121 protein-coding genes, 7 pseudogenes, 1 riboswitch and 1 other annotated feature (1 of these 130 only partly in view) are annotated in these 115,343 nt (G+C 32.7%); of the genes and pseudogenes, 33 read left to right on the top strand and 95 right to left on the bottom strand.

Translation table 11 applies throughout. The features are described 5' to 3' along the window. The first annotated feature begins 62 nt into the window (after positions 1 to 62). On the top strand, positions 63 to 443 hold the full coding sequence (locus AC1Q51_RS05090; RefSeq protein WP_001048947.1) for a nucleotide excision repair endonuclease: 381 nt from the start codon (positions 63 to 65) through the stop codon (positions 441 to 443). Positions 444 to 500: 57 nt separating this feature from the next. Here AC1Q51_RS05090 and AC1Q51_RS05085 read toward each other — a convergent pair whose 3' ends face one another. Further along, positions 501 to 707 carry a hypothetical protein gene (locus AC1Q51_RS05085; RefSeq protein ID WP_000265470.1) on the bottom strand — a complete coding sequence of 69 codons (207 nt, stop codon included), beginning with the start codon at positions 705 to 707 and terminating at the stop codon, positions 501 to 503. Between the two features lie 132 nt (positions 708 to 839). Here AC1Q51_RS05085 and AC1Q51_RS05080 point away from each other — a divergent pair, with 132 nt between their 5' ends. From AC1Q51_RS05080 to AC1Q51_RS05060, 5 genes are all read left to right on the top strand, one after another. Continuing rightward, positions 840 to 1,619: an undecaprenyl-diphosphate phosphatase gene (locus AC1Q51_RS05080; protein WP_470215350.1), complete on the top strand. Its 780-nt coding sequence runs from the start codon at positions 840 to 842 to the stop codon at positions 1,617 to 1,619. Positions 1,620 to 1,701: 82 nt separating this feature from the next. Further along, positions 1,702 to 3,021 (top strand): FAD-dependent monooxygenase, encoded by a 1,320-nt coding sequence (locus AC1Q51_RS05075; protein ID WP_470215349.1) that lies wholly within the window; start codon positions 1,702 to 1,704, stop codon positions 3,019 to 3,021. Positions 3,022 to 3,087: 66 nt separating this feature from the next. Continuing rightward, positions 3,088 to 3,615 (top strand): GNAT family N-acetyltransferase, encoded by a 528-nt coding sequence (locus tag AC1Q51_RS05070; protein WP_078401728.1) that lies wholly within the window; start codon positions 3,088 to 3,090, stop codon positions 3,613 to 3,615. A 16-nt stretch (positions 3,616 to 3,631) separates the two neighbouring features. Then, a complete protein-coding gene (locus AC1Q51_RS05065) occupies positions 3,632 to 4,153 on the top strand; it encodes a YfiT family bacillithiol transferase (protein ID WP_000999070.1) in 522 nt (173 codons plus the stop codon). A gap of 1 nt (position 4,154) precedes the next feature. Continuing rightward, a complete protein-coding gene (locus AC1Q51_RS05060) occupies positions 4,155 to 4,628 on the top strand; it encodes a GNAT family N-acetyltransferase (RefSeq protein WP_088023940.1) in 474 nt (157 codons plus the stop codon). Between the two features lie 120 nt (positions 4,629 to 4,748). Here the strand turns inward: AC1Q51_RS05060 and AC1Q51_RS05055 are convergent, their stop codons facing one another. Continuing rightward, positions 4,749 to 5,126: a PH domain-containing protein gene (locus tag AC1Q51_RS05055; protein WP_000522472.1), complete on the bottom strand. Its 378-nt coding sequence runs from the start codon at positions 5,124 to 5,126 to the stop codon at positions 4,749 to 4,751. Between the two features lie 179 nt (positions 5,127 to 5,305). Between AC1Q51_RS05055 and AC1Q51_RS05050 the strand changes: the two genes are divergently transcribed. The 6 genes and pseudogenes from AC1Q51_RS05050 to AC1Q51_RS05025 all read left to right on the top strand — a co-directional run bounded on the left by AC1Q51_RS05050 (position 5,306) and on the right by AC1Q51_RS05025 (position 9,053). Continuing rightward, entirely contained in the window at positions 5,306 to 6,157 is an 852-nt protein-coding gene (locus tag AC1Q51_RS05050; RefSeq protein ID WP_029442485.1) for a patatin-like phospholipase family protein, read from the top strand. Positions 6,158 to 6,169: 12 nt separating this feature from the next. Further along, entirely contained in the window at positions 6,170 to 6,541 is a 372-nt protein-coding gene (locus AC1Q51_RS05045; protein WP_000765936.1) for a YxiJ-like family protein, read from the top strand. 281 nt (positions 6,542 to 6,822) lie between these two features. Further along, positions 6,823 to 7,188, top strand: coding sequence for a hypothetical protein (locus AC1Q51_RS05040; RefSeq protein ID WP_029442483.1), 366 nt, complete (start codon positions 6,823 to 6,825; stop codon positions 7,186 to 7,188). A gap of 88 nt (positions 7,189 to 7,276) precedes the next feature. Beyond that, positions 7,277 to 7,670 (top strand): annotated as a pseudogene (locus AC1Q51_RS05035) (hypothetical protein); the annotation flags it as partial. An 81-nt stretch (positions 7,671 to 7,751) separates the two neighbouring features. Beyond that, entirely contained in the window at positions 7,752 to 8,159 is a 408-nt protein-coding gene (locus AC1Q51_RS05030; protein ID WP_001987779.1) for a DnaJ family domain-containing protein, read from the top strand. Between the two features lie 78 nt (positions 8,160 to 8,237). Beyond that, on the top strand, positions 8,238 to 9,053 hold the full coding sequence (locus tag AC1Q51_RS05025) for a YwqG family protein (RefSeq protein ID WP_016512720.1): 816 nt from the start codon (positions 8,238 to 8,240) through the stop codon (positions 9,051 to 9,053). Between the two features lie 723 nt (positions 9,054 to 9,776). On the opposite strand, the pseudogene AC1Q51_RS05020 reads toward AC1Q51_RS05025, so the two are convergent. Continuing rightward, positions 9,777 to 9,869, bottom strand: a pseudogene (locus AC1Q51_RS05020) (RidA family protein); the annotation flags it as partial. A gap of 12 nt (positions 9,870 to 9,881) precedes the next feature. Then, positions 9,882 to 10,877, bottom strand: a complete 996-nt coding sequence (locus AC1Q51_RS05015; RefSeq protein ID WP_492331407.1) for an LAGLIDADG family homing endonuclease — start codon at positions 10,875 to 10,877, stop codon at positions 9,882 to 9,884. 296 nt (positions 10,878 to 11,173) lie between these two features. On the opposite strand from AC1Q51_RS05015, the gene AC1Q51_RS05010 reads away from it, so the two are divergent. Beyond that, positions 11,174 to 12,136 (top strand): MBL fold metallo-hydrolase, encoded by a 963-nt coding sequence (locus AC1Q51_RS05010; protein WP_098235438.1) that lies wholly within the window; start codon positions 11,174 to 11,176, stop codon positions 12,134 to 12,136. 61 nt (positions 12,137 to 12,197) lie between these two features. On the opposite strand, the gene AC1Q51_RS05005 is transcribed toward AC1Q51_RS05010, so the two are convergent. The 14 genes and pseudogenes from AC1Q51_RS05005 to AC1Q51_RS04940 form a co-directional block, all read right to left on the bottom strand. Then, positions 12,198 to 13,121, bottom strand: a complete 924-nt coding sequence (locus AC1Q51_RS05005) for a hypothetical protein (RefSeq protein ID WP_098235439.1) — start codon at positions 13,119 to 13,121, stop codon at positions 12,198 to 12,200. Between the two features lie 222 nt (positions 13,122 to 13,343). Beyond that, positions 13,344 to 14,474: a DNA polymerase III subunit beta gene (gene dnaN, locus AC1Q51_RS05000; protein WP_492331406.1), complete on the bottom strand. Its 1,131-nt coding sequence runs from the start codon at positions 14,472 to 14,474 to the stop codon at positions 13,344 to 13,346. A 30-nt stretch (positions 14,475 to 14,504) separates the two neighbouring features. Beyond that, positions 14,505 to 14,948 (bottom strand): NUDIX hydrolase, encoded by a 444-nt coding sequence (locus tag AC1Q51_RS04995; protein ID WP_492331405.1) that lies wholly within the window; start codon positions 14,946 to 14,948, stop codon positions 14,505 to 14,507. Between the two features lie 278 nt (positions 14,949 to 15,226). Further along, positions 15,227 to 15,652: a GNAT family N-acetyltransferase gene (locus AC1Q51_RS04990; RefSeq protein WP_098289742.1), complete on the bottom strand. Its 426-nt coding sequence runs from the start codon at positions 15,650 to 15,652 to the stop codon at positions 15,227 to 15,229. Positions 15,653 to 15,782: 130 nt separating this feature from the next. Beyond that, on the bottom strand, positions 15,783 to 16,991 hold the full coding sequence (locus AC1Q51_RS04985) for an L-lactate MFS transporter (RefSeq protein ID WP_098235440.1): 1,209 nt from the start codon (positions 16,989 to 16,991) through the stop codon (positions 15,783 to 15,785). Positions 16,992 to 17,270: 279 nt separating this feature from the next. Beyond that, positions 17,271 to 17,414, bottom strand: a complete 144-nt coding sequence (locus AC1Q51_RS04980) for a hypothetical protein (protein ID WP_000653680.1) — start codon at positions 17,412 to 17,414, stop codon at positions 17,271 to 17,273. A gap of 31 nt (positions 17,415 to 17,445) precedes the next feature. Continuing rightward, positions 17,446 to 18,463 (bottom strand): annotated as a pseudogene (locus AC1Q51_RS04975) (serine hydrolase domain-containing protein). Positions 18,464 to 18,564: 101 nt separating this feature from the next. Then, positions 18,565 to 18,831: a heterocycloanthracin/sonorensin family bacteriocin gene (locus AC1Q51_RS04970; RefSeq protein WP_001071389.1), complete on the bottom strand. Its 267-nt coding sequence runs from the start codon at positions 18,829 to 18,831 to the stop codon at positions 18,565 to 18,567. A 199-nt stretch (positions 18,832 to 19,030) separates the two neighbouring features. Then, positions 19,031 to 19,477 carry an NUDIX domain-containing protein gene (locus tag AC1Q51_RS04965; protein WP_492331404.1) on the bottom strand — a complete coding sequence of 149 codons (447 nt, stop codon included), beginning with the start codon at positions 19,475 to 19,477 and terminating at the stop codon, positions 19,031 to 19,033. A 16-nt stretch (positions 19,478 to 19,493) separates the two neighbouring features. Beyond that, positions 19,494 to 19,841 carry a divalent cation tolerance protein CutA gene (gene cutA, locus AC1Q51_RS04960; protein WP_001160791.1) on the bottom strand — a complete coding sequence of 116 codons (348 nt, stop codon included), beginning with the start codon at positions 19,839 to 19,841 and terminating at the stop codon, positions 19,494 to 19,496. A gap of 30 nt (positions 19,842 to 19,871) precedes the next feature. Next, a complete protein-coding gene (locus tag AC1Q51_RS04955) occupies positions 19,872 to 20,330 on the bottom strand; it encodes a GNAT family N-acetyltransferase (protein WP_090977909.1) in 459 nt (152 codons plus the stop codon). A 76-nt stretch (positions 20,331 to 20,406) separates the two neighbouring features. Next, a complete protein-coding gene (locus AC1Q51_RS04950) occupies positions 20,407 to 21,330 on the bottom strand; it encodes a nucleoside hydrolase (protein ID WP_090977911.1) in 924 nt (307 codons plus the stop codon). Positions 21,331 to 21,492: 162 nt separating this feature from the next. Further along, positions 21,493 to 22,854 carry a family 8 glycosyl hydrolase gene (locus AC1Q51_RS04945; RefSeq protein ID WP_097987280.1) on the bottom strand — a complete coding sequence of 454 codons (1,362 nt, stop codon included), beginning with the start codon at positions 22,852 to 22,854 and terminating at the stop codon, positions 21,493 to 21,495. A gap of 138 nt (positions 22,855 to 22,992) precedes the next feature. Beyond that, positions 22,993 to 23,907, bottom strand: coding sequence for a DMT family transporter (locus AC1Q51_RS04940; protein WP_061660861.1), 915 nt, complete (start codon positions 23,905 to 23,907; stop codon positions 22,993 to 22,995). 153 nt (positions 23,908 to 24,060) lie between these two features. Here AC1Q51_RS04940 and norG point away from each other — a divergent pair, with 153 nt between their 5' ends. After that, positions 24,061 to 25,494: an efflux pump transcription regulator NorG gene (gene norG / locus AC1Q51_RS04935; RefSeq protein ID WP_061660860.1), complete on the top strand. Its 1,434-nt coding sequence runs from the start codon at positions 24,061 to 24,063 to the stop codon at positions 25,492 to 25,494. Positions 25,495 to 25,540: 46 nt separating this feature from the next. Here the strand turns inward: norG and AC1Q51_RS04930 are convergent, their stop codons facing one another. Continuing rightward, positions 25,541 to 26,071 (bottom strand): DUF4269 domain-containing protein, encoded by a 531-nt coding sequence (locus AC1Q51_RS04930; protein ID WP_000495197.1) that lies wholly within the window; start codon positions 26,069 to 26,071, stop codon positions 25,541 to 25,543. Positions 26,072 to 26,237: 166 nt separating this feature from the next. On the opposite strand from AC1Q51_RS04930, the gene AC1Q51_RS04925 reads away from it, so the two are divergent. Continuing rightward, a complete protein-coding gene (locus AC1Q51_RS04925) occupies positions 26,238 to 26,699 on the top strand; it encodes a DUF2306 domain-containing protein (RefSeq protein WP_053564312.1) in 462 nt (153 codons plus the stop codon). Positions 26,700 to 26,832: 133 nt separating this feature from the next. Here the strand turns inward: AC1Q51_RS04925 and AC1Q51_RS04920 are convergent, their stop codons facing one another. The 3 genes from AC1Q51_RS04920 to AC1Q51_RS04910 form a co-directional block, all read right to left on the bottom strand. After that, on the bottom strand, positions 26,833 to 27,678 hold the full coding sequence (locus AC1Q51_RS04920) for an SH3 domain-containing protein (protein ID WP_065228924.1): 846 nt from the start codon (positions 27,676 to 27,678) through the stop codon (positions 26,833 to 26,835). A gap of 285 nt (positions 27,679 to 27,963) precedes the next feature. Beyond that, on the bottom strand, positions 27,964 to 28,839 hold the full coding sequence (locus AC1Q51_RS04915) for a glycerophosphodiester phosphodiesterase (protein WP_161114298.1): 876 nt from the start codon (positions 28,837 to 28,839) through the stop codon (positions 27,964 to 27,966). A 45-nt stretch (positions 28,840 to 28,884) separates the two neighbouring features. After that, positions 28,885 to 29,685, bottom strand: coding sequence for a GNAT family N-acetyltransferase (locus AC1Q51_RS04910; RefSeq protein ID WP_139213302.1), 801 nt, complete (start codon positions 29,683 to 29,685; stop codon positions 28,885 to 28,887). A 511-nt stretch (positions 29,686 to 30,196) separates the two neighbouring features. Here AC1Q51_RS04910 and AC1Q51_RS04905 point away from each other — a divergent pair. Beyond that, positions 30,197 to 30,901 (top strand): hypothetical protein, encoded by a 705-nt coding sequence (locus tag AC1Q51_RS04905; RefSeq protein WP_000035355.1) that lies wholly within the window; start codon positions 30,197 to 30,199, stop codon positions 30,899 to 30,901. A 49-nt stretch (positions 30,902 to 30,950) separates the two neighbouring features. Here AC1Q51_RS04905 and AC1Q51_RS04900 read toward each other — a convergent pair whose 3' ends face one another. From AC1Q51_RS04900 to AC1Q51_RS04825, 16 genes are all read right to left on the bottom strand, one after another. Further along, complete coding sequence (locus AC1Q51_RS04900) at positions 30,951 to 31,595, bottom strand: methyltransferase family protein (protein ID WP_090977925.1); 645 nt, start codon at positions 31,593 to 31,595, stop codon at positions 30,951 to 30,953. A 22-nt stretch (positions 31,596 to 31,617) separates the two neighbouring features. Next, entirely contained in the window at positions 31,618 to 32,415 is a 798-nt protein-coding gene (locus AC1Q51_RS04895) for a MerR family transcriptional regulator (RefSeq protein WP_492331403.1), read from the bottom strand. 263 nt (positions 32,416 to 32,678) lie between these two features. Beyond that, positions 32,679 to 33,974, bottom strand: a complete 1,296-nt coding sequence (locus AC1Q51_RS04890; RefSeq protein WP_098394394.1) for an MFS transporter — start codon at positions 33,972 to 33,974, stop codon at positions 32,679 to 32,681. Positions 33,975 to 34,086: 112 nt separating this feature from the next. Next, positions 34,087 to 35,310, bottom strand: coding sequence for a MerR family transcriptional regulator (locus tag AC1Q51_RS04885; protein WP_098235447.1), 1,224 nt, complete (start codon positions 35,308 to 35,310; stop codon positions 34,087 to 34,089). A 504-nt stretch (positions 35,311 to 35,814) separates the two neighbouring features. After that, on the bottom strand, positions 35,815 to 36,240 hold the full coding sequence (locus AC1Q51_RS04880) for a DUF4879 domain-containing protein (protein ID WP_000472916.1): 426 nt from the start codon (positions 36,238 to 36,240) through the stop codon (positions 35,815 to 35,817). 440 nt (positions 36,241 to 36,680) lie between these two features. Further along, the gene (locus AC1Q51_RS04875) at positions 36,681 to 37,106 is read right to left on the bottom strand and encodes an ester cyclase (protein WP_053564321.1); all 426 of its coding nucleotides are present in this window, start codon (positions 37,104 to 37,106) and stop codon (positions 36,681 to 36,683) included. Positions 37,107 to 37,360: 254 nt separating this feature from the next. Continuing rightward, complete coding sequence (locus AC1Q51_RS04870) at positions 37,361 to 38,167, bottom strand: DegV family protein (protein WP_000831926.1); 807 nt, start codon at positions 38,165 to 38,167, stop codon at positions 37,361 to 37,363. A gap of 199 nt (positions 38,168 to 38,366) precedes the next feature. Beyond that, a complete protein-coding gene (locus AC1Q51_RS04865) occupies positions 38,367 to 38,873 on the bottom strand; it encodes a DUF3189 family protein (protein WP_000639421.1) in 507 nt (168 codons plus the stop codon). Between the two features lie 79 nt (positions 38,874 to 38,952). Next, entirely contained in the window at positions 38,953 to 39,408 is a 456-nt protein-coding gene (locus AC1Q51_RS04860) for a CcdC protein domain-containing protein (RefSeq protein ID WP_090977932.1), read from the bottom strand. A 190-nt stretch (positions 39,409 to 39,598) separates the two neighbouring features. After that, positions 39,599 to 40,231, bottom strand: a complete 633-nt coding sequence (locus AC1Q51_RS04855) for a VanZ family protein (protein ID WP_061660852.1) — start codon at positions 40,229 to 40,231, stop codon at positions 39,599 to 39,601. Positions 40,232 to 40,456: 225 nt separating this feature from the next. Further along, on the bottom strand, positions 40,457 to 41,482 hold the full coding sequence (locus AC1Q51_RS04850; protein ID WP_305926191.1) for a serine hydrolase domain-containing protein: 1,026 nt from the start codon (positions 41,480 to 41,482) through the stop codon (positions 40,457 to 40,459). Between the two features lie 263 nt (positions 41,483 to 41,745). Then, the gene (locus tag AC1Q51_RS04845; RefSeq protein ID WP_097923833.1) at positions 41,746 to 42,978 is read right to left on the bottom strand and encodes an MFS transporter; all 1,233 of its coding nucleotides are present in this window, start codon (positions 42,976 to 42,978) and stop codon (positions 41,746 to 41,748) included. 65 nt (positions 42,979 to 43,043) lie between these two features. Then, positions 43,044 to 43,302, bottom strand: a binding site (T-box leader). 175 nt (positions 43,303 to 43,477) lie between these two features. Then, the gene (locus tag AC1Q51_RS04840) at positions 43,478 to 45,616 is read right to left on the bottom strand and encodes a penicillin-binding protein (RefSeq protein ID WP_161114297.1); all 2,139 of its coding nucleotides are present in this window, start codon (positions 45,614 to 45,616) and stop codon (positions 43,478 to 43,480) included. A gap of 287 nt (positions 45,617 to 45,903) precedes the next feature. Further along, positions 45,904 to 46,503, bottom strand: coding sequence for an undecaprenyl-diphosphatase (locus AC1Q51_RS04835; RefSeq protein ID WP_001110122.1), 600 nt, complete (start codon positions 46,501 to 46,503; stop codon positions 45,904 to 45,906). Between the two features lie 247 nt (positions 46,504 to 46,750). After that, positions 46,751 to 47,740, bottom strand: a complete 990-nt coding sequence (locus AC1Q51_RS04830) for a zinc-binding dehydrogenase (RefSeq protein ID WP_492331402.1) — start codon at positions 47,738 to 47,740, stop codon at positions 46,751 to 46,753. Between the two features lie 172 nt (positions 47,741 to 47,912). After that, positions 47,913 to 48,419 (bottom strand): GrpB family protein, encoded by a 507-nt coding sequence (locus AC1Q51_RS04825; protein WP_000372679.1) that lies wholly within the window; start codon positions 48,417 to 48,419, stop codon positions 47,913 to 47,915. Positions 48,420 to 48,546: 127 nt separating this feature from the next. Here AC1Q51_RS04825 and AC1Q51_RS04820 point away from each other — a divergent pair, with 127 nt between their 5' ends. Further along, positions 48,547 to 49,428, top strand: coding sequence for a protein kinase domain-containing protein (locus tag AC1Q51_RS04820; RefSeq protein ID WP_106824939.1), 882 nt, complete (start codon positions 48,547 to 48,549; stop codon positions 49,426 to 49,428). Between the two features lie 33 nt (positions 49,429 to 49,461). Here the strand turns inward: AC1Q51_RS04820 and AC1Q51_RS04815 are convergent, their stop codons facing one another. The 3 genes from AC1Q51_RS04815 to AC1Q51_RS04805 form a co-directional block, all read right to left on the bottom strand. Then, positions 49,462 to 49,758 carry a hypothetical protein gene (locus AC1Q51_RS04815; protein WP_000253417.1) on the bottom strand — a complete coding sequence of 99 codons (297 nt, stop codon included), beginning with the start codon at positions 49,756 to 49,758 and terminating at the stop codon, positions 49,462 to 49,464. A 311-nt stretch (positions 49,759 to 50,069) separates the two neighbouring features. Then, positions 50,070 to 50,540 carry an NUDIX hydrolase gene (locus tag AC1Q51_RS04810; RefSeq protein ID WP_000210489.1) on the bottom strand — a complete coding sequence of 157 codons (471 nt, stop codon included), beginning with the start codon at positions 50,538 to 50,540 and terminating at the stop codon, positions 50,070 to 50,072. A 794-nt stretch (positions 50,541 to 51,334) separates the two neighbouring features. Further along, a complete protein-coding gene (locus tag AC1Q51_RS04805; protein ID WP_098256568.1) occupies positions 51,335 to 51,715 on the bottom strand; it encodes a hypothetical protein in 381 nt (126 codons plus the stop codon). 415 nt (positions 51,716 to 52,130) lie between these two features. Between AC1Q51_RS04805 and AC1Q51_RS04800 the strand changes: the two genes are divergently transcribed. Next, positions 52,131 to 52,430 (top strand): hypothetical protein, encoded by a 300-nt coding sequence (locus tag AC1Q51_RS04800; RefSeq protein WP_098256567.1) that lies wholly within the window; start codon positions 52,131 to 52,133, stop codon positions 52,428 to 52,430. Positions 52,431 to 52,685: 255 nt separating this feature from the next. On the opposite strand, the pseudogene AC1Q51_RS04795 reads toward AC1Q51_RS04800, so the two are convergent. Together AC1Q51_RS04795 and AC1Q51_RS04790 are read right to left on the bottom strand one after the other, a co-directional pair. Further along, positions 52,686 to 52,915, bottom strand: a pseudogene (locus AC1Q51_RS04795) (DNA-entry nuclease). Between the two features lie 59 nt (positions 52,916 to 52,974). Further along, positions 52,975 to 53,209, bottom strand: a pseudogene (locus AC1Q51_RS04790) (hypothetical protein). Positions 53,210 to 53,790: 581 nt separating this feature from the next. Here AC1Q51_RS04790 and AC1Q51_RS04785 point away from each other — a divergent pair. Both AC1Q51_RS04785 and AC1Q51_RS04780 read left to right on the top strand, forming a co-directional pair. Then, positions 53,791 to 54,255 (top strand): exosporium protein D, encoded by a 465-nt coding sequence (locus AC1Q51_RS04785; protein ID WP_098289732.1) that lies wholly within the window; start codon positions 53,791 to 53,793, stop codon positions 54,253 to 54,255. A gap of 307 nt (positions 54,256 to 54,562) precedes the next feature. Further along, positions 54,563 to 55,027 (top strand): hypothetical protein, encoded by a 465-nt coding sequence (locus AC1Q51_RS04780; protein WP_492331401.1) that lies wholly within the window; start codon positions 54,563 to 54,565, stop codon positions 55,025 to 55,027. Positions 55,028 to 55,389: 362 nt separating this feature from the next. On the opposite strand, the gene AC1Q51_RS04775 is transcribed toward AC1Q51_RS04780, so the two are convergent. Beyond that, positions 55,390 to 55,665, bottom strand: coding sequence for a hypothetical protein (locus AC1Q51_RS04775; protein ID WP_492331400.1), 276 nt, complete (start codon positions 55,663 to 55,665; stop codon positions 55,390 to 55,392). Positions 55,666 to 55,898: 233 nt separating this feature from the next. Between AC1Q51_RS04775 and AC1Q51_RS04770 the strand changes: the two are divergent. Next, a pseudogene (locus tag AC1Q51_RS04770) lies at positions 55,899 to 56,099 on the top strand (site-specific integrase); the annotation flags it as partial. Between the two features lie 217 nt (positions 56,100 to 56,316). Next, positions 56,317 to 57,585: a LytS/YhcK type 5TM receptor domain-containing protein gene (locus tag AC1Q51_RS04765; protein ID WP_002094037.1), complete on the top strand. Its 1,269-nt coding sequence runs from the start codon at positions 56,317 to 56,319 to the stop codon at positions 57,583 to 57,585. A 92-nt stretch (positions 57,586 to 57,677) separates the two neighbouring features. On the opposite strand, the gene AC1Q51_RS04760 is transcribed toward AC1Q51_RS04765, so the two are convergent. The 4 genes from AC1Q51_RS04760 to AC1Q51_RS04745 form a co-directional block, all read right to left on the bottom strand. Further along, complete coding sequence (locus AC1Q51_RS04760) at positions 57,678 to 57,785, bottom strand: YjcZ family sporulation protein (protein ID WP_000120182.1); 108 nt, start codon at positions 57,783 to 57,785, stop codon at positions 57,678 to 57,680. A gap of 136 nt (positions 57,786 to 57,921) precedes the next feature. Continuing rightward, the gene (locus tag AC1Q51_RS04755) at positions 57,922 to 58,722 is read right to left on the bottom strand and encodes an energy-coupling factor transporter transmembrane component T family protein (protein ID WP_090977952.1); all 801 of its coding nucleotides are present in this window, start codon (positions 58,720 to 58,722) and stop codon (positions 57,922 to 57,924) included. Next, complete coding sequence (locus tag AC1Q51_RS04750; RefSeq protein ID WP_071714915.1) at positions 58,715 to 60,415, bottom strand: ABC transporter ATP-binding protein; 1,701 nt, start codon at positions 60,413 to 60,415, stop codon at positions 58,715 to 58,717. The genes AC1Q51_RS04755 and AC1Q51_RS04750 overlap by 8 nt, the downstream gene beginning before the upstream one ends. Positions 60,416 to 60,425: 10 nt before the next feature. Then, positions 60,426 to 60,974, bottom strand: a complete 549-nt coding sequence (locus AC1Q51_RS04745) for an ECF-type riboflavin transporter substrate-binding protein (RefSeq protein ID WP_090977954.1) — start codon at positions 60,972 to 60,974, stop codon at positions 60,426 to 60,428. A 139-nt stretch (positions 60,975 to 61,113) separates the two neighbouring features. Next, a riboswitch (SAM riboswitch) is annotated at positions 61,114 to 61,229 on the bottom strand. A 153-nt stretch (positions 61,230 to 61,382) separates the two neighbouring features. Between AC1Q51_RS04745 and AC1Q51_RS04740 the strand changes: the two genes are divergently transcribed. Continuing rightward, positions 61,383 to 62,063: an aspartate/glutamate racemase family protein gene (locus tag AC1Q51_RS04740; protein WP_053564339.1), complete on the top strand. Its 681-nt coding sequence runs from the start codon at positions 61,383 to 61,385 to the stop codon at positions 62,061 to 62,063. Positions 62,064 to 62,154: 91 nt separating this feature from the next. Here the strand turns inward: AC1Q51_RS04740 and AC1Q51_RS04735 are convergent, their stop codons facing one another. From AC1Q51_RS04735 to AC1Q51_RS04705, 7 genes are all read right to left on the bottom strand, one after another. Continuing rightward, entirely contained in the window at positions 62,155 to 63,342 is a 1,188-nt protein-coding gene (locus tag AC1Q51_RS04735) for a macrolide family glycosyltransferase (RefSeq protein ID WP_305926189.1), read from the bottom strand. Positions 63,343 to 63,600: 258 nt separating this feature from the next. Beyond that, the gene (gene lepB, locus AC1Q51_RS04730; RefSeq protein ID WP_098126506.1) at positions 63,601 to 64,131 is read right to left on the bottom strand and encodes a signal peptidase I; all 531 of its coding nucleotides are present in this window, start codon (positions 64,129 to 64,131) and stop codon (positions 63,601 to 63,603) included. 76 nt (positions 64,132 to 64,207) lie between these two features. Further along, positions 64,208 to 66,334: a peptidoglycan D,D-transpeptidase FtsI family protein gene (locus AC1Q51_RS04725; protein WP_305926188.1), complete on the bottom strand. Its 2,127-nt coding sequence runs from the start codon at positions 66,332 to 66,334 to the stop codon at positions 64,208 to 64,210. Between the two features lie 234 nt (positions 66,335 to 66,568). After that, entirely contained in the window at positions 66,569 to 68,356 is a 1,788-nt protein-coding gene (locus AC1Q51_RS04720) for an ATP-binding protein (protein WP_100910227.1), read from the bottom strand. Between the two features lie 458 nt (positions 68,357 to 68,814). Continuing rightward, on the bottom strand, positions 68,815 to 69,666 hold the full coding sequence (locus AC1Q51_RS04715; protein ID WP_000766387.1) for a Cof-type HAD-IIB family hydrolase: 852 nt from the start codon (positions 69,664 to 69,666) through the stop codon (positions 68,815 to 68,817). A 175-nt stretch (positions 69,667 to 69,841) separates the two neighbouring features. Beyond that, positions 69,842 to 70,420, bottom strand: a complete 579-nt coding sequence (locus AC1Q51_RS04710) for a cysteine dioxygenase family protein (RefSeq protein WP_090977956.1) — start codon at positions 70,418 to 70,420, stop codon at positions 69,842 to 69,844. 108 nt (positions 70,421 to 70,528) lie between these two features. Continuing rightward, complete coding sequence (locus tag AC1Q51_RS04705; RefSeq protein ID WP_065228912.1) at positions 70,529 to 71,743, bottom strand: cytochrome P450; 1,215 nt, start codon at positions 71,741 to 71,743, stop codon at positions 70,529 to 70,531. Between the two features lie 140 nt (positions 71,744 to 71,883). Between AC1Q51_RS04705 and AC1Q51_RS04700 the strand changes: the two genes are divergently transcribed. Continuing rightward, positions 71,884 to 72,381, top strand: coding sequence for a PadR family transcriptional regulator (locus AC1Q51_RS04700; RefSeq protein ID WP_000289121.1), 498 nt, complete (start codon positions 71,884 to 71,886; stop codon positions 72,379 to 72,381). 102 nt (positions 72,382 to 72,483) lie between these two features. Here AC1Q51_RS04700 and AC1Q51_RS04695 read toward each other — a convergent pair whose 3' ends face one another. From AC1Q51_RS04695 to AC1Q51_RS04670, 6 genes are all read right to left on the bottom strand, one after another. Next, positions 72,484 to 72,639, bottom strand: coding sequence for a DUF1540 domain-containing protein (locus tag AC1Q51_RS04695; RefSeq protein ID WP_000046095.1), 156 nt, complete (start codon positions 72,637 to 72,639; stop codon positions 72,484 to 72,486). A 70-nt stretch (positions 72,640 to 72,709) separates the two neighbouring features. Then, positions 72,710 to 73,342: a Vat family streptogramin A O-acetyltransferase gene (locus AC1Q51_RS04690; protein ID WP_090977958.1), complete on the bottom strand. Its 633-nt coding sequence runs from the start codon at positions 73,340 to 73,342 to the stop codon at positions 72,710 to 72,712. Next, complete coding sequence (locus tag AC1Q51_RS04685; protein WP_000106403.1) at positions 73,332 to 74,615, bottom strand: MFS transporter; 1,284 nt, start codon at positions 74,613 to 74,615, stop codon at positions 73,332 to 73,334. Before AC1Q51_RS04685 ends, AC1Q51_RS04690 begins: the two co-directional genes overlap by 11 nt. A gap of 267 nt (positions 74,616 to 74,882) precedes the next feature. Continuing rightward, the gene (locus AC1Q51_RS04680; protein ID WP_305926187.1) at positions 74,883 to 76,118 is read right to left on the bottom strand and encodes a cytochrome P450 family protein; all 1,236 of its coding nucleotides are present in this window, start codon (positions 76,116 to 76,118) and stop codon (positions 74,883 to 74,885) included. A gap of 160 nt (positions 76,119 to 76,278) precedes the next feature. Continuing rightward, positions 76,279 to 76,683, bottom strand: coding sequence for a hypothetical protein (locus AC1Q51_RS04675; protein ID WP_000282687.1), 405 nt, complete (start codon positions 76,681 to 76,683; stop codon positions 76,279 to 76,281). A gap of 145 nt (positions 76,684 to 76,828) precedes the next feature. After that, positions 76,829 to 77,833, bottom strand: coding sequence for a DUF1835 domain-containing protein (locus AC1Q51_RS04670; RefSeq protein WP_000565684.1), 1,005 nt, complete (start codon positions 77,831 to 77,833; stop codon positions 76,829 to 76,831). A gap of 208 nt (positions 77,834 to 78,041) precedes the next feature. Between AC1Q51_RS04670 and AC1Q51_RS04665 the strand changes: the two genes are divergently transcribed. Then, positions 78,042 to 78,254, top strand: a complete 213-nt coding sequence (locus tag AC1Q51_RS04665; protein WP_000362073.1) for a hypothetical protein — start codon at positions 78,042 to 78,044, stop codon at positions 78,252 to 78,254. Between the two features lie 327 nt (positions 78,255 to 78,581). On the opposite strand, the gene AC1Q51_RS04660 is transcribed toward AC1Q51_RS04665, so the two are convergent. The 4 genes from AC1Q51_RS04660 to AC1Q51_RS04645 form a co-directional block, all read right to left on the bottom strand. After that, the gene (locus tag AC1Q51_RS04660; protein WP_000878368.1) at positions 78,582 to 78,785 is read right to left on the bottom strand and encodes a hypothetical protein; all 204 of its coding nucleotides are present in this window, start codon (positions 78,783 to 78,785) and stop codon (positions 78,582 to 78,584) included. 120 nt (positions 78,786 to 78,905) lie between these two features. Then, entirely contained in the window at positions 78,906 to 79,322 is a 417-nt protein-coding gene (locus AC1Q51_RS04655) for a DUF3995 domain-containing protein (RefSeq protein WP_000905591.1), read from the bottom strand. A gap of 139 nt (positions 79,323 to 79,461) precedes the next feature. Further along, complete coding sequence (locus AC1Q51_RS04650; protein WP_098834832.1) at positions 79,462 to 80,229, bottom strand: DUF3959 family protein; 768 nt, start codon at positions 80,227 to 80,229, stop codon at positions 79,462 to 79,464. Positions 80,230 to 80,436: 207 nt separating this feature from the next. Beyond that, entirely contained in the window at positions 80,437 to 82,119 is a 1,683-nt protein-coding gene (locus AC1Q51_RS04645; protein WP_305926201.1) for an RNaseH domain-containing protein, read from the bottom strand. A gap of 305 nt (positions 82,120 to 82,424) precedes the next feature. On the opposite strand from AC1Q51_RS04645, the gene AC1Q51_RS04640 reads away from it, so the two are divergent. Together AC1Q51_RS04640 and AC1Q51_RS04635 are read left to right on the top strand one after the other, a co-directional pair. Beyond that, positions 82,425 to 83,834, top strand: a complete 1,410-nt coding sequence (locus tag AC1Q51_RS04640) for a WXG100 family type VII secretion target (RefSeq protein ID WP_492331399.1) — start codon at positions 82,425 to 82,427, stop codon at positions 83,832 to 83,834. An 18-nt stretch (positions 83,835 to 83,852) separates the two neighbouring features. Then, positions 83,853 to 84,152: a contact-dependent growth inhibition system immunity protein gene (locus tag AC1Q51_RS04635; protein WP_000998176.1), complete on the top strand. Its 300-nt coding sequence runs from the start codon at positions 83,853 to 83,855 to the stop codon at positions 84,150 to 84,152. 264 nt (positions 84,153 to 84,416) lie between these two features. On the opposite strand, the gene AC1Q51_RS04630 is transcribed toward AC1Q51_RS04635, so the two are convergent. The 21 genes from AC1Q51_RS04630 to AC1Q51_RS04530 form a co-directional block, all read right to left on the bottom strand. Then, positions 84,417 to 85,325 carry a collagen-like triple helix repeat-containing protein gene (locus AC1Q51_RS04630; RefSeq protein WP_492331398.1) on the bottom strand — a complete coding sequence of 303 codons (909 nt, stop codon included), beginning with the start codon at positions 85,323 to 85,325 and terminating at the stop codon, positions 84,417 to 84,419. Positions 85,326 to 85,366: 41 nt separating this feature from the next. Then, entirely contained in the window at positions 85,367 to 86,431 is a 1,065-nt protein-coding gene (locus AC1Q51_RS04625; RefSeq protein WP_097996892.1) for an N-acetylmuramoyl-L-alanine amidase, read from the bottom strand. Continuing rightward, positions 86,428 to 86,667: a hypothetical protein gene (locus AC1Q51_RS04620; RefSeq protein WP_000461715.1), complete on the bottom strand. Its 240-nt coding sequence runs from the start codon at positions 86,665 to 86,667 to the stop codon at positions 86,428 to 86,430. The genes AC1Q51_RS04625 and AC1Q51_RS04620 overlap by 4 nt, the downstream gene beginning before the upstream one ends. Next, entirely contained in the window at positions 86,667 to 86,903 is a 237-nt protein-coding gene (locus AC1Q51_RS04615) for a hemolysin XhlA family protein (protein WP_000387825.1), read from the bottom strand. Before AC1Q51_RS04615 ends, AC1Q51_RS04620 begins: the two co-directional genes overlap by 1 nt. Positions 86,904 to 86,941: 38 nt before the next feature. Beyond that, positions 86,942 to 89,671, bottom strand: coding sequence for a phage tail spike protein (locus tag AC1Q51_RS04610; RefSeq protein WP_000631954.1), 2,730 nt, complete (start codon positions 89,669 to 89,671; stop codon positions 86,942 to 86,944). Further along, complete coding sequence (locus AC1Q51_RS04605) at positions 89,668 to 90,354, bottom strand: hypothetical protein (protein ID WP_000227695.1); 687 nt, start codon at positions 90,352 to 90,354, stop codon at positions 89,668 to 89,670. The genes AC1Q51_RS04610 and AC1Q51_RS04605 overlap by 4 nt, the downstream gene beginning before the upstream one ends. Then, positions 90,347 to 94,195 carry a phage tail tape measure protein gene (locus AC1Q51_RS04600; RefSeq protein ID WP_000235150.1) on the bottom strand — a complete coding sequence of 1,283 codons (3,849 nt, stop codon included), beginning with the start codon at positions 94,193 to 94,195 and terminating at the stop codon, positions 90,347 to 90,349. Before AC1Q51_RS04600 ends, AC1Q51_RS04605 begins: the two co-directional genes overlap by 8 nt. 182 nt (positions 94,196 to 94,377) lie before the next feature. After that, complete coding sequence (locus AC1Q51_RS04595; RefSeq protein WP_000159510.1) at positions 94,378 to 94,728, bottom strand: hypothetical protein; 351 nt, start codon at positions 94,726 to 94,728, stop codon at positions 94,378 to 94,380. 61 nt (positions 94,729 to 94,789) lie between these two features. Beyond that, a complete protein-coding gene (locus AC1Q51_RS04590) occupies positions 94,790 to 95,359 on the bottom strand; it encodes a hypothetical protein (protein WP_001145608.1) in 570 nt (189 codons plus the stop codon). A gap of 1 nt (position 95,360) precedes the next feature. Further along, positions 95,361 to 95,771, bottom strand: a complete 411-nt coding sequence (locus AC1Q51_RS04585; RefSeq protein ID WP_001111193.1) for a hypothetical protein — start codon at positions 95,769 to 95,771, stop codon at positions 95,361 to 95,363. After that, a complete protein-coding gene (locus AC1Q51_RS04580; protein ID WP_000174093.1) occupies positions 95,761 to 96,141 on the bottom strand; it encodes a hypothetical protein in 381 nt (126 codons plus the stop codon). The genes AC1Q51_RS04585 and AC1Q51_RS04580 overlap by 11 nt, the downstream gene beginning before the upstream one ends. Beyond that, on the bottom strand, positions 96,128 to 96,484 hold the full coding sequence (locus AC1Q51_RS04575) for a hypothetical protein (protein WP_000510722.1): 357 nt from the start codon (positions 96,482 to 96,484) through the stop codon (positions 96,128 to 96,130). Before AC1Q51_RS04575 ends, AC1Q51_RS04580 begins: the two co-directional genes overlap by 14 nt. Next, positions 96,474 to 96,797 carry a hypothetical protein gene (locus AC1Q51_RS04570; protein WP_001282871.1) on the bottom strand — a complete coding sequence of 108 codons (324 nt, stop codon included), beginning with the start codon at positions 96,795 to 96,797 and terminating at the stop codon, positions 96,474 to 96,476. The genes AC1Q51_RS04575 and AC1Q51_RS04570 overlap by 11 nt, the downstream gene beginning before the upstream one ends. Before the next feature lie 13 nt (positions 96,798 to 96,810). Further along, positions 96,811 to 97,935 (bottom strand): phage major capsid protein, encoded by a 1,125-nt coding sequence (locus AC1Q51_RS04565; RefSeq protein WP_000588589.1) that lies wholly within the window; start codon positions 97,933 to 97,935, stop codon positions 96,811 to 96,813. A gap of 13 nt (positions 97,936 to 97,948) precedes the next feature. Further along, complete coding sequence (locus AC1Q51_RS04560; RefSeq protein ID WP_003272656.1) at positions 97,949 to 98,581, bottom strand: head maturation protease, ClpP-related; 633 nt, start codon at positions 98,579 to 98,581, stop codon at positions 97,949 to 97,951. A 16-nt stretch (positions 98,582 to 98,597) separates the two neighbouring features. Then, positions 98,598 to 99,842, bottom strand: coding sequence for a phage portal protein (locus AC1Q51_RS04555; RefSeq protein ID WP_098311753.1), 1,245 nt, complete (start codon positions 99,840 to 99,842; stop codon positions 98,598 to 98,600). 16 nt (positions 99,843 to 99,858) lie between these two features. Then, positions 99,859 to 101,526, bottom strand: coding sequence for a terminase TerL endonuclease subunit (locus AC1Q51_RS04550; protein ID WP_000983375.1), 1,668 nt, complete (start codon positions 101,524 to 101,526; stop codon positions 99,859 to 99,861). Further along, a complete protein-coding gene (locus AC1Q51_RS04545; RefSeq protein ID WP_000015468.1) occupies positions 101,510 to 102,007 on the bottom strand; it encodes a P27 family phage terminase small subunit in 498 nt (165 codons plus the stop codon). The genes AC1Q51_RS04550 and AC1Q51_RS04545 overlap by 17 nt, the downstream gene beginning before the upstream one ends. A gap of 309 nt (positions 102,008 to 102,316) precedes the next feature. Next, positions 102,317 to 102,625, bottom strand: coding sequence for a hypothetical protein (locus tag AC1Q51_RS04540; RefSeq protein ID WP_098311752.1), 309 nt, complete (start codon positions 102,623 to 102,625; stop codon positions 102,317 to 102,319). A 2-nt stretch (positions 102,626 to 102,627) separates the two neighbouring features. Continuing rightward, positions 102,628 to 102,954, bottom strand: a complete 327-nt coding sequence (locus AC1Q51_RS04535) for an HNH endonuclease (RefSeq protein WP_098311751.1) — start codon at positions 102,952 to 102,954, stop codon at positions 102,628 to 102,630. A gap of 9 nt (positions 102,955 to 102,963) precedes the next feature. Further along, positions 102,964 to 103,128: a hypothetical protein gene (locus AC1Q51_RS04530; RefSeq protein ID WP_179879475.1), complete on the bottom strand. Its 165-nt coding sequence runs from the start codon at positions 103,126 to 103,128 to the stop codon at positions 102,964 to 102,966. 478 nt (positions 103,129 to 103,606) lie between these two features. Between AC1Q51_RS04530 and AC1Q51_RS04525 the strand changes: the two genes are divergently transcribed. Next, a complete protein-coding gene (locus tag AC1Q51_RS04525) occupies positions 103,607 to 104,092 on the top strand; it encodes a hypothetical protein (protein ID WP_000100518.1) in 486 nt (161 codons plus the stop codon). 563 nt (positions 104,093 to 104,655) lie between these two features. On the opposite strand, the gene AC1Q51_RS04520 is transcribed toward AC1Q51_RS04525, so the two are convergent. The 4 genes from AC1Q51_RS04520 to AC1Q51_RS04505 all read right to left on the bottom strand — a co-directional run bounded on the left by AC1Q51_RS04520 (position 104,656) and on the right by AC1Q51_RS04505 (position 107,359). Beyond that, a complete protein-coding gene (locus AC1Q51_RS04520; RefSeq protein WP_001170292.1) occupies positions 104,656 to 105,606 on the bottom strand; it encodes a nucleoside hydrolase in 951 nt (316 codons plus the stop codon). 213 nt (positions 105,607 to 105,819) lie between these two features. Continuing rightward, complete coding sequence (locus tag AC1Q51_RS04515) at positions 105,820 to 106,362, bottom strand: site-specific integrase (protein WP_001012133.1); 543 nt, start codon at positions 106,360 to 106,362, stop codon at positions 105,820 to 105,822. After that, positions 106,362 to 106,844 carry an ArpU family phage packaging/lysis transcriptional regulator gene (locus tag AC1Q51_RS04510; RefSeq protein WP_090977984.1) on the bottom strand — a complete coding sequence of 161 codons (483 nt, stop codon included), beginning with the start codon at positions 106,842 to 106,844 and terminating at the stop codon, positions 106,362 to 106,364. Before AC1Q51_RS04510 ends, AC1Q51_RS04515 begins: the two co-directional genes overlap by 1 nt. A gap of 317 nt (positions 106,845 to 107,161) precedes the next feature. After that, entirely contained in the window at positions 107,162 to 107,359 is a 198-nt protein-coding gene (locus tag AC1Q51_RS04505) for a hypothetical protein (RefSeq protein WP_044307561.1), read from the bottom strand. A 217-nt stretch (positions 107,360 to 107,576) separates the two neighbouring features. Here AC1Q51_RS04505 and AC1Q51_RS04500 point away from each other — a divergent pair, with 217 nt between their 5' ends. The 5 genes and pseudogenes from AC1Q51_RS04500 to AC1Q51_RS04480 all read left to right on the top strand — a co-directional run. After that, positions 107,577 to 107,876 (top strand): hypothetical protein, encoded by a 300-nt coding sequence (locus tag AC1Q51_RS04500; RefSeq protein ID WP_044307562.1) that lies wholly within the window; start codon positions 107,577 to 107,579, stop codon positions 107,874 to 107,876. An 821-nt stretch (positions 107,877 to 108,697) separates the two neighbouring features. Continuing rightward, positions 108,698 to 109,426, top strand: coding sequence for a hypothetical protein (locus tag AC1Q51_RS04495; RefSeq protein WP_098831336.1), 729 nt, complete (start codon positions 108,698 to 108,700; stop codon positions 109,424 to 109,426). Between the two features lie 775 nt (positions 109,427 to 110,201). Beyond that, on the top strand, positions 110,202 to 110,666 hold the full coding sequence (locus AC1Q51_RS04490) for a hypothetical protein (protein ID WP_001064729.1): 465 nt from the start codon (positions 110,202 to 110,204) through the stop codon (positions 110,664 to 110,666). A 2,207-nt stretch (positions 110,667 to 112,873) separates the two neighbouring features. Continuing rightward, positions 112,874 to 113,068 (top strand): hypothetical protein, encoded by a 195-nt coding sequence (locus AC1Q51_RS04485; protein WP_097995368.1) that lies wholly within the window; start codon positions 112,874 to 112,876, stop codon positions 113,066 to 113,068. Positions 113,069 to 113,212: 144 nt separating this feature from the next. Then, a pseudogene (locus AC1Q51_RS04480) lies at positions 113,213 to 113,269 on the top strand (exosporium leader peptide-containing protein); the annotation flags it as partial. Positions 113,270 to 113,670: 401 nt separating this feature from the next. Here AC1Q51_RS04480 and AC1Q51_RS04475 read toward each other — a convergent pair. From AC1Q51_RS04475 to AC1Q51_RS04455, 5 genes are all read right to left on the bottom strand, one after another. Beyond that, complete coding sequence (locus AC1Q51_RS04475) at positions 113,671 to 113,886, bottom strand: hypothetical protein (protein WP_000237379.1); 216 nt, start codon at positions 113,884 to 113,886, stop codon at positions 113,671 to 113,673. 150 nt (positions 113,887 to 114,036) lie between these two features. Continuing rightward, positions 114,037 to 114,519, bottom strand: coding sequence for a nucleoside triphosphate pyrophosphohydrolase family protein (locus AC1Q51_RS04470; protein ID WP_044307564.1), 483 nt, complete (start codon positions 114,517 to 114,519; stop codon positions 114,037 to 114,039). Positions 114,520 to 114,538: 19 nt separating this feature from the next. Next, positions 114,539 to 114,790, bottom strand: a complete 252-nt coding sequence (locus AC1Q51_RS04465) for a helix-turn-helix domain containing protein (protein WP_072938520.1) — start codon at positions 114,788 to 114,790, stop codon at positions 114,539 to 114,541. 25 nt (positions 114,791 to 114,815) lie between these two features. After that, positions 114,816 to 114,983 (bottom strand): DUF3954 domain-containing protein, encoded by a 168-nt coding sequence (locus AC1Q51_RS04460; protein WP_000717826.1) that lies wholly within the window; start codon positions 114,981 to 114,983, stop codon positions 114,816 to 114,818. Positions 114,984 to 115,001: 18 nt separating this feature from the next. Next, positions 115,002 to 115,343: the 3' portion of a hypothetical protein gene (locus tag AC1Q51_RS04455; protein WP_016512772.1), read on the bottom strand. It continues 18 nt past the right edge of the window; 342 of the gene's 360 nt are visible here — the last part of the coding sequence; its start codon lies off the right edge, out of view; it ends in the stop codon at positions 115,002 to 115,004.

Raw genomic sequence — 115,343 nt, 5'->3', positions numbered from 1 at the left:
TGAACGTAGCTTTTCTTACATATGTATGCTATTATTTATCTTTATAATAAAAGAGGACGTGAATGAACTTGATTAAAATTAGTATCCCTGAAGTTGATGTTACAATTACTGAACGTAAACAAGTTATTAAAGGAGACGAGCCAATCATTACTCCAATTAATGGATTTATTGATTTCCACTTGTTCCCTAGAGATAAAGGCGGCATTTTTATGTTTTACAATATTAATGACGAACTACTTTTCGTAGGTAAAGCTCGTAAAATTAGACAACGTATTAAGAAGCATTTTGAAGATAATGTTTCACCAATTAAAAATCACCGTGATGAAGTATACCGCATTGATGCATGTATCGTAGAAGATCCAACAGAAAGAGAAATTTACGAAACATATATCATTAATGAATACAAAGCGAAATATAACGTTGATAAAGTATTCTACAAATAATCAACATTAATAAAAAACAATCCTAGCTAATATGCCAGGATTGTTTTTTATTTAGATTTATTCTTCATATCTTTCTCCTTTTTTCAAATGATTAGCCACAATAAAACAGAATATCCCTATAAATATAAGTACAATACCAAGCGTTTTATGTTTTCCCTCAAAGAAAGGAATATCTGAAATAACATTTGTCATACATAGTCCTAAAAATACAAGGATAGGGCCCATCCAAAGTAATACATTACCGAATTTTGTGTGCTTCCACATAATAACCCTCCTTAATTCTCTTTACATATATATCCATAAAAGAAAAGTAAATTCATAGAGAAATATAGTTTTTTTCATATCGAAAATTTAACCCTCATATATTGGTACAAGCAAAAGAGAAAGGAGACCATCATGAATTTGTTAGAAGCTTTCATATTAGGTATAATTCAAGGTTTAACAGAATTTTTACCAATCAGTAGTACCGGACATCTTTATTTAGGAAGGCATTTATTTCAATTAGATGAAGCAGGCTTATTTTTAGATACGATGTTGCATATTGGGACTTTACTTGCAGTGTTTATTTATTACAAAAAAGAATTTATATATTTAATTAAAAACCCATTTTCAAAGCTCATGTTATTACTTATTGTTGGGACGATACCTGCAGTTGTTATTGGTTTATTGTTTAAAGACTTCTTTGAAGATATTTCAAAAACAGGAATCACGATCGGTTGGGAGTTTTTAGTGACTGGATTCTTTCTCTACATGGCAGATAAACAAAAAAATGGTCGTAAAAAAATGGATGACATAACATATAAAGACGCACTAATTATCGGGTCATTTCAAGCGGCTGCTATTTTTCCAGCCATTTCTCGTTCTGGAATGACAATTGTCGCTGCATTATGGAGAAAATTAGACCGTGAAACTGCTGCTTACTTTTCTTTTTTACTGTCGACACCAGCTATTGTTGGAGCTATCATTTTGCAATTTGCAGACGTTTTTCAAGGGAAAGCAGAATCTATTTCTAGTACATCTTTAATTGTCGGAACGTTATCAGCAGCGTTTTTTGGATACATAGCCGTTTCATGGATGATTCAATATTTAAAACGCCACTCCTTAAAAGTATTCGCGTATTACGTATGGGGATTAGGTATTTTAATTTTAACGTTGCAATTTACTGATGTATTTTAAGTATAATGATAAAGAAGTTAATTAGTTTAAGATCCTGTTTCATTCATACAAGGCAGGATCTCTTTTTATTAAGGGGGAAAATATGTTTAATAAGGCTATCGTTATTGGTGGAAGTATGGCAGGAAAGTTTGCAGCAAAAGCATTATCAACTTTTTTTAAAGAAGTAATCATTTTAGAAGTCGGTGAAAAATGGGATGGAAAAGCTTCAAGAAAAAGAGTTCCACAAAGTAATCATCCTCACGTGTTATTAAAAGGTGGAGAAAAAGCAATTGAAGAATTGTTTCCTACTATTACGAATGAATTAATAGAAGCGGGTAGTATTATAAACAACTTTACACGTGATTTAAAATGGCATCAATTCGGTCTATGGAAACAACCGTTCATAGGGGAAGTACATATGATTCAACAAAGTCGTCCTTTACTAGAATGGCATATTCAAAAACGAATACATCAGATTTCAAATATTACTATTAAATATGAAACATTGGTTAAAGGGTTATTGGTAGATGCAAAGCTTAACAAAGTGTGTGGAGTAAAAGTTAAATATTTAGAGACAGACATACAAGAAGAAGTTCATGCAGACCTTGTAGTTGATGCGAGTGGATTTGGCTCAAAAAGTATAGAGTGGTTACGAGAATATGAAATTGAAGTACAAGAAGAGAAAGTTCGTATTGATTTATTTTACGCAACGAAAATGTTCAAACTTAAAGAAAATGAGAAATTAGACTGTTGCAATGTGCTAATGTCTCCGAGTTTCCCTGATAACCCTTATGGCGTTCTTATTCAAACGATAGAAGATAATCGTTATTTTGTTACTTTCAGTGGATACGCAAACGAGAAAGCACCACAAACAGATGATGAGTTTTATGATTTTGCTGAAAACCTATCAATTTCTAATGTTACAGACTTCCTAAACAAGGCTGAGGGAATTACTGATATAAAGACATACAAAATTCCCTATCAAGTACGCCGGCGATTTGATTTAGTGAATAATGTACCAGAAGGCTTATTAGTTGTTGGAGATGCGCAATGTCGTTTTGATCCCGTTTTCGGCCAAGGCGTATCAGTTGCTGCTATGGAGGCTCACCAGTTGCAATTACTTCTGCAAGGTAGAAAACAACTTGATAAAACATTTACACAACAATTTTATAAAAAGGCAGCTAATATAATAGAAACCCCATGGGATATGACAACAACGGAAATATCACGTCATCCGCAACTAAAGAGAGAATTAACTACAAAACAAAAATTTCAGCTATGGTATACGAAACAAATATATCGACTATCCGCAAGTAATTCTGATGTTTATATTCGGTTAGTACGAGTGATGAATTTAATTCGTAGTCCATTTCATCTTTTTCATCCGAAAGTGCTACTATCTGTATTACTTAATCGAAAGTAATAGCAGGAATATAATTGATTAAAAAAGAATGTATAACAGTTAGTAAATCTAGAAGGAGAATACGGGATGAAAATATACATAGAGCAACTAAAGAAACAAGATGCTAAGGATTTATTTACGTTTGAACTTACGAATAAATCTTTTTTTGAAACAATGGTGCCAAATCGTGGCTCAAAATATTTTGAATTTGAATATTTCCAAAAACTACTAGACGATTTATTAATAGAACAAGCAGATGGAGATTCTTATTTTTATTTAATTCGTAATGAAGAAAAAGAAATTGTAGGGCGAATTAATTTAGTAGATATAGATACGGAAACTCAAATTAGTTCGCTAGGGTATCGGGTCGGAGAAAAATTTACTAAAAAAGGAGTTGCTACAGCAGCCGTAAAATTAATTTTAGATGTAGCGAAAAATAATGAAATTACTGAAGTTCATGCTAAAACAACTACTAATAATCTCGCATCACAAATTGTACTAGAAAAAAGCGGATTTTCTTCTTATCAAAACGAATCAGATACAACTTCTGTAGAATTAAATGGAGAACATGTGAAGTTTGTACACTATATTTGGAGAAATACTTCACGCTTATAATAAGGAGGACTTATTCATGAATGATTTACGTTATCCAATTGGCCAATTTACATACAAACGTCCTATAACTGAAGAAATGATTGATACATGGATTCAAGAAATTGAAGATTTACCAAATGAACTAACAAAGGCAATTAAAGATTTAGATCAGAAGCAGTTAGATACACCATATCGCGTTGGAGGTTGGACTGTACGTCAAGTAGTTCATCACGTCGTTGATAGTCATATGAATAGCTACATACGCTTTAAATTAGCACTGACAGAAAAGAATCCCACTATTAAGCCGTATAAAGAAGAGAAGTGGGCAGAGTTACCCGATTCAAAATTACCGGTAGATGTTTCACTAGTAATGCTAGATTCATTACATAAAAGATGGGTTAACCTTTTATATTCTCTAGAAATTGAAGATTTAGAAAAGACATTTAACCATCCTGAAACTGGTGAAACAAAACTTGCTGTTGCAATAGGACTATACGCATGGCATGGTCGTCATCATACCGCTCATATTACCTCGTTAAGAAAGCGACTTAATTGGTAACATGGAGATTACATTAGAGAAGGCGACAGAAAGTGATGCAGAAGTTATATTTCAAATGCAAATAGACTCATTTAGCCCTTTATTACATAAATATAAAGACTATGAAACAAATCCAGCAAATGAAACTATCGAAAAAACTATTTGTAGAATAAATCATGTAGACGGTGGCTTCTATAAAATAATAGTGGCAATGAATCTTGTTGGAGCGATATGCATTTCACCAAAAGAAACACCCTCTAAATTTTGGATCAGTCCAATGTTTATTCACCCGAGTTATCAAGGAAAAGGAATTGCCCAAAAGGTACTTACATTAATTGAGGAAATGTTTCCTGAAGCAACGAGCTGGGAACTTGCTACTATTTTAGAAGAAGAGAAAAATTGCTTTTTATACGAAAAGATGGGTTATAAAAGAACAGAAGTTATAAAGAAATTAAATGATGAAACTACACTTATTTATTACAAAAAAGAAAGGTAAAGCATATAAAATACGCTTTACCTTTTTATGTTATTTTAGATTAAATATACAAAAATAATGTATGTTCTTCCAAAATACTCGGGTTAGTAATTTTAAAAATGAATAAAAATACAAAAAACACTACTTAGTCGTAAAGGTTACTAACGCTTTTTGAATGCTTAAAATACTATCGTCACCTTTAAATTCTTTCGTAATTGGATCCTCCATACTAGACACCCAAATTTTAAGTTCTGCATCTAAATCAAAATGCCCAGCCGTTTCGATGCTATATTGTGTAATACTTTTATAAGGAATAGAATGGTATTCTGTTTTTTTGCCAGTTACTCCTTGTTTATCTACTAAAATAAGACGACGATTTGTAAATACGATTAGATCACGAATTAATTTATAAGCATGCTCTACTTTTTCATCGTCTAGCATAATCTTCTCTAAATCACGTTCTACACTTTCAGAACTCGTATTTGATGCATTTCCTAAAATACCGCTAAATAAACCCATATTAAATTCCTCCTTTAATATATGTGGAATGAATTACTTATATTGTAACATGTTACTCACAAAGATATTATGACATTACTTTAGTAGTTTCTGGTTATTGTTGTAATTAGTTTATATAACCTCATCTTAAAATCTTATGCTAATATGAAATTAAGAAAAAAGAAGCAGAGGGATATAGCATGAAGAATATAGGTTTAGTATTAGAAGGCGGAGGAATGAAAGGTTTATATACTGCAGGTGTACTCGAATATTTCATGGAAAAGAACTTATTCTTTCCGTATGTAGTCGGCGTATCAGCAGGAGCCTGTATGGGAGCAACTTATTTATCACGTCAAAAAGGGAGAAATAAGAAAGTAAATACAGAGCTAGTAGCAGATCACCGTTATATATCTTATCGAAATTTGATTCGAAAACGCGAATTATTCGGAATGGATTTTTTATTTGATGAAGTACCTAATAAAATTGTACCATTTGATTTTCAAACTTTCTTAAAATGTAATGAACAGTTTGTCATAGGGACGACTGATTGCGAATCAGGACAAGCCATTTATTATAATAAAGCAGAACACGGAAATGATATTTTAAAAATCATTCGCGCCTCAAGCTCTGTACCGTTTATAGCACCTGCTGTAGAATATAATAATCGAAAATTATTAGATGGAGGGATTATAGACCCTATACCAGTTTTGAAAGCCCAAAAGGATGGTTATGAAAAGAACGTTGTCATTATGACAAAGCCAGAAGGATATGAGAAGCAGCGAAATAAATTTTCAGGCCTGGCTAAAATTTTATATAGAAAATATCCGAAAATCGCAGAGAATTTAGTAAACCATTATCGTTTTTATAATGAGACGATATCTTATATGAATCGAGAAGAACAAAAAGATAATTTTTATGTAATTCAACCAAGTGTACAGCTTCCTATAAGCGGAATAGAAAGAAATAAGGAAAAGCTCGTTAACCTATATAATCTTGGGTATATCGATGCTCAATATCATTATGAAAACTTATTAAATTGGATAGAGAAATAAAGGGGTGGAAAGTTGAAGTTAGGAAAACGAATTATTTTTAAGGAATTGCAGAAAATGCATAGTCCACTTCATAAACCGTTTCCTTATCGTGCTACAGCAAAATTGCAGCGAGATTTAAAAAGTAAATTTACCGAAGATGACTGTATAAACGCTGATTTTAATCATTATTGGATGCATACAGCGGCTACTTTAAATTCTGTACTAAATGGAAACGAACAGAACATTACGTTTCAACAAATAAAGTGGTTAAGAAAATCGTTTTTCGAGTGGTTTCCGCAATATCGTTTTCTAGAAACAGAAATTGTGAATTATCCCATTTTGTATAGAGATTTCATAAGTTATGAGAAGACCAGAAAGCTATTACTTTATTACCTTACTGAATAAAAGCGAAAACGTACAGGTTACATTACTTGTACGTTTTTTTGTTCATAAAACATTCAATATTAACAACTAGTTTATATAGGAATTCTAATGAGAAGAAAGAAGTACATATAATAGAATGATGCAGGGGAGGAGAGAGGAATAGCTGTTTTACTTTAAGTTATTGTCCAACTCGAATACAGTTAGTTATTTATGTTAAAATATTTCGAGTGAAATCAAGCTTTTAAGGATTTCATTAAACATTAAACAAAACAAGTTAGCAACATAGAAGGGATAACATTAACATGAAAAACGTATCAAATATAGATAAAGTAGAATCAATAAAATCTTTACAGTCAACAATTAGTAAACTTGAAAATGCCTTATCACAGATGACTCAAAAAGGATCAAATACTACTTTAGTGAAAAAAAGACTCAAAGCAGCTAGTATCGGCTTAGCTATGTTAGAAAGTGTTTGGAAGCAAGAAACTCATCATTATACTCAGGAAGATTTAGCAGAAGCTCGTAATGTTCTAATTGGTTTGCTTCCATCAATTGAAAAGATTTACGTTAAGTCAAAGCTTGGGAGTCCTCAAAGAACGCTTTTAGAAAGAAGAATAAAATCGTTGGAACTTTCTATTCAAGCAATAGACAATTATTCTAGTAAATAACTCATTTAAAGAGTCTTATTACAAAAGTGTAGCAAGGCTCTTATATCATTCTATCAAAATTAAATAACCTTACTGCCACATTGCAGCAAGGGCAAAACATCTTGATCTACCTCATAATTATTCTCAAACTTCACATCTTCAAGAACATTTCATTGTCTTTAATAAAAATCCATGCATTAAGTAATCTTCAATCGCAAAAACACTCAATTATTTAATTTACGAAAATGGAATACCGCCATGTATTGCTGTAGATCATGTTAATCAGCTAGAAGAACTAACTTTTGAAAACGATATTCCTTGGATTGAAAATCAAATTTCATCTATAAATTCTATTGCAACTCAACTTCACTTTTATATGGTAGCAGGACAACTTGAAAACAAACCTCTTTTAACGGCCAATAACCACTTGTATAGAGCTTTAAAAGATAAAGGGTACAAAAACCACTTATGAAGAGTTTCGAGACGGTCATGATAGCGTGTGAGGGTGAAAAAAGTTGTTAGATGGATTGAAAGCTTTGAAATAGATAAAAACCACACTATAAAATAAAAAGGAGAGAAAATCTATGAATCAAGAAGAACTAGATAAAAAACTAAAAAAACAAGAGATTTTAGTAAAAGATGAGAAAGTTTGGTCCTATACGTATGAGGATCATATTAGTTCTATCGTTAAACAAGCAGAACAAAAAGGAGCTTTTGATAATTTACCTGGTAAAGGGAAACCTCTTAATCTTGATAAAGATCTTTCTTACAATCCTGAAAAGCAACTTTATAGAACTTTAGCAAATAATCATGTTTTACCTAGGTGGATTGAGCTTTCAAAAGAAATTGATGATTTAAAAGAAAAACTAAAAGAAAATACAAATACTGCAGAAGCAGCGGACTTAATTCGAACTATTAATAAAAAGGTTTTAGAACATAATTTACTTTGTCCACCAAGCGCGCAAAAAATGAGGGTGAAAATGGATTTTTAACGATTTTCAATTAAGCTATCGCTTGCTATATAATTAAGTTAGGCATTTTCAATTCATTACTAAAGGGAGGCAAATGTAGTGAAGAATACGTATCAACTTCAAATTCCGAAAGAACTAGAACAGTATCGTAGTATTTTAGAAGAAAGTGTGAAACCGTATGTTAAAGTGTCTGGAACGCAAGCAGAGACAACGCTTTTTGAAAGTAAGTTTGGTGGATATCCGTATTTACCTATAGATCAAGAGCATCCTAAAGACTCAAACGGACAACCTATGATGCTACTTGCGCAGTTAAACCTTGAAGAAATACCAAACATTGAACATATGCCTCAACATGGAATGTTACAGTTTTTCATAAGTGCTGAAGAAGATCTTTTTGGAGCAGATTTTGATCATCCCACAAGCCAAAAAGACTTTCGAATTGTTTATCATTCTACAATCACAGCGGATTTAACTAAGGTGATTACTGATTTTAGTTATTTAAACACTTTAGATTTAGAGAATTTTATCATACCCGAAGCAGCAAAACTAAAGTTTGAGTTGGCATATCAACCAGTAACACCAAGAGATTATCGATTTGAAATGATTTTAAGTGATAACATTGATTGGGAAGAAATTGTTGATGAAGAAAATAATACAGAATTAGGCGAACTGTATGATGATTTATGTAAAGATCAAGGACATAAAATTGGTGGATATCCATTTTTCACACAGACAGATCCGAGAGAATGGGAAGAAAAATACCAGCAACATGACATATTATTGCTGCAAATCGATACAGACGATTCATTAAATATTATGTGGGGCGATTCTGGGGTTGCTAATTTCTTTATACGTAAGGAAGATTTGTTAAATCTAGATTTTTCCAATGTCATTTACAATTGGGATTGTTACTAGAAGATATAAATAAAATAATAGCAAACAAAAAATCTTCCTGAAGGTGAGGAGGATTTTTTTATGTTAAAAATAAGCGTTATGTTAACTAGAATAAAAAACAATGATTGTAATGAAAGTCAAGTCTAAATAACAGAAATAACAACAAATAATGTAAAGTTGTAAAACATGTGCAAATAGCAATAAATTCATTAAGTAAAACATAAAATAAAATTACTAATTTATATTTTGTATAGAAATAATTTTTCTGTATAAAAATTTCTTGCCAATCAAAAATGTTTTTAATTCGTTAAATCTTAAGCGATTATTGATTAAGATTTGCTGTGATGAATTTATAACAAATAAAAACGATAAAAGCTGAAGAAATTTGTTTAGATAAGATTTCATGTGAATTTCACTAAAAATCTCTGTTTCGTCTCATTAAGTATAGTTTACTTGGTTTTTGATACCTGATATTACTTTGTTTCTATAACTGCCTATAATATATATTATGTTAACTAACTTTAAATAACAAACTTATTATATGTAAGTTTGTTTTTGTGATTAGCCTCCCCTCGTTCTTTTTAATCATTCTGTTTGATGGATTGTTTAGTTGTTTGTTTTATAAGTTGTTGATGAAAATGTCTCCAGATATAAATTATATTTAAGACAATAAAAAATGCAATTCGTTTTAACTGAACGCATTAACCGAATTGCATGGATATGATTCATAATAAGTTTTTAAAATTAGTTTGCTACAGCAATTGCTTCGATTTCAATTAAAAAGTTATCGTTAATTAACTTTCTAACTTCTACAGCTGAACTTGCTGGTGGATTTTTAGGATTTTATATTTAGTTATCTCTAGTGGACATTGTTAAATTAATCTTTTCATAATCTCTTTTAAATTGATTATCATTTTTTAGCCAACGTTTGAAAGCCGATTCGCTTATTTCTAAATTTGAACAAGTTGTAGTATTACATTTATTTTTCATATATTCTTCAAGGAAATTTTGTTTTCTTTGTTTAACGGCAGTTTGAGTTTGTTTTAATTTTCGATCTTGTAATTGATCTAAACTCAGACTTTCTTTCTGAAACACTTCATATTTTCTATGCAAATAAATATCTTTGTCTTTATAAATCCAATTTGAAAATAGTTGTATTGATTTTCTTCCAGATAAAATAACGCGATAATGTTTGTTTTGATTTAGTAAATCGGCTCGTAAATTGCGATTTTGAAGAATTTGATGTAAAGAATTCATAAAGTTATATGATCCACCTACGAAATTAACTGTATAAGTTTCATACTTGACGTAACCATCCCCATCAAAATACCCACGAACAAAATGATGCAAATATTCTTCTGGTACAAAAGGAAATTCGATGTTAAATGATTTACATGGCATAATTCCGTGTATGTTCATAAGGTCGTCTTTTATTGTTTTGCTATTAATATTTAGCATATATACGCCTGTTTTTTTGTTTTGATAAAGTGGCTGGTTTGTTTTTAGTTCTTTTTTTATATCTTCTAAAATATAACTTTCTTTTTGAGATATACTGACACATTGATTTTCCTTCTGTATAACACCATCTGCTGCTATAAACCCTAAAATATAAGCCATATTGTTTGACCACGTTTTAAAATAATCTTCTGTTATGTCATACTTTCTCTTCCAACTCCCTATAGCGCGCCTTGGTACGTTATTGTCTGATAAAACCATACGAATATACCTTGCAGACACATTAGCAAGCATAGCGATTTCTGAGGTGCTCTTCCCTTCAGTATACAAATGCATGATTTCAGATTTTGATAGTTTACATTTTGATTTCTTTTTTCGTTCTATGTGCACTTACATCCTCTCCTTCCTTTCTTTTATTAGAGACATATTTTCTTCTATAACATACAACGGAACGTATGTTCTTTGTTGCGTATAAGAAGGAATTTACTAAATAAAAACAATTTACATGTACTTAATATTTGTCTTAGCTGCTGCTGTGCGATTTGTACTTTATAGATACAAATAATGAATTTGACGGATTTATGAAATACAAGGCATTTTAGATGAAAGGTAAAATAATATAGTTTAAACTACAAATAGCTACAATAACAACATACGTAAATTGTTAATCGTAAAAAGGAGAACGAATGAATAAGAAATATACAAATCAAATTCATACTGATATGAGTTTTAAACCGAAAGATATTATAAGTTTAATGACGGATTACTTTAAAATAAAATCAAAGCTGCGTCCTATAAAGGATTTGCCTATCGTTTTATCAAATAAAGATAATGAACCGTTAGAGAGTGTTACATGGTTTGGCCATTCTGCTTCTCTTTTGAAAATAGAAGGTAAAAAACTGTTATTAGACCCTATGTTTGGAGATGCCTCTTCCCCATTTCCTTTGTTTAATAGTAAACGCTATAGTGGTACTTTTTCTTTAGAACGTGATGACCTTCAAGAAATTGATGCGATTATCATTTCTCATAATCACTATGATCATTTGAATTACAAAAGTATTATGCAGTTAAAAGATCGCGCAAAGCACTTTTATGTTCCAACTGGAGTTGCACAATATCTTATTAAATGGGGTGTTTCGCCTAGTAAAATTAGTGAACATAATTGGTGGGACGAAATTACGTTTGATAATATTAAGTTAGTATGTGCGCCTGCAAGGCATTTCTCGGGACGTGGTATGACAGATAGAGATCGTTCATTATGGTGTTCATGGCTTATTCTTGGTCAAGAGACTAAAATTTTCTTTAGTGGTGATAGCGGTTATGCCCCTCACTTTAAGGAAATTGGTGATAAATACGGTCCATTCGATCTTACATTAATGGAATGCGGGCAATATGATCCGAGGTGGTCTGCTATTCATATGTTGCCTGAAGAAACGGTACAAGCTCATATTGATGTTAAAGGAGAATTACTTCTTCCAATTCATTGGGGTGCTTTTACGTTAGCATTACACGAATGGAGTGACCCGATAGAACGTGTTACGAAAGAAGCCAACCGTTTAGGTGTTAAAATTACAACGCCTCAAATTGGTGAATCTATTACGTTAAAATCTACAAACTATCCTTCAACAGCTTGGTGGAGAGAAATTTAATTATAAATAGAAAAAGAGCGAACTCTCTTATAAGGAATTCGCTCTTTTTCTGTATTTAAACTTATTTCACTATATTTGATTTCCCACTATCTAAAATTCTATTTGCTGGTACACTGAACATTTCAATCACTGTATTCATACTTTTATCAGTTAGTTCAATGAGTTCGTTTTCATGTTTTATTTTATTTAAATCCCACACCATCCCATGAAATTCATTATACTGACCACTTACTTTTATAATGCTTTTTGTTTTATTTGAAGGCTGTATTTGAAGATTTGTAAATTGATTCCCACTAATTTCATTTGGCGTAGTTACTTGACTATCCATATAAATCATATTCACACAGTCTTCTAAAGAAAAGTTCATAAAACGATTAGCATTTATCCAAGCTTGTCCGGTGCTCGGTTTTTTTGCTACTAATTTTAGTCCGGTTTCCATTCCTACAATTTTAATGTTTTCGAAGTTAACAAACGAAATTTCATTTTCTTTTCCAGCAGAGTATAAAGAAATTCCGGTACCTTTATTCGTTTCCGTCCAATTAATAATATTTATATCTTTTATTTGCGTTTTGTTCCAAGTGTTATAATATTTATTTTTACCTTCTAAATAAATAACTTCAGAGTTAAATTTAGGATCGTTAATAGCTATATACGCTCCTTCAATGGATGCGTTTTTCTCTAGTTCTAGAACTCTAAAGTTTCCCTCAACCACAAATTGTGATCCATAACCAAATAATAATTTCACACCTTTTTTAACAGTGATTGGTGACGTGATTTTATACTTTTTATCATCAAGCAATACGGTTTTTATTTTACTAGACGCTGCTTTATTAATAGCAGATTGTATTTTTATTGAATCATTTGCCCCTTTAAAGTCTTCTACATACAAGTTAGTACTTTTAGCTGCATAGTCTTTTTTGTTGTATTGATAAAAAGCAAAAATAATTAAAACTATACCAATGAGTAAAACAATTACTTTCTTCATCGTACTCACCCCATATCGATTAATCTATGCTTTTATATTTAGGTTATTATTATTTTGCTTTGTATTTCAGATTACCATTGCTGCTTTGTCTATGATTGAATTATATTATGTAGGATTTAGTAAACTGTTTGCTTTACTAATACATCATTCTTATAATGTATTAATTTATGATTTCATAAAACAAAAGTCTGCTTGTACATAATGTAATCCCTTCCTCTATCCCTAATAAGCTCTTACTGGTGATATAAGATGTACTGCTGCAGATTGCTCTCCTGCTTCAATCAATATCGGTCTCATAGAACCGCCAAAGCTTAAAGTAATCGTTTCTTCTTTTATTGCTCTTAAAGCATCAACCATAAAACGCCCATCGAAAGATATATTTAATTGTTTTTCACCTTGAATCGCATCTATTTGTTGCGTTTCGGATATTTGCCCAATTTGAGAAGCGTTTGAAGAAATTTTAATTGTAGATTCGTTTATGATTTCTAAGTTAACATTGTTATTGGCCCATTCACTTGCTAATAAACTTGATCGGTCTACACCTTGTAATATCTTTTTTCTATCTATGTTAATAATCGTTTTAAAGTCATTTGGAATAAGGTTAGAAATATTAGGATATTTCCCTTCAATTAGTCTTGAATATAATGTAGTTGTTCCAAACGTAAATATAATATGACTCTCTGAAAGGTAGATATATACGAATTCCGAATTGCTGTTCATTAATTTTTGAAGTTCACTAATGGTTGCGCTTGGTACAATACAATTTGCTTTTACATCTGAGGAAAGCAATGTTTCACGTATCGCTAGTCTATGTGAGTCAGTTGCAGCACAAATAAACTTATTATTAGATAACTCTATATGCACCCCAGTAAGAACAGGTCTAGATTCATTTTTCGCTACCGCAAAGACTGTTTGTTTAAATACTTCAATCAATTGCTCTGTCTCTACTTTGATTTCTGCATGATTGTCTATAAGCGGTACATTCGGAAACTCATCTGCAGGAAATCCATTTAAACTTAATGTGATTTCTTCTGATTGTATCGTAATTAATTGCTCATTCTTACTTTTTATTGCTATATCACTTGGCATTTTCTTTATTATTTCAATGAAATACTTTGCAGGTACAACAATAGTTCCTGCCTTTAAAATAGTTGCAATCTTTTCGTCTTCAATTGAAACAGGAATGAATTTTTCGATAAAAATATTCGAGTTACTTGCAATTAAAGTAATTCCAGATTGATCTGCAGTTATTTTTATACCAGATAATATAGGAATTAAAGATTTTGTTGATATCGCTTTGTTAACTTCTGAAAGTGCTTGAGTAAATTGTTTGTGATTAACGATGAACTCCATGTTTTCCCCACCTTACATGAGATAATATTTTTATGAAGATTGATGAACGATTGTTCCGTTAAAAAAGTACGGTACTGTTTCTTTCCTTTGTAATAAATCTAGTAAATGTTCTGGTATGCGTAAATATGGAGCTGCTATATGTAATTCCATCCAAGTAATCTCTTCGATTTCTTTTGGTCTTGTTATATATGTCTCCCCGCCAATTATTTCGCCTAGAAAATTAAAGAAAATTGCATGATGATCTCTTTCCTCGAAAAAGGCTTCGCTGATAGAACAAATCCCTTTTACGTTTATATGTAACCCTGTTTCTTCTTTTACTTCTCGAATTACTGCTTCTTCTAACGTTTCTCCTAATTTAACTGCGCCACCTGGTAATGTATAATAAGAACCATTTTCCCCTTTGTTTTTTACCATTAAGATCTTTTCGTTTGTTTTATCGTATAAAAGTGCATATGTAACATTTACTTTTTTCATATGTACCTCCTCTATTTTTAATAAAAGGAATTTTCTGTCTTTTATTCATTTTACCATTAACTCCTTTTAATATATATAAGTTAGTTAAGTCTTGCCTTTACCAGTATTGGTGGAATTAATAAGAATAGGCTACTGATATAAAAAAGAACGTACCTTAGGAAGATTATCCAAAGTACGTTCTTGCAGTTTTAGAATAAAAATTGATTCAATTAATACTGAAATTAATAATAACCTCGCCCTTATTGCATGTGTATTCCAAATACTAATGTTAACAAATTCTATATACTTTTTAGCCGTTTTTCTAAATAATAATGATTATGTCCTTTCGGATGATCTTCACTTACTCCGATTACTTTATATCCATGCTTCTTATAAAAATCAGGTGCCTGAAAACTAAAAGTATCTAAATTGATTAACCTGCACTCTTTTTCAATTGCAAACTCTTCAATAAGTTTTATTAACTTGGTTCCGTAACCTTCATGTCTATATTCTTCAGAAACCCATAGAAAGTCAACGTGTATATGGTGCCAAAAAGTTATCGCTGTTACCCCGCCTACGATTTCTTCTTTTTCATCTCTTACTATGAAACTAACCTTTTCTGAAGGTGTTTTTTCTTCATCTGCGAGATATTTTTGATTATATTCAATTACTTTCTCTCTTATGTAATCACTATCTTCTTGTACCCACTGCTGTACTATTTTCATTTTAAGTGTCACGCTCCTTTTTACTTATCTATTCAATTTTAAAATGATATTGTCCTGTCTTTAATGAGTTGGTAAAGAAGCAAAGTTAATGGAATAAAAAAGAGCCCTAGTATGAGGACTCTTTTTAAAATTAAGCTACTTTCCGATGTAAATGTTTTAGTTCCTTTTTCTTTTCTACATTTGGTGGACGGATTAATATTGAAATAATGAAGGAAATAACACTTAAAACACCAATTATAATGAAAGTTGGTTGAAATCCTCCAAGTATCGCTCCAATGAATGATCCTGCAAGCGCACCAAATCCGAAACCTTGGTAGACAATCCCGTAATTTGTACTATGGTTTTTTAATCCAAAGAAATCTCCGACAATAGCTGGGAATATAGTTATATTACCGCCGAAGCAAAAGGCGACACTTGCTACACAAGCAAAATAGATTCCGTAATTTAGCGGAATAAAACTTAAAGTAAAGACTGACAATCCTATAATAATAAATGTTGCAGAGACAATTTTCATTCGGCCGATTTTATCTGATAACGTCCCAAGAATGATTCTACCTACTGTATTAAAGATTGCAATCATAGCAACGGCGTTTGCAGCAGTTGCTGCGCTAAGTCCAACGAGTTGTACGCCGATATCTTTTACCATACTGATTAAATACAAACCACCCATACACGAGGTGAATAACATAAAAAATAGCAGATATACTTGTTTCGTTCGCATCATTTCACGCGGAGTATAGTCATTGTGTAATGTTTCAGTTACAGAATTACTTACAATTGCCTCACGTAAGAAGAACGATCCGATTAACACTAAAAGTAACACGATAATACCCCAATATAAGAATGCTTGTGATACACCAAGGTTATCGATAAGATTTCCGTTTATATATCTAAAGATTAAGCTGCCCATTCCATACGCTGATACAGATATACCTGAAATAAGCCCTTTCCGATTTGGAAACCATTTAATTAAATTAGATAGTGATGTAATATAAGCTGTTCCATCCGCATAACCAACAACGACACCAGCTAATAAATATAATAGTGGTAAGGAAGAAACTTGTGAACTAAGTATTAAGCCGAGTCCTAAAACAATTCCTGCAGTAGCAATAAGTTTCCGAAGGCCTAATTTTTTCTGCAACTTTGCTGCAAATAAAGTTGAGAATGATAAAGAAAAACTAGTTATGGAGAAAGTTATCGCTACTGAATTAAGATTCCATCCAAACTTACTTACAAGGGGTTGATTAAATAAACTCCATGTATAAATTGTTCCAAGGCCAATTTGAACAATGATTGTACCTAGAACAATTAGTAACGGATTTATAGAAGTTTGTTTCATACTAACTGTCCCCTTCTTTTATCTTGACATGAATTTTCACAGTTAGTATATCCATCATAAATTGCAAGATACTGTACGGAAAATGGTAATTAAGTTCATATACACAAAAAGACACTTCATAAAGAAGTGCCTTTTGCAGGTTATATCAGATATTTCTAAAGAAAGCTTTGTTAAGATAAGACATTTTCAAATGCTTATGTATATATGTTATCAAATAATTTCTTAAATGTTATGAGACTTAAGACGTATTTTTCATTCATCATATAGTCGGATGAAAAATTAATATTCGATTTCATCAAAATCTTTCGGCTGCGGTACAGTTTGCATATTAGCTGCATCTTTAGGATCGCTATAAATTGCATTTTGCTCTGTATTTACATCTTTTATATTTTGCTTTTTATTTTTGTTCACTTTATCTTTCATTTTCAATCACTCCTTTTTGTTATAGGAGTAATTATGCCCTATTACCGTTACTAAATGTATCAGCGACTAAATTACTAAATTCACGTAAATAATATAAGTAATTATCACCACCGTAGTTATATCTTTTATTATACATTTTTGCAACAACTACATTATATTCAGGTATTACTAAAATAGTCGGTCCAGTAATCCCTAATATTTGATACGACCCTTTTGGAATACGTTCACCAAGTTCGCTTAATTGTGCAGGTTCATTTTGGATGAACCAAAACACCCCATTTTGTGGTAGCTCTTTGTTTATAAATGTTGGGCTCTGCAAACTCGTAGCGATTTTTATAACTTCTTTTGGAACAATTTGTTTATCATCTATCATACCTTGATTTAAATGAAGATTACCCCACTGCGCAAATTCTCTAGCTGAGACAAATAAATTTTTTTTCAGTACCGTCATCTACCGTACCAATTTCACTAATTGCGTCTTCATTTGGATTATTAACAACGTCAACTAAATTTTCATCTCGCTGAACTCTCCAACCTGTTTCTTGAAAATTAGCAGGTTTAAACACACGCTCCTTTAACAATTCAGGAAAACTTTTGTTATATAGCTGATAAATAAGACGTGTCATCATTCTTACATTAATATCTCTATACGCCCATGATTGTCCCGGTGCAAATTCACGAAAAATTGTCCTGTCATTCGTTTCTTCTAATCCGTGCGAATATGTTACTAAATGTCTTATCGTCGTTTTACTAAGCAATGCAGGATCAAAGTCTTTAAAATATTTTATCGCTTCATCATCAATAGAGTTTATTTTCCCCTCATAAAGCGCATACGCTATCATTAATCCTAAATAACTTTTTCTAGCAGAAGCAACGTTAAATTGTGAAGATGCTGTTACTCTCTTGGTTGTAGATGTATTTGAGTGATAACCACTATAATGCTCTAGTACGATTTTATTATCTTTTATAATACAAAGTGCTGTAGCAGAACTATGATTTTTTTCTTTTATATCCTCTACCCAAGAAATCAACTTATCATATATATACAAATAAATCCCCCTTAATACACATCAAAATTACAGCATGAAAGAAAAGTGCAAAATAGTTTTTACACCTTTCTTTCATATAAAATAACTTGAATTTTCTATACTTAAATAATCCACCAGTTCCAGCAATTAAAGCAACTGAAACATCCTGCGCATCCTATGCATCCGCCGCAACGACCTGCACAACCACCACATCTACCGCCACATCCACCGCAACGTCCACCACAACCTCCACATCCGCCGCAACGACGTGCATCGTCTTGAATGTAATAGTATGGATATTGACTTTGTTGTTGATCCCAATACACAACATTGCCAGTTTGATAATCATTAAGGTTTAATGATTGTAGTTCTTGTTGAAACTGATTCATTATGAAACCCTCCATTTATAAATGTAAATTCCGTCCAAATATTAAAGTTAATAAATTCTTTTAAACAAAGTAGAAACAAGACTATAGACTAAATGCGTACATCAACAAAATATGAACTTACACTAGGTGATGTACCTTGTTTTTCAGCCTATTTTCTTTATATTCATTCGATGGACGTATTTACTATAAATAAAGTGATTTAAAAATTACTAATCCAACAATTTAGGAGTTCATCATTTAACTTTCTTTCTAGTAATTCCTTTACTAAAGGCATTGGCATGATTTCATAATGATTTAAAGCTTCTTTATTATAAGCTATCCAGTGAAATGCTAAATGAGACTCGCTAGATTTCGGTGTTAAGTCCGTATGTAAATCTTGTGACTCTACTTCAAAAATGTGGTTAATTTCATGATGAAGAACTTCTTTATCTTGCCATTGATTTTCTATGACGCCTAAAAATTGTTGTATACTACAGTTTACTCCAAGTTCTTCTCTTAACTCTCTTTTTAATGCATTCTCTGCTGATTCTCCAATTTCAACATGGCCACCAGGTAAAAAATAATGATGGCCGATATATTCAGCAACTAATAATTTTTCATCTTTTATCATGACTGCTCGTACAATATGATGAAATTTACTTTTCAATTGATATTCCTCCTAGTTATTTAATGTATAGTTTCTCAAAATAGTCATTTAGTATTGGTATAATATAAATCATAGGTGTTTCATACGGATGAATATCATTAATAACTTCAAGAGCATCTTTTACAAGTTCTCGTTTACACTTTATTTCAACTTTACATTCTTGTCCTTCGCATATTTGACCAATTTCTCCATTAAAAGGAGATGCCTCTTCTAAAGGTCTCCAATATCCTTTCACTGAACTATAGGAAAGACAATGGTCATATTCGCCCGTTTTACATGCTCCAATTTTATTTAATTCATCCCTTAATGTTTCAATATATTCTTCAGGAATGAACACTTCAATTTTCACTTCAGTAAATTGCATATTTCATTTCACACCTTTACTTCCTAATAGTTAAACAAATAAACGATATACTTGCTCACCATCATACTCCTGTCCTAATGATATGAAACCATATCGTTCATATAATTTCTTTGCAGAGATATTATCTTTATGTACCGTTAATCTAATTTCTTTACATGCCTTAAACGTATTTTTTATTATATTAATACTTTCTTGTAATGCTGCTTTTCCATAACCATTACCTTGTTGCGATTGATCAATAATAAATCCGTTAATCCAATACATATCCGATGTCTCTATTACAACAGCATGCATAACAAAACCAACCATAAGGTCACCATCGTATATAGCGAATGGTATGTACTCTACATTGTCACCATCTGGTTTTATATATACTTTAGCAAGTGAAACTGCTACGGATGGAACAAATTTCAACTGATTTCCTTTCACTTGTAGCTTTAATGCTTCTTCCCAATTTTCTCTCGTAACAACCTTTAACTGGACATTCAATATTGTAAGCTCCTTTATCTAGATGATGTATTTTTATATTCAACGCATTGAAATAATTCCCTTTTTCGACAGCAACTTATAACATAATTTTTATAAAATCTTGAATGAATTTTTCTGCATCTATTTCTAAAGCTATACGGGCTCCTTCAGATTTAGAGTTAGGGCGAAAATCAGCAAATGTTTGTCCTTTCGTATCTCCGTATGTATCTACATTTACTGTACGATGCACAAATTCAAAAAAACTTGGATTTACTAATCCACTTATTGCAACCACATCATGTAGCAAAGGCCCTTCCATAGATGGATTAAGTTTTTGGTATGCGGATAGATAGTAATCATACATTGGTTTCATTATCATATGAAATGGATTCTTTGTATTAGCTTGAATATAGTTAAATACATTTGGTGTTAACACAGCTTTGTTTGTTACATTTAAAGGGAATATGAATAAATTCTTTGCTTGATGGAAAACAATTTTACTTGCTATCGGATCTCCATACACGTTTGCCTCTGCTAATGGCGTAACGTTTCCTACTTCTAAAAAAACACCACCCATGAAATAGATTCCTTTTACATTTAGCATTAAATCATTCCATAAATTAAAAGCAATTGCTAACGAGGTAGATCTTCCTACATCAACAATCGTTAAATCTTTTCCGTACTTTATAAGAATCGCAGCAATACTGCCGAAATTATATATTGGAATAGATAATATATTTCCTGGAACATGGATGGGCCCTAATCCTTCTGCTCCGTGAATTTCAGGATAGTACGTAGTGATTTCTTCTGTCAGTGGTTTTGTTGCACCACTAATGACAGGAATGTCTTGTCTATTTGCTAACTGTAAAATATACGCTGCATTATGTGCAGCATGTATATGCTCAACATTTCCGTATCCAGTTACAATACCTACAATTTCAATTTCGGGATGCAGTAAACCATACATAATGGCAAATGAGTCATCAATACCTGGGTCTCCGAAAAATAATACTTTTTCCAAGAAATACTCTCCCTTCATAAAAACATAGAGTCATCAATAACTATGTATATGAAAAAAGCAAGTATATCTATGCGAATTTTAGAATGGATAATGTTTTACAAAACATTAAAAAGGAACTAGCGAATGCTAATTCCTTTCTTCAGTAACCATTCTCAAATTTAATTAATTATCGTATCCTTCATAAATTGCATCATTTATTAGATTTTGTGTTTTTTTATCATCAGGTACAGGCTTCCACCAATTTCCTGTAATAAATAACATAGTTAATAAATTATAACTATCACTAAAATAACTTTCTCTCTTATTCTTCATCCAATCCCAACCGCTATTTACCCACTTTTGATTATTGCTACTCGTTATACTTGCAGCAATAAACGGTGAAACAAATACAGCAGTTGGATAACTACCAATATTGGATCCATTTAATTGATAACCATCCACAATTTTAGAAGGATTTCCATTCGTTTTATTTTGAATCCATGAAGAGACTTTATCAGAAATGACTTTACTTCGCTTCTCGCCGTACATCGCATAGTCCATTACAATTCTTAAAGGTACTCGACTAGCATTATAATAATATGCATTTGTATATTCTGACTCATCTAAGAAGTCTTTAGGTGCAGGTTGTGGTGGGTTTTTTACAACAAAATCTGAAATAAGTCCTGTATTTGAAGAGTACTTATTACTAAATTGCGTATAAACATCGTACAAATTATTAATAACAGTAAGCCAAGTTTTATCACCTGTAAATTCATAAAATGCTCTAAGATGTGACATCATCCAATCAGATGGTCTCGTATCAAGTGAACTTTTAGAATCCCAATCTCCTAAATTTAGTCGGTTATTATTTGTAACATTACTAGCTTTAATACCTTTTGTAATCATGTCTTGTGCTTCTTTCAAATAATTAACTGTTCCATTAGATCCCCACTGCTTATGAGCAAGAAGAAGCGAATACGCAATATCTAAATCTCCATCAGTAGCAGAATCAAAATGACCTTGTGCTTTTTTACTATCTGCGACAACCCATCCCATTAAATTAGGATTTTGAGAGCTTTTAAAAGTTCTTGCTGTTTTAAATAAACCGTCATAGATTTTTTGAGCATTCGAATCATAACCAGCCATTAATACTGTAATTATCATCCCATACCCTTGACCTTCTGAAGTTCCAAGTGGCTTAAACCCATCCGCATCACCTGTAATCTCTCCTTTTACGTAATAACCACCAGGTAAAGAAGATAAATCATTTTTCAAATATTTCTTTTTCCAATTATCGTAGTAACTTCTTACAGAAGCATTTAAACTTTCCTGTGTAACATGATTCGGTTTTATAACACCTGCATAATTAACTTGCTGGGGAAATGGTTTCATTTCCTTTGCAGCAGCTACTTGTTGATTAACTACGGGAATAGAATTTTGTATTGAATTGTCCGTTACACTTGCTGCGAAACTAGAATTAGAAAAACTAGCTAGTCCGATTCCTACAATAGAAATACATGTGAAAATTTTTCTTTTTCCATTCATTATGTTGTCAGCTCCTTTTAAAATGCTTACTACATAAAATGTAACATACAATATTTAACTGAAATACAAAATATTATATTTATCAACATAAGAAAGAAACTATATAAAAAAGTATCATAAAATTATTATTGAATTACATTATACGGATTGATTATTTGCTAAATTCCTATGTTTTTCTTTTCTTAATACCGGTATATGAGCAATCACAATTCCAAGTATAGTAATTCCTCCGCCAATTATCGAAACTAAAGTTGGCACTTCTCCTAACCATATCCAAGCAATGAAACACGCAGTTATTGGCGTTAAATATAGAGAACTTGTTGCTTCAGAAGCACCAGCACGAGATATAATATAGGCCAATGCAATATACGGGAGTACTGTTGGAAAGACACCTAAATATATAACGCTCAAGTTAACTTCAAGAGGAGCTGCTAGTATTTCTTGATAAACTCCGGGTAAGAAAATAAGCATACATACAGTACTAGACAAAATTGTATATATGGTAAATGGTAAGAAGCCGTATTTTTTTAAGTAAGATGTTTGGAAAACGAAAAATAGACTTTCTGAAATCGCCGCTAATAATATAAATAATCCCCCGCTATTCAATTGAATAGCATCGCCCTGGCTAAATGAAATTAAGGCAATTCCTGCAAAACTAATTACACCACCAAGCCAACCATTTAATTTCATTTTGTCATTCAAAAAAACAGAAGCAAGAATTGCCGTCACTATTGGGGTGACTGAAATAATTAAACTTGCAGATCCAGCATTTACTGTTTTTTCGCCGTAATTTAATGCGATGTGATAAATAGCAAACCCTAAAGCACCAAATATAAAAATTGCTGGGATATCCTTTAAATCCGGTAGTCGTAGTTTGTATATAAATGAAAATAACAAAAGTATAAATGAAGCGATTAATAAGCGTAGTAAAGTAAGGTGTTCAGGCGTATAAGATTCAAGCCCCATACGAATTGCTGGAAAAGCAGTTCCCCATATAAGAATTGTAAAAGCGTGAGCACATATAATGCGTAAATCCCATTTTTTATTATGCATATTTTCTCTCCTTCTCTAAAAAACCAGCCATTTTTTAAATTACCAATTATTTCTTTTCATCATATTTAATAGTTGATACAATGTCTTCAACCAGTTATTTATCGGAAAAACCAACCACTTTGAATCTTTTAAATAAACGAAGGAGTTTTTTATATGACAACCGATAAAAAAGTACCCAAATATCGGCAGATAATAGACTATATGAAAGATAAAATCGAAAACGGAGAATGGCCAATTGGAAGTAAAATCCCTAGTCAGCGGCAGTTAGCAAAATTATTTCATGTAAATCGAAGTACTGTAATTACTGCGCTAGATGAACTTATGGCAGATGGTTTAATTCAAGGACAAATCGGAGCAGGAACAATTGTAACAAATAATACATGGTCATTATTAGCAACTAATCCCCCGCCCGATTGGAGTGAATATGTAAAGGCCGGTATTCATAAACCAAGTAAGTTAATGGTGCGAGAAATAAATGAAGCAGAAGCAAATAAAACGCTTATCCATCTTAGTAAAGGTGAACTTGCACCTCATCTTTTCCCGCTCGAAACTATGCAATCTATAATAAAAAACGTCAGTGAGGAATTAGATTATTTCGGATACGAAGAACAAAAAGGTTTTTATCCGTTACGTGAAGCAATAAGCAAATATGTAAAATCATTTGGAATACATGCATCACCGGATTCTATATTAATAGTCTCTGGTGCACTCCAAGCATTACAATTAATATCGATTGGTCTTTTACATAGAAAATCAACTGTTTTACTTGAACAACCTTCTTACTTATATTCACTTCATGTTTTTCAATCAGCAAATATAAATTTATCCGGTATATCAATGGATCATCACGGTATTTTACCTAACGACTTATTAAAACGAATTAAATATAGTCAAAAGAATAATATTTTATATTCAATCCCTTGTTTTCAAAATCCAACGGGGATATTGATGTCCAAAGAGCGAAGAAAAGAAATATTAAAAATATGTGAAAAAGAGCAATTGCCTATCATCGAGGATGATATTTACCGAGAGTTATGGCTTGATGAATCACCTCCAGCTCCTTTAAAGTCGATGGATAAACATGGACATGTATTATATATTGGTAGTCTCTCTAAAACACTTAGCCCAGGACTTAGAATTGGATGGATAATCGGACCAGAACCTGTTATTGATAGATTGTCAGATATAAAAATGCAAACAGACTATGGATCCAGCTCTTTATCTCAAAGAGTAGCTGCTGAATGGATAAATGAAGGTTTTTATGAAGAACATGTAGCAAACGTAAGAAAGCACCTGAAAGAACGAAGACAAATAATGATACGAGCTTTAAATAAATATTGTGCAGATATTGCATCATGGGATATTCCTAGTGGTGGATTTTTTATATGGCTAAAGGTTGTACATAACATTCCGATGAAAAAACTATTTTCAGAGGCACTATCAAAAGGAATTCTTTTAAATCCGGGACGTATTTATGAAGAAGAATCAGATCAGTACATTCGTTTATCATATGGATATGCTACTCCAGAACAAATGACTAACGGAATTAAATTGCTCAGTGAGTTAATTCGGAAGTTAACGGCATAAAAAAAATCCTCTTTTGTTTTTGGAGGATTTTTTTTATGTATCTTATTTACCACAATTTCATTTCCTGCCCTAATAAAATAAGTTCTTCATAAGGATCTCCGTCAATATTTAATACTTGAGCAAAAGCAGGTTCTGTTTTTAAACCTTGTTCCTTTAAGCGAATAACTTCTTCCCTTATATGGGGATGCTGCATTAATAGCATGTGTTCCACTATCATGTGTCTATATGCATTTTGATTACGCACTGGCTTCGGTTGAGCAAATAATTCAAATTCAAAACCTTCGAATTCAAAATTCACCTTTATCGATTCAGTACCTTTAATTTTTTTCTTTTTTATGTTGAACCCTCCATAAGAACCATATAAAGATCTCATTTCCTGCTCAAAAACATCAAAGTTATATACTTCCATTACAATATCTAAGTCAGATTGAGGAGTATCAATTCTTATAGGGATTGTCCCGCAAAGAACGGGATTATATAAAGCTAAATCCTCCATTATGTTTAGGCTATTCAAAACATCATATATTTTTTGTTGTTTCTCATTGCCCGATTGTAAATATGTAATAGATGTAAACATAGAAGTCTCTCCTTCATTTAACATAATAATCATCTCACTAAATATTTAAATCATTGGGTTTTGTTCTAGGAGTACCTTTATTTCAATATATTAAGCCGAACTAACTATATTTTTCAACTTTTCTCCTATACTGCAATACTATAAAAATAAAAAAGGAGGAATTATTATGAGCATTTTTAACATTCTTTTAACCATACACATCCTATTTGGAACAATATGCTTAATCACTGGTATTGTAGCGATGGTTGCCCAAAAGAAGAAAGGAAAACATACCGAATGGGGCGAAATATATCATGCATCCTATGTTGTCATTACCCTTACGGCAATAATATTATCCATTATCAACTGGGATAAAATCGCATATTTATTTTATGTAGCAATCTTCTCTTATTCATTTGCGATTTATGGATACCTTGCACGAAAAAAACGTTGGAAAAATTGGCTCCATCACCACATTAGAGGTATGCTAGGTTCTTATATTGGTGCAGTCACCGCACTTTTAGTAAATATCGGCATCCATATTCCCATTTTAAATTTACTTCCGCCAATATGGTTTTGGTTTTTACCCACCTTAATTGGTATCCCCCTCGTAGCCAGTGTATCAAAAAAATATAAAAAGCGTAGTTGAAATTAATTACATTTTGATTACTTTCTGATTATTAGAATGAAAAATTATACTCTATGTATCACGAATGATATTATGAGTGTTCGCCCTATGAATATTTAAAATAAAGAGCCGCCCAACTGGACGGCTCTTATTTTCACTTTACAAACGTAACATATTCACCAGAAACCCATTGATTTCCACCAACATTATACCAACCATCTTTATATCCAAACGATTGATATTTTTCACCTTGATACACGTTTTTCACAATGCCGTAATTTGTTCCAGGGCCGGTACGAACACGCAATACATCCGCGATTATAGTAACTACACCTACACCATCATTTGATGATTGTGAAGTTGCTGGTACATTTCCTCCCGTATAACGAATGTATGATGGATCGTTATAAACCCACTGATCGCCACCTAGATTTAACCAGCCATTTGATTGTCCAAATACTTTGTAGGACTCTCCTTTCCCTAATTGACGAATAACGCCATATCCAGTACCAGGTCCTTTTCGTAAATTTACATTACTACCGTTAATATAAGCAACCCCTACATTATCATTCGACGTGGGAGGAGTCACTACGTTTTGAGCACCTTTTCCAAAAGTATCCGTTCCATACCCTTTGTAGTTATATTGCAAATGCGGGCTATCCACAAATCCTTTCCAGTCACCGCCCCATTCGAAACCAATTTGTTTAGCATAACGAATTGCTGAAGCCCACGGTTCTTTATTATAGCCATTCCAATCTTCTGTACCATTCGACTGAATTGGAACAAAATCTAATGCCTGTCCTACTAAGTGATATGAGCGCATCGTTTGTGATGCTCCTTTACGAACATATTCACGTTGTTGCTCGACTGTACGGATTGTTTCATAAATTAATACTTCAATTCCATTGTCGATACAGTACTGATACCACTTAAAAGCTGCAGCTTTCGTATTATCCGCTAATTTATTCAGATTATTTACGTTTCTAGTTTGGTATTTCAATATGCAACATCTCCTTTTCTATTATCATATGCAAAACTCGTCTAATGGGTTGTACATATACCTAGAACGATACGAAGTACAAATATATAAGAAGCTAATTCATCTAAATAGATTTACATTTCTAGCTTCAAACTTTGTAAACTGAAATCGAAGCAATAAAAAAACCGCAAGCCAGGTCTTCCAGTTGCGGTTTTTGGTATTTTCTTTTTATATGCAACATGCCATCTTACATTGATAACCCTAATATATAGGTTGTGTAAATTTCCCTTTTATGAATAACACTTCTTATTCATGACTTTTCAAATCCAATATTGAATGTAAACGATCCGGATAATTAGTAAACATCCCGTCGACTCCCCATGAAAGTAACTTTTTCATATCTTTTTCATTATTTACTGTAAATGAATGAACTTCTAATCCGTTTTTCTTTATTTTATTTACATAATCTGAATCAATATATTTGTAATTCATACCAAGACCTATGCAGTACGTTTTATACTTTTCTATCTCTAATTCTTTTAATTGAACTGCTTTTTTATAAGGTAATAATTGTACTAAGGATATATTACTATTTAAGCTATGAATCTTTTGTAGACTTTCTTCACTAAACGATTGAATAATAACTTTATCCTGTATTTCGTAGTGATTAATAATTTCTAATAATTTTTCTTCCATTCCTGGATATTCATTAGGTGATTTTGTTTCAATATAATAGTTCGCATTTTGCCCAAACGTTTCAACAATTTCTGTTAATGTTGGGACTTTAGCATTTTCAAATTCTTTCTTTGCTAAGTTCGGATGTTTTTCGTTGAAAAAAGAATCTGCATTTAGTTGCTTTATTTCTACTAATGTATGCTCTTTCACTAGCCCAGTACCATTTGTTGTACGATTTAAGGTTTCGTCATGCATTGCCACTAAATGCCCATCTTTTGTCATTTGGAGATCAATTTCTATATAATCTCCATTCATTTTTTGTCCTAATTTATATGCTGCTATTGTATGTTCAGGCGCATATGCAGAAGCACCTCTATGTGCGATATTTTTTATATGATTTGATTGATTAATAGCTTTAGTATACTTATGTTCATTTATTTTCTGAAAAACAAAGATACTTATTACTATAAAGGCACAAATTATTGTAACGAGATATATCTTTTTCATAACGATTTATAAGCTCCTATATAAAGACGATTTAACTTGAATGATTTACTCAATTAAATGTCGATTTTCCAATACAGTCATTTTGCCGATAGCTTGAAATCCCGATTTTTTATAAATATTGATTCCATCGGGTGAAGCTTGTAATACACAATACGTATTTTTAAATTTATGTGATTCTTGCAGCAGGAAATTGAACATAGCAGATCCGAACCCTTGTCCTCTCATTCCTTCTTTAGTTGCTATGTCATAAATACCAATACTATCTTTTGAACATATCAATGAACCAACAGTTACGACTTCACCTTCATATAACCCTAAAAATAATTTCATATTCTCACTGTTACATATATCAAGATTAGAAATTTGATTATAGAATGCTTGTACATGTATACCTTCTTCTGATGTGCCGAATAGATTAGCTAACGTTTCTCCAAATTTATTTATTTGTCCAGGTGAAGATGCTTGTTGAATAGTAAAACTTACTGGCATGTTTATTGTTGGGGAAATTGTTTTTAAGTCTGCTACCATCGCAATATTCTGTTCCACTTCTTTTAAACCGATTTTAATTAACTCACTTTTTATATCCCGCTCTTGCTCCTCATCCCATAACCAAACACTCATTGGAAAATTTCTTTGATAATAGTATTCTACCTCTTTATATAATTTCTCGATCCCTTCCGTTAAATTATTGTTTAGTAGAGTGATGATATTAAATGTATCGGCAGGTAATCCACAATCAACAGCAATATAATCTTTCGTTTTTTTTATACTCATTCCGGGCACAAATTGTGCAACATATGAAGTTTTAAATGCAAAGTTATCTAGTAGTAGTTGTTTATAATTCATCAATAGTTCTCCTTTTCATAAAAAGTAACACTCGAATTTTTCTATATTAAATATAACATATTAGAAATTTACCATTTTCTATAAAAAGTACCTCTTTAAATTGTGCTCTATAGTTTAAAATAATTAAAAATGATATAACGTTGTCGGAATGAAAAAAGTGGTATATAATAAATATTAACATTACTAGTAATTATTTTAGGTATTCCTAGAATAAAGGAGCGATACATATGAAAATTACTATTTATTTCGGAAGTCATGAAGATCAAGATGTTCGTACTATGGACTGTCATTTAGATGTAGAAGATACAGAAGAGATTGTTTCTGTATCATAATATAAATAGTTAGGGTAAACCCTATCCCTTACAGCGTTTAAGGCACCTTTTATAAGGTGTCTTTTTTGTTATATTTTCATCAAAAACCCTTTACTTTATAGCGTTTTAATAGTAAAATATAAATATACGAACAAACGTTCTTTTTTATTTTAAACGTACATGAAGGGATGATTTTAACAATGGCTCCATTAAAGCGCAGAGGAAGAAAAAAGCAAGCACCTATTATTTCAAATACAGGCTTTATCGGCTCTGTCTTTATTGATACATTGGAGTTACAAAAGAAATCCTATTATTTCGCTCGTAAAAAACTTCAAATTGTTCATCACGTACTAGATGGTCTCTCTGGAGCAACAAGTGCTTTATTTAAAGAACATAACATTTCAGCATACATGTCATGTGTGTATTTACATAAACAAAAGAAAATTGGTTTTGTTCTTTCAACGAAACCATTTGAACAAAGTGATGGCGTTGCTTATTTTGTAAATTATTTAATCGAAAAGAATTTTTATGGCGGCCATGATGAAGATGTAGAATATCAAGAAGTATTTAATACAGGTTTTATCGGTGTAGTATTCGCTGATTTATCTAGTATAGATCGCTTTAATTTCGAGTTTGAAATGGGTATGCTAACGAAATTAATGAAAGATATGATTATTCCGGTTAAAGAACTCTTTTTACGCCATAATGTACCGGCTTACATCTCCACTTCTCACTTAGAAGAACAAAACAAATTAGGTTTCGTTCTCTCTGTAAAGCCATATGACGAACGCGCTGAAGCAGATTTATATTTTGAGGCATATTTAAAAGAACGCGGATTATTTATTGGTGATGAAGAAGATGATATTGATAAGATTGTCATTAGAAAAACCGCTGAATTACGATAGAAAAGCGCAGGATGCTGATCCTGCGCTTTTTATAATTTATGAAACTGATTTACCAAATAAACGGTATTAATTTTTTTGTTTTCTGTTTATAGACTGTAAATTGTTCTCCATACTTTTTCTGTAAGTAACCATCAGATTTTGGAATATATTCAAAAACGAATACAAAGAACAGGCCTAGAGGTATAAATAAACTATAAATATTGCTAGCAATAAATGCTAAACCTAACACCCAAAGGCAATCCCCCAGATAATTAATATGAATCGCATATTTAAATAAACCACATGTATATAGCTTACCTTGATTTACAGGATTGTCTTTAAAGGATTTTCTAAGTAGCTCTGAAACTGTGTTTAACATACTTCCTCCTAAAAACAATATCCAACCTATTGTAAGTAATATTAAATTAGGATCCTGATTACTAGTAATCATTAAGATTGGAAAACCTAAATAATAAATTCCAAAAGCAATACTGTTCATAATGGCTTCTTGCCATGAAATCCCTCTAGGCAACCATATAAACATCATAGCCGTTAATCGTAAAGCGGTGATAATCAAAGCTATAAACAGCCCTATTGAAATGCCTGGTTTGAAATAAGTAATGAAAAGTAAGTAATACGCAATGATTAGATAGATAATCTCAGTAACTAAAATTAATATTTTTTCTTTTATTGTTGGCCGGTTTATACCATACATTGTGATACGCTCCTTCCTTTATTCATTTTATAGGAAAATAAACTTCTATGATATTATTCTCCTCCTGTGTGCTATAAGGATTCGTTTTATAAACTTCAAACGGAGCTCCATTCAGTTTATAGTTATTTTCTTCAATCCAAACGTGTAGCTTTGTATGAATAAAAGGTAATTCTTCGTAAGAACCAATAAGCGTAGCCATTGCGCAAAGACCGGGATTAAACACTTTTGTTTTATTTGTGGCTTCTGCAAGGGGAATCGCAATTTCCACATCATAATTTTCAGGTACATATTCTGAACTATGGAAAATAGCAAGTGGTTTTGCAATAGGTAATAAATTTTCAAATGAAATTTTACTAAACAACTCATTAAAGTGTGTTAGGAAATCAACGGTATTAATTTGTTTTCGCTGAGATGATATATTATAGGTTAAGTGATTTACAAGATTAATCTCAATATGATTTAAGTAACCTATGATACTTTCCTCTTCATCTAATTGTTGAATATCACGCTTTAATTTTTTTAATAAAGAAGAATAATATGTTATCTGCTGTGTTAGATTTTCTTGTTTGGTTTTCATTTTAGAGTTAAGCAATTCAGTTTTCTCCCGATTTTCTAAAATATCCTTAATTTCTTCCAGCGAAAATAAATAAGTTTTTAATCGTGTAATCAATAAAGCTATTTCTAATTGGAAAATATCATAGTAGCGATATCCATTCTTAGCGTCTATGAAAGCTGGTTTTAAAAGCCCAATTTCATCATAATAGCGCAGCGTCTTCATTGTAAGATGAGATATTTTTGAAAACTCTCCAATTGAAAGCATAACACTCACCTCCTGTAATTAATTATTTTAAATATACTGCTTCCTGTAAGGGGAAGGTCAATCAACAAAGTTAAATTTTCTTATTGTATTTAGAACGATATTCATCCCCCTCAACCTACAATTTTAAAGTAGTCTCCAAAACGAATATGTAATCTTTTCAAAATTGTTCATGGGAAATCAGCCGATTTTTTCATTTTATAGTATTTGCATTTCTTATCTTGAAAAATGTAGCAGTATCCATTATATAAATAATCTAAGATCTACTAAGCGCTATAATCTTTCGAATGAACTTCTAATATGAAACAATTCGATGAAACTTTAATTACTATTAAATATAAGATTCCCCCTACAATTGTAATCATGTAGGCTGGAATATAATTTAATAATAGACCGGATAGCGCCATTGCTATAGGAAGCATCATTTTACTTATACTTAATCCAATGCTGAGAACCCTCCCTCTATATTCATCAGGAATCTCTTTTTGCATGAAATAAGCTATAGGTATATCAATAAGCACTATAATTAGTCCTAAAAAGAACATAACAACACAATAGGTAATAACGTATACAAAATCATTTACCTCAAAACTTTTGAATAAAACTGGAATTCCTGAAATAATCATAAAAACCGCCAACATAAAGCTTAACTTTTTCAAAAGATAAGCGTAAGAAAAACGATCGGTTATCTTTTTTACTAAAATCGCACCAATTATCATGCCTACTGGAAAAGTCCCTTGAATCATACCAAATTGTTTAGAACCAAGATCGAGAACTGTATTAATAATGTATGGCAATGGAACAGTTACAGCAAACCCTAAGAAGAAATTAAGTGAAATTAAAATACTGAACGTATTTTTTAAGCTTTTCCGCTCCATTAAGTAAGAGTATCCCTCCTTTATATCTTCAATAAAATTAATTTTTCTAATTGAACATTCCTCATTTATGTTTTGCTCAAACAATTTAAAGTTAATAAATAATATGGAAATAGCCGAAAGGATAAATGAAATACCGTTTATAATTATAAAAATTTTAATATCAAAGACTGCAAAAACAATACCACCTAACATAGGACCTAGAATTAAAGATATAGAATCGATAATTTTACTTATAGAGTTAATACTCATTAGCCTCTCTTTGGAGACGATATTTGGTTTTGCAGCTTCTAATCCTATTCCAAAAAATGTTGTAAATATCGTTATAAGAAAGGTAGTAGCATAAATGGTAAATAAGTCTAATCCATAATTACTGCTAAATATATAAACAGTAATTAATAAGCTTCCACTTAGTAAATCCATACAAATGACCAATTTCTTTTTATCAACTTTATCTGCAATTACACCAGCAAATGGATTCATAACAATCATCGGAATAGTTCCTAAAATAAGCGTAATGGCAAAATTTAATGCTGATCCGGTTATATGTAAAACATATAATCCTAATGCAAAACTATAAATAGAGCTACCAAATATTGATACTGTTTTCCCGAATGAATAGAGACACATATTTCTTAGTTCTTGGTTTCTTTTTTTATTTTCTATATGTAATCGTAAACTTCCCATCACTTTTCCCCCTACCTAACTTTGTGTTACGTACATTGTAAGTTCTTGGGTCAACCCAATAGCAATATGTACTATTTGAAAAGTTTTAAGGGGAAATAAATAAAAGATGGGGTTAACCCCATCTTTTTCCGAAAAATGAATATGTATAAATTTCTTCTCCTTGAACAAAGAAATCCTCGTACCTTCCCCCTCGTATCAAATAATTTGAAGTACTTTCATCAATAGATTGAAACTGTAAATTTTCGATTTCTTTTGTTACTTTTGCAGATGTAAAATTCTCTCTGAGTCTAGGTGCAATTTGGCTATTTATGCTGAATTTATTAAATAAAATAAATGAACTTAATAAATAACAATTGTGTTTAAAAAGGGAATTTAATTCACACAATAAGAACTCCTCATATTCAAAACTATAATTACTTGTACCTGATTGATCAATTACAATATCAACAGAATTATTCTGAATAGGTATGTTTAGAAAGTCGGCACAGATAAATACAATATTTCTTTTCACATTTCTTCTCTCAATTACATCTTTTAAAAGTAAAAGTTTATTCAAATCTCGATCAACAGCAATATATAAACACTCTTCCGGTAGTTCTTCATAAATATTTCGTAAAAAGAACCCAATACCAGACCCTAAATCAAGTAGTATTTTTTCATTTAAATCTAATTGCATTAGTTTCTTTTTCGCCCATTCCCCTCCTCTTTGAACATTTTCCAAAAAAGCAGTATCAGTTTCATGAATATAATCCGAAATAGAATCTTCAAGTGATTTCTTTTCATACGCTTTCACTGAGTTGCCAGCTGTTAAAACCCCTGAAATAATCGTGTATTCTTCACCACAATTACAAGTTAACTTTCCCTCAATAATTTGATTCTTATTAATAATGCCATCTTCAAGAATTAAATTTCCGTTACACTTAACACATTTAAATAAATGAAGTACTTTTAAATCTATCCCTAAAATTGAACTCGAAATTTCAGTTTCTATAGATAAATTATGTAACGCTTCCTTTAATTTGCATTTTCGTTCCTCTAAAGTTTTTATTTCTTGTTCAATCTTTTCATATTTTACTTTAAATAAAGATTGATAAAAATTATCCTTTTCATAGTCTAAGGATTTCCCTAAATTTTTATAAAGAAACAGTTCTTTAATTTCATACAAGCTAAACCCTAGCCATTTGTACTCTAATATAAGTTCTATATCCTTCTGACAATACTCGTCAAAAAAATAGTGACTTCCTTTTTTCTCGGGAATAACGAGTCCGAGGTCCATATAATGTCTAATCGTATCTACACTTACATTATTTACTTCTGCAAACTTACTGATTTTCATCCTAATCACTACCATTTATATATTTGTTTATACATACTTCTTTATTATTTTAAAAAATCCTTTCATCTCCCTATACAAAATTATTTATGCTATGAAAAAGATGTAATTAATTTTAAAGTTCCGCCACATACCCATTAAGCTAAGCTTATATAAGTTTAGCTACTCTTTTTTAATCTTAAATTTAAAAAAGAGTAGCAGGTAGTACGTTTATGTCTATATATCTAAAAACTGTGAGTTCATGGATGAATTTAAAACTGCGGCGTAAGTACTGCAGTTTCTCCCTTTTTCATTGAGTTGAAATATGTAAAGTTTCGTACTTTAACTGTAGCGGACTTGTACTACGCGTTCATATTAATTTTATAGACGTTTAAGGATTTTGTTTTATGGTAAGTATTTTTGCTGTGAAATCAGGATTGTAAATATAGATGAACGTGATTCAAATCAAAAAAAGGTACTCCTAGAAGTACCTTTTTTACTATTCTACATGTGCGAACGCTTTCAAAATTATTGGATATAAATTGATGTACGCATTGTATTAAATGGTGCATTTATAGATGTCTTTTGGTACTCAAAAGTTCCTTGTTGGTGTCCAGAAGCATCCCATTTATAATACCAGCCAACGATTGGTCTTCCGCCAATTATAGTGGAATCAATACTTTTTACATTAGAACCATTCATTTTAGCAAATGGGTTTTGGCCATAGCCCATTTCTTTCGTTGTAATATATAAGTATTTTCCCCCGTGGTTACGCGATGTGCTGAAGCTGTTCTGATTAATTGTTTCTACCCCGCCTAGCTCAGACTCTACTTGTACGACGTTTAGTGAAGTAAGTGGTGCTGCTGGTCCAGCTGAAGCTTCTGTTGCCATTCCTAATCCGACGAACGCTGTGATTGCTAACGATGAAATCCCTAGTGCTGCTTTTTTAAACATAAAAAACATCCCCTTCCATCTATTGTTTTCTCTTTCATTTTCAATATAATCCTAATAACCTTATATGTAAATAGATTGTAGCTGTATAAATATTAGTGCGAATATTCTATTATATATTTCTACAATTTATTATTTTCATTATTAACTAGCGTATACCGAATTTAAACCATATGAACCATTGTCGCTATTTTTTTGGTTCATAAACAGATGCCTATATTTCTTGTTACTGTATAATAATGTTACATCAAACTGATGTCAGTACACATAGAAACAATAAAAGAGAGCATATTTTAAAAGATTTATTAAAACAAGCTCTCTTTTTATTAATTTGAATGAATCTTTCAGTAAAAAAGTACATTGATTTGTATCCTTTATGTAACAGAAATAATCGTTTTAAAAATCTTGTTTTTATGCTTTTTCCTATTATTCTTAAAGATAATTTATTGAATATTTTTATTGTATTCTAATTGATTTTGAATTCCTGATCTATCAATTTGAATCCAATACTCTGAAATTTTCCCGTTTTCTATTCTATACACTGCACTTGCTATTTGAATTATAGGGAGACCTGTAGGTTCATACCCATCTATTTCTCCTATGTGTGTACCTACTTGTTTCCAGCGTACATATACTTTACTATCTTGTACTAATAATTCTTGAATTTCTAAAGAGAAATTCCCATATACTTCAACCATCTCTCTTACATGCTCAGCGTAATCTTTTGGCGATCTATATACTGTTTGTTCCTCTTCAGATATAACTTGATGTGCCAATACTTTATCTGCCATATATCGATTTGAAAAATCCGGATTACTCCCTGAACGCACTTCTTTAAAGAAATTTCTGATAATTATTTCTGGTTTCATTAAACATCCCCCTTAAAAATAAATCCAATACTAATAACCCCTGAATGTATCGGATAAGTGTTATATTTTCATTCTCACTCTTTCTCAATAAGTATGTCAAGTTTGAAGTGTTGACATTAAAAATTGTAAATTTGCATAGGGTTAGCTGAGCAATGGTTTAAAAATGCAATATTACTAAGTTCGATGGAGATATGTCGAGATCCCATTTTGTTTTAATTAAATAAAAAACCCGTGAATAATTCACGGGTTTTACTTTAATAACTAATTGCTATTGTACCTTCACCTGCATGAACCGCAAATGAAATTGGTAATGGATATAATTTGAAATCCATTTCAGGGAATGCTTGTCTAATATCTGCAATCCATTCTTCGGCTCCATCTTTATCATTAGCATGGAACATATGAAGTACTTTTGGTAATTCTTTTTCAAGTTCATTTTTAATATATTCTCGACATTTTTGGATTTTACGAACTTTCTTTTCAAGTAAAAGCTCTCCACCTTTTACTTCTAATATTAAGTTAACACTTAATAAACTTCCAAGTAAAAATTGAATGCCCTTTACACGACCACTTGCATAAAGGCCTTTTAAACTTTTCGGGAATACGTGGAAAGGTCTTCTTTTTTCATCTACTAATGTTTTGTGTATATCTTGTAAAGTCATACCATCATTGTATAACGATTTCGCTTTTCTAATTAGTTCATCCATTGGATAACTTGTTGTTTCACTGTCTAATACCGTTAATGGAAAACCTGCCATTTCTGCAGCTAGCTTCATATTTTGATAGGTTCCACTTACTTTTCCGCTAATAGCAACTGCAAATCCTTCTTCATATTCTTCTTTGCATTTCGTAAATAACTCTACCATTTCCCCAATATTAGGTTGTGAAGTAGTGACTGTTTTACCTTCGTTTAACGCATTATAAACACGTTCACGTACACCTTCTTCACAATCTTTGTACGACATTCCATCAATAATAACTTCGATTGGGATAACAAAGTTATCTCCTTCTGTTTTTAAATTCGCAGTTGTACTATCAGTAATCCAAGCAACACGCTTCATGTTGTTCCTCCCTTAATTCAATTCCTCTTTTCTAATTTTTCTATATATTTATGTTATAAAAAGAGAATATCCCTGTAATAGTAACAGGACTTTATTGTTTTGGCTATAGTAGATGTATATTAAATGTGACTATTTCTTGTCTATTTCACAAATAAAAAAGAAAATCAAGGAATTTGCTCGATTTTCTTCTTATCATATACTATTTAAAAGTTTCATTATCTAAAATTACAACATAATCATTCGTTAATCTTCCAGCTTCTTTTGTATAACTAACAAGCCTTTGTATATTATCACAGCAAATTTTTGCTCCCCATACGAGTAACGGTACGCCAATAAAATCGATATGGAACCTTCTAGAAAACAGACCACCAAAAGTCATTGGTAAAGGTACAGTTGGTGATGTATTAGAAAAAATAATTTTTTCATGACTTTGATAATGTTTTTGCAAGATTTCTCCTAAATGCTTCATCGCAGGTACAACAACTTTTGACGCGCCACATCCAATCGTATATACAGGATGACCATGTTCATCAATTCCATGAAAAATAATTTTTCCCATATCTTCTGTTTTCAATTTATTAAAGTAATCTACATTCAAAATTTCTTCTTTCGTTAACTTACGATCCGTTGGTAATTTATTTAAATGATACGCTGCAGCAAGTGAAGTTGTATGAGTACCGCCGAAGTCTGTGTAAATGTATATCATATTATCATCCCTTGTTGTAAAAGTTCAATGTTAATTAGTATTACCGTTCTTAGCAATGTTAAACAAGGGATGAATGTATTTACGCTTTTTGTGTTAATTCATTATATTTTTTCCAAATATAATAACGTCTACTAATCACGGTGCCTAATGTAATACATAAAAAGGCGTTTGTTACAACCATTAATGTCTGGTGTGTACTACCAGAAAACATACTTTGTTTAATTATAATTTTTGCTCCTAAAATAATAAGAAGGATTATTGTACTTACCCAATTTCCTTTTCGTAGTACATGACCTGTTTCACTATCTACTCGAAATGTTAAAGCTCTTCCTCGTATAATTCCAAGACCTAAGCCGATTCCAAGCATTACAACAAACAGTAGTCCTTGCAGCAAAGTTATTTGTCCCATATGAATAATGGACTGGATTGTTACAAAGCACAACAAAGCCGGAATGAGACAAATACGGTTTATTTTCACTTTTCGTTCTTTACTTTGCATCAAAACAATAATAAGAACAACAAGTAAAATATCCATTTAGAATCCTCCTATAAACTTGTTTATCTTTAAAAATTATATTCTCCTCTTTTCATTCCATACTTGAAATACGATAGCTACTTTCAAGTGTAAGATGGAAAATGTGATTTCTCATCAGCCTTAAGCATTATTTATAAAAATAAAAAGACGTACTTTTTACTCGTACGCCTTTAATAACTCGTTTAAACTCCTATTTATCAACTAATTCCACACCTTTAGAATTAGTTTTACCCAACACTCGAATGTTAAATTTATTAATGGCTTTTAAAAAGATATTATAAATAGAATATCCAATAATAGAACCTATAACATTACAGATCACATCATCAATATCAGTAATACGTCCCACTCCACTAAATAAAGACTGAATTAATTGTAGCAATTCAATACTAACTGATATAGTAAATCCCAATAAAATAGTATTTTTGAACTTTTTATATTTATCCCATAAAATTGGTGCTAAAAATCCTAAAGGCATTAATAATAAAATATTCCCGCCTACATTTCTTACAATTAGACCAATCATAAATAGGGCATCCCCATCATAAGCACTACCAATTTGATTGATGTCTTTAATAATTGATGCAAATGGAATTATATTGACCGAGCGATTCAGATTTTCAATATTAGAAGGAAAACCGATTGGTAAAGGGAATAAAGTTACTGCAACAACCATACAAATGTAGACCACGAATAAAAAACTTATTATTTCTTTCCACCAAATCATATGTTTTTTATTTTTTGTACCAATTAATATTCCACGTACAATTAAATAACAAATAACCCCTAAAATAATAAACAAACTACCGTTGATCATATACAAATTGTTAACACATCCTTTCATATGAATTAATAATTTAAATTTACAATTATATAGTAATGTTTTTTAATTTAAAAATCCATATAAACATATGTAATTGTGCAGAATTACAAAAACCCCTTATTTAATAAATAAAGGGTTCCTCGTTAACTAAAATATTTTTCAGAACAGAAACAATCATAAACCCGTTTAAATTATTTTCGTATCTCTTCTTTTATATCCATATAATTAAAAAGCTCTTTCTATTTCTGTCATTAATTTTTCAGGTCCTGCCCCTTTATTCGATGGAATAACTAAAGTGATTCCTAATTCTGGATATATGGCCGAGCGAAAACTGACGCCTGGATCATATCCCATTACATGATATTTGAATACCTTGTTTTCTCGTGTTTCAATCCATATTCCATATCCGTAAGACTGTTTATCATTTACATGAATGTGGGGAGTTAAAAGTAACTTTGTATATTCCTTTCCTAAAATTTCATTATTAAATAGTGCCGCCCAAAATTTCAACATGTCTGGTGCAGTAACATATGCACCTCCATCAGCCCCTCCTTTTATTGGTATAGAGTAAGCGTTTGTTCTCCAATTTTGGTTGGTTTCGTCCTTTATATATCCTAGAGCTGTATGTCTTGGTAATTTATCTAACGAAAAATAGCCAGAATCATTCATGCCAATCGAATTAAAAATGTTTGTTTCTATATACTCCGTAAATTTAAGTCCCGTCTGTTCTTCTATTATTAATCCAAGTATGATAAAACCTGCGTTGTTGTAGTGAAACTTACTCCCAGGTGTAAACATCATATTACTGTTTTGGAATAATGGTAAGAAGTCTTTTAAGCTCTTTAATAGATACATAGGTGTTTGTTTCCAAAGATCCTCGAAGTTATCCATAATACTTTCATCAAAATAATCTGGTATACCAGAGCTATGCGTTAGTAGTTGATGTATTGTAATATCTTCATCGAAGTTTGGAAGTTTTATCTCTAGACAATCCTTTAATTTTGTATGAAAAGAAATAACACCTTTTTCAACAATTTGACAGATGCCAATTGCAGTGAAAATTTTACATCCTGAAGCAATGCCAAATCTTGTTTGTATCGTATTGTTTATACATTCACTTTGGTTTGCGTAACCCATTGCTTTTTCATAGATTAAGTCTTTTTCTTTTTTTACTAAAACTACCCCAGAGAAATCTATTTTCTTTTGTATTTCTTTTACAATTTTATTAATTTCATCTTTTGTTTTTATCACGACAACCACCCTTGTCTTTCGGTATTGTTCTTTACCCTTATTAATTTTTCCATATAAAGGGGAAAGAACCCTTTTATTAAATACGATAAATTGTTAATGAGAACACAAAGTTCATTTCGAATGTATGCCGCTATTTGTGGGCAGTAGGACCCCCATCTCAAAATTCAGCGAAAGCAAAGAAGTTAAGTGGGGACCCTGCTGCCCGTAAAAGCCCGATTGGTGAGGGCTGATAATCAGTGGGGGATGCCCCCCTGATTAAAGTTTCACTTTATTGATTCAGTAGAATACAACTTAGATTGTGATGGGAATAAAGTAAACACACACAAGACGATAGTAATAAATAACATGATTAATGAACCTACAATAACTACAAGTTGTATAGAAATGAACTGAGTCGCAACACCAGATAATATTGTAATAAAGATTGTTACTAACGCAATAACAAGTCCATATATACTTCCGATCCGTCCCATTATATGAACGGGAACGTTATTTTGGTAAAACGTATAAAAGCCTGTATTTGCATATGCCATAGAGAAAGATAAAATAAAGAATCCAATAGCAGCTATTAAAAATATATTTGAAAAAGCATAAATTAAATAACCAATTGCGATGAATAATGATCCTATTCCAATTAGAAATGAAGGTGCTAATTTCTTTGACAAAATTGTATTTGTTATGGCACCTAAAATAAATCCTGCACCAGCTATACTAACTAGAAAACCATATTCACTATCTGTTAGTAGTAATACCTCTTTCGCAAACGATAGTTCAAGTGAATCAGTAGCAGTTGCTAATACGAACATACTTTGAAATAAGAAATACACACATACGACATACACATGTTTTCTACTAAAATTTATAACAGTGTTCCAATCTTTTTTTAATACTGTAAGAGATAATGTATTACTTGTTGTATCCGAAGCTTCTTTCTTATCAAGATTAGGTAAAAGTAATGTAATGAATCCTGATAAGAGAAATGCTATAGCATTCATATATATAGCAAACTCTGGTGTACCTGCAATTAATAATCCCCCCGCTACTGCTGGTCCAATTAATGATGCACCAGATCCTATTAAAGTACGTAATGAGTTGAAACGTTGTCTTTGCTCTACTGGAATTAATTTCGTCATATACGTCATAGCAGTTGGCTCATAAATTGCACTGGCCATACTTATAAAGAATACGAATACATAAACAATCCAAAGTGACGGAAGTAAAGGTAAAATAGCGATAAATAACGCACGATATATATCGAGGTGAATCATTAATTTCCGTTTATTTAAACGATCAATCATACTCCCAGACCAAGCGTTTGTAAATAAAGTGGCTAATGGTTTTATTACATATAAAGTAGCGACAGCTAAGGCTGAGCCACCCATATGATAGACAAGTACATTCAGTGCTATTAAGTAAATCCATGCCCCTAAATTCGCAATACCAACACCGGACAGTAGTAATAAAGGATATTTCCAATCTTTAAGAAAATTTTTCATTTTTGGCCCCCGCTTTCAAAATTGTTTTACAACAATAAAAAAATCCCACCCCCAAGACTTTTAATCTTAGGGACGAGATTTATCATCGCGGTGCCACCCTAGTTTGTTAATATGTCACCATACTAACCTTATCAGGTACTGCATTCTAATTCATGCTTATACCATAGCTCTATAACGGGAGCTCCCGTCACACCATCCCCTAATAATAGGTTCCGATGTGCTGCTCAGAGGCTTGGTTCAATAAAGAATTTTTACTCCTTTTCAGCTACATGGAGCTCTCTGTGAAAAATTCATTTTATTTACTCTTCTCTTCACTGCATTTATTTTTTCCATATTATCACATATACATTTAACTGTAAATAAACAATAATCAGATATTTAACAACGTGTCACTGTTAGTTCTTTTATTTATTATTTTTTCTGAAAATTACGGTGCGTGAAATTACTCGCAACTCTAAAGAAAGAGCTATTTGCATATAGCTCCTTCCAAATGCCTGGATTAATTCGTATTCGCCTCTGTTAACGGTTGTAACGGCGGTTCTAATTCTAGTTCTAGTGTATCTCCTTCTTGTAAATCTTGTCCTTTTTCAATACTTTGACTCGTTACATAACCCGTACCAGAAGTTTTCAAATCTAATTTCAAAAGTTTAGAGAAATACATAACATCACGCATGGACCACCCTTTTACATTTGGCATTTGTGCGTTATTCCCTAATAAAAATATCCGATCACCTTCACTTATTACCTCGCCAGACTGTGGATATTGTTTTATTATTTTTCCTTCTCCTAAAATTATCGGTTGGAGTTTCTCTTTTTTTACATTATTCTCTACCGTATCCATGGATTGATTCACATAGTTTTGCACTTTTAATTGGGATTTTTCCGTTGCATCAGCTATTTGTTTTTCTGTATACGGTTTCACCTTTAAATATTCAAGGCTGTTTTTTATAACAGGTTTAAATATTTCAGCAAGAGGCTGAGCTCCATACTCATCTCCTTTTAACTTTGGCTGCTTAATAGCTAAGTATACGATTAACTCCGGATCGTCAATTGGAGCCATTCCTAAAAAGGAGAAAATGTAATTTTCTTTCCCTTCCATATATCGACCATTTTCAGGATTCGGGATTTGTGCTGTTCCTGTCTTACCTCCAATTGGATAACCATCCACTTTATACATTGTACCAGTTCCTTTTGAAGATGTTATAACACGCTCCATTAAGCTTCTAACCTTGTCCGCTGTTTCTTTTTTTATCGGATTCCCAATTTCTTTCGGTTGATTTTCCATAATAACTTCTTTGTTTGTTGGATTTACAACTTTATCAACGATATATGGTTGCATCATTTTCCCGTCATTTGCTATAGCAGTAGCCGCTTGGATTAATTGAATCGGAGTTACTGTAGAACCTTGACCGAAAGAAGTTGTAACCTGTTGAATTTGTGTATTTAATAATAAAGTATTTTTCCTTTCTCCAGGTAAATCTATCCCTGTTTTTTGATTGAATCCAAATTTATTCATATATTGCTTAAATTTATTTGGTTTCAGTAACTGATCTTCTAAAATAGAAAAAGCTACGTTTGATGACCTTTCAAATCCTTCATCAAATGTAATTGATCCCCATCCAAATCCACCATTATGGTCTTTTATATCAGATGAACCAACGGAATATTTTCCAGATTGAAAATATTCTTTTCCGTTATATACACCTTCATTAATGGCAGCTGCTAATGTAAAAACTTTCATTGTTGAACCTGGTTCATATGCATTTGCAATCGGGTCATTTAAAAAGTATTCGATATCACCTACATTAGGATTGTAACTAGGTTTACTAGACATCGCTAAAACCTTTCCTGTTTTTGGATCAGCAATAATGCCAATTAACATAGAAGGATCATAATGTTCTTGCGCTTTGTTCATCGCTTCTTCTAAAAAACTATTAATTTGTTTATCAAGCGTTAAATATACGTTATTCCCATTTTTAGCTGGTTCTACTTTACCTATATCATTTGTAAGCGGAATTCCCCTTCGTGTACCCACATATTCTATATTTCCGTTTGTAGAGCGCAAATATTTATCCAAACTCTTTTCAAGCCCAAACTTCCCTTCCGTATTCCCTTTATCATCTGGTCTAGCAAAACCAAGTATATAGGATGCAAAGTCTTCATTCGGATACACTCTTGCTTTTTCTGACATAAAAGATACACCTGGTATTTTTAAATCATTAATTTTTTCCTTCTTTTCCCTAGATAAGTTCCGACCAATTTTCCCAATTTCAACTTGCGTACGCCCTTCATGAAAGTTTTTTAATACTTCTTCTTTATCAATTTCAAGCGCATCGGCTAATTGTTGTGCGGTTTCATCTTTATTTTTCACTTTATCTTTTCCTTTTAAATTCACAACAACTCGATACGTTGTAGAATCTTGTACTAACACCTTTCCGCTTTGATCATAGATAGTGCCACGATTCGCTTCTAAAACACCTTTTTTATTATGTTGTTCATTCGCGAGATCCTTTACATTCACATTATGCACGACTCCTACTGCCTGAATATAGAATATACGCAAAATCATAATAAGAAACAAAACAATAAAAGCAATCATCATATATCGAGCGCCTTTATTCGTTTGGAGTTTTTGCATACTTATCTCCTCTCTTTTGGAATAGATTCGTACGAAGATCCGTTTTAAAATTTGTAGTTTTTGTTTGCGATACTATATGTTTCGAAGTTTTCTTTTTAATTCCTTTAAAACAATGCAAAACTAACTGTTGTTATTTTGTGTCATTATTTTATATATTTTAAATACGGTGCGTGAAATTTCAGAATATTAATTAGTACAACTTGATTACAGAGCACTCTAAACTCTTTTCGTATTTCCTATAAAAAAATTCCCCTCTGGATGTCCAAAGGGGAATTTTTATAGGAAAATTATGCGATATGGTTATATTTCGCTAAGAAAGGAATTCGTCTCGCTACTAATGCATACATTTTGAATACAAGTTTCGCTATTGGTTCAAACATACGTGTACTTTGCATTACTAAAGCGCTCGTAATAAGTGTTAAGAATGCTGCACCAAGTATATCTAAAGGATAATGAACACCTACGTACATACGTGATATACCGACTATTACTGCCCATAATAGCGCGATATATTTCAGTTTTTCTCCTCTAAGAATAAATACGAAGGCGATTGAAAATACAAGTACAGAATGATCACTAACGAATGATGAATCTGCTGCATGTGGTACTAATTGATGTACATCATGTGATACGAACGGACGCGGATGGTAATATACCGCGTGTATAAGAACATTTACTAATAATGCAATAATAACCGAAAGCGTCGTATATAAAACTGTATATTGTTTTCTAATTGCCTTTTCTTTCTTTCCATTATTAAACCATAAGATAAACATAAATAGAACGGCTACGTATGCAGCGCTATTTGTAATAGCAATCATTAACGTATCTAATAGTTTGGATGAATCAGCAAAATTATTAAACCACTGAAATACTGTGTAATTCATTAAACTCTCTCCTTACATACAAGTGTTCTTGATTTACACAGTATACAATACCATTATGAAAATAGGCTTAAACTTTTTTCATCTAATTCTCATTTTACTATTACTCATGTGACAATTATTAAACAAATTTTATACGCTATTTATGTATAAAGCCGGTAAGCCTTTATAATAAGGCGGTTCGTATTTTTTTCATGTTTGAAATACATAACATATTCATTTAAATATACTAATTGCAAAATCATATTTTTTAATTCATTTGAAGTACAATATTTCCGAATTGTTCCCCATGTTCCATACGGCTTAGTGCTCGAATTGCTTCTTCTAACGAGTAAACCTTATCAATAATTGGTTTAATTTGATATTTTTCAATAAACTTTATCATCTCATTAAATTCCTCACGGCTACCCATGGATGTTCCCATAATATCAATTTGATTATAAAATAATGCGCGTAATGGTAATTCAATTGTATCTCCTGAGCTTGCACCAAAATTCACGATTCTTCCATTTGGTTTTAATACATCAAAATATTTCAAGAAAGTTGCCGGGCCTATACTATCTATTATTAAATCTACTTTTTCACCTTGTAAGCTCTCTTCCCAATTTCCGGTACTATTAAAAGAAATATCTGCACCATATTTTTCAGCAAGTTCCCTTTTATTCTCTACCCTTGAAGTAACACTCACATTTGCGCCGATTGCTTTCGCGAATAACATGGCAAATGTAGCTACACCACCGCCTATTCCCGGAATTAAAACATGTTCACCGCACTTCAATCTACCCTTTGTAAAAAGTGCTCTATATGCTGTTAATGCGGATAAAGATAAAACACCTGATTCTTCCCAAGTAAGATATGCCGGCTTTTCTACTACATTTTCAGCCGGTACAATTACATATTCAGCAAACGTTCCACCTTTCGGTCCACCTAGCACTTCCGGTAACTCTGGTACTTCAGTAGCATGTTCCCATCCAATACTAGGATTAATAATAACTTCTGTATGTAGTGTAATATTTGAAACTCCTTCTCCTATTTCTGTAACAATTCCTGAGCCATCTGACCCTATTACTAATGGTAGATTCATTTCTTTTCTATTGTTTATAATAAATAAATCCCTATGATTTAACCCTGCAGCTTTTAACTTTATTTCTACTTCACCTGCATTAGGACTTATCTCAGGTGAAAATTTATATTCTAACCCCTCTAATCCTTTTTCATATTGATGTACAATAGCTTTCATTGCTTAATTCCCCCTTAATATTTCCAATGTACTAGAAATATCAAAATAAATAAAATAGTTTGCCTCCAATAATTAGAAATTATATATTTTGTCATGAAAAAAACAAAAAATCCTCTCCCTATAAAAAGTATAGGAAGAGGTTTCAAAACTAGTTAGATAAGAATCTATAAATTTATTGAATTCTAGCCAATTCTAATATTTTTCGAATAAATGGCGCTTTTGCCTTTGTATATGAAACACGATCAAAAGCATATGTAATAGCAAGCCTCTCTTTTAATTCTCTATATTCTTTACGTGCCCATTCATGGCTTATTAGAAAGTCACGAAATAAAATATTGTTTCTCCACTCATCACTATTATAAATATAAATATGTAAATGATGAGTACCCGCTCTCCATTTTCCCTTTCTAAAAAAACGCCAATTGGTTGCATCTTTTGGAACATACTCATATCCAATTTCCGATAGAACTTCAATCCAGTTTTCAGTAATTTGTAAGTCTGTTACGCCAATCATCATATCAATAAGAGGTTTAGCTCCTAATCCTTCTACTGCTGTGCTTCCTATATGTTCAACAGCAATTATTTCTTGTCCTAACAAGGAACAGAATTTCTCTTTTTCTTTTATATACTCTTCAACCCAGTCTTTTTGATATGCTTTAATAACAATTTGTTGATCCATTGTATTCACCTCTTTATAAGTGTTTATCATTATATTTATAAAATTTTATATTATTAGCATAGGATTTCCATAAAATATGTCGAATAGTGGAATATACAACATAATTATATTAAATGTGAGGTAATCTATGAAAGATAATTCCGTGGAAATTCAGTTAAATAACGTAACATTCCAATTAAAAGAATATCATAATTTTGATTGGCTTATTAAATTAGGGACCGTATTTGCAGTTTTTGACCAGCAAGACTCAGGTAATATAAGTTTTGGTGTAGAAAAAGATGGGCATAAGAAATTTATCAAATACGCAGGAGCACAAACAATTGCATTTGAAGGAACAACGGGTCACGCTATTAAAAGGCTAAAAAATTCAGTTACTATCTATGAAGATTTAAAACATGAATCGCTCATAAGACTAATTGATCATTTTCCAGCTCAATCTGGATATGTATTAATTTTCGATTGGTTTGATGGTGAATGTCTTCATTCGCATTGGAGTTTCCCACCTCCTGAGAAATATAAAAATCCAAACTCACCATTTTATAAATTTAGGCATTTATCTGCTATAGAACGAATTCATTCCTTACATTCCCTTTTTTCTTTCCATACTTATGTAGAAAAGAAAAACTATGTAGCGATAGATTTTTATGACGGTAGTATTTTATATAATTTTAATACAAACGAAACAAAAATTTGTGATATAGATTTATACAGTAAGAAACCTTACATAAATAAAATGGGCCGGCTATGGGGTTCCTCCCGTTTTATGTCACCAGAGGAATTTGAACTAAACGCAACAATTGATGAAAGAACAAATGTATTTAATATGGGAGCAATGGCTTTCTCACTTTTAGGCGGTGAAAAAGATCGTTCTTTTATAAAATGGGAAGCAAGTAAGGAATTATATGAGGTAGCGTATCGTGCTGTAAATAAAGATCGCGCAGAACGGTATGCATCAGTTACAGAATTCTACGAAGCGTGGTTAAAAGCAGCTAACGCAGAAAAGATATAACCCTAAATTATTAAAAGAAATATAGAGTTTATACTATACTTGTTTTGTTTTCTTTGCTATTGCAAACTTCAAAAAAGCTGCAAGTAGGAGGAGGAGCGGTATTCCCTGAATAAAGAGACATCCTCCAAAAAAATCAAGCGTAGTGCTATATGGAGAGTCTGTTGCCATCACACCTATAAATAAAGCCATTGGACTTGTGAGTAGATTTATCCCTAAACAGATCATTATCAATGATAGATTTTTAGCCTTAATTTTTGATGAACCAGACAAGAAAAATAAAAATATCGCAGTACCAAATATAAGAAACAGTGTTACATAAAAACTTACCATAATATCCCTCCATGAATCTAATTGTACCATTAGAAAGGACAAATTTGAATAAATAGGATATTTATGTAAGTCAGATATAGTGTCTCTTTATCAGTGGCAAGAAAAAAGTGGATCCCTACTCTCTCACAAGGAATCCACTCTTTCTATTTCTACAACTCTATTTATATACGTTCCTCTTTTTGTCCTTACGAGAACTGCCATCACTAGATCATTAACATAATTATCTTTAGCGGAAGTTAAAGGTTTTTATTTTCTTGCTCAATTAAAGCACCTGTTAGTTAAAGATTATGGATAATTAATTTGAAAGTTTTTTATCTAAATACACCTTTTCTTTTGGAAAGCCAATCTTCTAAGGCATCTTCGTGTAGTTTTGTGAATAATTTTGGTATTTGGTCTATTGGGAAGTATTTTAAATCCAAAGTCTCAATACCATCTACAGTAAGTTCTCCACCAATTGGCTTACATTGAAAACAATGAGTGATAGTCTGAGCTTTATCTCCGTTCGGAAACTCACCAGAATATTTAGAATAGACACCTATAAGATGTTCAACTTCAACATTTAATCCTGTCTCCTCAAATATTTCTCGTTTAGCGGTTTCTTCAAGAGATTCTCCAAGTTCCATAGCACCACCTGGAAGACCCCATTCATTTCTATCTCCCCGTTTTTGTAAAAGAATTTCATTTCGTTCGTTATAAACAATACCTCCAGCAAAATTAAGAAATATTAAATCATGTCCTACTTTTCCCCGGATATAACGAATGTAGTCCTTATTTGTAGTCATAAATTCCCTCCTAATTTATATATAAAATACAAATTAATTACATATAAAGATAGAAGAAAATAGTAACAAAAATGATAATATTCCTTATTCTCATAAGGGATTTGCCCTTTACTTTTTATCAATCTATGCGTTTATTAACCATTTCTATTCTAATACCTTCATTTCCTAAATCCCCTTTCAAAATAAAGCGAACACCATTTCTTAAAACAATTTTATCGCAGTTCTAAAAATTGGTGTCCTCTAGTTTTCTAGCCGGACTATATTCTATTTTCAAGCCCATTTCTATCTCCCCATGAATAAAACTCAACGTTCTGTTTATACTACAACTACATCTAGAGACACATCACTGTTTAGAGCGGCTAGGTTTTGTTAGCTGCTCTTTTGTGTTTTACACAAATAAAATCAATAACTCCGCATATAATATCTATGTAGCTAGACTATTGCCTCTGTATCGAGCAGTTAGGCTGGGCTAAATGCTCTCTTATTTATGACAAAATAAAACTTTTAAACAGAATTACTTTCGTATAACATTTTCAATCTCGCTTACACTATAACTGTAAATTTAAGTTACACATCTATTACTTGTAGGGCCTAATTTTCTTTTGTGTAACAATTGGTTAGCTCATAAAGTTAACCAATTTGTTGCCTTAAATATTTTTTATTTCTCAATACTTAATACCTAGAATTAATTCTAATTTATTGGCATTAAACTATTGACATTGATTTTCCTCATATGCAATTTTTGAAAAGGCCTTTTCTCTCACATTAGGCTCTTTTATTTATTAAAAAAAAGATTATTTTATATAGATTACTATAAGCATCCATAAAGCCAAAGCACCAATGATAGCGAGTACTATACGTGTAGATAGTATCCTTACTTCAAAGTCTGTTTTCTTGGAGGGTTCAGGATATGCAATTATGTAAATTCCCTTTAATAATGCAAGCCATGCAATAACCGTTAGGAATCCCCGCCAGTTGAATCCCCATACATTATGTAGAATTACAGTACCTAATCCTAGGAAAATCGATAGAAAACCATACATAATACCAAACCCTCTGTCTTCAACCACTAATTTTTTTAAGTCATGTAACACCGATGGACGGACGAATAGTATTCCCGATACGATAACCGTCATCCATCCCCAGAACAGCCCTAAAAAAGTACTAGTTTCCATTATTATTTCACTCCCCTCAATTATATTTATATTTCAGATATTCCTTCCTTTAGAACAATTCCAGCACTTTTCACATTTACAATAACTAAATATTCCCATCTTACCAGTTCTAAAATCTTCATTGTCATGACTATTAATAAGTTTATATCTTTGTATACATTTAGGTTATTTTAATTTACCCAACCAATTTCCTAACATAAATTAATTCCTTTCCTCTAGAAGATACTCTTTCTATTCCCACCCTCTTAAGGATATATCGGAAAATATCTCCAATCATTGTAACGTGGTAGCTTGTTTTTCTTTAAACAAAAGGATTATTTTGTTTAAAAATTCATTCCAATTTATAACCACTATATTTTTCTTATATTTTCCATTAAAATTTAATAGCAATATTTTGATAACAAAGGATCAACCTATGAAGCATAATATAAATCTATGGTCTTTTATTTTTTCATTCGTTTGCATTGCTTTTTTTCTTTTATATCTTGAAGTATGCACACCTGAAATGAATGCGTCGTTTATAAATATCGTTTATTTTCACCCTTTATTTTTTGTACTCATTTTTTCAATAGGAACTTTTTTTGCTGGTATTAAAGGATTCTCTAAAGCAGGTAATTGGATAACAATGCTTAGAAGCATAGTAACAGTTCTGCTAACATTGTTATTATCAGTGTTTTTAACACTAACTTTAATCATTGCTTATGCATTAAGTTAAATGTAATTCTTCACGAATAAAACTAAATATTACGTCAATACTATATATGACATTAGATTTTCTCCTTGTTCCCCCTTGGAGATGAGCAGTTAGTTTTTGTTAACTACTCTTATTTTCTACAATTGGTTTCATTTACCTGATGTATTTAACGTAATATTAAGTTACGATATAAACGAATAAAATATATTTGGCTGTTATACCATTACCCTAGGAAACTAGGGTTTTTATTTCTATAAAATGAAATTTTTATTGTAATTACTCACCTATAGTTTTATATTTTTCAAACATTCCTTCCGGAGAGTATTTACTAGCTGCCTTATCATTAATTCCGTTCTTCCTAATGCTAAAGCAATTTCCTTCACCTTTCCGAATCCATAATACTTATATATGTAGGCTAATCCTGTCGTTGTATACGGCTTCTTATGATTCGGATGGTAATCGGGATGATACTTCATTCGGCCCTGCGCATCATATTGAACTTCCACCTTGATCACTTTCCTTTCAAATGAAGTTTTTATTAAGCTACTTGATAAGCTTTACAAACTCATGATTCATCTTCGTCTGCATCAATCCGCAAAGAATATTTCTACCTTCAATTTCAAACCATTCTTCATTACGGCCGTCGCCTCAAATACTCCGCTTATATGATCAAATTTCTTGATATCCTCGTCCTCTAACATTCCGAATTCTTCTGGGAGACTATCGTAGAATTTTTCTACTGCATTTTCTAAATCATACTGACTTTTATATGTTTGTTCGTGAATTAACTGGACCTCCATTTTCATCCTCCTTTTCTAATAAAATAGCGTTTTTGTTTAGTTTCACTCTAAAAGTAAAATTTTCATTTTTTCATTCAACCAAGTTCATAACATATTCTTTTCCCCCGATAAAATAATGATTAGGTGTCCCATGCGCATTTTATTCATTGGAAATAATACCTTTCACGTACTTACGTATTAGAAACTTCATTTCTGCTTCTTCTCCACTAGCAATTTTGTTCACTTTTTTGATACATTTATGAAACATTCACATGTTATCTTCAATATGTTCTATTCTTTTTGAAAAACCATGTGAGAATACCAAAATAAGAAGCCCTAGAGCCCTAACTCTAGGGCTTCTTGTTTTCAAATAAGGATTTTGCTAAAAAACTACACATTTATTAAGAACATGCATAAAATATAATGTGGTATTCTTTTTCAATATTAATGTTTATCCGAGAGCGCCTTGAATGGCGCTCTTTAATTTCCAAATAACATTTTTAGATAATTACGAGAGCGGATTTTATTATGTTGTACAAGCACTACTTCATTTTATTAAATAGACTATATAGATATTTAAAAGAAGGGAGCTTTAAATTCATATGGCTGATTACTTTTATAAAGATGGTAAAAAATATTATAAAAACCAATCACATTCCAACAATCAAAAAAATAACTGTTTTATTGAAACTCATACGATAGCTGGTTCTGCAGAAAATGAAAATGGAAATATACCTGTGTCAGTTTTCCTTGAAACCACCGCTCCACAAACTGTATTTGAGGATTTTACAAACAATCATAACAAAACATTAATTCAGTTATTCGTTGTCGGTATGAGTGCACCCGTTCAAGTAACTATTCTAACAAGAAGATCTAACGTACCAATTACTACTACATTACAACCTGTTCAAACAAAAATATTTCAAGTTGAAGATTTTCAAAGTCTTACTCTTACAAAGCAGGAAGGTTCTACTAGTGTAGTTAGTTTATTTGTTCAAAAAACATTTTGTATATGCTGTAACGATAATAACGATTCATGTGATGAATATTACCAAGAATGTAATTGATAGATTAAATCACCAGAAAAACCCTTTATATAAAGGGTTCTTTTCCTTTTACTCCCCTCATTTTCCCGTTTTTTATTAAAATAACGATTTTATTATGTTTCCTAACTTACAGTAATGTCCTTAAAAAACATTCATATATATTTATCAGATGCACTTTTAAATCCCAGAGTATCAAATACTTTTAAGAGTTGACTGACCAATAATATTCGAATTATCTTTAAAAACTTATTAAAAATAACTTAGATACAAAAAAGCTACGTTTTATATAGGATAAAAAATTATCTTAAGTAAAGGAGCTTGATTATTTGTGAATTATCAAAATGATAACAACTCTAACATTCACAAACCTTATTCTTGTCCATCTCCCACGGCTAACAGTTTAAATGTTGTTCAAACTACCCCATCAATAGTTTCTGTAAACTCTGCGATTCCACTAGATACTGTGGTAAATTCTAATGGCACGGCAATCTCATTCACACCACCAACAACTGTTTTACTTGAAGGTGGAAGAACCTATTTGGCAATCTATGAAGTGCAAGTTATCATTCAACCAGGAGGTAATTCGGCAGGTATCACTATGTATCTGAATAATAATCCCATCATTGGATCAGGTACTTCTCTAGGATATACAGCCGGATTCACTTCTGTATCAGCCCCCGCAATTTTCACTACACCTCCAGGTATAACAAGTACTCTTACTGTTAATGTAGGACCATATTCTAATACATTGAATACGTTGGGCTTAACTCTTGCTGTTGTAGCATTAACATAATAAAATGTAAAACTCTCTAAAATGATTTTATTTGTCCCTTAACTGTCTATTGGGCTAGCCTCTAAGAACTCCCCATAACTACATATAGAAAAAGTACATTATTTGGTTCGATAGTACTAGGTGACTCGGCTAGCACAATTGTTGAGTCACCTATTTTTTTATAATAAAATAACGCTTTTAATTTTATTTCCATGAATACAGCAAAAAAAGAGGCCCTATGGCTCTTTTTTTATTCCTTAATAACAATCTAAATATGATAAAATATATCCATCACTCATATGTCCAAATATGTAATTTTCATAGCACCAAAATTACAACTAGACTTATATATAAATAAAAAAAGCACTCATTATGAGTGCTTTTTAAAGGTTATAACCTATCCATTTTTGTCCTAACGATGTATTAATTAAATACCATGCTTGTTTTACTTTGACAGATTGATAAGCAACATAACCTACTACATTTGGGTTACCAGGACCATTATATAAAGGTTGTTTAGATCCAACATAATTCAATAATTGAGATCCGCCGCTTGTATAAAGATCCGCTTTATGATTTCCGTAAGCCATAGCTTTTGAAGAATTGATAGACATAAATGCGAATGCTAGTACAAAAAACACTACAAAAACCTTTTTCATTTTCTTTCCCCCTTGCATTATTTTATATTTCCATTTTTTGTATTACTTAATTTTCAGTATATTGTAAATATAAAATTAGCAGTAACTTACATATCATATCCTATAACTGAATTTGTTCATATATGGTAAAATATATCCATCGCTCATATGTCCAACTATGCAATTTTCAAAGTAGCAACATTACAACTAGACTTATACAACATAATTCAAAACAAAATGAAGGAGTGTTTTAAGTGAAAGGACATATTCGAAAAAGAGGAAATAAGTACTTAGTGTGTTTCTGGTTATAAGACAAAAAAGAAGCAGTAAAAAATGTGACGAAAAAGATTACGGATTTAAATGAAGGGACTTTTGTGGAGCCGTCTAAGCTTACTTTAAAAGACTATCTCGTTCAGTGGCTAGAAATTAAAAGGATGAGTTTAGAAAAGAATACCTAGGTTTCTTATAGTAGCAACATAACCCACCATGTTTTACCGAACATGCAGAAAGAAGTAGTAAAAAGTTTTGGTAAAATTATCTTTGAATAGCTAATGTTTGCATTTTATAAAAAAAGCTAAATAAATCTTGTATGAACAAGGTTTATACATCCTAACACATGTTATCATGTATAATACATATGTTAAGTAAATTCAGAATAACGAGGCAACTATTATGGACTTTGTTTATATTAATCAAAACGTATTAAATAATCTTCTATACATTTTATGTAGTATATTTGTTTTTTATTTCATATATGATAGCAGGCATTATTTGAAAAAATACAAAATATTACTGATTACCCTTTGTTCTAGTATCCCGCTTATTTTATGTATGCGATACCCTATCTATATGGATGAAAGTTGTATTCATGATTTAAGACAAATTCCGGTCATAATAGGTACGCTTTATGGTGGATTCCCTGTCGGTATCATATTGTTTACAATTTTATTAATTACAAGATTTATATTTTATGGCTTTAATATGCTGACAGTCGTTGTTTACGGAATAATGTTCATCGTTACAGCACTCGCATCTTCAAAATTTAATACATATAATAGAAAGCTTAAAGTAGCTTTTTCCATGTTTTTAACCTTTTTCCTAGCAATATTTACAACTGTAATTGTATTAACTTTATCAGATTTTGAAGTGAATAATTTGTATATTATTTATTTCATGGTATTACCGACTACTTTAATGTTATTTATTGTTTATATAAATGAAGTTATAAAAGATGCTGTATTAATGCGCTCAAAATTAATTAAAATGGAAAAAATGGAGATTGTTAGCCAACTCGCTGCAAGTATATCGCACGAAGTAAGGAATCCTTTAACGGTTGTAAAAGGATTTACACAGCTTTTAAAAACACCAAATTTAACTCCTGAATCAAGAGACGAATATATTAAACATATACTTGAAGAGTTAAATCGTGCCCAAGAAATTATCGATGATTACTTAACGTTTGCCAAACCTGCTCCAGAAAAATTAGATCAAATTTCAGTAAAGCAAGAGTTAAATCGAGTTATTAATATGATATTGCCATTGTGTAATATGAATACGATACATATTACACAGGATTTTTCTGAGGCAACCATTGTTGGTAATAAACAGCACTTTCAACAATGTTTTTTAAACTTAATAAAAAACAGTATTGAAGCAATGCCTAATGGTGGTACCTTAAATATTTCCTCATCTATCAATAATAGTAAAGTTGAAATACGAATTGAAGATAGCGGAGTTGGAATGTCACAGGAGCAAATACATCGATTCGGTGAACCGTATTTTAGTACAAAAACAAAAGGAACTGGTTTAGGTACGATGGTTGCTGTTAAGATTATTGAGACGATGCATGGAAGTTTAAAAATCCGAAGTATCATTAGTAAAGGAACAACTTTAACGATTACGTTCCCGAAATATAGTAAGAATACGCATTTAAACAAATAAAAAAGGAGCATAGTTGCTCCTTTTTTATTTGTTTCGATACATAAGTATCTTCAATGTTTTTTTAGTTTACATTTGTGAAGACTAATTAAAAATTAATATCCTCCGCCCCAGCAGCTGCATCCTACAATTATTAATAGAATGAATAACACAACTAATAAAGCGAAACCTCCACCAAAACCACAAGAACCACCGTAACTCATATTTTCTCCTCCTTTTGGTTTGAAAACTAATAGGTAGTTGATCATTTTAACTGGTTCGTATTATACATTATGTGTATATCCCTTTTTTGAGCATGTCTACATAAAAATAAGTAAAAGCACTCGTTTAAAGAGTGCTTTAAAATGGATACCAAAAGTTTTGAAATACGTTTAATTTTAAATATACCGCAACAATAAATATGAAAATACCGGCAAATAAAGCGATGAAATCTTCACGTTTCGCCTTACTTGTATAAAACCATGTACGTTTATCCTTCTTTCCAAATCCTCTTAAATCCATTGCATTTGAAACCGTATCTATTCTTTCTAGAGAATGCATGATTAGTGGCCAGAAAATTAAAACACGGTTCTTCATACGAACCCATAAACTTGCTTCTCCTTTTTCAAAAGCCACTCCTCTCGCTTCTTGCGCGTGTTTAATAATTTTATACTCAGACTGGATGTCAGGAATATAACGTAGTGCAATATTTATTGCATAAGTAATCTTATAATGAATACCAAGTTTACTTAAGTTACTTACAAATTCACTTGGATCTGTCGTGTAAATAAAAAGAAGTGTAAATGGTAACAACGTAAAATACTTTAATGAAAGTGTAGCTGCATAAAATAATGTTTCATATGTAATCGTTACATATCCAACATGTAAAAACGCGGTATATGATTCAGTTAATTCAGATCCATGAGTTGGTGTAATCAATAAAATCATGACAGAGTTTAATAAACTAAATGTAAATATGACACTAAAAACAATTAAAATTTTACGAAATGGAATTTTAGCAATGCTGAGCCCGATACACCCAATAATAAATAATATTAGCAACACCCGAAAATCAAAAAATAAAAAAGTAAGCGTCATACAAAAAATAAATAAAAACAATTTCACTACCCCATCCATACGATGAAAATATGTACTATGCACCTTCCTCCCTCCTATTACTATCTAAATAAAGCTCCATAAATTTTTCTGGACATGCAATCCCACTAAATTTAACAAGCTTGGTTAAAGAACTCTCTCTTAAGTTGGCTCTTTGTAACGTTTCTTGATCGCCTAATACATCAAACACTGTATTATCCGCAATAATTTTCCCTTCATGTAGAACTACTGCACGGTCTGTATATTCTAGCGCGAGATTCATATCGTGAGTGATAAAAACAAATGAAATTCCCTTTTTAGCTAGGTTTTTAATAAAAGACATAAATTGTTTATAGTGATAATAATCTTGTCCCGCTGTTGGTTCATCTAATATGATAAGTTTAGGATTTGTTGTTAATACAGATGCGATTGTTAATCTCTTTTTTTGCCCATAGCTTAGTGCTTGAATTGGCCAATTACGAAATGGATATAAACCACAAATTTTTAAAGTTCCTTCTACTCTATTCTTAATTTCTTCCTTAGAAAAATTATGTAATGTTAATGTAAATGAAACTTCTTCAAAAACAGTAGGCTGTGTAATCATATGATTTGGATTTTGCATCACGTAAGATATGATTTCCCCACGTTTACGAATAGACCAAGAACTAATATCTTCACCTTTTAACAAGATTTTCCCATTTTTCATTTTATTTATGCCTATAAGACTATGAGCTAATGTTGATTTCCCTGCTCCATTATGCCCTAACAGTGCCACAATTTCTCCTTCATATATTGAAAGGTTTACATTTTCTAATACTTTTTGTTTATTAGAGTATGAAAATGATAAATTCTCCACTTTAAGTAATTCCTTGTTTTTGGTATTCCCTTTTAATATGACTTGTTTCTCCATCCACTCTTTTATAACGTTGCTTACCTTTTCTTTTTGAAGGTTTTCCATTGGATATATTACGTCATTATTACTATCAAAATGTAATCTCTTTAATGCTTCGATGTAAATAGGCTCTCTTAAGCCGATACGTGGTAATATATTTGACGCTAAGATTTCTTTTGGTGTTCCTATCGCAATGACTTTACCTTCATCAATTAATATAACTTTGTCTAAATCCAGGTTTAAAATTTCTTCTATTCTATGTTCAATAATAACAATCGTTTTATTATATTGTTCATGTATATCTTTCATAAGTTTTATCGTATGTAAGGCACTTAGTGGATCTAAATTAGCTAACGGTTCATCGAACAATAATATATCCGCATTTGTTGTTAATAAACCCGCTAGAGAAACTGTTTGCTTTTGACCTCCTGATAATTCATGTGGACTTTGTTTATGAAACGTATGCATCTTCACCTTTCTTAATGAGTCCGAAACAATCTTTTTCATGTCATCTTGCTTTACACATTCATTTTCTAAATAAAAAGCTACATCTTCTTCTACTGTCAGACCAATAAATTGAGCATCTTGATCTTGCAAAATTGTTCCTACCTGCTTACTTTGTTCAAAAATACTTCCTTCCCTCGGGTCTTTACCGGCAATTAAAACGTTACCTGTACTAGTCCCTTCGTAAGAAAATGGGATTAGCCCATTTATACAATGAGCTAATGTCGACTTTCCTGAACCACTTCGTCCAGCAATTAGTACTTTTTCCCCAGGGTATATATGAAAGGTAATATCACTTAAAGTAGGCTGCGCAGCATGCCCATATTGAAAGGTGAATTGTTCAAACGAAATAATTGGTTTCATGTTAACATCCCTACTTTTCAATTTTTAAATGTGTATGTTTCTTATTAGATTTTGCCAAGCCAATTGTAAGTGGCAATCCAACTACTAAGAAAACGATAACATCGGAAATTGTTGCTCCTAATACTTGGATAACAATTTTGTCAAATGGTTCTCCCATCACAATAATATCGAATGCCCCAGCAAATATAATAGCAATGACAATACCAACTAGCCCAGTAATTGCTAAATAAGAAATATGCCCCTTGTTAAACGACCCGTTTTTCACACTAAAACCAACTCTTTTTTGAATAAGACCCATCGAAAAACCAATAATCCCTGAACTAGTAACCCAGCCCCACCAAATCCCCCATCCAGCAATCGTATCTGTTACGGTATGACCGATAAGTCCGATTAACAGTCCTGCCACTGGACCAAATAATGCTCCAAAAACAGTTAATATAGCTAATGCTGGTTTAATAAATGTATTCGGTGCAATAGAAAATCCCCAAAGTCCTAATATCCCGTATAATGCTGCTCCAATACCGATTGCTACTACTAACTTTGTTGATAATTTGTTCATTACAATTCCCCTCTCATATTAGTCAACTTTTATTACTCTATATTTAATTTAAAAATGAATTATGCATCTACACTCCCTTTCTATACAACAAAAAATGACCTCTTATATAAGAGGTCATTTTCTTTCACGTTCAAGAATCCTCTTATCTTTCAAAAAACACAACGTGTCCTCTGCGGAATTAGCACCTTCCTATAAAATTACATAGGGGTTGCTGAGGTTTCTTAGGGCCGTTCCCTCCACCTCTCTGGATAAGTATTAATTTGTAATTCGTATTATGGCACTAAAGAATGTAAATTTCAACACTTTTCTTACTATTTTTATTTTTTGTTAAATAGATCATTTAAATCATTGTATTCTTATCGGAATTATGAAATAATAAATTCAAAATCGTTTTGGGAGGAATGCATTATGAAAGTTATTGGTTTGATTGGAGGATTAAGTTGGGAATCTACATCATTATACTATAAACATATTAATACACTTACACTCTCTCAATACGATCAAAATGCAAAGTTAGTTTTATATAGTATGGATTTTGGTGAAGTAACTACTTTATTACAAAACCATCAATATGAAGAAGTGAAAAATGAACTAGTTACAGTTGCAAAGAAAGTTGAAAAATCTGGGGCTGAATGTTTATTAATGTGTTCAAATACCGTACATCTATTTGCCGAGGAAGTAGAACAAGCAATATCTATCCCGCTTCTTCACATTGGTGATGTAAGTGCTAAAGAAATGGTAGAACAGAATATAAAACGTATCGGACTATTAGGAACAAAACAAACGATGGAGCAAGATTTCTATAAATCACGATTAGCGAAATATAACATTGAGACAATTATCCCCAATGACGAGGAAAGAACTTTTATCCACCATGTCATATTAGATGAATTAAGTAGAGGGATCATTTCAGAAACATCTAAAGAAGAGTTATTACAAATTACAAAATCATTAATTCAAAATGGTGCTGAAGGTATATTATTAGGCTGCACTGAAATACCTTTACTCATCTCCCAAAATGATCTCACTGTTCCCGTTTTTGATACTGCTTTTTTACATGCAAATACTGCTGTGCAATTTGCTGGATAAGAATATACAAGCATAAAGGTGAGAACCTCTATGCTTGTATACAGTTACGACTATTTATCCCGCTATTTATGGGTAGTAAAATCCCTACCGATTAAAGTTTTACTTTATTTAAAAGAGATTCAATAACTGCAATTGCTTCTTTTGAACCACCACATTCTAAAAAGCTATCATTAAGTTTTCTTATACCATGTTTATACTTTTCATTTGAAAGAACATCTGTTACGGCCTCTTTTAAAGTGTGCACATTAACATGTTCTTTCAATAGTCTATGTGCCGCTTCAAGCTCAGTTAGTCTTTGCGCTATCATAGGCTGGTCTTTATCATGCGGTATTATTACAAATGGGACATTATAATGAATGGCATCGTGTACGCTATTCATACCGCCATGTGTAATAAAAACATCTGCTTCATTTAATATTTCTGATTGAGGTACGTATGGAGCAATTATAAAATTATCTGGTGCTTTCTTAATTTTAGAAATATCATTTCTATCACCAATTGCCATTACAACTATCCCATCAAAATCTGAAAAAGTATCAATACAAGTATTAAAGAATGGTTCGAGTCCTTCAAGCAGTGTTCCCATTGAAATATAAATAACTTTCTTTTCTTTAAGTGATTCCAGTGGAAACTTTATATTTGTTTTACGCTTTGAAATACTCGGTCCAATAAAAATGTTATTTTCCCCGAACGATTCGCTATTAGGTTGGAAATAACAACTTGTGTATACGAGACAAACATCACCCTTATTATTCATAAATTGAAGATTATTCTTTGGTTTTACTCCAAATTTATGTTCCATCTGATTTAGTAATTTTTCAGAGATTTCCTCTGGTTGGAATGGCATATCTGCATTTGGATGAAAAGGTAATGTCTTCAAAAATTCTGGCGGAATTAAAAATATAGGTGAGGACACTACACCTGGAACTTGTAAATACTCCTTTACTAACTCTCCTGCGCCAAATATATCATAAATTACGAAATCAAAATTTATACTTTCACATAATTGTCTCGTAATTTCTAATATATATAAAGAAGTTTGAACATGCACATGAAAGAAAGCATTTAACCCAGATGAGGTTTCAGCATCAATAGAAATCTCTTTTAATAGATCCGGATGAGTATGTACAGTAGCTCCTAAATCTTCAATTCTATCCTTAAAGTTTGCCGTTGTAATATAATGTACATTATCCCCTCGTTCAGTAAAGGCTTTTACTAAATTTAATGTAGGGTTTACATGCCCCTCTGCTGGAAAATTAACTACTAAAATATTTAGCACTTATTTCTCACTCCTTACATTTCATTGTTTTAATTAAGCATACTGTTATTTGTACAAGTAATCTTCCCCTAATAGTCCTAAAATGCTTGCTACATTATGTTGATAAATAATTTTTAGTCATCAACATAAAAAAAGCATCTACCTATGTAGATGCCTAACCGTGATAAGGAGTGTTCTGTGAGGTTAGAACAAACTTTTCTGCTTGTCCTATGCTATCAATATATGATTTATTTTATAAAATGTGAATCGTTAATAGAATTATTTTATCCATTTTATATGATCAAATGGATAAAATACCATTTCTACCTTACCTATTATATTTGACTCATCAATAAGTCCAAGTGTATTCCTACTATCTTTACTATGATTACGATTATCACCTAACACAAATAATTTATGCGTAGGAACTTTTATTTCTCTAAAATTTGAAAAACGATTGGATACTTGTAACATATCTAAATGTATATACGACTCATCACGCTTTTTACCGTTAATATATACCTCATCCTCTTTTAATTGTATATTATCCCCCGATAATCCAATAATTCGTTTCACATAGTAAGTAGGCTCGTCTTCTTTTTTTATGATGACAACATCCCCATGATGAAAAGACGATAAACAGACGTTTACCTTATTAACAAGTATATAATCTTTTTCATTTAAAGTAGGTTGCATCGAAATTCCTTCTACCATACAAAATAAAAATGACTTATTAATAAAAATAACCCCTATTATAATTAAGATGTAGCTACATATGTTCCTCCAATATTTTAGAATAAACAGCTTCATATATACCTCATTTCTAATCTATTCCCAGATAAAAACGCCTCTAGTTCACATGAATGCTAGAGACGTTTCGTCCATTTTAATTCTCTTTAGAGTTATCTGTTTTTTGCGCTTCACCAGTTAATCGCTTATTTTTCAAATCAAAATAAGCATCTAAAACTTCTTTTCCAATATCGGAGTTAATGCCCGATTTATCATTTTCAACCCACGGTACTACAACAGAAAATGCTACTTCTGGATCATCATATGGCGCATATCCAGCTAATGTTAAGTTATAACATTCTCTACGGTCGCCTTTCTCATTTCGCCCAATTTCATTTTCTCCACCATATACAGTTTGTGCGGTCCCTGTTTTACCAGCTGGTTTATATGGTGCTTTTTGGAACGCTCTTACTCCCGTTCCATCTCCGTCTTGAAATACTTTTCTAAATCCTTCTTTTACTTGATTAATATATTCTTGTTTCATATCGATTCTATTTAAAACAACGGGTTCTATTGATTGTACTACTTTACCAACCTCATCTTTTTGAACGGTTTGTTCTCTAATCTCTTGAACAATTTGTGGTTTCATTCGATACCCTCCATTTGCGATAGTCGAAATATATTGTGCAAGCTGAAGTGGTGTATATGTATCATATTGTCCAATAGAATAATCTAATAAGAAACCAGGCTGATTATCTTTTCTTCCAATTTGTCCTGCAGTTTCATTCGGTAAATCAATACCAGTTTGTACACCTAGTCCAAATTGCCTGAAATAATATCTCATTTTATCAAAATATTCTTGTTTAATATCTAGTGAACTATTTTTCACATAATCCACACCAGCAATTTTTAATGCTATATTAAACATATAAACGTTTGAAGAAACTTGTAACGCTCTTAGATCGTCTATATCACCAAAATTTTTCCAAGACTTCTTTTCCTTAGTTCCTTTAAACTTCATAGGTGCATCATAAAAATGTGTCCCAGGAGTTATTGCATTTGTTTCAAACCCTGTTAACACTGTCGCACCTTTAACCGTTGATCCAAGCTCATATGAACTTGTCAGCGTGCCTAAAGCATAATCTTCTACTTCCATTTTCCCATCTTTTTCTACAAGCCTTTTCCCAGCCATTGATAATACTTGGCCATTTTTAGGATTCATCATCACTACGAAAGCACGGTCTAACATTGATTCTGATCCTTTATATTGTTTTAATATTTTTTCTATGCTCTCCTCTACTTTTTTTTGCAATTCCATATCTATTGTTAAAGTTAAATTTTTACCGCTTTTTCCTTCCGAAACCGTTTCCGTTCTAATAGTATTTCCTTGTTTATCAGCAATGCTTCTTACTTCTTTTTTTGTACCATGAAGTACATCTTCGTATTGCTGTTCGATATAACTTTTGCCGACCCTATCATTTCGGCTATAATCACGCACTAAATAATAATCTAATCGTTCACGTGGCAATCCTTCATCAGCATTTGAAACGTTACCAAGGACAGAACGGAATAATCCATCATTTACATAGATTCTCTCCCAATCAACTGATGCGTCTACTCCTGGAAGGTTCGCTAAATTTTCACTAATCACCGCATATTCCTGTTCACTAACGTCCTTTTTAATAATTTGAGGTGCCATTTGAAAACCTGAGGTCATTTTACTTTTAATAGCTAACACTTCTATATCTTTAGCCGTTAGTTCTTGAAGATTTTTATCTGTAACGCGTTTCCTTTTTAAATCTTCTATTTTTTTGTCTAGCTCTTTTCCGGTAATATCCTTATCTCGGAACTTATCTATTTCTTTTTTTGATACTAAGTCTTGAGCAAGTTCTGGATTTAATTGCATCCAAAAGTCTTTCTTATCAGTCTCAGTTAACTTATCTATATCTTCTTGTGGCATTTCAATAATATCTGCAAGTTGTCTTGCTGATTTTAATATTTCTTCTTGTTTTACACCTTTCACCTTTGTATATGTAATCGTACGTAAAGACTTATTATCAACTACTGGATTTCCTTCACGATCAAATATTTTCCCACGTGGTACAGAAAGGCCCACGGTTGCATTTTCTCTCTTCTCTACTTCATTTTTATATGTTTCTCCATGAAAAATTTGCACTTTCCCTAACTGAATAATAATGCCAGAAAATAATAAAAATACACAAAGGAATAAAATATTTAACCGGAGAGGTACTACTCTACCACTTTTCTTCTCTTGCTTTTTCACTTTGTCATAATCTCCTCCTTACAATATTTCAAATAATAATCACATTTCTATATTAAAAGTAATGTACAATTTCTATACATTGCTTTGTACAAATATTAATATAATGTTTAAAACTTAATAGAAATTAAAACAAAGGTAAAGAAAAGGTAAAGTTTACTAAATTAAATATAAAAAATACCCAATAACAAAAAGCTTAGTTTTCACTAATCGCTTTGTTATTGGGTATTAATTGATTTAAGAATTACTACTAGTGCGTATTGGTATACATTTGTCGTCACAATTAGAAAGAGATTGTTTACTTAGTACTTTCGGTAAGTAAATAGTTACTGTTGTCCCGACACCAACCTCACTCATGATACTAATTGTCCCTTGATGACTTTCAATAATTTTATAACTTAACATTAATCCAATACCAGTCCCTTTTTCTTTCGTACTATAAAAAGGTTCACCTAATCTCTTAATTCTTTCTTCAGGTATTCCTATTCCTTCATCTATTACATGAATAATGACACCATCATCATTTATTTCTTTTATGTGAATTGAAATTTCCCCACCATTTGGCATAGCTTCGATTGAATTTTGCAAAATATTAATAAATACTTGTTTCAATTGATTTTCTGAGCATTCAATAATTATATCTTTGTCATCCGTAAATAGTTCAACTTGAATATTTGTCATAATTGCTTTTGTATTCATTAACGATACGACATTTTTAAAAATTTGATAAATATTTTTCTTTTCTGTATTTATCTCATCTGTTTTAGCGATTGATAGAAATTCTTGTAGGATTGCTTCTATCCTTTCAATTTCAGAAAGCATAAGATCAAAATATCTTTCTTGATCTTCTTTATTAATTTGGAATAACTGTATAAAACCTTTAATTACAGTTAAAGGATTTCTTACTTCATGAGCCACGCCAGCTGCTAATTGACCAATTGCTGCAAGCGTATCTGATTTGTTTAACAATTCTTCTGTCTTTTTTCGCTCTGTAATGTCGCGTATAATAATCATAATTTTATCACGTAATAATGGTAAACACCTAGCTTCAAAGAAATCAATACTTCCATTAAGTGTGAGTGGATATTCTACAATTACATTCGTTCCTTTTTCCTTCACTTGATTAATGGCTTCCTGAAACTGCTGCGCTACTGAAGGTGGTAATACTTCGTAAAACTTTTTTCCCATAAAAGCTTCTGCGGGTACGTAAAACTTCGTAGGAGATCCTGCCTTGTAATCAATAATCGTGCCATCATCTTCTGTTAAGAAACATAAATCTGGTAAAGCTTTAAAAATTAATTCAAGTTCAGATGTTTGTTGTTTTAACTGCTCTTCTATCGCTTTTAAATGCGTAATATCTACACCAACAGCCCAATAACTATATCCTGTTACAGGAAACTGTTCTGATATATTCGACCACATTATTGTTTTGATTTCACCATTTTTACATGTTAAGTGCATTTCCCAATCTCTGAAATTTTTTCCACAAGTTAAAAATTTCTTTTGTATTTGCTGGCGATAATTATGATCAGGATACAATAATTGCAGTGCATTTGGATTTCCAATTATTTCTTCAGCGGTATAACCTGTTACGATTTCACATTCTCGGTTCCACAAAACAAAATCTCCATTATAATCAAGCGCATCGACCATAACAGGCATGTTTTGTAAAATCGTATGTAGTTCCTCCTCTTTCCGAGAAAGCAACGTTGTATTTTTACTTTGAAATACCTTTATTGCACCATCTAAAATTAAACTTGAGAGCATTTCAAAGTATTTTTGACAACTGAAAATTTCACTTTTTTTGGACCATACAACAAAAGATCCTAAATGTTGATTGTATAAGAAAATGGGGATTTCAATCTTTGGAAGTTTACTCTTTTTTATCTCATTCATTCCGAATGAAAAAACACACTCTTTTTCAGCATCAAGAAGTTGATGTGATATGTTAGTTAATTTATAAAATTGTTCTGCCATGGTTTCTATTGTACTCACATCAATAAGTTCCATTAGCCGCGAATTCATTCTTTTTTCACCTCAATATGTAAAATTAATACAAATCTAAAATTCATACTTCTCCATTATACGAAGAAAGCTAGTGTAGGTATATAGCTGTAGAATAATTATTCGAACAAATTTTATTTTTCAATTAAAACAAGAAAAGAATATATATACTGAATACACCTTTAATTAGTATATATTTCGTTCATTCCTCATTTATTGTCTAGGTAACTTGAATTCCTCCTTACATTCACTGAACTTTCACTTGAGAGTCATACGCGTCACTAATAGCGGTATAAACATGCAATAAGTATAAAGTTCATAAAATATTCACAATTTTTATGAAAAATATAAACATTTATTCCAATATATTCTATATAATAAAATGTAATAAGGCTTCTATGAATCTCATAGAATACCTTACCCCTAATAAAAAGAAAAAAGAATCCATTTGGATTCTTTTTTCTTTTTTCTTTTTTTAATTACATTACATATTTATATAAAGCATGTGCCACACCATGTTCTTCATTTGATAACGTTTCGTATTTACACATTGCTTTTATTTCTTCAACTGCATTCCCCATTGCAATTGATATGTTCGCTTTTTCCATCATAGAAACATCGTTTAGCCCATCACCTATCGCTACAGTGTTTTCAACCGGAATATTAAGATGTTCTGCTAAAGTATATAATCCATTCCCTTTTTGAGCATCTCGATGATTAATCTCTAAATTGTGCCAATATGAAGATGTAATTGCTAAATCTGTATTATGAAGAAATGTTTCTTTGAGTTTTTTTAATTTCTCAATTTCATAAGAAAATGGTAATAGTTTATGCACATGTATATCTGTTTCTACAATTGGTTTACAACTTTCCGCACTATGAAACGCTGTATGCTCAAGATATAATGCTGCGATTGTTTCTAACTCTTTCAAGTCGAAATTTTCTTTTGAATTCTTCACATACTCAATTTCATTACGTACACTCTCTACTCCATAATCTGGTACGTACACACCTTTATCAGTATAAAGCTGATAATATAAACCATTCTCTTCAAGATATTCTACAATTTCAAGTGCCTGCATATTTTGAATTGGATATCTCTTCATCATTTTTTTATCTTTATATATAAGAGCACCATTTTCCGCAATGATTGGACACTCTAAATCAACTTCTAACAATAATCGCTCAATGTCAACAATAGAACGTCCTGTACAAATTGCTACAACATGGCCAGCTTCTTGACATGTTCGAATTGCTTCTGCATTTTCTTTACTTATCATTTTATTCCCCGAAAGAAGAGTTCCATCTAAATCAATTGCGATTAATTTCATTATTTCTTCACCACTTTCTATAAATACACGAGTTCTAATTAATTATTAGGTATCGTTTTCATACAATCCTCGTGAGGTACTTCTTATTTATAATTTATGAAAAGCGTTTCAGGTCAAGAAATAATTAAAAATAAAATCCAAAGCTTTTCTTTTTAAAAAAGCTTTGGATTTTAAACTATGAATTATAACTAATGTATTTTGTCTCACACATGTACACATTTTTTTCTTCAGTTGGGATATATACTTTAAACTTTTCTAACCGTTTTCCATAGACATGAATCGTAATAACGCTTTCATTTTTGCTAATTTCAAGAATATGACAATCCGCTGGTGGAATTACTTTATCTGTTTCTCCTTCTCCCAAATAAAGATTTCCTGTATGTGTTAAATAAACAAGTGAATTTCCAAGTTGTTTCGTTTGTATAAAGTTCTGCACCATAATCCTTCCTGAAAAAACGCCTTCTACGCCCCATGTGCCGTCATGATCATGTAAAGGTGTAGATTGTCCATCTCTCCATACGAGAGCCAGTACTTCAAAACGTTTGAGCGGATCTTCATACAATAAATGTCGTGCATATTGAGTCAAATTGGCCTTCTGTTTATCTAACGGAAGCCATGTTTTCTTTTCTAAAAGTTCTTCTAGTAACTTTTCAATGCCACACACTATTTCTTCTTCAAATAAACCGTTTTCCATAAGATCTGTAACACCTTTAATAAACTTTTGAAATGATTTACTTCCATTACAAGTCAACATAAGAATCCTCCTCTACGTTTTATACAATTCCATATTAAGGTGATTACCGAAAACTCACAATTGAGAAACAAAAAACAAGATGCAAATGTATGCACCTTGTTAAGATTTTTATTTAGCTTTCAATCGAATAGGTAAGTATTTTAATGTTTGTTCATTTTCCAATATACATTTTTCTAAACAGAAAGATGGAGATAGCTCTATTTTTTCAAAAGCATTTATAAAGGTAGTTAATGCAATCTCAGCCTCTAAACGTGCAAGTGGTGCTCCTAAGCAAAAGTGAGGACCTTTCCCAAAGGTTAAATGCTTTTCATTTCCTGTTCGATGTACATTAAATTGAGAGGCTTGTGAAAATTTTTTCTCGTCTAAATTCGCTGCACTAACCCACGCAACAATCATCTGATCCTTTTTCATTAAAGAACCAAATATATTTGTATCCCCTGTAATCCTCCGGGCTAATGTAACAGGAAAGCGATAGCGTAATACTTCCTCAATCGCTTTTGAAATTAAGTTAGGTTCTTTTCTTAACTCTTCATAAATTCCAGGTGAATCTACTAAAAAGCAATAAAAGCTATTAATAATTAAATTTGTAGTGGTTTCATTCCCAGCTGCTAGTAAACCTAATGAAAAGGTTACAATTTCTTCATCGGTTAATCTTTCGCCTTCATATTCAGCTCGAATTAAATCAGAAATGATATCATCGGTTAAATGATATCTCTTTTCCTGAACAATCGGTAGAAGGTATGCTTTGAATTCATTTAATGCTATCCCTTTCTCAGCATCCAGATCATTAAACTTTTCTTTACTATACGGCATAAATAAAATATCAGACCATTCTTTAATTTTTTTACGATCTGTTGTTGGGACTCCTAATAAATCAGAAATAACGGTAACAGGTAAAGGTGCAGCAAACTGTTCAACGATATTAACTTCACTACATTTTTCGATATGTTGTACAAGTTCATCTGCGATAGCCTGTATTCGAGGTTTCCACTGTTCTAAACTTCTTGGAGTAAATGCCTTAGAAACAATGGAACGTACATTGCGATGTTCTGGTGGATCTGTAGAGTTTATATTTATTCTAGTTTCTAAAGGAGGGATTGAGAATTGTCTGCGCTCCCTTCTACTTGAAAATAAGCGATAATCTGATAAAACACGATTTACATCATCATATAAAAAAACATTCCATACATCCTGCTCTTCATCATAATGAACTGGGTGATTATCCCTCATCAAACGATACCATTCATATGGATTCCATAATTCTTCTTTTGTTTTCAGCTTTGAAATTTCATGAACTAAAATAACATTTTCAGGTGAAGCCATAGTTCTTTCCTCCCTTTTCTTTTACAATAAAAGTGATAGGTCGGCAGTTCAAAGTTGTATAAACTATCATATGTTATTTTAACATATACTAAAGGGGATTTTTCATTAGAGAACTTGAGAAATATATAAGGGGGATTTTTATGTACGTTGACATTTTACTACTAGCAGAATTAACGACCGGACCAAAACATGGATATGAAATCAAAAAAAATGTTCAAAATCGTTTAGGTGAGAATTTTGAATTAAATCACAACATGCTTTACCCTGCCCTTAGGCGCTTTGAAAATATGGGTGCTATAACGAAAAAAATACATAAACAAGTTGGAAAACCAAACCGAAATATGTACGATATAACAGAAACAGGAGAAGAAATTTTTTCTGAAATGTTACGAGAGTTTCCCGAAAAACTTGCGACAAATAATGCAGAATTTCTTGTTCGTATCGCGCTATTTGAAAAACTTGAATATGAAGCTAGAAAAGAGATTTTGACTGTACGTCAAAACGTACTACATAATCAACTTACCGCTATTCAGTCTCTAGAGGTTACCTCACCCTTTATCACTGAAGTCATTGAATTTAGTAAATCACGAATTGAACATGAATTGAGTTGGATTACATCACTTATGAAGAAAATATGAAAAAATAACAAAAAAAGCTAAAATTAATGAATGAAAATGATATTTATTATCAATAATATGATTAATAAAAGGGCAACCACGATTTGGCTACCCTTAAAGAATTTACACTTCTGGATCGAATGTTTTGCAATCTGTTTCTTCCGTTGTAGATGCATGTTTACCTTTATGACTTACTACGTAAATTGCCTCTGCACTACATTTATTACCGTTCGCCCAAAATTTACAGTTGTTTACTTCACATAAAACGTCTTGTGCCATAGTATCACACCTCCTTGTTCTATTATCATTAACAAAATTCGGAGGTATGATACTATTTGTCATCCATTTTTCATTCCCTTTTTAGCTTTCTTAATGGTTCAATATCTCCGCGTACAATAGCATCAATATTTCCAGTTATTTTTTCAATATCAAAATGCCACCATTGAATTTGCAATAATTCTTGAATTATTTCATTTGAAAATCTCTCTTTTATTTTATTTGCAGGGTTTCCACCAACAATTGTATATGGTGCGACGTCTCTAGTCACAACAGATTTAGCTGCAATGATTGCACCATCCCCTATTTTTATTCCGGGCATAATTGTTGTATCCATACCAATCCAAACGTCATTTCCTATAACTGTATCACCTTTATAAGGTAAATCAGACAAACTAGGTGTATACTTCTCCCACCCATTTCCAAATATATTAAATGGATATGCCGAAAATCCATCCATCCGATGATTCGCTCCGTTCATAATAAATTTAACTCCAGATGCAATACAACAAAACTTTCCAATAGTAAGACGATCTCCAAGAAATTCATAATGATGTAATACTCGATCTTCAAATGTTTCTCCATCTTTCGCATCATAATAAGAATATTCACCAACAAGTATATTAGGTTTTGTTATTATATTTTTTATAAATTGAACGTTTTGATTTCCTTCAATAGGGTATTTAACATTTGGATTAGGATTCATTTTGTACGGCACTTCCTTTACCACTTATTTCACTTTCTACCGCTATTACTGGCTTTAAATTGTATATAGGTAAAATAAACAATAATCCAATTATAAAAAGTAAAGCCGTCCCTTCATACATCATACTTAATGAAAACATCTCTTTTAATGAGCCAGCTATACTCATCGTTACTACCATTGAACCGGTAAAAAGCGGACTTAAAATACCATTTACACGACCTATAAAATCGGTATCGCTATTTTGAATAATAAGCGTATTAATACCAATTTGGATACACGGAAGAGCTAAACCACTAAAAAGCTGCGCTGTAAGTGTCACCCATAAATTTGTAGAATATCCTATAATGCCAATACCAATTGCTTGACCAAGCATACCGATAATTAACATCTTTTGCGGAGCAACGTTTTTCGCAAATACCATTGCTAATGCTCCGCCAACAATCATTCCCGCACCATTTACTGTTAGTAGCCACTGTAAACTCTCTTTTGATAATCCTAACTGCTCAGTCACAATAAATATACCTAATGGCTGAATTAATCCTATACCTAGTCCTGCAGCCATAAAACAAAGCCCTAGCAAAGTTAATGCTTTTTTCTTTTTGACATACTTAATACCATCCTTCATCTCCTGCAACAGAGTGATACCTTTCTTTTCTACGTCGTTTTCAAGATCTTTCGGAAGGAATAACAATACAACTGCCGCAAGTAAAAACGAGATACCTGTTATGATGATTGAAATATAAATTCCAAAACTATGAAAGATAAATGTCCCTAGTATTGGTCCTAATACCATAAATATTGCAAATATCGTTTGATATATAGACATTGCTAATTGAATTTGTTCCGTTGATAAATGTTGTTTAAACAATTTCATTCCAGATGGTTGTGAAAACTGTGAAAGGATTGCAGAGATGAGTGTCACAAAAAACACAATTTTCCACGTTCCAAACATAAGCGTAATTAATACAGCGAATACTGAAATGGAACTTAACGTTTCACACCATATCATTGTCTTCTTTGGCTTCCACCTATCAGCAAAAGTACCGCCAATAAATGAAAAAATAAAAATTGGAGCGAATTCAGCAACTGAAATCATCGAAATAGCAAAAGCATCACCTTTTGTCATTTCCATTACATATAGTAATACCGCAAAGTTTCGAACCCATATTCCTATTTGTAAAAATAATGCTGATGCTAAAATCCCTTGAACAAACCGATTTTTTAATACTTGTGATACCCCATTGTTTTGTTTCGTTACTACATTTGTCGACATAAAAAAGCCTCCTATTTCATGTTCTGAACAGGAGGCAGCACAAATCATATAAAAAGACTATATATTCGCAGAGCGAAATACATCCCTTTTCTATAAATGTACAGACTAACCCTATTCAGAAGAATATTTCGTTTTTTAACGAAGATCTCTTACAAATAGAATTAGTTGATCATTGGGATGTCTTCACCCTTCCGTTTCGAATTTAAATAACACATACATACTCTATGTAAATCATTTTCGATGTATGCATGTCTCCTTTTAACTATTCTAGAAAGTTAAAGGCAATTCCTCTAAAGAACGCATTAAATAGTTACCTTGCCATTTAATTTCTTCACGATTCCCTTTTATTTTTAGTTCAGGCATTCGATTAAACAAATTAGTAATAGCAATCTTTGCTTCTAACCTCGCAAGTGGAGCTCCTAAGCAGAAATGGCTACCATGACCAAACGCAATATGACGATTATTTTCCCGAGTAATATCGAATACTTCTGGGTTTTCAAATACAGTTTCATCACGGTTTGCAGAAGCTAAGGCAATGACAACCATATCTCCTTTTTCGATTGTTCGGTCGTGAATTTGAAAAGGTTCCGCTGCCCATCTTGCAGTTGTAACCTCAACTGGAGAATAATAACGCAATCCTTCCTCAATAGCCGAATCAATTAGTTTTGGATTATCTTTTAATAACTGTAATTGATTTGGATTTTCAAGAAGTGCTAATACCGTATTTGTAATTAAATTCACTGTCGTCTCGTGACCTGCTACAATTAATAGCATTATCATTGAATATAGTTCCCGAGCGCTAAGTTTATGCCCTTCACTCTCTGCAAGTATTAAAGCACTCACTAAGTCTTCTTTTGGCTCTTTTCGTTTCATATCAACTAAATATTGAAGATATGTAATAAACTCAGATAGTTGTTTTTCGGTCTCTTTTATTTCTTCAGGTGTTTCTGGTGATGCAATAACAGCATGAGACCAAATTCTAAATTTCGCTTGATCTTCTTTTGGAATACCGAGCATCTCACTTATTACAATAATTGGTAACGGAAATGAATAATCATCCACAAGATTTAATTTACCTTTTCGCTCTATATCACTTATCAAATCATCTGCTATTCTCTCAATTCTTCCGTCTAATTGTGCAATCATCTTCGGTGTAAAAGCTTTTTGAACTAAAGATCGTAAACGACTGTGGTTAGGTGGATCTGAATTTAGCATATGTGTTGTTAAGTGGTCACTATTATCAACGGAAAGATACATGTTCTTTATATCTTGAGAAAACACATTTGTCCAATCTTTTTTTAAACGATTATCTTTTAAAAGTGGCAGAGCATCTTCATATCTAGTAATGAGCCATTCTTTACCGATTTCAACTTGGTTTACAAATAATATAGGTTGTTTTTTTCGCGATTCTTTATAAATTTCATACGCATCTTCTTTAAACTGAGCTGAAGCTAAATTAATGCCATCCTCTATGCTTAACCCAACTTTGTTTTTCATTGACATTGTATTCCCTCACTCTCATTTGTTTTTGAAAACCAACCCAACATATGCATTATACTCTAATAAAAACGTGAAAATTGTAAATTTTTAATCAAAATCTTACTTCGTATATTGAAAAATTAAAAAGTGAGAGAGTAAAATCGTTTCACTCTCCCACTTCTCTTTATGCGAAGCACATAAAATTACTAATTTGTTGATAGCGATAACTTACTTTACGACGACGACCACCTTGCCACGTGTAACCTGACACTCCATTTCTTCTCACTTCAGTCGGAAAAAACCATAAGTCCCTTCCGAAAGGACCAGGACGATGTAAGCGTAAATAGCCCCATCTTCCTAGACAGTTACACATCCATGATTTCATATTACCTGGTTGTGCCGGAGAAGCAAATGTAGACGGTAACGACGGCGCCTGTGACGGTGGTGGTGACGTTGGAGCATCTTCTGCATCATCTGGTCTGTAATCTTCTTGTTCAATATCTCTCACTTCATTTGTAGGTTCATACCCGTAGTTTTGTGGATTATAATACATCGCTTGATCATATGGATAATTTTGTTGGTTATACATATTAACAAATCACCTTCTTTTCATTCATTACCTTTACCATTCATATGTGATATGCCCTCTCTGGGAAGCTTATGTATAGCCCAAATTCAACTTAAAAAGCTCGTATTATTAAAAATACGAGCCTTTCAAAAATAGAATGTGTTTATTATTTCCTTAACTTCACACTATAAAAACGCATTTCATCTAACGAACCTTCAAATTCAAATACTTCTTGTTTAATTAATTGTTTCAAGCGATATTCTAAGAAAGTATCTCCAACTAATTGTTCAACAAGACCAAGTGCTTCACCAATTACTCTAGGAGCTTTAAGGAACTCTCGATCAGCACCCACACTTTTGGCGCATTCAATTATAAATTGATCAAAATAATCTTCCTGTACAGAATGCACTTCATTTTCTTTCCAAACTCTTAAACATTCTATGCTTTCCGATAATCTATCCCACTCATTTTCAAACTTCATGCGCTTCTCTTCAGTTAAATAAGGTAGCTTTATAAAACTTTTTTGGAATAGAGCTAAACTTTCAGGTGGTAATTCTCCCGTTCCACGAATATCATACTCTTGTTTTAATATTTCTCTACTTGCTTCAGACGTATTAATAACTCGAATGTTTTTCTTATCCTTTAATTGTGCCATTACAAAACTTAAGCCTACATGTTCATGTGCATTATCAGCCTTCCAAATTGTAATAGGCGTTTCAACAGGAATAGTATGTAGTTCTTCTATAGTTGCTATAAATCTTGATAAATATTCTTCTTCAAAATAACTATCATAAGCAGTTAAGTTATTTATTAACCACTTCTGTCTTGCTAGTTGCCCCTCATTCGTATGCAACCTATATATCGGTCCAATTGAAAAGAATTCCGAAAAAGCAACAACACTCTCTTCAAATAATTCTTCTTGACTTAACATATATTTTAAGCAACCAGCCGTTGAATCATCAAAAGCAATATGTATGTGCGTACTTTCTTTTACATTCCTTTTATAAGTAGGATTACTTGTTAATTGTTTCGGAATATCCATCAAATTTTTAATTGTATCTTCACTGTAGTTTTCTTCTAATAAGTTTAACTGTATGAGAATACTTTGAAGTAAATCTTTAGCCTCATCTTCGTACATATCCTCTACAGCATTTTTAATTTTATCTATCACACAAATCCCTCTATTCATTTCAAAAATAACGTAGATTATAGTGTATCATTTTAGTATAGTTCTTTAAAGTCAAATCCAGATTGCTACAGCAATCTGGATTTTCAACAAAAGCTTTCCTTATATTTTTGAATTGCTAAATATTTTACTTTGAAAATCTTTGTATCTAAATGTATAATTATATAAAAACAAAAATATAGGAGCTATATTTATGGATAAAGTACTTACAAATTATAAACATTACTTAAAAAATTGGAGATTTATATTTATTTGCATACTACCTACTATCGCCTTATTCGTTACTTTCTATGTCATCTTCGAACTACTGTTTCATCAAGATTTCTACTTATCTAACTTAATTTCTGCTATCATATTATTTTTAATATTTATTAACGTTAAAGATAAATTTAAAATTAAAGGCTAAAAACACTATTTCAAAATAGCCCTTTATTATTGCATCCTACTATAAAATAAGGCTCGTAGTAGATTTTCATAAAAAATAAGAGCACCCTGCAATTGGCCGCTCTTATGTGATTAGAGGTTTTTTCTGAGTATTAAGTAGGACACGAAGATCTTGTCCTACTACATAATATATGCTTGTACTTATTATTTCGTGCATGTATTAAGCACCATGTTCAGGTACTTAATATATGCATAATCATTGCTATAAAATCTACTCAAATATTTACTGTACGATTATCATATTTATAAATTAAAAAACATCCCCAATGGATGTTTTTTATCTAACATTTTAAGCTTCCATAAACTTAGCCGGTACACCAATTTTTTCAACTACAGAAGATATATTAGTAGGATTAATCATTACATTTTCAATACATACTAATTTATTTTCTAATATCCCATTCTCTGCAGTAATAAGTTCTTCAAACCGATCTAAAGTCATTGAGAATTTATGTTCACTTCCACCATTCATACTAACTTTTACATACTTCATAGTGTCACCGCCTTTCATAATAATTTACATTTCGACAAGAAGGCGCTTACATCCTTTTTATTTACCCTTAGATTTCTCACGTTTACATGTATTTTGAGAAAAGCAGCTACTATTATTTACTCACAAAATTATTGCTAATAAGAAAGATAAAGATAAAAATGCACAAAGTGGAATATATAAACCGGTATCCATTCTAGCAAAGTGTGTATCTTTTTGTCGTTTAAAGATACCAAAATAATTAAACTCACCAATTACTCTAATAGAAAAGACGATCATACAAATCCAGGAACCGACTTGAATAATAACATTAGGAACTGCAAAATGAAAAATTTTTGCTTGTTGCAACAAAATTATTGCTGCCATACTTAATAATAATGCAATGAACAATGTCATTCCGGCGCGAGGTGTAAACGCCTTTTCCCCTGATTTAGTTGGAATAACACTATTTGTCCCCCAATTACCTCCGAAAGCCCAATATACATGTAAAAAGCTAACTAAGAATAATATACAAACAGATATATATGTAATGATAAGCATTTTATCCTCCCCTTATTTTAGTTCCTATCTATAAAATATGCTATTCCCCTCCGCAATAGCAACCTTCATTTCATTACATAAAAAAACCGTAATGATTCATCAATATTAAGATAAGTCATTACGGGGTTATTAAACTTCATTATGCATTATACCTATTTCTTCGGCGTTCCATCCTTGTTTGACCTTGAACTGCATTTTCTTTGTATGGATCTATTTGCTCTGTCATTTCATATGTTGCAACTGGTTCTTCGTACTTATACTCATGGATTTTTTCTGGCATTTTACTTTTAGATTCTTTTCCACCAAACTTAAATAGTTTTATCCTTAATTTCGGTAATCTTGGAAGACGAATCTTAAATGATAATCTTTTGTATTTCTTTTTTGGTCCAAGTAGATTTATATTTTCTTTATTATTATCTTTCTCTTTGCGGTGAATGAACATCGCGAGTAATCCTCCTATTACAAGTCCTCCAATTAATAGTAATATATATACATAATGGCTTGTCATTAAACTCGTTATGCGTTCAAGTATGACTAACGACTGTACTTCTTTTATATCCCATAGTAAAGCGGCCCATAATGAGAATAAGCCCAAAGTAAGTCCATATGTACGAAAACGGAATAAACATGGAATTAACGCGACACATGCAGCAATTTTCGCATTTGCTATGATTGAGCTTGTTGCAATATCCTGATGCCAAATAACTAACAGTAATGTTATAAATGGCGCATACGCTATCCAGCTGCATATACGTGAATACATCTTTTTAGCAAAATAACTACCGAAACTAGTAAAAAATAAAAGCCCTCCAATATATATAGATTGTTCTAGAGGGATTTGCTTTGTAAGTCCTGCAATTGGAAAGAGGCCGCTCAGTAGCATTAAGAGCACATCTAATTTCTTCACAATTCCCCATTCCTTTCAAATTTTTTCAATTAATAAAAATCGTTTTTCCATATGAAATAGTTTTTGTATTTCTAAAAAACATATTAATCCTGTCTGCACATAAAGTAAATATGTAAACGAAAAGATACTTGACAAAGGATATCCTTATTTACATAAAAAAATGACAAATCCTGATCGATATAACGAGCAGGATTTGTTTACAAGTATTTAAAGTAGAATAATTGAATCTTTCTTTTCTACTTTTACTACATCTACATCCAATTCATCATTAAATTCTTTAAACTCTCTTGCATCTATGTCAGTAATATAACTCTTTATTATCTTTTCCATATGCATGGAATATGTCATGTGTACATTCTTTTTCGAAAGCATACTAGAATTACAGCACATGTAATGTATCATTTTAGCGATATAATCCCTTTCTACAGGTTTTACACCTAATGGTAGAATTTCAAGTATATATCGCTGAAAAATCTCACTACAATTAAGTGAATATTCACCAGTGCTATAATACATCCCTTTTTGATCTGCATATAAGCCAATGCTATCTAGAGCATCATCAGATTCTATTACACCGTAACTTGGTACATCAAAACCTGTATTTATTCTAATAATATTTAAATTTGGAACCTTTAACACCTCTGGAACAATATCAGGTAAAATATCTATATTAATTTCTTTATTTTGTAACTCTTTTATCCAATATTTTCTCAAATTTGCATCTACAATGAAGTAAACTTGTTTATTTTTTTCTTTTGCATATTGTACAATTTCCATTAATGTTTCGAAAACATATTGTTTAAAAAGAGCTCCCATATCATTTCTCTTTGATGGTTGTTGTAAAAATGCATTATGTTTATTTATATTTAATAATACGTAATCAATCGTTTGCCACTCTGTACTCCCATATAATTTATATAAAATTTCTTTTCCTTTTATTTTTGAAAAAATAGGTAAGAAATCGAATTTCGATATTCGTTCAATTGATAAACTAACATATGTACAAGGTAGATTTATCTTATTCCAACTACGCCTCAAAAATCCTTTTTGTTCTAATAGACTAAAAACACTATTTACAATTGTTTTACGAGATACATTTTGGCCTATAAATAAATTAATAAATGTTGAAATACGGTTTGTTCGTGCAAATCCCTCTCTAATGATTTGTTTTGGATCAATTTTTTCGCGTCCATCACAATTTTTCATCGCGATTAATGCTAATGTCGCATCACTGCGCTTACCCGCGGTAGCATAGACAGCTTTCTTAACATCATCTACAAGATTTGTTTTATATTTTTGGCAATATTGCATTTTATATGGATTTTGTAACACCTTTTCAATATTGTATCTCACAATCTTTAATAACACTGGAAAATCTGTATTCAATACATAAGAATTTTCACCAACTTTAGTCAAAACAATTTCGCTATCAAGTAATGCTTGTTCTATTTCCAGCGCTATATTTTCAGACCAAACTTCTAATATTAATGTTTCTAATCCTTTTGGTGCAAATAAAGGAAATAATTCATTTTTGTTATTTGTAGCTACCTTTTTACATTCTGGAAGTATTGTGAAATAAGAGAATTTACGCTGAAATTCTTTAAATAAATACTCTCTTTCCTTTACTGTTATACCCGGTTCTATTTTAGTACCTTGAACTTTATAAATTCTCTCATTGTATGGAAATAACACCCTTTTATTTTCTCCTACAATATAATCTTTCGGATATTGGAGAATATGGTCTAAATCCACCTCTCCCCCTATTTGAAAATCATCTTTTAAATTTCTAAATATCTTAATCCATTTCATGCCGGTTGTAGCTTGTTGTATTTTTAGTTTTACAAACCGTATTTTTTTATTATTTGACGCAAACTCTGAGGTAGAAATCAATATCATGCCTCGTTTTCGTCTTAAAAGTAAAGGAATATCTGGATGATTATATTCTTGATATTAAGACTGTCTTTATGAGCATTTCGTATAAGTATGATGTAACTGATTAAAGCTATTTTCAAAGACGACATATCGGCGATAATTTATGTCTATTTCTTATAGGTGTTAGCAAGTTCGTTTGCAAACTTGTTAGCACTTTTTTATATTTCTTCTATAAATAAATCCCCCTTAATATAATCTAAATTTCATATATTTACTTTTCTTCTATTTATCTTATAATTTTAATTGGGAGAGGGAGGAAAAAAATGGTTCAAATCAAAGTGACACCTGAAATGCTAGAAGATGTTGCAAATCGTGCAAGTAATACCAGGATCGCATTAGAATCTATACATAATAATTTATGTAATGAAATAGATCATTTGTGTTTTCAATGGATTGGCGCCTCTAATCAACAGTTCATTCAAATGTTCAATGATGCAAGACCAAAAGCTTTTACAGCCATTAATTCAATTGTACAAGTAGAAGAAGACTTGAAACGGAGTGCCGAAAAATTCCGTACCGCAGATGCTTCATATGACGGAAATCTTGAAGAAGGAGCAATGTGTGGTAAGTTAGATAGTGAGAAAAATGATGGCTCTTTACGTGACAAGGTTTGGCATGGTCTCAAGGAAACTTATGAGGATCTTAGTAAAGTAAAAAATTCTGATGAGTCTTTATATGATAAATTTAAACATGGTATCGATGTAGCTTATAAAGATGTGAATAAAATAAAAGAGACTATAGATGATGAAATCGAATCTGCTTTTGAAAAATCTGGATTAGGTGTCCCCTATCACTTAAAAAAGGGCGTGGGCGACGCTATAGGTGATGAATTATTAGGACTTGCAGATGCAGTTATCCATCCAATTGACACATTTAATAACACGATTGAAGCCGTTTCTCACCCAGTCGAGACGTTCAATGCGATAAAACAAACAATTTCTGATTCTTGGAATCGTGACGTTACCAATGGTGACTCGTATAGTGGTGCAGGATGGTATGGAAGCGCGGCTGGTCATACTATATTGGCTGTTGGACAACTATTCGTAGGAACAAAAGGCGTGGATAAAATTGCAATGTTGAACCCTGGCACAAAATTAGCTGAGATTTCACGAACTGCTAATCAAAGCTTGCAAGACGCTGCATCCTTATTCAATCGTAATCACAATGAGTTTACTTTCGCTGGCGGAAATAATATACGCTCTGCATTTGATACACCTGATTTTAGAAAAGCTGAAGATACTATTTTATCTGCTGAAAACATAGATAGATCAACCCAATATAGTCCACGTGTATTTGATGGTGATTTAAAGCAACACGAAGACAAAGGTGGACATTTAATGGAAAAGCATGTTGAAATATCTAATGAAGCATTGGCTCAACGCTTAAAAGACGATCCCGATATCACAGGGTCTTCATCTTTTAATAATTTAGAAACAGCCCAAAAAATTGCTGATGAAGTGTTAACCAATCCTCGAAATATACGTAAAATAGAAAGGTGGTTAGATGATCCCTACAGCCCGCCAACTCTAGCGTTTAGGTATAGAGGTGATGAAGTTATTGGTCGATCTATTGTAAGAGGATCTGAAAATATTTTAGAGGTAACTAATGCTAAAATTATCTTAAAAAAAGACGGACAAGGAAGTTATATTCGAACAGGATATCCCGTAAGATAGAAATTTAGGAGGATACTTATGAATGATAAAGATTATATGTATGAAGAAGTAAGTGATTTTTTAGACGGAACATTTCATCAAGATATGGGAACAGTAGAAAAAGCCTTAAATGAATTTATAGAAGAAGCTCACAAAGTGTGTATAGAAAATACTGTAAAGTACATAACTGAATTTTTAAAAAGTGATTTATCCACGCAAGAAAAAGAAGCGTTCATTGAATATTATACTGAAATTTATTTTCCTTCTTTAAAACTTAATCCTATAGAATGGCTTGAACAAACAGTTGAAACGTTAAAACAAGCATTAAAAAATCATTAGTAAAAATCGACCGCCCGTAATAGGCGGTCTTTTCTTCGTATTACATAACAAAGCCGTCCAATTAAGGGCGACTTTGTTATACATCAAACTATTCTTTTGTGAGAAATAACATCATATATAATTCCATTTTCTTGTGAACTTCACAAATTATTCCTAAAAGAATATCATATTTTGGTAGTGCATTTATTATTCATTTTTCAAAGTATGTTTGTATGACATAATCATTATCAATGAAATTAAATAGATACTTCTGAAAGAAATCTATTATATCGTAGCAGGAGTTATATTTACAGCTGTAATTTTACAAGTTGAAATAGCAAACCTAACGGTTGTAGTTGGATTTATAGGTAATGTACCTAGCACTATACCAAGTCCTGTTTGTTCCACGTTAAAATCTGCTGCAATAGAACCATTAATTGCCAAAAGACTTACTGTAGACCCAATAAACACATCCAATAATTGTCTAATTGGTCGTTCACGACATTCACACTCACATCCTACATCGACAGGTGGAAGTAATGTGATAGGTGGTCCTGGTGGTAAAAAACCTACCCCTGTTACATCAGAAATATTAACCACGAAGGTTGTGGTGCCATCTGTAACTGTAACTAAAAAATCATTTACGGAAGTGATAGTAAATAGAAAGAAAAGTGGGGGCGTGTTTGGTGTGTCTGCAATAGTGCCGAGAATCACAGTTTCTCCAATAAGTTGTTGTAAGACGCTTTGCATAGGTAAAACACAGCAATCACACAGACAACCTTCAGTCCCTCCCGTTGGACCTGTTATCCCTGTCGGACCCGTTACTCCTGTTGGACCTGTTATCCCTGTTGGACCCGTTATCCCTGTTGGACCCGTTACTCCCGTTGGACCCGTTATCCCTGTTGGACCCGTTACTCCCGTTGGACCCGTTATCCCTGTTGGACCTGTTATCCCTGTTGGACCCGTTACTCCTGTTGGACCCGTTACTCCTGTTGGACCCGTTACTCCTGTTGGACCCGTTACTCCTGTTGGACCCGTTACTCCCGTTGGGCCTGTCCCTCCTGTTGGACCCGTGGGGCCGGTTGGTAAAGTAAATGGTGGGATTGGCGGGAGTGTGGGACCAATTAAATTTGGGGTTAATGCATTAGTTTGAAATATCCCATTTGTTTTTTGCATTTCATTTTTATCAAACACTTAACTACCTCCTATGAGTGTACTATACTGTGGTATGACAGTTATCTTACATATACATAAACTTCATTTATCGTAATATAATATGTTTTCCCTATACTATTGTGCACCTTAAATTGTAGTGAGCCGTTCACATTTAACTTCCCATCAATTGTAAATCCCTCACCTGCATCTACGAAACCAGCAACATCTTTGTCCTGCCAAGATGGAGCATCATAGAAACGTAGATTGTTAACTTTTGAAATAACGCGCTTTCCAACAATAGAAGAATCTACTGTACTTTTCTTGTTAAACTTCACATAAGATGGATCGTTCTTAATCCACTGATCTCCACCAAGATTTAACCACCCTTCTTTTTCAGCCCACACAATATAAGACTCTGGTTTGTTTAACTGACGAATCTTAGAATAGCTTGTGCCAGGTCCTTTACGTAAATTAACGTTATAACCTTCAATATAAGCAATCCCATCTGTTACGGATGTCGGTACTTCCGCCGGTTCAGATGGCTTCTCAGGAACAGAAACATCTACACTAGAATTATTATATGCTCTTTGTACATCTGCTCTAAATTGAGATTCTGAAACACCATGAGACTTTAAGTAGTCAATTGGATCTTCATGATCCGTACCGCCAAGGTAATGAGTTACATCGCTGTGTGTCCATAATCCTTTTTCTACAGATAACCCACGGTCACGTAAGATTTTAGCTAGTAACTTAACGTATTTGTCATAGCTGCGTTTGAATTTTGTATAATCCGCTGTTTCGCATAACTCTACATGTACAAAGCGCTTATTCGCAGCAGGACCGCCGCCATAAGCAATGTATTTTGTATCAGCAATTTGGATTGTTTCGTCCCAATCGACTGCATAGTGAACAAATGCATTTCTCCATGTACGAGACTCATATTTTTGAATGTTAATAGCTGGAGCTTCTGGAGTTGCTGTAGAATGTGCCACAACTCCCTCATAAGCACCTACACCATAACGGTATGGTTGTTTTGGTAAATCAGGAATAATAAGCGTTCTATCAGCAAAAGCACTTGTAGCAAAAGAAACAGCAAGTACTAGAATCATAAGTAACGAGGTAATATGTTTCATTGTCTTTTTCATTTAGCATCAACATCCTTTTTCATAATTTTTGTGTGGTCAAATAATCCACTTGCTGACAGTCCAATGATGATTCCTTGAAATACATTTGTTTTGATATCTCCGTCCAAAAATAAAACGCCTAGCACAATGCCAAGCGTTAAATTTAATAACGGAACATACTTTGTTTGTAATCCAATTGTTTTTCCAATTTGTGAAAGACCAACTACAATTCCAATTATTACAGTAATTTCAAACATTACATACCACCTCCTTTCATTAAGAAAGTGAGAATGCCACCAACAATTCCGCCAACTATAAGTCGCAAAATCCAGGTAGTATTGGCGCTGATTTTATCTAGCTGTTTGTTGATATTGATAATGTCTTTCTCGTTACCTGTTGTCCTCATTTCTAAACTTTTAATCTCTAAGCGAATGTCCTTAATATCTTGCTTTATTTCTTGAACATCACTTCGTACATCTTGTAACGCTTCCACTTTGACCACCCCTTTTTAGGCAATAAAAAAAGACCAGCTTATGGCTGCTCCGGTTTCTTATCAATTAAATTTTGAAGTAACAGTTGTTCTAAAACTTCAATTCTACTGTTCATTTGTTTATTTTCTTCTTTTAACTCTTGAATTTCAGCATCTTTCGCTTGTTTTTCTTCTTGAAATGCCTTTATTTGAATTGCTACTGAAGAATATATTTCAGCTGCATTTCTTGTTTTTGTAACAAAACACTCAGGAGTATTTTCATCATCTGCAATCCACCCATAGTGAGTTTCTATATCGTTTGTTGTAAGAATTGGGTCCCCTTCAAAACGATTCATTCGCTTCTCATATAAGTCTTCTATATCTGTTTTCAAGTTGTATTGTTGGATTTGAAGTGCCATAATTTTTTCTATTGCGCTAAACTGCACGTCACGAATATTTGTTTTGTATTCACGTTTCGATGCCGTTTGAAAAGCTGATGCTGTAACAGCGTTATATGCACTTCCTGACCCATTTTTAACCTGAAGTGTTTTATATCCCTCAACGTTACCATTTCGTAGCATTACTGTTTGGAATCGAAGGTCTGTTTCAGCGTTGGGCGTTGCAACTATATCAAGCATATTTTTACCTTTTAAGTTGAATACAATGGAAGACTGACTGTCCATCCATACAGATTTAGATCCACCTTTTAATGTTATTCCACCAGCAGAGTCTACCCAAAATGCGTTCGATGGATTAGATACTGTGAAGGTAGCACCGTTGGCTACTTCAACCCAATATGATCCATTTTTTGCATACTGACTTATACCTTTTCCAGAAGTGATAATTGTATGCCCACCAGAATTGACCTCTGTATTTTGATTACTTTTCATAAACAAAGCCCCACCAGTAAGAATATCTACGTGGCTAACAGAATCTAAACGAATTGTATTAGTATAGGCGCTAAATTGTTTATCAGACCTTAGGGTAACTCCGTTATTACCAGTAATATAAATATAGTTATCTCCATTAAGAGATACATCCCCTTTTGTATCCACATTTAATTTAGCGCAATAATGTGGAGTTTGATCCGCATCATAACCTTTTACAATACCAAAGCTACCGGTATAGTAATTTTCTCCTTTCACTGGGAATTGAGATATTGTTAAAGTACCATCGCGGAAACGTGATGTATCCACATCATCATGCATAAGTATTGTTGGTTGTATTTGGCTATCAACAGCTCTTTTGTAATAGCCAATAAACATTCGCGTTAAATTCGATTCCATCAAGCGTATGAATTGTTTTTGGATGTGTACATAGTTAGTACCGTTGTCTGTCCGTACTGTAGAACCAACTATCTCTCCACCACGTACTAAGTTACCGTTTAGCACACCCGTTGTAATGAAATCAGCGACAATCCTTCCATCCATTGTGATTGCCGTATTATAGGGTCCATTAATGCCTGTGGAGGAATAACCAAATCCATTGATATTCCATTGCCACACTTTTTTAGCGGTTCTTTCATCAGCTGTATCCATAATCAAAATTCTTTCTGGATATATACGAACATGGCCACCGAAACCGCTATTGATTAAATTCGTAGCATTTTCGCGAGCTTGTTCTAATATTGATTTTTCCATTCCTTTAACGTTGTTTTTAATACCATTGACGCTATTTCTAATATCATTGAAGTTATTCTCAACATTATCAACTCTGCCTGTTATATCAACGAATGACTCTTTAAAATTGCCTAATGTCAATTCGATATACTCTTCATAGATCGGGTCGTATTTGTAATGATTAACTTTAGCTTCAATTTCGAAACCGTCTTCTTCATGTATAACTGTTACTGTATCTCCCATATATACACGTTGTAATACCGCCAAATCTTTATACTCTTCAGTTTGAGATAGCTCTTGAAACTCTACTTTATATGTCGCTTTTGGATAATCAACATGTTGTTCATCGTACATTTTTTTTGCGGCATTGCGTAACATTTCATATGCTTGTGGTAACGGAACTGCGTCTTCGTCGTCAGCATAATCACCAATAGCTGCTTTAATGTGTTCAAATTCAACAACTCTAATTTTAGGTTTAATATATTTACTAGCGTTATAGCTTTCCACGTACTTTTCTGGTAACAGTAGTCCATCAAAACCTTTAGGCATCATTCGAGTTATAACACCTTGCCAATCTACATCGCCTTCATATCCTAATAAATCTTTTTTGTGTTGAATAACAACACCGCGATCTTTTCCACGTTCTCTTAGCATGTGGACGGTGAAATTATCCCTTTTTAATTCCCCGCCCCAACGACTAAGAAAAGAGTTGTCCTGGCTGTTATCAAGTATTGCTTCGACTGGGTTTTTTCTAACCAAACGAGAACTAGAAATTGTATTGATATCACTAATGAAATTAAAATTAGTGTTATATTGCATACGTTCTTTCATTTGTTGTAATGCTGCTTGTCCGCCCTTTTCTTGAATAAATGTATCTTCAATCAAGTTATCAACGAGATCATAGAATACGTGATAACAAAATACGTGTAATTCACCCATAGAAGGTGCAGGTCGTGCTACACGAAACAATTGATTGCCATCAGGTGTTGGCGCTTTGATTAAACATTGACCACCTATTTCTAATCCGTGCGGAGCGAATAACGGATATTTAAAACTTAAGACATATAAACCATTTAATTCTTCTTCAATAACTGCATCGTAAATATTATCGTCTAAAATACCTATACCATTGTGAGTAAAATCCGTTTCAGTTGGTTTATATAATGTAATCATAAGTAACGCCACCTCGGGTCAATTTGTAACTTTGTAACAGTTCCAGTCCATTTTATTGTGTTTGCACCTTCAGAGAATGTGGGAAAATTACCGATCATATTACTATTCATCGGCGTAGTGTTCGAATATGCTTCTTTTAACTCGGAATCAATTACTACTGAACTATTTACATTTTTAATTAAGAATGAAACATCATTTATCGTAACAGTAATTGATCCACTACCATAAATCGTTATTTTAGGTAATGAATACTTAGTGCCCGAGTTTACAAGAGTAGTTGTCTTAGTTATTTCCAAAGGTTGTAGAATAGCGTATTCGAATGGATCAGCTACAAAAGTAACTTCGAATTGTCCATATTCTTCTATTTCATTAGCGATACTACCTATTTCCACACTTTTTATTTTTCTATAAACGTTATCATCTGTAAAAGAAAGGGTTTTAGCGTTCAATAGCCACGCTTTTATACGTCGTAACAATGGTTTGATGTTATAATCTTCTAACAAGTTAAAGTCAATCTTGAAAGTAACGTCTTCATAACCATTTTTCTTTGTTAATGATCCGTTTTCTCTACCAGGAACTTCAATAAACTCTATTTTTTCTTTTGCTGTTGGTATGTCAGGGCGCTCTACCATACAAAGAAGATAGTCACGACCTAATATTTCATTTATTCGAATATCAACCACGTCGCGCCCTCCCTATACCGATATTTAACATTTGTCCTTTCTTTGCAAACCAATCATCAGCTTTTTCAAACATTTTATTTAGATCACTTTCATTTTTAACAGTTGTATTAAAAGTCACTTCATTTTTAATTTCTTGTGGTTGTTGTTGCTGATTAGCGTTAACACCTTTACTCAATGACAATGAATTGTTAACAATGTTAGGTAAATTAGAAAGAATACCATTGCCACCTATTGTTTTAGTAATCCTTTGTACCGTATCTCCTAGTGCACCTCCAGAAGAGAATGGAGCTAATGGAACGCCTTGATTTAAATTAACAGCTAATGCCCTTGGCGCTGCGAACGATGCAGGCGCTGCGAATGATGCTGGGGCAATTCCTTGATTTCCTGTATTATCGTTAACACTTATAGAATAAGAACTGCTAAATGGATTTAATTTGTTTAAAATGCCACCAGCTTTATTCCACGCTCTTGTAACCGTATCGATAATACCGTTCATTACTCTTATAATAGAATTCCAAAGATCATAAAAGAAACCAACTACACTATTAATCGGTTTGTAAACACTTTGAAGGATATCTGAAACATAACTCCAATTGCTACGCACGATGTTAGAGATATAATTGAATGTTCCAGACACGCCAGAAGACAACCTATCCCAAGCGCCAGTTACATTAGATACGACATTGTTCCAAATACCAGAAGTTATGGCATAAACTACATTCCAAGCGCCTTCAATTCTGCTTTTCACTTCATTTACTGCATTACTAATATTCGAAGTTATCGTATTCCAAACTCTCGAAATAGTAGAAGTTATTTCATTCCATTTGTTGGATGTTGTATTTTTAGTTGAAGTCCAACCGCTTGTAACAGTATCTGTTGCTTTATTTATCTTGTTCCTAATATATCCAACAATCTCATTCCAAACATCAGAAATAAACGTCGAAACCGCGTTCCACGCCTTTGATGTTATATTTAATACGTAATTCCAACCTTCCTGTATTTTAAGTTTTATAGGGCCCAAAAATTCATTTACAGTATCAGTGATCCATTGCCATGCTTCACGGATTATATTAGTAATCCAATTCCACGCTGTACTGGTTGCACTTGTGATTGCATTCCACAATTCTGTGATAGTGTTAACTAATATATCTCTATATTCTATAAAAGTAGAGGAAATAGCATTCCAAGCTTCTTCGATGTAAGGTTTAATCCATTCCCAGAATTGTGTTACCGGTTCTTTTATTAATTCCCATCCTAAAATGAAAGCAGTTAATAACAACTGTAAAGGGAATGTTATGATTTGGAATAGAATATTCCAAGCTATTTGCGCGATCTCTTTCAAACCTTCCCAGAATGCTGAGAAACCTGATTTTACAGCTTCCCATGCGTCAGAACAAATTTGTTTGAACGAATCCCATGTACTTGAAAACCATTCAATCGTTGCTGTCCACATTTCATTTGCTATGTTGCCAACTTCAGCCCAAAAGTTATTCCAATTATTTTTAAACTCTTCCCATTGTTGACTAAACCATTGCGATATCATATCCCATGCCATTTGAATCGATTGGGTTACATTATCCCAACCTTTAGAACAAGCATCGCTAATTGTTGTCCACAATTCTGACATCCATGTTGAAAATTGGCTCCATTTTTCTTTAAGCCAATCTGTAATACCTCCCCAGTTGTTAAATATAGCTATAACTGCTACGACTGCTGCTATTATTGCAGCTATTGCGGCTACAACTAATGCGACAGGAGCGCCAACAAATGCAGCTATTACGGTGACTACTATCCCTATCGCTTCAGCTATAGCTGAAATCCAACCTATTAGAGTACCGATAAAACCAATTACCGAACCGACGGCGGTTATTATCGTCCCTATGGCTGTTATCGTAGCTCCTATGACTATTAATAACGGGCCAATTGCCGCCGCTAATGCCGCAATAATTACGATTGTTTGTTTAGTTTTAGGATCAAGTTTAGAAATCCAGTCCATTAATTCTTTTAATTTTTCAACAACAGGCATTAACGCAGGTAATATTTCAGTCCCGAATTGCACGGCTAAAGTATGAAGTGTTTGTTGTAATTCTTTGAATTTATTTTCCGGTGTGTTCTCCATTTGTTCAGATAAATGTTTAACCTCTCCGGTAGCATTCCGGGCATCATCAGACATTTTTTTAAGCTTTTCGCCGCCACTATGAACAAGTATTTGCCACGATGCTAAATGTTCTTTACCGAATATTGTAGCGATTGTAGCGTTTTGTTGTTCTTGTGTCATTCCTTGTAAACCGTGTTCAAGTTCGTCCATGACTTGAGGTAATTGTTTCATCTGTCCGTTTGCATCAAATGCACTGAATCCCATTTTCGCCATAGCTTTAGACATAGCCTTTGTTGGCTTAGTTAAGTTAACGAAACCAGATTTCAAAGCCCTTGCCGCTACAGACGCTTCAATACCATTAGATTGTAATAAACCTACAGCAGAAGCGGTTGTTGATAAATCTTGTCCAGCTGAATTTGCAGTTGGCCCAATAATTGACATTGCTTCTGTTAGAGAATGAACGCTAGCTTTTGTATGGTTAGCTGTATAAGCGAATATGTCAGCCATCTTATTGATACCAGCTATATTCTGCTCAGCGTTATTTGTTTTTTGTCCTGTAGCTTCATAAGCAGATCCTAATCCGTCCACAGTTTTTGATAAATCTTCATTCGCGCCACGGGCAGTATGGAGAGAAACAGTCATGATTCGCATCGCTTCTTCTGCTGTGTAACCGTCTTTAACTAGCACAAGTAAACCTTCATTTATTTTTTCGGTACTAACACCAAACTTTTGAGAGTTAGCAAGGGAACTATCCCACATTCTGCTCATAACGTCGTTAACTTGTTGAGAAGTTAACCCTGTTGCGTTTACCTCTTTTCGAATATCAGCCATTTCATGTTGGAATTTCGATGCTTCTTTTGCAGCGTAACCCATGGCGCCAGCTATAGGAGCTGTCACTTTCATTGACATGTCTTTTCCTACACTAGAAACACTTTGACCGACTTCTTTTACTTTATTACCGAATTCTTGAACGTGTGATTTAGCTGTTTTAAAGCTGTCTCCAACTCTTCTTTCTAGAGCTTGCGTTTCTCTGCCTAGTTCAATTTCAGCTTGTCTTGCCCTATTTAATTCGGTTTCTAACCTTTTAACTTCTTCAGATCCAGCGCCGAATGCAGTTTTAGCATTATTTAATTGTTGCGCTAAATTTCGAGACTGTTCACCAGCGTTTTGTTGCGCTTGCTTTAAATAGTCATATTGTAATTTCGCCTTGGAAGTTTCCGAAGCGTTCTTTCCTAGTGAAGCTGCTTGGAGATCGTACGCCGATTTTAATTTATCAGCTTCAGTTTTTAAACTGAAATGGGCCGTTTTCAAACCTTCTAACGCTTGCTTTGACTTACCTATTTCACTATTTCGTAATGCTTCAGCTTGTTTAGCTTCTTTTAATGATTCGGTAGTAGTTTTTATTTTGTTAGAAATTTCAGTTTCAGCAATTTGTGCACGTCGTAACGCTTCTTCAACCTTCTTTGTTTCTGTTGCATTTTCTCCCCACACTTGTTTTGTTCTTTGAAGTTGTTCCGCTGTCTCTCTTGTTTTGTTTTTAGCGATATCATATTGCTTCTCAAGTGTGGATAACGAAGTCTTATATTTATCAACATCAGTTCCGGTTAACTTCATTTGTGTTTGAGCTAACTTTAACTCTTGTGTTAAGGCTCTATTCGCCTGATTCATTTCGTTTATCTTAGATTTATAATCAGCGGTGTCAGCCTTAAATTTAATTATGGTTTCTTTTGAAGGAGTAGCCATTTATTTTCCACTCTCCTTTTCTTGGATATAGGCTTTCCACCCTTCGTAAGCACTTTTGTTTTCTGCTATTCTTTGAACATCCCTTAAGGGTAAATTCCAAAAGTCACTTTCCGATATTTCAAAAATAAATACGTATAGACTGTATAAGTCCACAACGAATTCAATTTCGAATTTAGGAAGTTTTAAGCCTTTTTTCCGGCTTTTTGTTGAAAACCTTTTGCCATGTTGTTTTTAGCTTCTTTTTTCATAACTGCACCGAAATAATCGAACGCCTCTGACATATCAACTTCATATACTTCCATGAATGCTTCAAATTCCATATATCCAGTAGGATTTGCTTGACGATAAGCCGCATAAACAATACGGAACGTATCTAATAAATCAATGTTCTGAATTCCGCCAGCGTTTAATAAAGTACTTAAAAATCCTTTATCGATAATGCCTTCTTTTTCTAATTTGAATAATGTTAAAGCTGTTAAGTTAGGATTCGCCTTCACTACTTCACCATTTGATAACGTAATTTCTTTTGTCATGTAATTTCTCTCCCTATAATCAAAATTAAAAGGCACTCATAAAGAGCACCTTTGATAGAATTTATTTTGTTTGTGCTGTTTTTCGTAATTTAGCCGAATCAAATTTTGTCATCCATTCTTTTGCAACTGTTTCCGGTAGTTCGATACCTTCATAATAGAAACGACCGAATTCGTCAGATAACGCTGTTACTTCTAATTCTACTTCGGCTAGTTCTTCAGCACCGTTTTCTACACTCTTAACAAAACCTGTTGCACTTGTACAATTAGGGAATGCGATTAAACGTGTGTTTTCTTCGAATATGTCAAGCTCTTCCGCAACGAACGCAAAATCTTTTCCTAAGCTGTCAATACCATATGAGTAAACGCCATCGATCAACCCTTCGTTTGTAATACCAAAAATGTTACGAATAACCTTTAATTGCATGTGACCGCTAATTTTTACATTCATTTGTGTTGGTTTTGATTTTTTCTTTTGAGTAAAGCCGCCGCATTTCTTTTCAACTGATTTAATTTCTGTTTCTGCATCTAATTTACCTACACAACCGAATGGGTCAGTTACATGTTCACCTTTAAAAAGTACACTAGCATTTTTAATCTCGACCGCATCAAATACATCAACTGTAACTGGCATATTATTGCCCTCCTAAAGTTTTATTTATTTCTTCTATTAAAGATTTATTTAATTCCTCAATAGAGTAATCGACCTTTTTATCCACACCACGCTCCATGAACTTTTTGGCCGCCTTTTTCTTACTTGTACCTAATCCCAAATCAGGGAAAACTAAATATCTATATTTCGATTTTGGTTTTAATGTTAATGTTAAATTCTCTTTGTTATCGTCATTAATAGATTGATATAGTTTAGCGTGGGCTTTCTTTCTATTCGATATAGGCATTAAGCCAAGAACTGATTTTTTCATTACTGGTGCAATTCTAGACTTTAAATCTTCATTTATTATCTTTTCCGCAACGTTTGGTAATCGCTCAATGTTTCTTTGCAAAGATTCAAATTTAGAAGCATCAACACTAAAATTAGCAGGCATATTTTACATTCCTTGTAAGCTCGAATGTTAATACATCAACAAAAAACTCTGTATCTTTCTTCCTCATTTTTTCTTTGAGCGATTTATTACATGTGTGGCCAGTTTTACTTAGTGAACTCATAAACTCAACTTGCAATACATCTAAGTCCTCACGATTTTCCGAAAAATAATAAACTGTTACATCTTGTGTAAATGCGCTTGCCCCCGCTCTAACAAACCCACCTGTTTCAAATACAACATGGTTGATTGTGGATAGATTCGCTTCATCCTCCTGAACTGTGTCCTGGTATACTTCTACAGTGTGGAAGAAAGACTCTAAATGCTGGACTAGTTTAGTATTAAACTTTTCAATTAAATCATTCAGTGTCATCTAGACCACCTACCTTTTGCAAGTATAAATACATGCTATTTTTAAAACGATCCGCTTTAATGATGCTATAAGAATGTCCTCGTAATTCAATTATTAGGCTGTCCACATCCTTATTCTTGAACATAGGAGCGTATAATGTTTCAATCTTCATATCTAACTTTTTATCAATACTTTCAGCGTATTGAATATCAACTTCACGACACGAAAGTTCCGAAAATCTAAGTTTGATAATCTCAACATTTTCACGTCCGATTACTTTTTTAGCGCTATTCCGGATTGTTTTACTTTCCTTAACGCTAATAAGTCCATCATTAAAGGTTTTTCGATGTTGTTCAATCCCCATTGTTCTTTTTCCTTTCATCGATTGCGACGTGTAATATCAATCGTGAAAGTGGTTGTCTAAAGTTACTTTCGAAACTATCTAATGCATTGTTGTATTCATAACGAATACGGTTAATAACTAGCTCCCTTGCGGATAAATTGACGGCTAGATCAAGTTCAGCGCCTACTAAATCATTAATATAGTAAACGGAACGATCTATAAGCTTTATGATGTCCTTGTCTTCTTCATCCCAAGTGATTGCTAGTGCATGTTTTACATCTTCTAACAAATCAAAAGGCGACTGTAACGTCGCCTTTGATTGATTGTCACTCATAAAGGATCACTCCCTATTTAGTAGGTGCTGGAGTAGTCACCGCTGTACCTGAGTCTTTCATTTCAGAAATATCATAAACTAAGAATGATTCATTTTCTTCAGCACGACCATTAGCGTACATTTTAGCGATGTATAAATCTTCGTCTTCGATAGCGCGTGTTTGATCGTAAACGTCTAAACGTTGTGCTCCACCTAATCCAAGGAAGTAATCTTTTGCCATACCAGCGATTAATTTACCTTTAGGAACAGCATTTGATTTAACGATTTTACCTGGAATCGGAAGAACGTTATAAGTGTAAGTTCCATCCATGTTAGGGCGTGTAGTATAACCATAAATTTTAGACCAGTAGTCTACAGGGTTAACGATTAGTAACACATTAGATGGATTACGTTTACCATCTTTAGTAAGTAGAGCCATGATATTACCTAAAGTGTAAGGATTAAGGTCTTTTAACTTACCAGTATCGGCTTTATCAGCATGTACGCCCCCTGTAACAGTTAATAAATCTTTCATCATGCCTACAGGTTGATCTTTACCAGTACCACGAACGATAGCTAATTCTAAAGCGATTTTTAAAGATTCAACTAATACAGTTCGAACGTAGCGATCTAACCAAGTCGGGCCAAGGTCTAACATTACTTTACATACAGGCATAAATGCTGATAATTTGTATTCCTCAATTTTAATCGTTTCGAAACCTTCATCTAAAAGTTCTTTGTGAGCCGCGCACAATTTACCCCAGAAGGCAGTTTGGATATCACCTTTTTTCAGAATCCATTCAGTTAAAGCACCGACGTTAACAAATGTAATTTCAGATAATAATTCATGATTTTGAACTAAGTCTTCAAATACTCGTTCGATAACAGTTGCAGGTACTAATGCTTCAGTACCTGCAAAAGAGTTACCTGCAATTACTTCATTGTAGTATTTCGTTTCTTGACTAGTTAAAGCACGTCCACCACGAGCAGCTAAGATAGCTTGATCGCTAGATTGTACTGATGCTTGTGCTAAAATTTTTTCTTGAATACCTTGAGCGAATGCAACTAACGCATCATTCACCTCTTCATCTGAACCAGATGCTAAAACCTTACTTAAATTTTGTTGATTTTCAAATTTCGTTTCTAAGTCTTTAATCATTGTAAATTACCTCCTACAGTTTAATAGATTTTAATAGTGAAACCATAAAGTTAGCTGATTTTTCAGCGTTTTGAGTACGTTTGTCACCTTCGTTTTCGATAGATGCGATGATGGGTTGTTCTTCAACTTCATTTGTAATTACAGATTCACTGTCCACACTTGATTGTATTGAATCAGTGATTACGTCACAGAAACCGAATGACTTAGCTTTTTCAGCGGTCATATAAGTTTCGTTGTCTAGAAGTGTTTCTAGTTGGAAAAACTCACCGTTAAAACGGCTGTTATAAGATTGAATTAACGCTTCGTCAACGTCACGTAGCATTTTAGCTTGCTTCTCTAATGAGTCAGCATTACCGAATGCATATGTCGATGCACGATGTACCATCATAGTGGTATTAGAAGGCATTTCGATTTTATTAGCACCCATCGCAATTAATGAAGCGGCTGAAGCGGCTATACCATCAATAACGGCAGTTACATTAGAAGGGTGATTTTTTAAGTAGTTGCAAATTGCAATCCCTTCAAACGCATCGCCACCATTTGAATTGATGTGAATTTCAATGTCATTTGTAACACCATCTAACATTTCTCTTACACCTTGAGAAGAAATGTCACCGAAAGGAGCTTTACCAACATTCCCATACATATAAATGACTGATTTACTATTGTCCTGTTGATTGTTGTCCATCATTAGGAACTTCGGTTGAATCTTTTCCATTTCCAATATCTTCACCCCCTTTCATAGTTCCGCTTATCCTTGCTCTCTCATAGTTCTTAGTAACATAACGTTCATTAGCCCAATCTTCTTTTATTTGTTCTTTTCCTAAACGTTCTAATACATCGTTTATGCTCATGCCACCGACTGCAAATAGCTTGTCAACGGAATTAGCAAACTTAGTAAGATCGAACAATTTGAAGTTGTCCATGTTGAATCTAATGTATGTTTTACTTAAATATTGCTCTCTAGAGAACATCTTCTTGTTATATTCGTTAGTAATCATTTCCCCTATTGGTCTTACTGCGAATATGATAAAGTTATCTAAATCGCCAGTAGGATTACCGGTAGTTGAAATGCCACCTTCACTTATTCCACTTAGTAATGAAGGAGGAATGTGGAAGGCAGTTGCCACGAAATCTAACATATCTTTTGCAAGGTTTTTGATGTCCCTCGTATCTAAATTACGTGGGTCCTTGCTTTGATCTTCCATTTGTACGTTGTCAGGTAAGAACATGATTGCTGCTAACTTTTCAGGATTCATATAATCTTTTGCTTTCTCTTCAAAAAGTTCTTGCGAAGCTTTTCCATTTTCATCAGTTAACGAATTCATGAAACGGCCTCTGAACAAATAACGTATTCTTCCATTGCCTTTGTAATCTGACATCGCTTTAGCTAGTAATAGTCCATATGAACTATATAAACTATTAATCACGTTGTTTATTGACTCTACAGAAAGGCTCAAGTATAGAACGTCTTGTTCTCTAAATTCCTTCGTTAAAAGCTGATTGTTAATCGAAACACTTTTATAAACATACTCATTAAAACCATTCGTAGTTTCACGATGAAACGATTCAGCTATCCACAGTTCCTCACCTATAGGTAAAATTAACGCTTCCTTTTCGTAAATTAACTGATGGACAACCTTATACCAAAACTCATGGGCATTTTCATTCTTATTTGGTGCCACATTTAATTGGTAGTAGTTCAAACTTCTTTTTAACTTGCCACTTCTATATGTTTCAAAATCACAAGCTACTAAACTACGAACAATTAAATCGATAGCAGCGTTAACATACAATTTCTTGTAAGCAATTTCAGCTTTAAGTGTCATCACACTACAATCAACATCCGGGACTGTTCCATTATCACTTTTTCCTAAAAAGGTTTTAAAAACATTACGAATTCCCATTTTTTCACCCCCTTTCTCAGAATGACCATACTTGCATATCGTTTAAATCGACTGCATAGTCTTCAAGATCACCGTCGAAATTGAGCGCATGTGTGAACGCAAAAAACCCGTCAGTTTTTCTTTTGACAGGGTCGATTTTTTTATATTCTTTTGAGCCATTTCCTAGTTCGTCCACATAAACATTCCCGCAATACCAACGCATAACAGGATCGTCGTGGAAAACAATATTATGATTTATGAATAGATGTTGGATTAATGGGTCTAACATAGCATGAATGTACTGCCCGCGCCTTACTATCTCAACTCTTTCGTTAAAACCAGCTTCTTCTAATAAAGGTTTCAAGATTACAGAACGGAATTTATCAATCGCGATACGCTTAATGTCGTATGTTTTCGATTTTTCTAAAAACCAATTGATAACACGTTTGGGCTCGATTTCTTTATCATAGACGATGGTGAAGAGTCCTTTTTCCACACCTATATCTATAATATCTTGATTAATATCCTGCATTTTCAATGCCTGATGCCATATAAAGGTATGGTGAATCCAATAACGCTTCCCTTGCCGTTTGAATAGCAAACCGACGCTGCAGAAATCGCGTAATTCTGCGTAATCTACACCACCAATACATTCATATTTGTGTAAATCATCAGGTAAAGGTTGATCTGTTGCAAGAAGATCCTCATAAGTAGCGATTTTATGTTGAAATAGCTGCTTCGGAATGTTCATCCGTTTTGTCATGAATTCAACATGCATAGGAATGTTGGTTTGACAATCGGCCCATTCTTCTTTCATCGTTTCGAATAATTCCATATTATCTCGAATAGAAGGATTGGCTTTTTCCCAGTTTGCAATATCTTCGACTTCTTCTTCGGAGTCTAATTTGCAGATGAAGGGGAATAACTTACTCCTTTCAACTTCGCCACTTAGAATCATTCGAGCCTTCTCTTTCATATCATCCAAAACGCCACCACGGACATATCCATCCGTTGTTAAATAGAAAGTTCGTCCATCTTTAACTTTACCCAAGGCTGAACGGAATACTTTAATCGATTTATAACCTTCATATTCATGAATTTCATCGAACCAAACTGATCCAGGACGTCGTCCATCTTTCGTTCTAGCATTAGAAGTATTGAATTTCATGTGAGATTTGTTTGTTTTATGTTTAATTAGTACCTTTGTAGCACTAAATGATCTCTTTAAAACCTTATTTGCAGGATTTTCTATTACTTCCTTCACGTCATCGAATGTAGTTTTTGCTTGTTCTTCAGATGTCGCGATCCATTCAATGTGATATCTATCTATACCAAACTGTTTAGATAGCATATAGAAGTTTAAATATCCGGCATATCCGTTTTTACCACCGCCACGTCCCATCAGTATTAATATTTGATTCCAAACAAGACGGTTGGTGTCCTTATAACGAACGCCGAACACACAAGCGTTAACAAAACGTTGCCATGCGAATAATTCGAATGGAAAATATTTAGCTGGGATATTAACACTATCCTCAATAGCTTGAACATCAACATAAACATTTGGATCATCTAAAGTTTTTCGAACTAAGGTCATTAATTGTTTTTGTTCATTACAAGAACGGATAGATCCGCTTTCCACAGCATGCATGTACTCACTAATGAAAGGATGATATTTATAAGGAAGATTAGACTTCTGCATCATCGTCATCCTCCTCACTTACCGCCTTAAGTCCTAACTCGTTAAGAATCTTTAACATTTGCGTGTTAGTTTTATTCAACTCGTTAATGCTATCGTTTTTTTTCATAAATCCATTAGCGCCTAGTACAGATACACCGCGATCTTTTACATCAGCTATCAATCTGTTTTTTATATCCCAAAATGACATATAATCTTCTACTAAATCCATAAAATGAGCGTGTATGATACCGTTCGTGCCGAGTTGTTCATATAAATCATCTCTTATTTTATTTCTAAGCGTTTTTTCTCTGTTTTTTTGAAGTTTTGCAACCTTTTCCGAAACATTTTTTAGACCTTTTTCATTTATCATGTCTTCCCAATAACGGCTGCGCCATGATTTAACAGTGCTAACAGATACGCCATATTTATCCGCGATATCCTTGTATTTAACACCTTCTAAGAAATCTTTGAACGCTAATTTATATTTACTTTGTTTTCCGCTCACAATATCACCACCCCGCTTTTTCATTGGATTTTTTCGAAGATTAATTTTAAAAATGACACTTGTAAAGACGAGAATAATCATGTATAGTTTTACTTAGAAGGAAACTGTGGCGACGGTCCACTGATTACAAATACATATCGAAAATTTTAATCATCCCAGAGAAGGGATGGTATTTTTTTTGCCTTTTTTTCTATTCCCACGCGCGTAACGCGAAAATAAAAAGAGAAATCCCCCCTCGCGTTGTTCGGTCCCCCAGCAAAATTGTTTCTATATTTTACCCGGGGGGTGTCTTAGGAAATTTATTTCAAATTATTTTATAGCTAAACCAAAAAACTTATCAGCGTATTCAATTATTAAGTTAGCTTCTTCTAAACTTAAGTTTAAGTATTGTTCTAACCAATGTTCTTTAAGACTCGCCTTTACTGTTTGTAAAGATGTCTTCTCGCATGCTCTTGGATTACATATGTGTCTTATCTGTTTGTATGTTGTGTAGATATCCTTTTGGAATCGCTTGTACATATCAGCATCGAATATGATAGTCATGTCAACAGGATGTTCAATGATGCGTTTGATTTCATTAAGATCATACGTGTTACCTTGTATCGTTAAGCTGTTCACACTTACCACCTCTCTTCATCTACTATCGTGCAACGCTTCTTCACTATGTTCTTCTCTTTGTTATGTTCTTTGTTATGGCATTGAATGCATAGTGTCTCGAGATTGCTGAGTACGTATCCAAGTTCGGGAAAATCCCTCAACTCCTTGATATGATGGACGTTCCTACCCTTGCTATACTTACCTTTACGCTTACACTCCTGGCATTCATTGTTATCTCTTTCTAATGCCTTGATTCTAATGTTCCTTCTCCAATAAGGATGCTTATAGAATTTAATGATATTATCTTGCTCATATAGTTTATTAATCTCTTGTATTGTTAGAGGTTGCATGAAATATCCTCACTCCTCTTCAATCAAATGTTCTATACCTTCCAATGATTCTTCGCCGTTCACATATATCGTTACTTTTTTTAAGATAGCAATTACATCATCTAATGTTTGAATTTTATTCGGATCAACCCTATATTGCTTTACAGGTTTAAATACTAATGTTTTACCTTCCATCCCTTTCATCCTCCTCAAAATAAAAAAGCACCCGAATGGATGCTTTGCCCTCAATTACTAATTTATGTTTCAATTACGGTACATGAATTTTTATTCTTTTTCCAATCACCTAATGATGTTACAATTAACTGCTCCAACATTATCAAGTGACTGGAAGAAGAGCAAAAGCTCTGGTTTCGGATTTTATGTGCCGTCATTACGAACCGTTTAGAAATTAAAAAACAACATAGTGAGTTGTGTTTTCCGCCACTTCTCACAATGCAAATATATCACGTTGATTCCAAAACGACCGGCACATTTTCTGCCAAAAAGCGGTCACGACTCTGCCACTAATATTAAATTCCACATGAATACTGCAGGTAAGTTATAATGGAGGACTTTACTATAATCCAATGCTTCTTATGCTATATCAGCCTGTACAACTTACGTTTAATGTTAATAAGATATACAGAAAGTATTTTTAATAGGAGATGATTTTATGTCCAGTTATAAATCAAAATGTCATGTTAGAAAGAATACGATTACTACAGGACCTTTTCTAGTTCCATTAAATGCTGCGGTTGGACAACCAAATAATAGGCTTGTAATTATCCTTAAGAATCCAACAAGACAATCGCTAGAAGCTGATGTGGTAATCGAGTATTGTCCTCCTGTACAAATCTCGGTTGATGGTACACCACTTCCCTTTATAATTACTGAGAATGAAAGACCTTTTCTGGAAGGGCTTGGTCTAACAATTATCCCTCCAATGAGTTGTACTCGATTAGAGTTTGATATTAGTTCTTTTGTAAACGGAATTCTTCATGTTAAATCCACAGGAGATTATTTAGTAGGAGAACGTCCATTACGTGGAAAACTTGAAATTGAAGTTGTTGGTGGATCTGGCCTTTCTAACCCTACAAATCCTGGTCTTTCCGTTGCAGATCCCTCTATGGTATTCCATTTTGCTGATTTCATAGTTTAAAAATAGGAATAACTTAATCTATGAGTATTAGTTATACTATTTAAGGCACAAGTACAATCCTCTACTAAATTTCATATCGATTAAAATTTCTTACATCATTTTTCTAAGTAATGTTGGGATATCGTCATAAGAATATAATTTGCTTGATAAACCTAAATTCTCCTAACGATGTCCCAATTATTAATTAACCTTATACATTTTGCTCAACTAACTTACCCATATCTTATATTTTGTGTAACTATGCCAAATGCTACAGCCTTTGATATTCATAACTTCATAACACTTCCTCTTTTGAGTTACACAACACAATAAAAATGAGTAACTGTATAGAATGGGGTAGAATAACATGGCCACCAATTATTAATTTTAATGTACTCCAAAAATAAAAATCCACTGTATTTAATTACTTTAAATAGTCAGTAGATTTTTATTTTTAGCAGGATTTTATTTTATTAGCTTGATAGTGACGAAATACAGCCAGAATTTCAAAAATTTTGTATACTAAGAGAATTTCAACCTAAAAAGTTGGATTCCTATACGTTAAATAAAATGAACAAAGTCTTTTACACTCTCTTCTTTAAGAACGTTTCCATAATATCCTTCCTGAACCTTTCATAATCAAACTGAAAAGCTACATTATGCATTTTATAGCCTGGATTTGTAACAAAACGAAAGTCTGCAATGCTTTGTCCAAAACCTTCCCCTTGATCAGGAATTACTTTAATGGGTACTCTCGTAAGGTTAACAGCCTCTCTATTTAGCAAATACCACACTGTTACAAAATCATGCATAGGACTTCCACTTATACCTGGATTAGACTTGGAGTAAAAATTATAATAATAATCTAACATAGGTTTAATGATGAGCCCTGCAAGATCCTGTGTATTCCGATGAAATGCATCGATTTGCTGGACCATTTCGGGTGTAACAATCGCATGTTGGGTCACATTTAAAGGAATAATTGTCAAGTTCTTTGCATGTTGCAGAATTAAGTTTGCTGCATAAGGGTCTGAGTAAAAATTAGCTTCAGCCACAGCAGTTACGTTACCTGGATAGAAAAAAGCTCCCCCCATGCAAATGCATTCTCTTACATTTCGCATTGTTTCTAAATTCAATACAAAAGTCGTAGCTAGCGAAGAAAGTCTTCCTAAATTGATAATTGTAAGATCTTCTAAATTTGATTCTATAATTTGATAAATATCATTTAAAGGATAAACTGGATATGAAATTTCAGGTGGAATAATAGGTCCTAATCCAACTTTTCCATGTACCTCAGGGAAATACTGAATCAATATACCTGTCAACGGTACAGAAGCACCAAGGAATACAGGTATTTCTTCTCTTCCCGCAATGTACTTTAAATAGTTAATATTTCTTATTACATTTTCTCTTGATACATTTCCATAATCGGCTACGATTCCTACAAGTTGAATGTCTTTACGAAAAAAGGTGTACAGTATAGCAAAGGCATCATCAATCCCTAAATCTGTAAACAGAAGAACCTTTTTTTGCATATCTCTTCCTCCAAATTTTATAGAATTCTACTTTCAACAACGATGTAGTGATTAGACTACGCTTGTATATATATTTTTTATGTATTCTTAAAGAGGCGATTCTATTCACTTGAAATAGCTTTACACATCTAGATTTGATTTTATGTTCAAGCATAAGTTTCTGTTCTTAAGTTGATAAGCATGTGTTGCTATCCTTGAACAAAAAAGCAATGATTAGATTTTAAACCTAGTCATTGCTTTATCCATTGCATCTTGGTTTACTCCTATATATCTTAACGTTACTCGTTCACTTGAATGATTGAATATCTCCATCAGCAAAGCTATGTTCTTTGTCTGCATGTACATATGATATCCAAATGTCTTACGTAATGTATGTGTCCCAATTTCTTCTAAACCAAACTTTGCTGCTGTAGTACTAAGTATTTTATATGCCATACTTCTTCCGATTGGTCGATTTTTTCCTTGTCTGCTCTTAATTAAATACTCATAGTCTTCCATATCTTCAATGTACCACTTTAACTCTCTTCTTAATGCTGCAGTAATCTGAATACGTTTCTGCTTACCTGTCTTCATTTCACGTATTGATATATGGCTGCCATTTAAATCTCCAACCTTCAGTTTTAAAATATCACTAATACGTAGACCTGTATTAATTCCCATTACAAACAAAATATAATTGCGTTCATTCTTTTCTTTTAGGTATTCTTTAATTTGTTGTATTTGCTCTGGATCACGTATCGGTTGAACAAAATTCACTATTCATTACCTCCAGTTTCTTCTGTCTCGTAAACTTCTAATCCAAGTGCAAAAGCAAGCTTATAAAATGCTTTAGACTTCCAACGTCGATAAGTACGCTCTGACATTCCAATTTCGTTATAAACCATGTAATCACATACATCCTCTTCTTCTAAATAACGTTTATAAATAATGTCCCTTTGGATAATTCCTGCGCGTCCATTTCCTAATCGATTTAGAAATTGATCAATACGTAATGACATTCTTTCTAGCCATTCTTCTCGTTTACTTTGTTGAATATTTGCTATAGCAATATCTTCTAACGGCTTACCAACTGCATGCGTAGGACCATGCTCACGTATTTCATAAGAAGGAGTGACTTTCATTTCTTTACGCATCATCCCAAATTGTCTATGTATACGTACGCTTTCCAACACACCTTCTAACTCCTCTTGTGTTGCTGTTCTATCAATTTTTGGTAAGAAAGATAATTGTTTAGTCATGTAAGACCACTCCTTTTTATTTTTAAATTACTTTTATCTTAATGCTCCACGTTTCCGTTCATAACAAGGTCTATGCATCCCCATTAAATCCTCAATTTCACGAGTACATAATTTCTCTTTTTGTTTTTTCTTGTTTTTCTTCTTTCCTTGCTTGGATTGTTTTTTCCACTCGCGTAATTGGTCTTTTAGTGCCTTAATATTTCCTCATCTCCCTTTTCAAAATAAAAAGGACCCCTATTCCTAAAACAGCTTGAATTGCTGCTTTAATGAATTGGTGTCCTCTAGTTTTCTAGCCGGACTATATTCGATTGTTATTTTTAAATATCCCAATAGTCACTATTAACATCATTAGTATATTTGCTGATTTCCTTCTCTTTCCCACACTTTTCACATTTATAATAACTAACTATCCCCATCTTACCAGTTTTAAAATCTTCATTGTCATGATTTTTAATAAGTTTATATCTATGTATACATTTAGGTTCTTTTAATTTATCAAACCAATTTCCTAACATAAATTAATCCCTTTCCTCCCGAAAATATTCTTTTTATTCCCATCCCCTTAAGCATACCTTAGAAAAGATTCCCAATCAATGAAACGTGGTAGCTTGTTTTTCTATAAACAAAAGGATTATTTTGTTCAAAAATTCATTCTAATTTATAAACACTATCTTTTTCTTATATTTTCCATTAAAATTTAATAGAAATATTCCGATAACAAAGGAGCAACCTATGAAGCATAATATTAATCTATGGTCCTTTATTTTTTCATTCGTTTGCATTGCTTTTTTTCTTTTATATCTTGAAGTATGCACACCTGAAATGAATGCATCGTTTATAAATATCTTTTATTTTCACCCTTTATTTTTTGTACTCATTTTTTCAATAGGAACTTTTTTTGCTGGTATTAAAGGATTCTCTAAAGCAGGTAATTGGATAGCGATGCTTAGAAGCATAGTGACAGTTCTACTAACACTTTTATTATCAGTGTTTTTAACACTAACTTTGATCGTTGGCTATGCATTAAGTTAAACGTCATTCTTTGTGAATAAAACTCAATATTCCGTCAATACTGTAGACAACCCATTAAGTTACTTTCTCCTTGTTCCCCCTTGGAGAACCGAGCAGTTAGCTTTTGCTAGCTGCTCTTTTATTTTCTGCAATTGGTTACACTTACCTGATGTTTTTAACGTAATATTAAGTTACGATATAAAAGAATAAAATATATTTGGCTGTTATACCATTACCCTAGGAAACTAGGGTTTTTTATTTCCACAAAATAAAATTTTTATTTAATTTATAAAATAAAACTGCTTGTCCACTTCAACCCATTCACCATCGTATATTATCTAACTACTATGATCGTATAATTCTTCTTGCATTTTCCATTCACTTCGATACATTCTTTAATTCCCCTTAACAATCTTTACACTTCCATATAATTACATTCCAACTTCATGATTTGCTTTTTGCAACCTTTACCTCCTATGGCGAGCAATCATAGAAGGTAAAGGTATGAATGAAGAAAATATTGTTTTACATGGAGTTGCTGTTGAATCAAGTTTAATCGATTCAACTCTCCTATCTATTCTTCGTCATTCACTTTACCAACAGAAGCAACAGGAGCAACAGGTTCAACGATATTGATTTAGGAAGTGGACTCCCTTATATATTAAAAGCTTTTTGAAGTGAACCCATGTTCCTTATATATTATGGAATGGGTTTATATTTGTGACATAAGGGCTTATTTTTTTATTTATTTTAATTTTCAAGGGCCTTTTTCTTATACTTGTTTGTTAACCAATTCATAAGTTGTAGTGTGTAAGTGGGTGAATGATAAGGATGGTGTAAAAATGAGTGAATTTAAAAAGAAATTTCATATTCCATGTGAGTGTTTCCTCCCCCCTGTACCCCCACCTCAAGTTGGACCAACCGGACCGACTGGACCAACTGGGCCGACTGGACCAACTGGGCCGACTGGACCAACCGGGGCTACAGGAGTTACAGGACCTACGGGACCAGCTGCTACGGCATGTTGCCCATGTACGAATGTTCTTGATAACCCTGGATTTGATGAACCTGCAACACCAGGTACTCCAGTTCCAGGATGGATTGTAACGGGAAATGTTTCAGAAGTAGGATTTCCAAATGCGCACAGCGGTCGTTTTCTTCCAAATGGATCCTTGAGTGCTTTAGCTGTTTCTATTGGACCTGGAGGAATTATGACCCAATCTGTTGATGTAGGCGAAGGTTGTTGCTTTACCCTTTCTTTTGCTGGGGATATAAGAGATGGAGCACTCCTTGTTGCTTCTGTATCGTTTCCAGAACTTGGTCAAGGATGTCCTCCTAACCCTACAACACTTGGACCATTAAACATTCCGCACATTGTACCTGTTGCAAATCAACAACAAGCTGGCTTCCAACATTATACCCTTGTTGTGTGTATACCTGCTGATGTAACTACAGCATGTATTAGTTTCCAAAACTTAGCTACGGGTGGAGAAGGCGCAACAGCTTTTGTTGATAATGTTGTATTCCAACCTACTGGTGGACCTTGCACTTCATGTTCACAAAATTTTTAATACATTAATATATCTAAAGCTTTTCGTTTTTCTAGCGAATCCAATAACTATTAAAGAGGGCCCCCCTGGCTCTCTTTTCATATTAGAAATCACCATATGCACCTATATATTGAACGTATCCCTTTTTGATCAACATACGAATGATATTCACCTTTATATAAGCTATAGATTCACTATCTCATCCTTGCGTAAAATATGAAACTATTGAACAGTTAGACTGGGCTAACTGCTTTTTTGAGGTTTTCCGAATAAAATTCTAAATTATGTCCAATACTATAAATGAGCTGATACAGCTTAAATTCACAGTGACCTTTGTAATGTTCTTTTCCCTTTCTCTGAGGGCTGAGCAGTTAGCTTTTGCTAGCTGCTCTTTTTTCCGTACAGGTACCCATTTACTCTAAAATGAATAAACTATCTTGAACCTTATTTTTCAGTCATTTACTGGTTCATGACTTACAAACATAACCCCAATACATGGAATGTTTTTTAAGCGAGCACTCTGGAACAAGTGCTCGTTTTACTTTGGCATTTTTCTACAAAATGAAATTTTTATACAAAATACACACAACTAAATCAACATAATTTCATATGATATATTGCATCATTTCTTTTTAGAGTGGATAGTCGTTACAGAAGGGCACTTTTCTAAGTGCTCTTATATTTACATTCCAAATAGCGTTTTTGTTTGAATTCAATTTTTTAACTATAGCTTTACTAATACTTTTGTGCTAAAATCCACTAGGATATTTATTTTACAATTATTTTTGGAGGCTTTATGAACAATCAAAACAACAATGAAACAAATAACATCGGTAGACTATTAGCTATTTTTCTAATAGTATCACCACTATTAATACCTATCGCGCTCCCTACAGCCATAATTGTCGGAATAAAACAATGGTTGCCTGATGACGTTGTATACCCAAGTATAATGTCACTATTGACCTTATGTATTGGACTTTTCATAGTTGGGATCATCTTCTCTTTCGTATTACGCGTATTTAAATTATCTGAAGAAAAGCTAAAAGAATTAGGTTTCTTAGGATTTACAATTTCAATTGTTAGTACCTTCCTGACAATGTATGTCGGATATTTTTGGCTAGCAAAACTTAATTTCACAGCAGTGCAATTATCACCACATGCTGTATTAATCTTTGCGATTTCATCTACAATTCTTTTAGAAACAACCTTTAAATTAAATGATAAATTTGATACACCTGATACAAAAGAGACACTTTAATAGATATCAAAATGATTATCTTAGAGCACATATCAACATGTGTTCTTTTTTCTTTTAATCAAATAACGATTTATATAAATCCAACTTTCTTCCCACTTCGCGGCGGTAATCTTCACTGACTTCTATACATAAATGTTTAATCATCTTATAATTAAAGATGCTCGACCATGTGTGAATACCTTTTTGAACACTCTTTGGGCTAGTAGAAATCCTAGCTTTTATTTTCTTATCTGAATAAAATTCAATATTCCATTCATACTATAAATACACTTGGGTTCTGAACTTCCTTCTTAACGTTTTTTCGGAGAGCAGTTAGCTTTTGCTAGCTGCTCTTTTAATTACACATTTTTGCCTTAATGCTCATATGTTATTGAGAATAAAAAATCATCTTGTATTATAAGAAAAGTATTCTTTTTCATTACTCCACTCCCTCTTTATAGAACACTGTTTGAATAAGGTCTTAACTTTAAAGAGGGAATACTTTTAAAAATCTTGGTTATACTGTAAACAGGCTCTTGAATAGCCAATTTCCGATTTTACTAATACCCACTATATGTCTATTACCTTGGGCCGAGCAATTAGCAAAAGCTAATTGCTCTTTTATATTGAGTTAATAATAAAAACTTTGTTCTTATTTCTTTTTCACATTATATATTTCTAACCTAGACGTTCTGCTCAGAGAGTTACCTCCTATCTTAAAGAACACTGATGCATGGGCTCTTTTTATTTAAATAAAGATTTTGTTTGAACCCATTCACCAATTTCATACTTTTACATACTTTAATACTACCTTTCTGTATAATGTGAGTTCGTCACTTTAGTTATAGTGAGGTATAAAGAGTGCTCTTGATTAGCGCTCTTTTTATTTGTTGTTAAATAAGGGTTTTGTTCGAAATTCATTAACATTATTGGTTCCTTTGCATACAGTATTATCACAAGGAATTCCACAGGTTACTGTGGTCAAGTTACCTTGAATTTCTTGCACACCTTAAGGGAAGAATCCATTTATAAAAAAATGGGTTCTTTTATTTTTTTCTCATACAATAAGAATTTTGCTTAATTACTATTAACGTTTTAGACTTCCTTGAATACATTAATATCACAAGAAATTATATATGGTGCTCTGGTCCAGTTACCTTGAGTTTCTTGCAGACCTTGTGTGAAGAATCCGTTTATAACAAACGGGTTCTTTTATTTTAGGTTATAAAATAATGATGTTATTAATATCGTTATTTCTTAATTTTAAGATTCGTGTTAAAATAACCTCATATCATTCTTTTTACTTTCACTTTAAAGATGATACTTCAATCTTGGCCCTAGTCCTCTAGGGCCTTTTTTATTTCAAATAAAGATTTTATTTAATCTCGCACCTAAATCAAAAACATACATACAATAATGGGTATTCTTTTTCAACATTAGTCAGAGCGCCTTTCTCTCAAGGCACTCTTTATTATTTAATGACAGGCTCCATAATTCCATGTAAGGCATACAATATTAAAAATTTACTCGTGAAAATCTGATTACGATTTTTTAGATTTTCTATATCTCATGAAACATTCACCTACCTTACTAAGGGTGCATATAAAAATGCACTCTTTTTATTTGTTGTTAAATAAGGATTTTGCTTTACTTGTGCTAGCTACCTGCCCCTTGTATAAATGCACCTTTTTTTACATACAATATTAAATTAAAATAAGCCTTTTTTAGGACGGTACCAATATGAACAAGACCTTTAAATACATTTTAATCTTCTTTTGTGCTGTGTTTTATATTGCAATGATTAGTGGTATTATTTATCTAAACTTTGTTCAAGAACATTTTATTCCTCCCAGCAAAAAATCTAAGATTGAACATAAACATTTATAATTAGGTATAAGGAGCGCTCTACAAGGCACTCTTTATTTTTTAGGGACCGGCTCCATAATCCTAAGTAAAGAATACAATATAAAAAATTAACTCATGAGAATTTCACCTTTTAGATTTCTTTGAATACATTAATATCATAAAAAATCTAAAAGGTGCTCTGGTCCAGTTACCTTGAATTTCTTGCACACTTTGAGGGAAGAAACTTTTTATTAAAAAAGCTTCTTTCCTTTATTCGTTATAAAATAAGAATTTTGTATAAAACTGCATTATTAGCACAAGCGTTTATCTTACATAAAGAATAAAGTATTTCTATATTCAGAATCAGGAAAGGTATGATTAAAATGTTCTTTGCAGCTACCCTTCTAGATATTTACGAAATTGATGATAATTATCTTATAAGTTGTTCGATTGATAACCATTCCAAATTTAACTTTGTAATTTCTAAAGACAAAGTGTATGGCACTCCATTTATAGGCGCACATGTTTCAGGTGACTATGATGATAATAAAAAGATAAAACATCTCTTTATTGAATAAGATGACATGTTATTCAATAAAGAGATGTTTTTGTTACCAAATAACTATTTTGTTAAATTTCATAAATACAATTGCTTGTCCGTTTCACTCTACTTAACTCTCGCATTTACTATTAGTAATACGAATATTCAGAGGTGATATATAATGGATGAGTTTTTATCTTCTGCTGCACTAAATCCAGATGCAATTGGCCCCACACTTCCACCTGTTCTACCTTTTCAATCCCCAACTGGCCCCACTGGGTCAACAGGAGCTACTGGGGCTACTGGAGCTACTGGGTCAACCGGACCAACTGGGGCTACTGGGGCTACTGGACCAACTGGACCAACCGGACCAACTGGATCAACTGGGGCTACTGGACCAACCGGACCAACTGGGGCTACTGGACCAACCGGACCAACTGGGGCTACTGGACCAACCGGACCAACCGGACCAACTGGGGCTACTGGACCAACCGGACCAACTGGATCAACTGGGGCTACTGGACCAACTGGACCAACTGGATTTAATCTTCCTGCTGGACTTGCATCTATTTCCTTAACTTCTAACGCCAACACAGCATGTGTATCCACCCAAGGAAATAATACTTTATTTTTTTCAGGTCAAGTATTAGTAAATGGTATCCCTGCTGCAGGGGTAGTAGTCAGCTTTTCATTTAGTAATCCTTCTCTAGCTTTCATGGTTCCTCTTGCTACCATCACCAATGCTTCTGGTAACTTTACTGCTGTATTTTTAGCCGCAAATGGACCTGGAACAGTAATCGTTACTGCTTCACCCCTTGATTCTCCTGGAACAATGGCTAACGTCACTATTACCATTGTGAATTGTCCGTAATAGCTTTATTTTTATGGAATAAGCAATCTCTGATAAGATAGGCACTGTAAATCAGTGCTCTATTTTATTACTGGGATATTCCTTTCAAATGAAATCTTTAATTTAAACTTTCTTAATAAAATTCAAATTTGGTCTTACTTTACATCTACACGTGTTTGACTTGCTTCTCGACTAAAACCATCAGGATATCTTTTAGCTAATTTTGCAATATTCATTTCAGCAATATCTTGTAACGTATATCCCAGTTCGTGTGCCATAATTGTTAAGTAATACAGAATATCTCCAAGCTCTAAGGCTAATTTATAAGTGTTTCCATCCTCTTCTCCTGGACAATGCGATGGTTGGAAACCATGTCCATGATAAATTGCTTTTTTTACAATATCGGCAACTTCACCAGCTTCGCCTGTAAGTCCTAAAGCTGCATTTGAAACTCGTCCTCCAAAATCAGTTTTGCTATTCCAAGTTCGTAAAGTTGCTTCCTGATAATCATTTAATTCATCAATCGATAAGATACTTGCAATCTGTAAAACTGTAGCTTCATTTATAACTTGTTCCTCATTTTTTGCTTCACTCATTAATTTAGTTGCTTCTAATACACCATTTTCCATAATGTTCATTTTGATTTCCCCTTCCTATTTAGCAAATCCCTAATCCTATTGGACGATTTTCAATTAAATACTTATCAGCTTGATCTATTACAAGAAGTGCAACTTCCGCTTGGTGTCTCCTTAACGCTTTTGCCATCTTCGGCAAACTCATACCTTGACTCCACATTTCACGAAAACGTACTACATCTCTTTCATCCCAAATAAAGTTAGCTTCTTCTAAAACGATGTATATTTTTAACCGTGATTCCTTCATCGCTTTATGATTTCTTGCTACACTCATAAGCGAACCTACTTTCTAAAATTAATCATTTTATCTTTTCAGTAAACTTAGTATCTACACGATCAACTTTACCGTTTACCCAAACCGCCACTTGCTCACCGAATCCACTCATTGGCGGATTTACTGCTGTTACATTTCCGTCCTTCACTATTAAAAGTTTGTTGCTACTAACATCAATTTCTATTTTTTTCATATGTCCATCTCCCTTTTACTACCGCATGTACTCGACAACATCAGGTTTAAATCCACTTCCTAAATAAACCCTTACCGGAATTATTTCTTTTTTATCCCTTGCTGCCTTACACAATTCTTCAGCTGTATCCCAATTGAAAAACTTATCTACAGCTCTTTGAAATCTCCAAATAGCCATTACATATTGTTCAAAGATGTCATAACGATCATCTTGTTTAGTTGTGCATGGTAATTCATCCGTACATTTTGCATTCGTTGGAACTCGGACGCGTACATCAGCGTATTTAGTGCGTCCAGTTCCTCTCTTCACATTTGCCTTCATTACATCGAACTCACAAATTGTTGGCTCTACATCGAAAAT

The organism is Bacillus sp. MT94 (assembly GCF_058792475.1).
Note: the sequence above shows the minus strand (reverse complement) of the source record. Positions and strands in the feature narration are given on the sequence as shown.

What these genes read in the sequence shown, in the direction of transcription:
- AC1Q51_RS05090 (WP_001048947.1), top strand. Translation starts at nt 63, where the DNA reads ATGAACTTGATTAAAATTAGTATCCCTGAAGTTGATGTTACAATTACT.
- AC1Q51_RS05085 (WP_000265470.1), bottom strand. Translation starts at nt 707, where the DNA reads ATGTGGAAGCACACAAAATTCGGTAATGTATTACTTTGGATGGGCCCT.
- AC1Q51_RS05080 (WP_470215350.1), top strand. Translation starts at nt 840, where the DNA reads ATGAATTTGTTAGAAGCTTTCATATTAGGTATAATTCAAGGTTTAACA.
- AC1Q51_RS05075 (WP_470215349.1), top strand. Translation starts at nt 1,702, where the DNA reads ATGTTTAATAAGGCTATCGTTATTGGTGGAAGTATGGCAGGAAAGTTT.
- AC1Q51_RS05070 (WP_078401728.1), top strand. Translation starts at nt 3,088, where the DNA reads ATGAAAATATACATAGAGCAACTAAAGAAACAAGATGCTAAGGATTTA.
- AC1Q51_RS05065 (WP_000999070.1), top strand. Translation starts at nt 3,632, where the DNA reads ATGAATGATTTACGTTATCCAATTGGCCAATTTACATACAAACGTCCT.
- AC1Q51_RS05060 (WP_088023940.1), top strand. Translation starts at nt 4,155, where the DNA reads ATGGAGATTACATTAGAGAAGGCGACAGAAAGTGATGCAGAAGTTATA.
- AC1Q51_RS05055 (WP_000522472.1), bottom strand. Translation starts at nt 5,126, where the DNA reads ATGGGTTTATTTAGCGGTATTTTAGGAAATGCATCAAATACGAGTTCT.
- AC1Q51_RS05050 (WP_029442485.1), top strand. Translation starts at nt 5,306, where the DNA reads ATGAAGAATATAGGTTTAGTATTAGAAGGCGGAGGAATGAAAGGTTTA.
- AC1Q51_RS05040 (WP_029442483.1), top strand. Translation starts at nt 6,823, where the DNA reads ATGAAAAACGTATCAAATATAGATAAAGTAGAATCAATAAAATCTTTA.
- AC1Q51_RS05030 (WP_001987779.1), top strand. Translation starts at nt 7,752, where the DNA reads ATGAATCAAGAAGAACTAGATAAAAAACTAAAAAAACAAGAGATTTTA.
- AC1Q51_RS05010 (WP_098235438.1), top strand. Translation starts at nt 11,174, where the DNA reads ATGAATAAGAAATATACAAATCAAATTCATACTGATATGAGTTTTAAA.
- AC1Q51_RS05005 (WP_098235439.1), bottom strand. Translation starts at nt 13,121, where the DNA reads ATGAAGAAAGTAATTGTTTTACTCATTGGTATAGTTTTAATTATTTTT.
- dnaN (WP_492331406.1), bottom strand. Translation starts at nt 14,474, where the DNA reads ATGGAGTTCATCGTTAATCACAAACAATTTACTCAAGCACTTTCAGAA.
- AC1Q51_RS04995 (WP_492331405.1), bottom strand. Translation starts at nt 14,948, where the DNA reads ATGAAAAAAGTAAATGTTACATATGCACTTTTATACGATAAAACAAAC.
- AC1Q51_RS04990 (WP_098289742.1), bottom strand. Translation starts at nt 15,652, where the DNA reads ATGAAAATAGTACAGCAGTGGGTACAAGAAGATAGTGATTACATAAGA.
- AC1Q51_RS04985 (WP_098235440.1), bottom strand. Translation starts at nt 16,991, where the DNA reads ATGAAACAAACTTCTATAAATCCGTTACTAATTGTTCTAGGTACAATC.
- AC1Q51_RS04980 (WP_000653680.1), bottom strand. Translation starts at nt 17,414, where the DNA reads ATGAAAGATAAAGTGAACAAAAATAAAAAGCAAAATATAAAAGATGTA.
- AC1Q51_RS04970 (WP_001071389.1), bottom strand. Translation starts at nt 18,831, where the DNA reads ATGAATCAGTTTCAACAAGAACTACAATCATTAAACCTTAATGATTAT.
- cutA (WP_001160791.1), bottom strand. Translation starts at nt 19,841, where the DNA reads ATGCAATTTACTGAAGTGAAAATTGAAGTGTTCATTCCTGAAGAATAT.
- AC1Q51_RS04945 (WP_097987280.1), bottom strand. Translation starts at nt 22,854, where the DNA reads ATGAATGGAAAAAGAAAAATTTTCACATGTATTTCTATTGTAGGAATC.
- AC1Q51_RS04940 (WP_061660861.1), bottom strand. Translation starts at nt 23,907, where the DNA reads ATGCATAATAAAAAATGGGATTTACGCATTATATGTGCTCACGCTTTT.
- norG (WP_061660860.1), top strand. Translation starts at nt 24,061, where the DNA reads ATGACAACCGATAAAAAAGTACCCAAATATCGGCAGATAATAGACTAT.
- AC1Q51_RS04930 (WP_000495197.1), bottom strand. Translation starts at nt 26,071, where the DNA reads ATGTTTACATCTATTACATATTTACAATCGGGCAATGAGAAACAACAA.
- AC1Q51_RS04925 (WP_053564312.1), top strand. Translation starts at nt 26,238, where the DNA reads ATGAGCATTTTTAACATTCTTTTAACCATACACATCCTATTTGGAACA.
- AC1Q51_RS04915 (WP_161114298.1), bottom strand. Translation starts at nt 28,839, where the DNA reads ATGAAAAAGATATATCTCGTTACAATAATTTGTGCCTTTATAGTAATA.
- AC1Q51_RS04910 (WP_139213302.1), bottom strand. Translation starts at nt 29,685, where the DNA reads ATGAATTATAAACAACTACTACTAGATAACTTTGCATTTAAAACTTCA.
- AC1Q51_RS04905 (WP_000035355.1), top strand. Translation starts at nt 30,197, where the DNA reads ATGGCTCCATTAAAGCGCAGAGGAAGAAAAAAGCAAGCACCTATTATT.
- AC1Q51_RS04900 (WP_090977925.1), bottom strand. Translation starts at nt 31,595, where the DNA reads ATGTATGGTATAAACCGGCCAACAATAAAAGAAAAAATATTAATTTTA.
- AC1Q51_RS04895 (WP_492331403.1), bottom strand. Translation starts at nt 32,415, where the DNA reads ATGCTTTCAATTGGAGAGTTTTCAAAAATATCTCATCTTACAATGAAG.
- AC1Q51_RS04890 (WP_098394394.1), bottom strand. Translation starts at nt 33,974, where the DNA reads ATGGGAAGTTTACGATTACATATAGAAAATAAAAAAAGAAACCAAGAA.
- AC1Q51_RS04885 (WP_098235447.1), bottom strand. Translation starts at nt 35,310, where the DNA reads ATGAAAATCAGTAAGTTTGCAGAAGTAAATAATGTAAGTGTAGATACG.
- AC1Q51_RS04880 (WP_000472916.1), bottom strand. Translation starts at nt 36,240, where the DNA reads ATGTTTAAAAAAGCAGCACTAGGGATTTCATCGTTAGCAATCACAGCG.
- AC1Q51_RS04875 (WP_053564321.1), bottom strand. Translation starts at nt 37,106, where the DNA reads ATGAAACCAGAAATAATTATCAGAAATTTCTTTAAAGAAGTGCGTTCA.
- AC1Q51_RS04870 (WP_000831926.1), bottom strand. Translation starts at nt 38,167, where the DNA reads ATGAAGCGTGTTGCTTGGATTACTGATAGTACAACTGCGAATTTAAAA.
- AC1Q51_RS04865 (WP_000639421.1), bottom strand. Translation starts at nt 38,873, where the DNA reads ATGATATACATTTACACAGACTTCGGCGGTACTCATACAACTTCACTT.
- AC1Q51_RS04860 (WP_090977932.1), bottom strand. Translation starts at nt 39,408, where the DNA reads ATGGATATTTTACTTGTTGTTCTTATTATTGTTTTGATGCAAAGTAAA.
- AC1Q51_RS04845 (WP_097923833.1), bottom strand. Translation starts at nt 42,978, where the DNA reads ATGAAAAATTTTCTTAAAGATTGGAAATATCCTTTATTACTACTGTCC.
- AC1Q51_RS04840 (WP_161114297.1), bottom strand. Translation starts at nt 45,616, where the DNA reads ATGCAAAAACTCCAAACGAATAAAGGCGCTCGATATATGATGATTGCT.
- AC1Q51_RS04835 (WP_001110122.1), bottom strand. Translation starts at nt 46,503, where the DNA reads ATGAATTACACAGTATTTCAGTGGTTTAATAATTTTGCTGATTCATCC.
- AC1Q51_RS04830 (WP_492331402.1), bottom strand. Translation starts at nt 47,740, where the DNA reads ATGAAAGCTATTGTACATCAATATGAAAAAGGATTAGAGGGGTTAGAA.
- AC1Q51_RS04825 (WP_000372679.1), bottom strand. Translation starts at nt 48,419, where the DNA reads ATGGATCAACAAATTGTTATTAAAGCATATCAAAAAGACTGGGTTGAA.
- AC1Q51_RS04820 (WP_106824939.1), top strand. Translation starts at nt 48,547, where the DNA reads ATGAAAGATAATTCCGTGGAAATTCAGTTAAATAACGTAACATTCCAA.
- AC1Q51_RS04815 (WP_000253417.1), bottom strand. Translation starts at nt 49,758, where the DNA reads ATGGTAAGTTTTTATGTAACACTGTTTCTTATATTTGGTACTGCGATA.
- AC1Q51_RS04810 (WP_000210489.1), bottom strand. Translation starts at nt 50,540, where the DNA reads ATGACTACAAATAAGGACTACATTCGTTATATCCGGGGAAAAGTAGGA.
- AC1Q51_RS04805 (WP_098256568.1), bottom strand. Translation starts at nt 51,715, where the DNA reads ATGGAAACTAGTACTTTTTTAGGGCTGTTCTGGGGATGGATGACGGTT.
- AC1Q51_RS04800 (WP_098256567.1), top strand. Translation starts at nt 52,131, where the DNA reads ATGAAGCATAATATAAATCTATGGTCTTTTATTTTTTCATTCGTTTGC.
- AC1Q51_RS04785 (WP_098289732.1), top strand. Translation starts at nt 53,791, where the DNA reads ATGGCTGATTACTTTTATAAAGATGGTAAAAAATATTATAAAAACCAA.
- AC1Q51_RS04775 (WP_492331400.1), bottom strand. Translation starts at nt 55,665, where the DNA reads ATGAAAAAGGTTTTTGTAGTGTTTTTTGTACTAGCATTCGCATTTATG.
- AC1Q51_RS04765 (WP_002094037.1), top strand. Translation starts at nt 56,317, where the DNA reads ATGGACTTTGTTTATATTAATCAAAACGTATTAAATAATCTTCTATAC.
- AC1Q51_RS04760 (WP_000120182.1), bottom strand. Translation starts at nt 57,785, where the DNA reads ATGAGTTACGGTGGTTCTTGTGGTTTTGGTGGAGGTTTCGCTTTATTA.
- AC1Q51_RS04750 (WP_071714915.1), bottom strand. Translation starts at nt 60,415, where the DNA reads ATGAAACCAATTATTTCGTTTGAACAATTCACCTTTCAATATGGGCAT.
- AC1Q51_RS04745 (WP_090977954.1), bottom strand. Translation starts at nt 60,974, where the DNA reads ATGAACAAATTATCAACAAAGTTAGTAGTAGCAATCGGTATTGGAGCA.
- AC1Q51_RS04740 (WP_053564339.1), top strand. Translation starts at nt 61,383, where the DNA reads ATGAAAGTTATTGGTTTGATTGGAGGATTAAGTTGGGAATCTACATCA.
- lepB (WP_098126506.1), bottom strand. Translation starts at nt 64,131, where the DNA reads ATGAAGCTGTTTATTCTAAAATATTGGAGGAACATATGTAGCTACATC.
- AC1Q51_RS04720 (WP_100910227.1), bottom strand. Translation starts at nt 68,356, where the DNA reads ATGAATTCGCGGCTAATGGAACTTATTGATGTGAGTACAATAGAAACC.
- AC1Q51_RS04715 (WP_000766387.1), bottom strand. Translation starts at nt 69,666, where the DNA reads ATGAAATTAATCGCAATTGATTTAGATGGAACTCTTCTTTCGGGGAAT.
- AC1Q51_RS04710 (WP_090977956.1), bottom strand. Translation starts at nt 70,420, where the DNA reads ATGTTGACTTGTAATGGAAGTAAATCATTTCAAAAGTTTATTAAAGGT.
- AC1Q51_RS04705 (WP_065228912.1), bottom strand. Translation starts at nt 71,743, where the DNA reads ATGGCTTCACCTGAAAATGTTATTTTAGTTCATGAAATTTCAAAGCTG.
- AC1Q51_RS04700 (WP_000289121.1), top strand. Translation starts at nt 71,884, where the DNA reads ATGTACGTTGACATTTTACTACTAGCAGAATTAACGACCGGACCAAAA.
- AC1Q51_RS04695 (WP_000046095.1), bottom strand. Translation starts at nt 72,639, where the DNA reads ATGGCACAAGACGTTTTATGTGAAGTAAACAACTGTAAATTTTGGGCG.
- AC1Q51_RS04690 (WP_090977958.1), bottom strand. Translation starts at nt 73,342, where the DNA reads ATGAATCCTAATCCAAATGTTAAATACCCTATTGAAGGAAATCAAAAC.
- AC1Q51_RS04685 (WP_000106403.1), bottom strand. Translation starts at nt 74,615, where the DNA reads ATGTCGACAAATGTAGTAACGAAACAAAACAATGGGGTATCACAAGTA.
- AC1Q51_RS04680 (WP_305926187.1), bottom strand. Translation starts at nt 76,118, where the DNA reads ATGTCAATGAAAAACAAAGTTGGGTTAAGCATAGAGGATGGCATTAAT.
- AC1Q51_RS04675 (WP_000282687.1), bottom strand. Translation starts at nt 76,683, where the DNA reads ATGTATAACCAACAAAATTATCCATATGATCAAGCGATGTATTATAAT.
- AC1Q51_RS04665 (WP_000362073.1), top strand. Translation starts at nt 78,042, where the DNA reads ATGGATAAAGTACTTACAAATTATAAACATTACTTAAAAAATTGGAGA.
- AC1Q51_RS04660 (WP_000878368.1), bottom strand. Translation starts at nt 78,785, where the DNA reads ATGAAGTATGTAAAAGTTAGTATGAATGGTGGAAGTGAACATAAATTC.
- AC1Q51_RS04655 (WP_000905591.1), bottom strand. Translation starts at nt 79,322, where the DNA reads ATGCTTATCATTACATATATATCTGTTTGTATATTATTCTTAGTTAGC.
- AC1Q51_RS04640 (WP_492331399.1), top strand. Translation starts at nt 82,425, where the DNA reads ATGGTTCAAATCAAAGTGACACCTGAAATGCTAGAAGATGTTGCAAAT.
- AC1Q51_RS04635 (WP_000998176.1), top strand. Translation starts at nt 83,853, where the DNA reads ATGAATGATAAAGATTATATGTATGAAGAAGTAAGTGATTTTTTAGAC.
- AC1Q51_RS04625 (WP_097996892.1), bottom strand. Translation starts at nt 86,431, where the DNA reads ATGAAAAAGACAATGAAACATATTACCTCGTTACTTATGATTCTAGTA.
- AC1Q51_RS04620 (WP_000461715.1), bottom strand. Translation starts at nt 86,667, where the DNA reads ATGTTTGAAATTACTGTAATAATTGGAATTGTAGTTGGTCTTTCACAA.
- AC1Q51_RS04610 (WP_000631954.1), bottom strand. Translation starts at nt 89,671, where the DNA reads ATGATTACATTATATAAACCAACTGAAACGGATTTTACTCACAATGGT.
- AC1Q51_RS04600 (WP_000235150.1), bottom strand. Translation starts at nt 94,195, where the DNA reads ATGGCTACTCCTTCAAAAGAAACCATAATTAAATTTAAGGCTGACACC.
- AC1Q51_RS04595 (WP_000159510.1), bottom strand. Translation starts at nt 94,728, where the DNA reads ATGACAAAAGAAATTACGTTATCAAATGGTGAAGTAGTGAAGGCGAAT.
- AC1Q51_RS04590 (WP_001145608.1), bottom strand. Translation starts at nt 95,359, where the DNA reads ATGCCAGTTACAGTTGATGTATTTGATGCGGTCGAGATTAAAAATGCT.
- AC1Q51_RS04585 (WP_001111193.1), bottom strand. Translation starts at nt 95,771, where the DNA reads ATGCCTGCTAATTTTAGTGTTGATGCTTCTAAATTTGAATCTTTGCAA.
- AC1Q51_RS04580 (WP_000174093.1), bottom strand. Translation starts at nt 96,141, where the DNA reads ATGACACTGAATGATTTAATTGAAAAGTTTAATACTAAACTAGTCCAG.
- AC1Q51_RS04575 (WP_000510722.1), bottom strand. Translation starts at nt 96,484, where the DNA reads ATGGGGATTGAACAACATCGAAAAACCTTTAATGATGGACTTATTAGC.
- AC1Q51_RS04570 (WP_001282871.1), bottom strand. Translation starts at nt 96,797, where the DNA reads ATGAGTGACAATCAATCAAAGGCGACGTTACAGTCGCCTTTTGATTTG.
- AC1Q51_RS04565 (WP_000588589.1), bottom strand. Translation starts at nt 97,935, where the DNA reads ATGATTAAAGACTTAGAAACGAAATTTGAAAATCAACAAAATTTAAGT.
- AC1Q51_RS04560 (WP_003272656.1), bottom strand. Translation starts at nt 98,581, where the DNA reads ATGTATGGGAATGTTGGTAAAGCTCCTTTCGGTGACATTTCTTCTCAA.
- AC1Q51_RS04555 (WP_098311753.1), bottom strand. Translation starts at nt 99,842, where the DNA reads ATGGGAATTCGTAATGTTTTTAAAACCTTTTTAGGAAAAAGTGATAAT.
- AC1Q51_RS04550 (WP_000983375.1), bottom strand. Translation starts at nt 101,526, where the DNA reads ATGATGCAGAAGTCTAATCTTCCTTATAAATATCATCCTTTCATTAGT.
- AC1Q51_RS04535 (WP_098311751.1), bottom strand. Translation starts at nt 102,954, where the DNA reads ATGCAACCTCTAACAATACAAGAGATTAATAAACTATATGAGCAAGAT.
- AC1Q51_RS04530 (WP_179879475.1), bottom strand. Translation starts at nt 103,128, where the DNA reads ATGGAAGGTAAAACATTAGTATTTAAACCTGTAAAGCAATATAGGGTT.
- AC1Q51_RS04525 (WP_000100518.1), top strand. Translation starts at nt 103,607, where the DNA reads ATGTCCAGTTATAAATCAAAATGTCATGTTAGAAAGAATACGATTACT.
- AC1Q51_RS04520 (WP_001170292.1), bottom strand. Translation starts at nt 105,606, where the DNA reads ATGCAAAAAAAGGTTCTTCTGTTTACAGATTTAGGGATTGATGATGCC.
- AC1Q51_RS04510 (WP_090977984.1), bottom strand. Translation starts at nt 106,844, where the DNA reads ATGACTAAACAATTATCTTTCTTACCAAAAATTGATAGAACAGCAACA.
- AC1Q51_RS04505 (WP_044307561.1), bottom strand. Translation starts at nt 107,359, where the DNA reads ATGTTAGGAAATTGGTTTGATAAATTAAAAGAACCTAAATGTATACAT.
- AC1Q51_RS04500 (WP_044307562.1), top strand. Translation starts at nt 107,577, where the DNA reads ATGAAGCATAATATTAATCTATGGTCCTTTATTTTTTCATTCGTTTGC.
- AC1Q51_RS04495 (WP_098831336.1), top strand. Translation starts at nt 108,698, where the DNA reads ATGAGTGAATTTAAAAAGAAATTTCATATTCCATGTGAGTGTTTCCTC.
- AC1Q51_RS04490 (WP_001064729.1), top strand. Translation starts at nt 110,202, where the DNA reads ATGAACAATCAAAACAACAATGAAACAAATAACATCGGTAGACTATTA.
- AC1Q51_RS04485 (WP_097995368.1), top strand. Translation starts at nt 112,874, where the DNA reads ATGTTCTTTGCAGCTACCCTTCTAGATATTTACGAAATTGATGATAAT.
- AC1Q51_RS04475 (WP_000237379.1), bottom strand. Translation starts at nt 113,886, where the DNA reads ATGGTAATAGTGACGTTAGCCATTGTTCCAGGAGAATCAAGGGGTGAA.
- AC1Q51_RS04470 (WP_044307564.1), bottom strand. Translation starts at nt 114,519, where the DNA reads ATGAACATTATGGAAAATGGTGTATTAGAAGCAACTAAATTAATGAGT.
- AC1Q51_RS04465 (WP_072938520.1), bottom strand. Translation starts at nt 114,790, where the DNA reads ATGAGTGTAGCAAGAAATCATAAAGCGATGAAGGAATCACGGTTAAAA.
- AC1Q51_RS04460 (WP_000717826.1), bottom strand. Translation starts at nt 114,983, where the DNA reads ATGAAAAAAATAGAAATTGATGTTAGTAGCAACAAACTTTTAATAGTG.